This is a genomic window from Kribbella italica (assembly GCF_014205135.1).
GTDB classification, from domain to species: domain Bacteria; phylum Actinomycetota; class Actinomycetes; order Propionibacteriales; family Kribbellaceae; genus Kribbella; species Kribbella italica.
Genome location: NZ_JACHMY010000001.1, coordinates 8,386,900 through 8,497,873, shown reverse-complemented (window position 1 = coordinate 8,497,873; position 110,974 = coordinate 8,386,900). Strand labels below are relative to the sequence as shown.

Annotated in this window: 111 protein-coding genes, 1 other RNA gene and 1 pseudogene (2 of these 113 running past the window's edge); 41 read left to right on the top strand and 72 right to left on the bottom strand. The window is 69.3% G+C overall.

Features of this window, described 5'->3' with window-relative positions:
• Together HDA39_RS39945 and HDA39_RS39940 are read right to left on the bottom strand one after the other, a co-directional pair.
• Window positions 1-253, bottom strand: partial view of a VanZ family protein gene (locus HDA39_RS39945; protein WP_337926095.1) — the 5' portion only. It extends 101 nt beyond the left edge of the window; 253 of the gene's 354 nt are visible here — the first part of the coding sequence; the start codon lies at window positions 251-253; its stop codon lies off the left edge, out of view.
• Complete coding sequence (locus HDA39_RS39940; RefSeq protein WP_184804457.1) at window positions 253-1,689, bottom strand: NAD-dependent malic enzyme; 1,437 nt, start codon at window positions 1,687-1,689, stop codon at window positions 253-255. The genes HDA39_RS39945 and HDA39_RS39940 overlap by 1 nt, the downstream gene beginning before the upstream one ends.
• A gap of 118 nt (window positions 1,690-1,807) precedes the next feature.
• Here HDA39_RS39940 and HDA39_RS39935 point away from each other — a divergent pair, with 118 nt between their 5' ends.
• Window positions 1,808-2,803 (top strand): LacI family DNA-binding transcriptional regulator, encoded by a 996-nt coding sequence (locus HDA39_RS39935; protein ID WP_184804454.1) that lies wholly within the window; start codon window positions 1,808-1,810, stop codon window positions 2,801-2,803.
• A gap of 26 nt (window positions 2,804-2,829) precedes the next feature.
• Here HDA39_RS39935 and HDA39_RS39930 read toward each other — a convergent pair whose 3' ends face one another.
• The 7 genes from HDA39_RS39930 to HDA39_RS39900 form a co-directional block, all read right to left on the bottom strand.
• On the bottom strand, window positions 2,830-3,837 hold the full coding sequence (locus HDA39_RS39930; RefSeq protein WP_184804451.1) for a substrate-binding domain-containing protein: 1,008 nt from the start codon (window positions 3,835-3,837) through the stop codon (window positions 2,830-2,832).
• Window positions 3,838-3,853: 16 nt separating this feature from the next.
• Window positions 3,854-4,879 (bottom strand): ABC transporter permease, encoded by a 1,026-nt coding sequence (locus HDA39_RS39925; RefSeq protein ID WP_337926094.1) that lies wholly within the window; start codon window positions 4,877-4,879, stop codon window positions 3,854-3,856.
• Complete coding sequence (locus tag HDA39_RS39920) at window positions 4,876-6,423, bottom strand: sugar ABC transporter ATP-binding protein (RefSeq protein ID WP_184804448.1); 1,548 nt, start codon at window positions 6,421-6,423, stop codon at window positions 4,876-4,878. The genes HDA39_RS39925 and HDA39_RS39920 overlap by 4 nt, the downstream gene beginning before the upstream one ends.
• A gap of 279 nt (window positions 6,424-6,702) precedes the next feature.
• Window positions 6,703-7,851 carry a CoA transferase gene (locus HDA39_RS39915; RefSeq protein ID WP_184804445.1) on the bottom strand — a complete coding sequence of 383 codons (1,149 nt, stop codon included), beginning with the start codon at window positions 7,849-7,851 and terminating at the stop codon, window positions 6,703-6,705.
• 54 nt (window positions 7,852-7,905) lie between these two features.
• Window positions 7,906-8,850 carry an alpha/beta fold hydrolase gene (locus HDA39_RS39910; RefSeq protein WP_184804443.1) on the bottom strand — a complete coding sequence of 315 codons (945 nt, stop codon included), beginning with the start codon at window positions 8,848-8,850 and terminating at the stop codon, window positions 7,906-7,908.
• 2 nt (window positions 8,851-8,852) lie between these two features.
• A complete protein-coding gene (locus HDA39_RS39905) occupies window positions 8,853-9,656 on the bottom strand; it encodes an SDR family NAD(P)-dependent oxidoreductase (protein WP_184804440.1) in 804 nt (267 codons plus the stop codon).
• Window positions 9,653-11,461 carry a hypothetical protein gene (locus HDA39_RS39900; protein ID WP_184804438.1) on the bottom strand — a complete coding sequence of 603 codons (1,809 nt, stop codon included), beginning with the start codon at window positions 11,459-11,461 and terminating at the stop codon, window positions 9,653-9,655. The genes HDA39_RS39905 and HDA39_RS39900 overlap by 4 nt, the downstream gene beginning before the upstream one ends.
• Before the next feature lie 92 nt (window positions 11,462-11,553).
• Between HDA39_RS39900 and HDA39_RS39895 the strand changes: the two genes are divergently transcribed.
• A complete protein-coding gene (locus tag HDA39_RS39895) occupies window positions 11,554-12,309 on the top strand; it encodes a MerR family transcriptional regulator (RefSeq protein WP_184804435.1) in 756 nt (251 codons plus the stop codon).
• 1 nt (window position 12,310) lies between these two features.
• On the opposite strand, the gene HDA39_RS39890 is transcribed toward HDA39_RS39895, so the two are convergent.
• On the bottom strand, window positions 12,311-13,138 hold the full coding sequence (locus tag HDA39_RS39890) for a helix-turn-helix transcriptional regulator (protein ID WP_184804432.1): 828 nt from the start codon (window positions 13,136-13,138) through the stop codon (window positions 12,311-12,313).
• Window positions 13,139-13,164: 26 nt separating this feature from the next.
• Window positions 13,165-14,157: pseudogene (locus HDA39_RS39885) on the bottom strand (aldo/keto reductase).
• A gap of 124 nt (window positions 14,158-14,281) precedes the next feature.
• Here HDA39_RS39885 and HDA39_RS39880 point away from each other — a divergent pair.
• Both HDA39_RS39880 and HDA39_RS39875 read left to right on the top strand, forming a co-directional pair.
• On the top strand, window positions 14,282-15,793 hold the full coding sequence (locus HDA39_RS39880; protein ID WP_184804429.1) for a WD40 repeat domain-containing protein: 1,512 nt from the start codon (window positions 14,282-14,284) through the stop codon (window positions 15,791-15,793).
• 92 nt (window positions 15,794-15,885) lie between these two features.
• Window positions 15,886-16,947 (top strand): aldo/keto reductase, encoded by a 1,062-nt coding sequence (locus HDA39_RS39875; RefSeq protein WP_337926093.1) that lies wholly within the window; start codon window positions 15,886-15,888, stop codon window positions 16,945-16,947.
• Between the two features lie 50 nt (window positions 16,948-16,997).
• Here the strand turns inward: HDA39_RS39875 and HDA39_RS39870 are convergent, their stop codons facing one another.
• The 3 genes from HDA39_RS39870 to HDA39_RS39860 are packed head-to-tail and all read right to left on the bottom strand — an operon-like array spanning window position 16,998 to window position 19,988.
• Window positions 16,998-17,210, bottom strand: coding sequence for a hypothetical protein (locus HDA39_RS39870; RefSeq protein WP_184804426.1), 213 nt, complete (start codon window positions 17,208-17,210; stop codon window positions 16,998-17,000).
• A complete protein-coding gene (locus HDA39_RS39865) occupies window positions 17,207-18,508 on the bottom strand; it encodes a hypothetical protein (RefSeq protein ID WP_184804423.1) in 1,302 nt (433 codons plus the stop codon). Before HDA39_RS39865 ends, HDA39_RS39870 begins: the two co-directional genes overlap by 4 nt.
• A gap of 25 nt (window positions 18,509-18,533) precedes the next feature.
• Window positions 18,534-19,988, bottom strand: coding sequence for a flavin-containing monooxygenase (locus HDA39_RS39860; RefSeq protein ID WP_184804420.1), 1,455 nt, complete (start codon window positions 19,986-19,988; stop codon window positions 18,534-18,536).
• 66 nt (window positions 19,989-20,054) lie between these two features.
• Between HDA39_RS39860 and HDA39_RS39855 the strand changes: the two genes are divergently transcribed.
• The 5 genes from HDA39_RS39855 to HDA39_RS39835 all read left to right on the top strand — a co-directional run bounded on the left by HDA39_RS39855 (window position 20,055) and on the right by HDA39_RS39835 (window position 24,251).
• A complete protein-coding gene (locus HDA39_RS39855; RefSeq protein WP_337926092.1) occupies window positions 20,055-20,678 on the top strand; it encodes a TetR/AcrR family transcriptional regulator in 624 nt (207 codons plus the stop codon).
• A 179-nt stretch (window positions 20,679-20,857) separates the two neighbouring features.
• Window positions 20,858-21,757 carry an ABC transporter ATP-binding protein gene (locus HDA39_RS39850; protein WP_184804417.1) on the top strand — a complete coding sequence of 300 codons (900 nt, stop codon included), beginning with the start codon at window positions 20,858-20,860 and terminating at the stop codon, window positions 21,755-21,757.
• On the top strand, window positions 21,754-22,488 hold the full coding sequence (locus tag HDA39_RS39845) for an ABC transporter permease (protein WP_184804415.1): 735 nt from the start codon (window positions 21,754-21,756) through the stop codon (window positions 22,486-22,488). The genes HDA39_RS39850 and HDA39_RS39845 overlap by 4 nt, the downstream gene beginning before the upstream one ends.
• A gap of 24 nt (window positions 22,489-22,512) precedes the next feature.
• The gene (locus tag HDA39_RS44005) at window positions 22,513-23,646 is read left to right on the top strand and encodes a histidine kinase (RefSeq protein WP_202893264.1); all 1,134 of its coding nucleotides are present in this window, start codon (window positions 22,513-22,515) and stop codon (window positions 23,644-23,646) included.
• Window positions 23,643-24,251 (top strand): response regulator, encoded by a 609-nt coding sequence (locus HDA39_RS39835; RefSeq protein ID WP_184804413.1) that lies wholly within the window; start codon window positions 23,643-23,645, stop codon window positions 24,249-24,251. Before HDA39_RS44005 ends, HDA39_RS39835 begins: the two co-directional genes overlap by 4 nt.
• Here HDA39_RS39835 and HDA39_RS39830 read toward each other — a convergent pair.
• A complete protein-coding gene (locus HDA39_RS39830; protein WP_184804411.1) occupies window positions 24,248-25,039 on the bottom strand; it encodes an aminoglycoside adenylyltransferase domain-containing protein in 792 nt (263 codons plus the stop codon). The genes HDA39_RS39835 and HDA39_RS39830 overlap by 4 nt on opposite strands.
• 91 nt (window positions 25,040-25,130) lie before the next feature.
• Between HDA39_RS39830 and HDA39_RS39825 the strand changes: the two genes are divergently transcribed.
• Window positions 25,131-26,228 (top strand): sulfite oxidase, encoded by a 1,098-nt coding sequence (locus tag HDA39_RS39825; RefSeq protein ID WP_184804409.1) that lies wholly within the window; start codon window positions 25,131-25,133, stop codon window positions 26,226-26,228.
• A gap of 93 nt (window positions 26,229-26,321) precedes the next feature.
• On the top strand, window positions 26,322-26,546 hold the full coding sequence (locus HDA39_RS39820) for a cyclin family protein (RefSeq protein ID WP_184804406.1): 225 nt from the start codon (window positions 26,322-26,324) through the stop codon (window positions 26,544-26,546).
• 2 nt (window positions 26,547-26,548) lie between these two features.
• Here the strand turns inward: HDA39_RS39820 and HDA39_RS39815 are convergent, their stop codons facing one another.
• From HDA39_RS39815 to HDA39_RS39800, 4 genes are all read right to left on the bottom strand, one after another.
• A complete protein-coding gene (locus HDA39_RS39815) occupies window positions 26,549-26,992 on the bottom strand; it encodes a hypothetical protein (protein ID WP_184804405.1) in 444 nt (147 codons plus the stop codon).
• Window positions 26,993-27,061: 69 nt separating this feature from the next.
• On the bottom strand, window positions 27,062-28,480 hold the full coding sequence (locus HDA39_RS39810) for a multicopper oxidase family protein (protein WP_337926091.1): 1,419 nt from the start codon (window positions 28,478-28,480) through the stop codon (window positions 27,062-27,064).
• The gene (locus HDA39_RS39805) at window positions 28,473-28,880 is read right to left on the bottom strand and encodes a hypothetical protein (RefSeq protein WP_184804402.1); all 408 of its coding nucleotides are present in this window, start codon (window positions 28,878-28,880) and stop codon (window positions 28,473-28,475) included. The genes HDA39_RS39810 and HDA39_RS39805 overlap by 8 nt, the downstream gene beginning before the upstream one ends.
• Window positions 28,877-29,347 (bottom strand): DUF1707 SHOCT-like domain-containing protein, encoded by a 471-nt coding sequence (locus HDA39_RS39800; protein WP_184804399.1) that lies wholly within the window; start codon window positions 29,345-29,347, stop codon window positions 28,877-28,879. Before HDA39_RS39800 ends, HDA39_RS39805 begins: the two co-directional genes overlap by 4 nt.
• Before the next feature lie 301 nt (window positions 29,348-29,648).
• Between HDA39_RS39800 and HDA39_RS39795 the strand changes: the two genes are divergently transcribed.
• The 3 genes from HDA39_RS39795 to HDA39_RS39785 are packed head-to-tail and all read left to right on the top strand — an operon-like array spanning window position 29,649 to window position 32,013.
• Window positions 29,649-30,458 carry an ABC transporter ATP-binding protein gene (locus tag HDA39_RS39795; RefSeq protein WP_184804396.1) on the top strand — a complete coding sequence of 270 codons (810 nt, stop codon included), beginning with the start codon at window positions 29,649-29,651 and terminating at the stop codon, window positions 30,456-30,458.
• Window positions 30,455-31,246: an ABC transporter permease gene (locus HDA39_RS39790; protein WP_337926090.1), complete on the top strand. Its 792-nt coding sequence runs from the start codon at window positions 30,455-30,457 to the stop codon at window positions 31,244-31,246. Before HDA39_RS39795 ends, HDA39_RS39790 begins: the two co-directional genes overlap by 4 nt.
• Window positions 31,243-32,013: an ABC transporter permease gene (locus HDA39_RS39785; RefSeq protein WP_184804393.1), complete on the top strand. Its 771-nt coding sequence runs from the start codon at window positions 31,243-31,245 to the stop codon at window positions 32,011-32,013. Before HDA39_RS39790 ends, HDA39_RS39785 begins: the two co-directional genes overlap by 4 nt.
• A gap of 29 nt (window positions 32,014-32,042) precedes the next feature.
• On the opposite strand, the gene HDA39_RS39780 is transcribed toward HDA39_RS39785, so the two are convergent.
• The 5 genes from HDA39_RS39780 to HDA39_RS39760 all read right to left on the bottom strand — a co-directional run bounded on the left by HDA39_RS39780 (window position 32,043) and on the right by HDA39_RS39760 (window position 38,431).
• A complete protein-coding gene (locus tag HDA39_RS39780; protein WP_184804390.1) occupies window positions 32,043-33,398 on the bottom strand; it encodes a substrate-binding domain-containing protein in 1,356 nt (451 codons plus the stop codon).
• Between the two features lie 7 nt (window positions 33,399-33,405).
• Entirely contained in the window at window positions 33,406-34,287 is an 882-nt protein-coding gene (locus tag HDA39_RS39775) for a carbohydrate ABC transporter permease (RefSeq protein ID WP_184804387.1), read from the bottom strand.
• Window positions 34,284-35,192, bottom strand: a complete 909-nt coding sequence (locus HDA39_RS39770; RefSeq protein ID WP_337926088.1) for a carbohydrate ABC transporter permease — start codon at window positions 35,190-35,192, stop codon at window positions 34,284-34,286. Before HDA39_RS39770 ends, HDA39_RS39775 begins: the two co-directional genes overlap by 4 nt.
• Before the next feature lie 14 nt (window positions 35,193-35,206).
• Window positions 35,207-37,327, bottom strand: a complete 2,121-nt coding sequence (locus HDA39_RS39765) for an alpha-galactosidase (RefSeq protein WP_184804384.1) — start codon at window positions 37,325-37,327, stop codon at window positions 35,207-35,209.
• Window positions 37,328-37,525: 198 nt separating this feature from the next.
• Window positions 37,526-38,431 carry a nucleotidyltransferase domain-containing protein gene (locus HDA39_RS39760; RefSeq protein ID WP_184804381.1) on the bottom strand — a complete coding sequence of 302 codons (906 nt, stop codon included), beginning with the start codon at window positions 38,429-38,431 and terminating at the stop codon, window positions 37,526-37,528.
• 161 nt (window positions 38,432-38,592) lie between these two features.
• Here HDA39_RS39760 and HDA39_RS39755 point away from each other — a divergent pair, with 161 nt between their 5' ends.
• The 4 genes from HDA39_RS39755 (at window position 38,593) to HDA39_RS39740 (ending at window position 41,539) form a co-directional block, all read left to right on the top strand.
• Complete coding sequence (locus HDA39_RS39755; protein ID WP_184804378.1) at window positions 38,593-39,165, top strand: ArsR/SmtB family transcription factor; 573 nt, start codon at window positions 38,593-38,595, stop codon at window positions 39,163-39,165.
• The gene (locus tag HDA39_RS39750) at window positions 39,162-39,869 is read left to right on the top strand and encodes an SRPBCC family protein (RefSeq protein ID WP_184804375.1); all 708 of its coding nucleotides are present in this window, start codon (window positions 39,162-39,164) and stop codon (window positions 39,867-39,869) included. The genes HDA39_RS39755 and HDA39_RS39750 overlap by 4 nt, the downstream gene beginning before the upstream one ends.
• Window positions 39,870-40,010: 141 nt before the next feature.
• The gene (locus HDA39_RS39745; RefSeq protein WP_184804371.1) at window positions 40,011-41,204 is read left to right on the top strand and encodes an SGNH/GDSL hydrolase family protein; all 1,194 of its coding nucleotides are present in this window, start codon (window positions 40,011-40,013) and stop codon (window positions 41,202-41,204) included.
• A gap of 59 nt (window positions 41,205-41,263) precedes the next feature.
• Entirely contained in the window at window positions 41,264-41,539 is a 276-nt protein-coding gene (locus HDA39_RS39740; protein WP_184804368.1) for a hypothetical protein, read from the top strand.
• A gap of 1 nt (window position 41,540) precedes the next feature.
• Here the strand turns inward: HDA39_RS39740 and HDA39_RS39735 are convergent, their stop codons facing one another.
• From HDA39_RS39735 to HDA39_RS39685, 11 genes are all read right to left on the bottom strand, one after another.
• Window positions 41,541-42,350, bottom strand: a complete 810-nt coding sequence (locus HDA39_RS39735) for an LLM class flavin-dependent oxidoreductase (RefSeq protein WP_184804365.1) — start codon at window positions 42,348-42,350, stop codon at window positions 41,541-41,543.
• 49 nt (window positions 42,351-42,399) lie between these two features.
• Window positions 42,400-45,123 (bottom strand): AAA domain-containing protein, encoded by a 2,724-nt coding sequence (locus HDA39_RS39730; protein ID WP_184804362.1) that lies wholly within the window; start codon window positions 45,121-45,123, stop codon window positions 42,400-42,402.
• A gap of 227 nt (window positions 45,124-45,350) precedes the next feature.
• Window positions 45,351-45,727: a transfer-messenger RNA gene (gene ssrA, locus HDA39_RS39725) on the bottom strand.
• An 87-nt stretch (window positions 45,728-45,814) separates the two neighbouring features.
• On the bottom strand, window positions 45,815-47,749 hold the full coding sequence (locus tag HDA39_RS39720) for a hypothetical protein (protein ID WP_184804358.1): 1,935 nt from the start codon (window positions 47,747-47,749) through the stop codon (window positions 45,815-45,817).
• A gap of 80 nt (window positions 47,750-47,829) precedes the next feature.
• Complete coding sequence (locus tag HDA39_RS39715; protein ID WP_238356276.1) at window positions 47,830-48,390, bottom strand: DUF1707 and DUF4870 domain-containing protein; 561 nt, start codon at window positions 48,388-48,390, stop codon at window positions 47,830-47,832.
• Between the two features lie 99 nt (window positions 48,391-48,489).
• The gene (smpB, locus tag HDA39_RS39710) at window positions 48,490-48,960 is read right to left on the bottom strand and encodes an SsrA-binding protein SmpB (protein WP_184804352.1); all 471 of its coding nucleotides are present in this window, start codon (window positions 48,958-48,960) and stop codon (window positions 48,490-48,492) included.
• 21 nt (window positions 48,961-48,981) lie between these two features.
• A complete protein-coding gene (locus tag HDA39_RS39705) occupies window positions 48,982-50,259 on the bottom strand; it encodes a M23 family metallopeptidase (protein WP_238356275.1) in 1,278 nt (425 codons plus the stop codon).
• A 210-nt stretch (window positions 50,260-50,469) separates the two neighbouring features.
• Window positions 50,470-51,381, bottom strand: a complete 912-nt coding sequence (gene ftsX / locus HDA39_RS39700; RefSeq protein ID WP_238356274.1) for a permease-like cell division protein FtsX — start codon at window positions 51,379-51,381, stop codon at window positions 50,470-50,472.
• A gap of 19 nt (window positions 51,382-51,400) precedes the next feature.
• Window positions 51,401-52,090 (bottom strand): cell division ATP-binding protein FtsE, encoded by a 690-nt coding sequence (gene ftsE / locus HDA39_RS39695; RefSeq protein ID WP_077013482.1) that lies wholly within the window; start codon window positions 52,088-52,090, stop codon window positions 51,401-51,403.
• A gap of 141 nt (window positions 52,091-52,231) precedes the next feature.
• On the bottom strand, window positions 52,232-52,396 hold the full coding sequence (locus HDA39_RS39690; protein ID WP_012919388.1) for a hypothetical protein: 165 nt from the start codon (window positions 52,394-52,396) through the stop codon (window positions 52,232-52,234).
• Complete coding sequence (locus tag HDA39_RS39685) at window positions 52,375-52,773, bottom strand: hypothetical protein (RefSeq protein WP_184804346.1); 399 nt, start codon at window positions 52,771-52,773, stop codon at window positions 52,375-52,377. Before HDA39_RS39685 ends, HDA39_RS39690 begins: the two co-directional genes overlap by 22 nt.
• 104 nt (window positions 52,774-52,877) lie before the next feature.
• On the opposite strand from HDA39_RS39685, the gene HDA39_RS39680 reads away from it, so the two are divergent.
• The gene (locus tag HDA39_RS39680; RefSeq protein ID WP_184804343.1) at window positions 52,878-53,924 is read left to right on the top strand and encodes a PfkB family carbohydrate kinase; all 1,047 of its coding nucleotides are present in this window, start codon (window positions 52,878-52,880) and stop codon (window positions 53,922-53,924) included.
• On the opposite strand, the gene HDA39_RS39675 is transcribed toward HDA39_RS39680, so the two are convergent.
• Complete coding sequence (locus HDA39_RS39675) at window positions 53,925-55,091, bottom strand: MFS transporter (RefSeq protein ID WP_184804340.1); 1,167 nt, start codon at window positions 55,089-55,091, stop codon at window positions 53,925-53,927.
• A gap of 239 nt (window positions 55,092-55,330) precedes the next feature.
• Between HDA39_RS39675 and HDA39_RS39670 the strand changes: the two genes are divergently transcribed.
• The 5 genes from HDA39_RS39670 to HDA39_RS39650 are packed head-to-tail and all read left to right on the top strand — an operon-like array spanning window position 55,331 to window position 60,199.
• The gene (locus tag HDA39_RS39670; RefSeq protein ID WP_184804337.1) at window positions 55,331-56,614 is read left to right on the top strand and encodes an ABC transporter substrate-binding protein; all 1,284 of its coding nucleotides are present in this window, start codon (window positions 55,331-55,333) and stop codon (window positions 56,612-56,614) included.
• Window positions 56,614-57,534, top strand: a complete 921-nt coding sequence (locus tag HDA39_RS39665) for a carbohydrate ABC transporter permease (protein WP_184804334.1) — start codon at window positions 56,614-56,616, stop codon at window positions 57,532-57,534. The genes HDA39_RS39670 and HDA39_RS39665 overlap by 1 nt, the downstream gene beginning before the upstream one ends.
• A 1-nt stretch (window position 57,535) precedes the next feature.
• Window positions 57,536-58,384 carry a carbohydrate ABC transporter permease gene (locus HDA39_RS39660; protein ID WP_184804332.1) on the top strand — a complete coding sequence of 283 codons (849 nt, stop codon included), beginning with the start codon at window positions 57,536-57,538 and terminating at the stop codon, window positions 58,382-58,384.
• Between the two features lie 23 nt (window positions 58,385-58,407).
• Complete coding sequence (locus HDA39_RS39655) at window positions 58,408-59,778, top strand: FAD-binding oxidoreductase (protein WP_184804329.1); 1,371 nt, start codon at window positions 58,408-58,410, stop codon at window positions 59,776-59,778.
• A 4-nt stretch (window positions 59,779-59,782) separates the two neighbouring features.
• Window positions 59,783-60,199, top strand: coding sequence for a cytidine deaminase family protein (locus tag HDA39_RS39650; RefSeq protein WP_337926087.1), 417 nt, complete (start codon window positions 59,783-59,785; stop codon window positions 60,197-60,199).
• A 99-nt stretch (window positions 60,200-60,298) separates the two neighbouring features.
• Here the strand turns inward: HDA39_RS39650 and HDA39_RS39645 are convergent, their stop codons facing one another.
• The 7 genes from HDA39_RS39645 to HDA39_RS39615 all read right to left on the bottom strand — a co-directional run bounded on the left by HDA39_RS39645 (window position 60,299) and on the right by HDA39_RS39615 (window position 65,522).
• Window positions 60,299-61,291, bottom strand: coding sequence for a TIGR03842 family LLM class F420-dependent oxidoreductase (locus HDA39_RS39645; RefSeq protein ID WP_184804326.1), 993 nt, complete (start codon window positions 61,289-61,291; stop codon window positions 60,299-60,301).
• 12 nt (window positions 61,292-61,303) lie between these two features.
• Window positions 61,304-62,710 carry a dihydropyrimidinase gene (gene hydA, locus HDA39_RS39640; protein ID WP_184804323.1) on the bottom strand — a complete coding sequence of 469 codons (1,407 nt, stop codon included), beginning with the start codon at window positions 62,708-62,710 and terminating at the stop codon, window positions 61,304-61,306.
• Between the two features lie 16 nt (window positions 62,711-62,726).
• The gene (locus HDA39_RS39635; RefSeq protein WP_184804319.1) at window positions 62,727-63,566 is read right to left on the bottom strand and encodes a nitrilase-related carbon-nitrogen hydrolase; all 840 of its coding nucleotides are present in this window, start codon (window positions 63,564-63,566) and stop codon (window positions 62,727-62,729) included.
• Between the two features lie 220 nt (window positions 63,567-63,786).
• Window positions 63,787-64,110 carry a hypothetical protein gene (locus HDA39_RS39630; protein ID WP_184804316.1) on the bottom strand — a complete coding sequence of 108 codons (324 nt, stop codon included), beginning with the start codon at window positions 64,108-64,110 and terminating at the stop codon, window positions 63,787-63,789.
• 60 nt (window positions 64,111-64,170) lie between these two features.
• Window positions 64,171-64,848 (bottom strand): PhzF family phenazine biosynthesis protein, encoded by a 678-nt coding sequence (locus tag HDA39_RS39625; RefSeq protein WP_184804313.1) that lies wholly within the window; start codon window positions 64,846-64,848, stop codon window positions 64,171-64,173.
• On the bottom strand, window positions 64,845-65,048 hold the full coding sequence (locus HDA39_RS39620) for a hypothetical protein (RefSeq protein ID WP_184804310.1): 204 nt from the start codon (window positions 65,046-65,048) through the stop codon (window positions 64,845-64,847). The genes HDA39_RS39625 and HDA39_RS39620 overlap by 4 nt, the downstream gene beginning before the upstream one ends.
• A gap of 279 nt (window positions 65,049-65,327) precedes the next feature.
• Window positions 65,328-65,522, bottom strand: coding sequence for a hypothetical protein (locus tag HDA39_RS39615; protein WP_184804307.1), 195 nt, complete (start codon window positions 65,520-65,522; stop codon window positions 65,328-65,330).
• A 136-nt stretch (window positions 65,523-65,658) separates the two neighbouring features.
• Here HDA39_RS39615 and HDA39_RS39610 point away from each other — a divergent pair, with 136 nt between their 5' ends.
• The 4 genes from HDA39_RS39610 to HDA39_RS39595 all read left to right on the top strand — a co-directional run bounded on the left by HDA39_RS39610 (window position 65,659) and on the right by HDA39_RS39595 (window position 69,363).
• Window positions 65,659-66,075, top strand: a complete 417-nt coding sequence (locus HDA39_RS39610; RefSeq protein ID WP_184804304.1) for an SRPBCC family protein — start codon at window positions 65,659-65,661, stop codon at window positions 66,073-66,075.
• A gap of 82 nt (window positions 66,076-66,157) precedes the next feature.
• Window positions 66,158-66,715: a TetR family transcriptional regulator gene (locus HDA39_RS39605; RefSeq protein WP_184804300.1), complete on the top strand. Its 558-nt coding sequence runs from the start codon at window positions 66,158-66,160 to the stop codon at window positions 66,713-66,715.
• Window positions 66,716-67,468: 753 nt separating this feature from the next.
• Window positions 67,469-68,593, top strand: a complete 1,125-nt coding sequence (locus HDA39_RS39600) for a serine hydrolase domain-containing protein (protein WP_184804296.1) — start codon at window positions 67,469-67,471, stop codon at window positions 68,591-68,593.
• Window positions 68,594-68,703: 110 nt separating this feature from the next.
• Entirely contained in the window at window positions 68,704-69,363 is a 660-nt protein-coding gene (locus tag HDA39_RS39595) for an alpha/beta hydrolase (RefSeq protein ID WP_184804294.1), read from the top strand.
• Between the two features lie 50 nt (window positions 69,364-69,413).
• Here HDA39_RS39595 and HDA39_RS39590 read toward each other — a convergent pair whose 3' ends face one another.
• Window positions 69,414-70,595: a serpin family protein gene (locus tag HDA39_RS39590; protein ID WP_184804291.1), complete on the bottom strand. Its 1,182-nt coding sequence runs from the start codon at window positions 70,593-70,595 to the stop codon at window positions 69,414-69,416.
• A 175-nt stretch (window positions 70,596-70,770) separates the two neighbouring features.
• On the opposite strand from HDA39_RS39590, the gene HDA39_RS39585 reads away from it, so the two are divergent.
• The 3 genes from HDA39_RS39585 to HDA39_RS39575 are packed head-to-tail and all read left to right on the top strand — an operon-like array spanning window position 70,771 to window position 73,059.
• Entirely contained in the window at window positions 70,771-71,793 is a 1,023-nt protein-coding gene (locus HDA39_RS39585) for a permease (protein ID WP_238356273.1), read from the top strand.
• Window positions 71,778-72,494 carry a TIGR03943 family putative permease subunit gene (locus HDA39_RS39580; RefSeq protein ID WP_184804288.1) on the top strand — a complete coding sequence of 239 codons (717 nt, stop codon included), beginning with the start codon at window positions 71,778-71,780 and terminating at the stop codon, window positions 72,492-72,494. Before HDA39_RS39585 ends, HDA39_RS39580 begins: the two co-directional genes overlap by 16 nt.
• A 1-nt stretch (window position 72,495) precedes the next feature.
• Window positions 72,496-73,059, top strand: a complete 564-nt coding sequence (locus HDA39_RS39575; protein WP_184804284.1) for an NADAR family protein — start codon at window positions 72,496-72,498, stop codon at window positions 73,057-73,059.
• Here HDA39_RS39575 and HDA39_RS39570 read toward each other — a convergent pair.
• Window positions 73,040-73,927, bottom strand: a complete 888-nt coding sequence (locus HDA39_RS39570) for an EamA family transporter (RefSeq protein ID WP_184804281.1) — start codon at window positions 73,925-73,927, stop codon at window positions 73,040-73,042. The two genes, HDA39_RS39575 and HDA39_RS39570, sit on opposite strands and share 20 nt — an antisense overlap.
• 73 nt (window positions 73,928-74,000) lie before the next feature.
• Here HDA39_RS39570 and HDA39_RS39565 point away from each other — a divergent pair, with 73 nt between their 5' ends.
• The 4 genes from HDA39_RS39565 (at window position 74,001) to HDA39_RS39550 (ending at window position 78,181) form a co-directional block, all read left to right on the top strand.
• Window positions 74,001-74,909, top strand: coding sequence for a LysR family transcriptional regulator (locus HDA39_RS39565; protein WP_184804278.1), 909 nt, complete (start codon window positions 74,001-74,003; stop codon window positions 74,907-74,909).
• A gap of 161 nt (window positions 74,910-75,070) precedes the next feature.
• The gene (locus HDA39_RS39560) at window positions 75,071-76,117 is read left to right on the top strand and encodes a glycoside hydrolase family 5 protein (protein WP_184804275.1); all 1,047 of its coding nucleotides are present in this window, start codon (window positions 75,071-75,073) and stop codon (window positions 76,115-76,117) included.
• A gap of 79 nt (window positions 76,118-76,196) precedes the next feature.
• Window positions 76,197-77,240: a PQQ-dependent sugar dehydrogenase gene (locus tag HDA39_RS39555; RefSeq protein ID WP_184804272.1), complete on the top strand. Its 1,044-nt coding sequence runs from the start codon at window positions 76,197-76,199 to the stop codon at window positions 77,238-77,240.
• Complete coding sequence (locus HDA39_RS39550; protein WP_184804269.1) at window positions 77,237-78,181, top strand: right-handed parallel beta-helix repeat-containing protein; 945 nt, start codon at window positions 77,237-77,239, stop codon at window positions 78,179-78,181. The genes HDA39_RS39555 and HDA39_RS39550 overlap by 4 nt, the downstream gene beginning before the upstream one ends.
• A 32-nt stretch (window positions 78,182-78,213) precedes the next feature.
• Here the strand turns inward: HDA39_RS39550 and HDA39_RS39545 are convergent, their stop codons facing one another.
• On the bottom strand, window positions 78,214-79,053 hold the full coding sequence (locus tag HDA39_RS39545; protein ID WP_184806988.1) for a helix-turn-helix transcriptional regulator: 840 nt from the start codon (window positions 79,051-79,053) through the stop codon (window positions 78,214-78,216).
• Window positions 79,054-79,171: 118 nt separating this feature from the next.
• On the opposite strand from HDA39_RS39545, the gene HDA39_RS39540 reads away from it, so the two are divergent.
• On the top strand, window positions 79,172-80,584 hold the full coding sequence (locus HDA39_RS39540) for an MFS transporter (RefSeq protein ID WP_184804266.1): 1,413 nt from the start codon (window positions 79,172-79,174) through the stop codon (window positions 80,582-80,584).
• 10 nt (window positions 80,585-80,594) lie between these two features.
• Here HDA39_RS39540 and HDA39_RS39535 read toward each other — a convergent pair whose 3' ends face one another.
• Window positions 80,595-81,302 carry an SDR family oxidoreductase gene (locus HDA39_RS39535; RefSeq protein WP_238357304.1) on the bottom strand — a complete coding sequence of 236 codons (708 nt, stop codon included), beginning with the start codon at window positions 81,300-81,302 and terminating at the stop codon, window positions 80,595-80,597.
• 100 nt (window positions 81,303-81,402) lie between these two features.
• On the opposite strand from HDA39_RS39535, the gene HDA39_RS39530 reads away from it, so the two are divergent.
• Window positions 81,403-82,263 (top strand): LysR family transcriptional regulator, encoded by an 861-nt coding sequence (locus tag HDA39_RS39530; protein WP_184804260.1) that lies wholly within the window; start codon window positions 81,403-81,405, stop codon window positions 82,261-82,263.
• Here HDA39_RS39530 and HDA39_RS39525 read toward each other — a convergent pair.
• The 3 genes from HDA39_RS39525 to HDA39_RS39515 form a co-directional block, all read right to left on the bottom strand.
• Window positions 82,260-83,039: a pentapeptide repeat-containing protein gene (locus tag HDA39_RS39525; RefSeq protein ID WP_337926086.1), complete on the bottom strand. Its 780-nt coding sequence runs from the start codon at window positions 83,037-83,039 to the stop codon at window positions 82,260-82,262. The two genes, HDA39_RS39530 and HDA39_RS39525, sit on opposite strands and share 4 nt — an antisense overlap.
• A 25-nt stretch (window positions 83,040-83,064) precedes the next feature.
• Window positions 83,065-84,186 carry a peptide chain release factor 2 gene (gene prfB / locus HDA39_RS39520; protein WP_184804254.1) on the bottom strand — a complete coding sequence of 374 codons (1,122 nt, stop codon included), beginning with the start codon at window positions 84,184-84,186 and terminating at the stop codon, window positions 83,065-83,067.
• 85 nt (window positions 84,187-84,271) lie between these two features.
• Window positions 84,272-84,886, bottom strand: a complete 615-nt coding sequence (locus HDA39_RS39515; protein WP_184804251.1) for a TetR/AcrR family transcriptional regulator — start codon at window positions 84,884-84,886, stop codon at window positions 84,272-84,274.
• A gap of 69 nt (window positions 84,887-84,955) precedes the next feature.
• Between HDA39_RS39515 and HDA39_RS39510 the strand changes: the two genes are divergently transcribed.
• Window positions 84,956-85,783 (top strand): SDR family oxidoreductase, encoded by an 828-nt coding sequence (locus HDA39_RS39510; RefSeq protein WP_184804248.1) that lies wholly within the window; start codon window positions 84,956-84,958, stop codon window positions 85,781-85,783.
• A 191-nt stretch (window positions 85,784-85,974) separates the two neighbouring features.
• On the opposite strand, the gene HDA39_RS39505 is transcribed toward HDA39_RS39510, so the two are convergent.
• From HDA39_RS39505 to HDA39_RS39470, 8 genes are all read right to left on the bottom strand, one after another.
• The gene (locus HDA39_RS39505) at window positions 85,975-86,769 is read right to left on the bottom strand and encodes an SDR family NAD(P)-dependent oxidoreductase (protein WP_184804245.1); all 795 of its coding nucleotides are present in this window, start codon (window positions 86,767-86,769) and stop codon (window positions 85,975-85,977) included.
• A 39-nt stretch (window positions 86,770-86,808) separates the two neighbouring features.
• Window positions 86,809-87,207 (bottom strand): pilus assembly protein TadG-related protein, encoded by a 399-nt coding sequence (locus HDA39_RS39500; protein WP_184804242.1) that lies wholly within the window; start codon window positions 87,205-87,207, stop codon window positions 86,809-86,811.
• A gap of 215 nt (window positions 87,208-87,422) precedes the next feature.
• Window positions 87,423-87,839: a hypothetical protein gene (locus HDA39_RS39495; RefSeq protein ID WP_337926085.1), complete on the bottom strand. Its 417-nt coding sequence runs from the start codon at window positions 87,837-87,839 to the stop codon at window positions 87,423-87,425.
• Between the two features lie 266 nt (window positions 87,840-88,105).
• A complete protein-coding gene (locus HDA39_RS39490) occupies window positions 88,106-88,510 on the bottom strand; it encodes a TadE/TadG family type IV pilus assembly protein (RefSeq protein WP_184804239.1) in 405 nt (134 codons plus the stop codon).
• On the bottom strand, window positions 88,507-88,704 hold the full coding sequence (locus HDA39_RS39485) for a hypothetical protein (RefSeq protein ID WP_184804237.1): 198 nt from the start codon (window positions 88,702-88,704) through the stop codon (window positions 88,507-88,509). Before HDA39_RS39485 ends, HDA39_RS39490 begins: the two co-directional genes overlap by 4 nt.
• Window positions 88,705-88,718: 14 nt before the next feature.
• On the bottom strand, window positions 88,719-89,657 hold the full coding sequence (locus HDA39_RS39480) for a type II secretion system F family protein (RefSeq protein WP_184804233.1): 939 nt from the start codon (window positions 89,655-89,657) through the stop codon (window positions 88,719-88,721).
• Between the two features lie 112 nt (window positions 89,658-89,769).
• Entirely contained in the window at window positions 89,770-90,630 is an 861-nt protein-coding gene (locus tag HDA39_RS39475; RefSeq protein WP_184804229.1) for a type II secretion system F family protein, read from the bottom strand.
• On the bottom strand, window positions 90,630-91,913 hold the full coding sequence (locus HDA39_RS39470; protein ID WP_184804227.1) for a TadA family conjugal transfer-associated ATPase: 1,284 nt from the start codon (window positions 91,911-91,913) through the stop codon (window positions 90,630-90,632). Before HDA39_RS39470 ends, HDA39_RS39475 begins: the two co-directional genes overlap by 1 nt.
• Window positions 91,914-92,195: 282 nt before the next feature.
• Here HDA39_RS39470 and HDA39_RS39465 point away from each other — a divergent pair, with 282 nt between their 5' ends.
• Together HDA39_RS39465 and HDA39_RS39460 are read left to right on the top strand one after the other, a co-directional pair.
• Window positions 92,196-92,693 (top strand): SigE family RNA polymerase sigma factor, encoded by a 498-nt coding sequence (locus HDA39_RS39465; RefSeq protein WP_184804225.1) that lies wholly within the window; start codon window positions 92,196-92,198, stop codon window positions 92,691-92,693.
• A 17-nt stretch (window positions 92,694-92,710) separates the two neighbouring features.
• Window positions 92,711-93,964 carry a hypothetical protein gene (locus HDA39_RS39460; RefSeq protein ID WP_184804222.1) on the top strand — a complete coding sequence of 418 codons (1,254 nt, stop codon included), beginning with the start codon at window positions 92,711-92,713 and terminating at the stop codon, window positions 93,962-93,964.
• Window positions 93,965-93,999: 35 nt separating this feature from the next.
• On the opposite strand, the gene HDA39_RS39455 is transcribed toward HDA39_RS39460, so the two are convergent.
• Window positions 94,000-94,743, bottom strand: coding sequence for a GntR family transcriptional regulator (locus HDA39_RS39455; RefSeq protein WP_184804219.1), 744 nt, complete (start codon window positions 94,741-94,743; stop codon window positions 94,000-94,002).
• A gap of 83 nt (window positions 94,744-94,826) precedes the next feature.
• Window positions 94,827-95,810 carry a Gfo/Idh/MocA family oxidoreductase gene (locus HDA39_RS39450; protein WP_337926147.1) on the bottom strand — a complete coding sequence of 328 codons (984 nt, stop codon included), beginning with the start codon at window positions 95,808-95,810 and terminating at the stop codon, window positions 94,827-94,829.
• A gap of 648 nt (window positions 95,811-96,458) precedes the next feature.
• On the opposite strand from HDA39_RS39450, the gene HDA39_RS39445 reads away from it, so the two are divergent.
• Entirely contained in the window at window positions 96,459-97,460 is a 1,002-nt protein-coding gene (locus tag HDA39_RS39445) for a Gfo/Idh/MocA family protein (RefSeq protein WP_184804214.1), read from the top strand.
• 396 nt (window positions 97,461-97,856) lie between these two features.
• Here HDA39_RS39445 and HDA39_RS39440 read toward each other — a convergent pair whose 3' ends face one another.
• From HDA39_RS39440 to HDA39_RS39385, 12 genes are all read right to left on the bottom strand, one after another.
• Window positions 97,857-99,353: a CoA-acylating methylmalonate-semialdehyde dehydrogenase gene (locus HDA39_RS39440; protein WP_184804211.1), complete on the bottom strand. Its 1,497-nt coding sequence runs from the start codon at window positions 99,351-99,353 to the stop codon at window positions 97,857-97,859.
• 166 nt (window positions 99,354-99,519) lie between these two features.
• Window positions 99,520-100,674, bottom strand: a complete 1,155-nt coding sequence (locus HDA39_RS39435) for a Gfo/Idh/MocA family protein (protein ID WP_184804208.1) — start codon at window positions 100,672-100,674, stop codon at window positions 99,520-99,522.
• Between the two features lie 180 nt (window positions 100,675-100,854).
• Window positions 100,855-101,706: an ATP-binding cassette domain-containing protein gene (locus HDA39_RS39430; protein ID WP_184804205.1), complete on the bottom strand. Its 852-nt coding sequence runs from the start codon at window positions 101,704-101,706 to the stop codon at window positions 100,855-100,857.
• Window positions 101,703-102,749 carry an ABC transporter permease gene (locus HDA39_RS39425; protein ID WP_184804202.1) on the bottom strand — a complete coding sequence of 349 codons (1,047 nt, stop codon included), beginning with the start codon at window positions 102,747-102,749 and terminating at the stop codon, window positions 101,703-101,705. The genes HDA39_RS39430 and HDA39_RS39425 overlap by 4 nt, the downstream gene beginning before the upstream one ends.
• Window positions 102,750-102,757: 8 nt before the next feature.
• The gene (locus tag HDA39_RS39420; protein ID WP_184804199.1) at window positions 102,758-103,765 is read right to left on the bottom strand and encodes a substrate-binding domain-containing protein; all 1,008 of its coding nucleotides are present in this window, start codon (window positions 103,763-103,765) and stop codon (window positions 102,758-102,760) included.
• An 81-nt stretch (window positions 103,766-103,846) separates the two neighbouring features.
• Window positions 103,847-104,740: a TIM barrel protein gene (locus HDA39_RS39415; protein WP_184804196.1), complete on the bottom strand. Its 894-nt coding sequence runs from the start codon at window positions 104,738-104,740 to the stop codon at window positions 103,847-103,849.
• On the bottom strand, window positions 104,741-106,651 hold the full coding sequence (iolD, locus tag HDA39_RS39410) for a 3D-(3,5/4)-trihydroxycyclohexane-1,2-dione acylhydrolase (decyclizing) (protein WP_184804193.1): 1,911 nt from the start codon (window positions 106,649-106,651) through the stop codon (window positions 104,741-104,743). It lies immediately after the preceding gene.
• Between the two features lie 72 nt (window positions 106,652-106,723).
• Window positions 106,724-107,611 (bottom strand): 5-deoxy-glucuronate isomerase, encoded by an 888-nt coding sequence (gene iolB, locus HDA39_RS39405; protein ID WP_184804190.1) that lies wholly within the window; start codon window positions 107,609-107,611, stop codon window positions 106,724-106,726.
• 30 nt (window positions 107,612-107,641) lie between these two features.
• Window positions 107,642-108,514 (bottom strand): Cgl0159 family (beta/alpha)8-fold protein, encoded by an 873-nt coding sequence (locus HDA39_RS39400; protein WP_184804187.1) that lies wholly within the window; start codon window positions 108,512-108,514, stop codon window positions 107,642-107,644.
• A gap of 179 nt (window positions 108,515-108,693) precedes the next feature.
• Complete coding sequence (iolC, locus tag HDA39_RS39395; RefSeq protein ID WP_184804185.1) at window positions 108,694-109,635, bottom strand: 5-dehydro-2-deoxygluconokinase; 942 nt, start codon at window positions 109,633-109,635, stop codon at window positions 108,694-108,696.
• A complete protein-coding gene (locus tag HDA39_RS39390) occupies window positions 109,635-110,609 on the bottom strand; it encodes a sugar phosphate isomerase/epimerase family protein (protein ID WP_238356271.1) in 975 nt (324 codons plus the stop codon). Before HDA39_RS39390 ends, iolC begins: the two co-directional genes overlap by 1 nt.
• On the bottom strand, window positions 110,606-110,974 hold the 3' portion of the coding sequence (locus tag HDA39_RS39385) for a Gfo/Idh/MocA family protein (protein WP_184804183.1). It continues 633 nt past the right edge of the window; 369 of the gene's 1,002 nt are visible here — the last part of the coding sequence; its start codon lies off the right edge, out of view — the gene reads right to left on this strand; it ends in the stop codon at window positions 110,606-110,608. Before HDA39_RS39385 ends, HDA39_RS39390 begins: the two co-directional genes overlap by 4 nt.

The following is a 110,974-nucleotide window of genomic DNA, read 5'->3' as shown; positions in this document are numbered from 1 at the left end:
GGTCCGGCAGCAGGTAGTGCTGGACGAACTCGCTGCCGATCGCCTGCAGAACCAGCGCCCCCAGCAACCATCGCGCCGGGACACCCACCCGCCGGCCCAAGTATGCGACCGCCGCGAAGATCAGGAAGTGCGCCACCTTGTCGGCGTACGGGATGCCCGTGTCCGGTCCGGCCTGCTGCGGCGAGTACAGCCCGTACAGCTGGACCAGGCAGGCCAGCACGAAGCCGGCCCGCCAGGCCCATACGGCCCGCACTACAGCGACAGCGACGGCGCGTCGTCCGGGAACACCTCGGCCGCCGGCGCCTTGCCACCGGCCGCGTCCCGTACGGCGTGCGCGACCATCGTGTGCACCTCCGGGTGGAAGACGCTGGGCACGATGTAGCTGGCGTTCAGCTCGTCGTCGGTGACGACACCGGCCAGCGCCTTCGCGGCGGCCAGTTCCATCTCGATCGACACCTTCGACGACTGCGCGTCGAGCAGACCGCGGAAGACGCCGGGGAAGACCAGCACGTTGTTGATCTGGTTCGGGAAGTCGCTGCGTCCGGTGGCGACGACCGCGGCGTGCTCGCCGGCGGCCGCCGGGTCGACCTCGGGGTCGGGGTTGGCCAGCGCGAACACGATCGAGTCGTCGTTCATCGTGGCGATGTCGTCGCCGTTCAGGATGTTCGGTGCGGACACCCCGATGAACACGTCGGCCCCGGCCACCGCGCCCTTCAGGTCACCGCTGTACTTCGCGGCGTTGGTGTTCTCCGCGATCCAGCGCAGCTCCGGCGACAGGCCTTCGCGGTCCAGGTGGATGACGCCGGCGATGTCGGCGACGACCGTGTCCTTCACGCCGGCCTCGATCAGCAGCTTCAGGATCGCCGTACCGGCGGCCCCTGCTCCGGACAGGACGACGCGGACCTCGCTGATGTCCTTGCCGACCACGCGCAGCGCGTTGTAGAGCGCGGCGACCACGACGATCGCCGTCCCGTGCTGGTCGTCGTGGAAGACCGGGATGTCCAGCTCCTCGCGCAGCCGGGCCTCGATCTCGAAGCAGCGCGGCGCGGAGATGTCCTCCAGGTTGATGCCGGCGAAGCCCGGCGCGATCGCCTTGACGATCTTGACGATCTCGTCGGGGTCCTGGGTGTCCAGGCACAGCGGCCAGGCGTCGATCCCGGCGAACCGCTTGAACAGCGCGGCCTTGCCCTCCATCACCGGCAGCGCGGCCTTCGGGCCGATGTTGCCCAGGCCCAGTACGGCGGACCCGTCGGTGACGACGGCGACGCTGTTGCGCTTGATGGTCAGCCGGCGCGCGTCCTCGGGGTTCTCCGCGATCGCCAGGCAGACGCGGGCCACGCCCGGGGTGTAGATCATCGAGAGATCGTCACGGTTGCGGATCGGGTGCTTGGCCTCCATCGAGATCTTGCCCCCGAGGTGCATCAGGAAGGTCCGGTCGGAGACCCGGCCGATCTCGACACCCGGTACCGCGCGCATCGCCTCGACCAGCCGGCCGGCGTGCGCGGTGTCGGCGGCGGCGCAGGTCACGTCGATCCGCAGCCGCTCGTGGCCGGAGGCGGTCACGTCGAGCGCGGTCACCAGGCCGCCGGCCTGCTCGACCGCGGTCGTCAGTTTGCTCACCGTCGAGCCGCCCGAAGGCACCTCGAGCCGGACGGTGATGGAGTAGGAAACGCTCGGCAAGGCAGTCACGCCCGCGATCTTCTCATGGCCGCGGTAACGGCCGGAGGTTCCGTACGTTGCGTCCACGAGGAACGACTGGGTAATCCTTTACTCGGCCGCTAGGCTCTGGCCAGCGGAGGGAGAACCGATGGCCACGATCAGCGATGTCGCGGCGCTCGCGGGCGTTTCGACGGCGACCGTGTCGCGGGCCCTGAACGGCAAGGCGACGGTCGATCCGGACCTGGCCGCCCGGGTGCGCACGGCCGCGGACGAGCTCGGCTACCAGCCCAACGGCCCGGCACGCAACCTGCGCCGGCAGGAGGCCGCGGTGGTCGCGCTGATCATCTCCGACGTGGAGAACCCGTTCTTCACCGCGATCGCCCGCGGAGTCGAGGACGTCGCGCACGAGGTCGGCTACTCCGTTGTCCTGTGCAACTCCGACGAGAGCGCGAGCAAGGAGAACCGTTACATCGACATCGCGATCCAGGAAAGGGTTGCCGGGGTCATCTTGTCCCCCACCGGCACGACGTCCTCGGTGGACAAGCTCGCGGCCCGCGGGACGGCGTTCGTCGCGGTCGACCGGCCGTTGCCGCAGCAGGACAGCGACGTCGTCCTGGTCGACACGCGCCTGGCGGCGCGGCAGGCGACCGAGCACTTGATAGCCCAGGGCTATCAACGCATCGGCTGCATCACCGGCCCATCAGGAGTCCGTACGGCGGACGACCGGCTCGCCGGCTACCGCGACGCGCTCAAGGCCGCCAAGCGCCGCGGCTCCACCAAGCTCGTACGCCGTACCGAGTACAAGGCCGCCGGTGCGCACAAGGCGGCCCGGGACGTGCTCAGCCAGGAGGACCCGCCGGACGCGTTGCTGGTGGCCAACTCCGCGATGGCAGTCGGCGTACTCCAGGCCTTGCAAGAAAAGGGCATTCGGCCCGGCAAGGACGTCGGCATGGTCGCCTTCGACGACGCCCCCTGGGCCGCGCTGGTCGATCCCCCACTGTCGGTCGTCGCGCAACCGGCGTACGAGATCGGCACCGTCGCCGCCCGGTTGCTGCTGGCAAGGATCACCGACGGCACCCGTCCGCCGACCACGACCACGCTCGGCGCCCGCCTGATCGAACGCGGCAGCTCCCACCGCGGCTGAGCAGCCACGGTGGGAGCCAGGACCACTCAGCCGTTCGGGTTCTCCAAGGCGTAGATCTGTGCCGCGTTGGCCTTGTCGATCAGCCGCGTCGGCAGCACCTGCGACTTCTCGACCGTTCCGCAGTCCACCAGGATCTTCTTCGCCGCGGCGATCGCTTCCTTGCCGTTGGTCGGGTAGGTGAAGGTCGCCGTCAGCCGGCCCTGCTCGACGGCCTTGATCCCGCCGGACGGGATCGGCAGCGCGTCGATGCCGATGAACTTCATCTCCTTCTCCCGGCCGACCGCCTTCGCCGCCAGGTACGCGCCCTCGGCCATCGGGTCGTTGTGCGCGTAGACCACGTCGATCTTCGGGTTCGCCTTGAGCAGCGCGTCCATCTGCGCCTGGCCCTTCTCCCGCAGCCAGTCGCCGCTCGCGGTCGCGATGATCTTGATCTTCGGGTTCGCCTTGATCCCGGCCGCGAAGCCCTGGTTGCGCTCGGCCTGCGGCGTCGCGCCGGCCAGGCCCTTGAGCTCGACCACCGACCCGCCGTTCGGCAGCACCTTCTCCGCGACGTACTTGCCGGCCTCGGTACCGATCTGCACGTTGTCGCCGCCGATGAAGCCGGTGTACGCGTCGCCCTCGACCTTGCGGTCCAGCACCAGCACCGGGATGCCCTTGTCGAAGGCCTTCTTCACCACCGCGGTCAGCGGCTTGGCCTCGTTCGGGCTGATGATCAGCAGGTCGATCTGCTGGGTGATGTAGTTGTCGACGTCCGCGACCTGCTTGGCGTTGTCCTGCGCGGCGTCGGCGAACTTCACCTCGAACTGCGGCACCTCGGCGGCGGCCGCCTTGATGTCGTCGTCCATCCGCTGCCGGTACGGCTCGGCGACGTTGGCCTGGCTCATCCCGATCACGTACTTGCCGTCGGCCCCCTTGCACTCCTTGGAGCTCTGCGCCTGCGGCTCGTCGGAGGTCCGCTCGCTGGTCGTACCGCAGCCGGCCAGGACCAGGGCAGTGACGGCCGCGACGGCCAGGGACAACTTGTGGATCTTCATCAGGGGTGGACCTTCCTCACGAGGCGGGCCGGAGCCGTTGCAGCGCGGCCGCCGCAACGATCACCAGGCCCTTGATCAGCAGCTGGATGTTGGAGTCGATGTTGTTCAGGGCAAGGATGTTGTTCAGTACGCCGAGCAGCAGCGCGCCGGCCACCGTCCCGGCCACCGAGCCGCGCCCGCCGGCCAGGCTGGTGCCGCCGATCACCACCGCGGCGATCGCGTCCAGCTCGTAGCCGATCCCGTCGTTCGGGCTGCCCTGGTTGAGCTGGACCGCGTGCACGATCCCGGCCAGCGACGCGAGCAGGCCGCAGATCGCGAAGACCGCGATCTTGACCCGGATCACCGGTACGCCGGACAGTCGCGCGGCCTTCTCGTTGCCGCCGACGGCGTACAGGTGCCGGGAGAACGCGCTGATCCGCAGGAACACCACGGCCGCGATCGCCACCACGGCGAAGATCAGGACCGGGATCGGTACGAGTCCGCCGAAGGTCCGTTCGCCGAGCAGTGCGAACGTCGACGGCGCCTCGTTCGGCCCGTCGCCGTACGCGATCGCGACGCCCTGCCCGTCCGACCAGATCCGGGCCAGACCGCGCGCTATCTGCAACCCGGCCAGCGTCACGATGAACGACTGGATCCCGATCATCGCGGTCGCCATCCCCTGCAGCGCGCCGAAGACCAGGCCGATCGCGAGCACCACCACGATCGAGGGCAGGAAGCCCCAGTCGCTCTCGACCATCAGCACCGCCGAGCCGACCGCGGCCAGCCCGAGCACCGCGCCGACCGACAGGTCGATCCCGCCGATCAGGATCACGAACGTCATGCCGACCGCGATGATGCCGATCTCGGAGACCGCGCGGACCACGTTGGCCAGGTTGTCCGCGCTGAGGAACAGGATCGCGCCGTCGCGCCGGGGCGAGAAGATGATCGCGGCAACGAACACCGCGAGCAGCCCGAACACGCTCTGGAACCGGAACAGCGTCGCGACCACGCTTCCGGACGCCTTCTCCACCGGCATGGCGGGCTTGTCCTGCAGGGCGGTCACCGGGGTCCTCCTTCGAACACAGCGCTCTCTCCCATCGCGGCGGCGAGCAGATCGCTCTCGCCGGAGTCAGATGTCTTGAACGACGCGACGTCGCGTCCGTCCCGCAGTACGACGACGCGGTCGCAGACGCCGATCAGCTCGGGCAGCTCCGACGACGCCAGCAGCACCCCGAGGCCCTGCCCGGCCAGTTCCCCCAGCAGGCGGTAGATCTCCGCCTTCGCCCCGATGTCGACACCGCGGGTCGGCTCGTCGAGCAGCAGCAGCTTCGGCTCGGTCAGCAGCATCTTGCCGAAGACGACCTTCTGCTGGTTGCCACCGGACAGTGTCCCGACGTCGTCCTGCAACCGGCCGAACTTCAGCCGCAGCCGGTCGGCCATCTTCACCGACGCGGCCCGTTCCATCCGGCGCGCGATCACGCCGAGCCGCCCGTACGCCGGCAGGCTCGACACCACCGTGTTCGCCAGGATCGAGTGGAACAGCACCAGCCCGGAGGCCCGCCGGTCCTCGGGGACCAGCCCGATGCCCTGCGCCAGCGCGTGCCGCGGGCCCCGCGGCCGGATCTCCTTGCCCTGCAGGACGATCCGGCCGGTGCGCGTACCGCCCGGCGCCACGCCGTACAGGGTCTCGAGCAGTTCGGTCCGGCCCGCGCCGAGCAGGCCGCACAGGCCGACGATCTCGCCGGAGCGCACGGTCAGCGAGATCCCCTCGGGGTCGCGGCGCCCGGGGCGCGGGCGTCGCGGTTTGAGGACCAGGTCCTCGACGCGCAGCAGCTCGTCGCCGGTCGAGACGTCCGGCGTACTGAACATGGTCTGCACCGGACGGCCGACCATCGCCTCGACCACCTCCGCCGTGGTCAGCTTGCGCGGGTCGAAGCTGGTGACGATCTTCCCGTTGCGCAGCACGGTCGCGCGGTCGGCGACCTGCGCGATCTCCTCCATCCGGTGGCTGATGTAGACGATGCCGACACCCGACCGGCGCAGCTCGCGGATCACCGCGAACAGCCGCTCGACCTCGGACGTCGTCAGCGCCGACGTCGGCTCGTCCATGATCAGCACGCGGGCGTCGAGCGAGATCGCCTTCGCGATCGTGACGAGCTGCTGCTCGCCGACGCGCAGCTCGCCGACCGGGCGGCGCGGGTCGAGGTTCACACCGCTGCGCTCCAGCAGGGCGCGGGCCTCGCGGTCCATCCGGCGGCGGTCGACGGTCCGGTACGGCGTCCGCAGCTCGCGGCCGAGGAAGATGTTGTCGGCGACCGACAGCGCGGGCACCAGGTCGAGTTCCTGGTGGATCATCGCGATCCCGGCGGCCTGCGCGTCGGTCGGTCCACCGAACGACACGGCCGCGCCGGCGATCTCGATCCGCCCGTCGTAGTCGGTGACGTCACCGGACAGGATCTTCATCAGCGTGGACTTGCCGGCGCCGTTCTCACCGAGCAACGCGTGCACCTCGCCGGGGCCCAGGCTGAACTCGACCTCGTGGCACGCCTGCACCCCGCCGTACCGCTTGCCGATCCCCGACATCCGGACCAGGGCGGACTCGGCCATGACACCTCCGCGATCGGCTGAGTAATCGATTTCCCGGACGCTATGCCTGTGCTCGCCAGCCCGTCAACCCCTGGCACCGGTCGTGGCCGGAATCGACACCCGACGGCGTCTTCCGACCCTAGGAGCGGGCGCCGCCGGACGACACCTGTTCGAGGCAGGTCGAAGGGTCGACGTGCACCACCGATCAACCGCGCGAGATCAGCGCGACACGCCGTGACACGCCGCGCGGACGACTGCTGCCGGGTGGTTGATCAGTGGTGGGCGTCGGCTGGAAGAAGTTCAGTCCTCGTCGAGCCAAGCCCGTACGGCATCGTTGTGCTCACCAAGCCGAGGCGGCGGCAGGTTGGTCTCGCGCGCACCGGCGTACGGGTTGTCGTCGAACCGCAGCGGCGGACCAGGCAGCTGGATCATCCCGAGCTCCGGGTGCTCGACGTCGATCAGCAACCCCTGCGACCGCGTCTGGTCCCACTCGTAGACCTGCTGGAAGTCGCGGACCTTGCCGGCGGGGATCCCCGCATCGGCCAGCCGCCGCAGCCAGACATCGGCCGGCTCGGCGGCGAAAGCGGACTCGATCGCCGCGGTCAGCACGTCGCGGTGCGCGACCCGGTCGGGGTTGGCGGCGAAGCGCGGATCGTCCGGGTCGAGCCCGACGATCGGCGCGAACGTGCGCCACTGCCCCTCGCTGCCGACCGCGACCTGGATGCTGTCGTCGCGCGTCCGGTACATCCCGTACGGCGCGATCTGCGCGTGGTGGTTGCCGACGCGCTCCGGCAACTGCCCGGCGACGGTCCACTTCGTCCCGTGGAACGCGTGCACGCCGACGACCGACGCGAGCAGCGACGTCCGCACCACGCGGCCGCGGCCGGTGATCGAGCGCTCGTGCAGCGCCGCGAGCGCGCCGTACGCGCCGTACATGCCGGCCAGCAGATCCGCGATCGGCATCCCGGTCTTGGTCGGCTCGGTCGCGCCGGTGATGCTCATCAGCCCGCCCTCGCCCTGCGCGATCTGGTCGTACCCGGCGCGCCCGCCCTCCGGCCCGTCGTGCCCGAAGCCCGTGATCGAGAGGATCACCAGGCCCGGGTTGAGCTCGTGCAGCCGCTCGACGGAGAACCCGAGCCGGTCGAGCACGCCCGGCCGGAAGTTCTCGATCAGTACGTCGGCCTTGCCGACCAGCCGCGTCAGGAACTCCTTGCCCTCGGCCGACTTCAGGTCGGCCGTCACCGACTCCTTGTTCCGGTTGGCCGACAGGAAGTACGTCGACTGGTCGCCGGCGAACGGCGGCCCCCACCCGCGGCTGTCGTCCCCTCCGGCCGGGGTCTCGACCTTGATCACCCGCGCCCCGAGATCCCCCAGCATCATCGCGGCATGCGGCCCGGCCAGCGCCCGGGTCAGATCCACGACCACGACGTCCGAAAGAAGGTTCTGCACCCAGCCACCCTAGGGTGTGTCTGCCGCGGAGAAAGGTGATCCAGCTCGCACCGCTCAGCTGACGGCCTTGCGGGCCAGCGACGCCAGGCGGTGGGTGACGTCGCGGGGACGTTCCTGCATGAGCATGTGACCGGCGCCTGGGTACATCCACAGGCGGGACGACGGGATCAGCTGGGCCATCCGGTTCGCATGCCGGGGTGGGAGCAGGCGATCGCGGGTGCCGTGCATGACCTCGACCGGGATGTCGTCCAGTACGGCGAGCGCATGGCCGAGCTCGTGCTGCGTGATCGCCTCGAAGAACCCACTGAACGACCGGCCCGGCAGGGCTTCCAGGTCGGCCAGCAGGACGTCGACCTCGGCGGGGTCGACCTTCTTGCCGAACACCAGCTGCTTCAACGCCGGCCGCCGCAGCCGGGTCGAGGCAAGCGCCCGCCACGCCTTCACCTCTGCTTCCACGGCCGCCCTCCGGGCCTCGCGCTTCTCCATCCGCGCGCCCGCCAGGTTCATCGCCCGCGGCGCCACCACCGCGGCGGCGCCGTCCAGCCGGGCCGGCAGCCCGAAGGCCCGCGACGTCATCTGCCCGGATGACGTACTGACCAGCGCCGCGCCCACGATCCGCGACCCGAACAGCTCCGGCCGCCGGTCGGCCAGCGCCATCAACGTCATCCCGCCCATCGAGTGCCCGGCGTACACCACCGGCCCCGACGGCGCGACCTCGTCCAGCACCGTCACCAGATCGTCGGCGAGCTGCTCGATCCGCGTCGTACCGGCCGGTGCCGCGTCCGACCGGCCGTGCCCCCGGTGGTCGTAGGCAACGACCCGGACCCCGTCAGCCCCCAGTACGCCGGGCAGCCCCGTGAACTGGTGGTGCCAGCTCCGCGTCGAACACGTCCACCCGTGCGCGAGCACCACCGTCACCGGCGCGTCAGGCGACCCTGCCGTCTCCACGTGCAGCCGCACGCCGTCCGGCGTGATCACCCCAGCCCGCTCTGCCTGCATGGTCATATCTTCCCCAGTCGATCCGTCAGCTCACCCAGACCACGCCGCCGCCGGTTGGTCCGCACCCGCACGATCCGGTCCGCGACCGACGGCAGGTGCCGCGCCACCGCGACCCCGATGCCGGTCGTCCGCGTCGACGCCCGGTTCCGCGGCGGCCGGCGCGCGGCCGCAACGTCCACGATCGTCCCGACCACCTGCTCGACCGTCTCGGCCGGCAGGAACATCCCGAGATCCACCCCACGCGCCAGCGACGCGTCGTGGATCGGCGTCGGCACGTACCCCGGGTAGATCACGCTGACATCCAGGTGCCGGCCGTTCTCGATCCGCAGCGCGTCGGCGTACGTGTCGATCGCGCGCTTCGAGACCAGGTACGACGCCGCCAGCGGCAGCGTCACGTACGCGAGCCCCGACGACACGAAGATCACGCGTCCCTTCGCCTCGCGCAGCGCGGGCAGGGCGGCCGCCGTCACACCCCAGCCGGCGAAGAGGTTCACCTCGATCACCTTGCGGGCGGTCGCGTCCGGCGCGTCGCCGGCCAGAGCCGGTACGCCGATGCCCGCGTTGTTGATCAGCAGGTCCAGCCCGCCGAGCCGCCCGACCGCCGCCGGGATCAGCTCCGGCTGCGTCAGGTCGCACTCGATCACGTCGTCGCTCTTCTGCAGGTCGAGCCCGACCACTGTCGCGCCGCGCCCTCGCAACGCCTCGACGGTCGCCCTACCGAAAGCACCTGCGGCGCCCGTGACCAGCGCCCGCTTCCCGGCCAGGTCCCAGGACGGTCGCCGGACGAATCCACCACGGCCGGTCATGCGGACTCCTTCTCCCGATCGCCGGAAGCGAGCAGGTGCTCGGCCCGCATCCGCCCACCGCGTGCGCCGCGCCCGACCAGCCAAGCGATCCCCAGGATCTCCAGCAGACCGACCACCGCGAGCAACCCGTAGCCACCGTTCCACATCCACTGCGGTACGTCGGTCCGCTCCTCCCGGCGCAGCACCTCCTGCTCGCCGATGAACTGCACCGTCTGCCCGTCCGACACCTGGATCGCCGGCTTCTGGATCGCCGCGTCCTCGGGCGCGTAGACCCACGCGGCGGTCAGGTCCCGCGAGCCCTGGTGCAGCCGGACCATCGACTTCCACTTGCCGTACATCGGCAGCGGCGCCTCGGAGCGATAGACGCCCTCGGCAACCTTCTGCAGCGGGTGCAGTTCCAGCCCGCCACCCTGCCAGGCCATCGCCTCGAACCAGCGCGCGCCCTCGGCCGCGTCGACGGGGTTCACCTTCACCGTCACGTACGCCGTCGGCTCGGCGCCGGTGGCGACCCGCTCCAGCGAGATCGTTGCCGACACCCCCGGATCGGCCGACCGCGGGACGCAGAAGAACACGACGCCCAGGACGGCGATCAGCCCGACCGCGCCCAGTTGGTGCGTACGCCGTACCGACGGCACGGCGCGGACCTCGCCGGCGACCTCGGCGTACCGGGTCGCCAGCCACGCTCCGACCAGCCCGGCGCCGATCCCCGCGACCAGCCCGAACCCGAGCGCCGACGGAAGCATCGACGCGGGCCAGCGGATCGGCATCCAGACCTGGCTCCAGCCGTACTCGGCCAGCAGCCCGGCCGTGCCGATCAGCGCACCGGCGACCACGCCCAGCCGGAAGCGACTCTTGTTGCCCAGAGCAAGTGCTGTCAGCTCGACCAGCACCGCTTCGACGATCAGCAACGGGAAGTGCCCGAGGATCTCACCGAGCGGCTGGTCGACCGCCCACGCGATCCCGCCGCGAATGATCAAGTACGTCGCCAGCGCGCCGAACGTGCTGAAGCGTCCCCGCCGTGCCCGCAGCACCGTGAACGCCAGCGCCGACCCGAACACGATCAGGATCGGCTGCAGCACCAGCGGGAACTGCGGTACGCCGTAGTTGAACTCGGTGCTGAACAGGTCCCACGCGATCAGCAGGGCGCCGACGGCAACGACCTCCTGGAACCTGCGGCGAAGGTTGCTGCCGACAAGTTGTTCGACCTCGGCCGACGCCAGCAGCCGCGCGAAGATCGACAGCACCACCCCGCCGATCATCAGCAGGTGCGTCGGCCCCCAGAGCGTGACGTCCTCGCCGAACAGCCGGTGCCAGACGTCGTCGAGCGGGAAGCCGACCAGCGCGAAGGTTCCGCACACGGTGACCAGCGCCGCGCTGCACGGGATCCGCCAGCCCGCGCTCAGCTTGATCGTCCGGGCCGGCAGCGGCTTGCGGGCGAGCGCGATCGGCAGCACGCCGGACACGATCACGCCGAGGATGCCGAAGAAGATCGGGTAGTGCGCCGGCGTCCCGAACGGGCCGGTGTCGCGGCCCTTGTCGATGTGCACCGCGATGTCCCACCAGACGCCGAACGCGCAGGACAGCAGCGAGACGGCGTGCAGGTACGGCGTGAGCGCGGCCCATCGGGGGACTCCGTCCAGTCTCCCGATGGTGTCCGCGAGGCGCCCTACCAGCGTGACGTGCCCGGTGCGTTCCCGCCACAGCAGGACGGCGAGTGCGACGTACATCAGGCCGACCAGGCCGGTGACGATCGCGATCTGGTCGAAGCTCGCGGTGCCGGTCGAGGCTGCCAGTGGGACGGTCATCTCGCGCTCCTGGTCTGCTGGGCAACAGCGGGCATGCGCCATGAAGGATGTTACATAGAACATGTAACGTCGAGTCTGGAAGACTGTCAAGGGTGGGAGGACAGCAGGCACCCGAGGAGTACACGGTCGACCAGCTCGCCGCGAAGGTGGGCATGACCGTCCGGAACGTGCGCGCGTACGCCGGACGCGGGCTGATCCCACCGCCCCGGCTGGTCGGCCGGACCGGGTACTACGACGCCGACCACGTGGCGCGGCTCACGCTGGTCCGGGAGTTGCTCGACAAGGGCTACACGCTGGCCGCCGTCGAGCGGATGATGAGCGAGCTGCCGGACGGCGCACTCGCGCTCGGCGTCTTCGAGACCCTGGTCAGCCCGTGGACCCCGGCCGAGCCCGAGGTGATCACCGAGCACCAGCTGGCCGAGCGGGCCGGCATCCCGCACCACCCCGCCACCATCGACAAGCTGATCGAGCTGGGCATCGCCGAGCGCGCCGAGGGCGACCACCTGCGCATCCCGAACCCGGACCTGCTCCGTACCGGCCTCGAGGTGATCAAGCTCGGCGTCCCGCTGGACGCGATCTTCGAGATGCTGCCCAAACTCTTCGAGCAGGCCGACCAGGTCGCCAAGATCTACGTCGAGCTGTTCCGCGGCACGGTCTGGCGCCAGTTCGCCGACGCCGGCCTGCCCGCGGACGGCTGGCCCGAGATCCAGCGCACCCTGGAGAACATCATCCCCCTGGCCGGCCAGGCCCTGGTCGCCGCCTTCCGCGAGTCCATGGCCCGCGAGATCGAGATCGCGGCGTACGAGGAACTGGGCCTCCCGCCGAACGACCTCCCCTCCACCGGCTGAGTCAGATCGCCCGCAACGACTTGGCCGGGCGCAGCCGGTCCAGCGCCGCCTGCGACACCGGATCCGCCGCCCGGTACACGATCAGCCGCTGACTCGAATCCGCCAGCGGCGTCAGCACGTCGTACTCGACCGTCAGCCGCCCGATCTCCGGATGGTTGAGCTTCTTCAGCCCGTTCCCCTTCACCATCACGTCCCGCTTCTCCCACCACCGCGCGAACTCGGAGCTCTCGGCCACCAGCAGCCGGACCAGCTCGGCCAGCTCCGAGTCGTCCTCGTGCGTCGCCCACGCCGCCCGCAGGTCCGCGATCCCTTCCCGTACGACGCGCTCCCGATCGGGGTAGAAGTCCGCGAAGACCGGCTCGATCGTGCACAACCACATCGTGTTCCGCCGCTCCGGCGGAACCCCGGCGAAGTCGAGCATCAGCGCCGCCATCTCCGGGTTCCACGCGCAGATGTCGAACCGGTGGTTGACCAGCATCGCCGGCAGCGGCGACATCGCCTGCACCAGCTGCTCCAGCGAGCCCGACCCCGACTGATGCCGCACCGACGACCACTGCCGGGTCAGGTCGAACACGTACGCGTGCTCGTCCTCACTCAACTGCAGCGCGCGGGCCAACGCCCCGAGTACTTCGGCCGACGGCCGCAGCCCCCGTCCCTGCTCCAGCCGTACGACGTAGTCCACCGACACCCCGGCCAGGTCAGCGACCTCCTCGCGGCGCAGCCCCGGCGTACGGCGGGACCGCCCGCGCTCCGGAAGACCGACGTCCGCGGGCGACAGGCGTTCCCGCCGGGCCCGCAGGAACACAGCCAACTCGTACGCGACGTCCATCCCGCCATCGTACGAAACCGCCCGTGTCACCCCCGCCGGACGAACTGCGGCAGCCGCAGGATGTTGTGCGGGTACGGCAGCGGCTTCTCCCCCGCCTCGGTCAGCCGCCGCAGCTGCTCGTCGTCGAGCGCCCACCCGGTCGCGCCGAGGTTGTCCGCCAGCTGCTCCGGCGTCCGTACGCCGATGATCGGCGCGGTCAAGCCCGGCCGCTGCATCACCCACCGCAGCGCGACCTGCGCCGGCGTCCGGCCGGTCTCCTCCGCGACCGCGAGCAGCGTGTCGATCACCCGCCAGGTTCGGTCGTTGTCGTGCGCCGCCCAGTCCTCGGCGCTCGACCGCGAACCGGCCGGCGGTCCACCGGCCGACTTCGCGTACTTCCCCGACAGCCAGCCACCGGCCAGCGGACTCCACGCGATCACCCCGGCGCCCTCGTTCCGGGCGACCGGGATCAGGTCCAGCTCGGCGTCGCGGTCGAGCAGGTTGTAGAGCGGCTGCAGACTCACGTACGGCTCCAGCCCGCGATGCCGCGCCAGGTCGATCGCCTTCTGGAACTGCCAGCCGGTCAGGTTGCTAGCGCCGACGAACCGGACCTTCCCGCTGCTCACCAGCGCGTCGAGCGTGGTCAGCGTCTCCTCCAGCGGCGTCGCGTCGTCCCACACGTGGATCTGGTAAAGGTCGATGAAGTCCGTGCCGAGCCGCCGCAGGCTCGCTTCCACGCCGGCCATCACGTGCTTGCGCCCGGCGCCGCGCACCGGCAACCCGGGCCCGGCTTCGCCGTACACCTTGGTCGCGATCACCAGCTCGTCGCGGTCCTTCGTCTTCAGTCAGCTCCCGATGATCTCCTCCGACCGTCCGCCGGAGTAGGTGTCGGCGGTGTCGACGAACGTCCCGCCCGCCTCGACGAACGCGTCCAGCATCCGGTGCGCGGTCGGTTCGTCGGTCCCGGGCCCGAACGTCATCGTGCCGAGGCACAGCTCGCTGACCTGCAGGCCGGTCCGGCCGAGAAAGTTCCTGTCCATCCACCCAGCCAACAACCTGGAGCGCGCTCCAGGTCAAGGCGTTGGGCGGCCCCGCCGTACCAGCTTCCTGAACGGACAGTTAGCGTGGCATCGCACACAGTGAACCGCCGGGCTGAGGACGTTCATGAAGAAGCTTGTTCTGGCAACCGTGACGGTTGCCGCTGTCATCGCCGCCGCACTGATCCCGTCCGGGCCGCCGGTCGAGGCCGCGTCGCCGGGCTTCGGCGCGGCGGTGTCGTCCGTCGAGCGGCCGGCGTGGCAGACCGACGACAGCGTCAACGCGCTCGCGACCGCGGGCAACGTCGTGTACGCCGGGGGCCTGTTCACCCGGATCCGCCCGGGCGGCAAGCCGGCCGGCGAGGGTGAGGCGATCCGTCCGTACGTCGCCTCGTTCAACCGGACGACCGGCGCGCCGAGCGGTTGGGCCCCGCGGCTGAACGGCGCGGTCTGGTCGATCGCGACCAGCGCCGACGGCAAGTGGGTGGTGATCGGCGGCGACTTCACCAGCGTGAACGGCGTACCGCGCAACCGCGTCGCGATGTTCAACGCGACCAACAACCAGCTGACCAGCTGGAACCCCTCGGTCAGCTACCGGGTCTCGGCGCTCGCGATCTCCGGCAACACCGTCTACCTGGGCGGCTCCTTCGGCCGCGTCGCCGGTACGACGCGCAACCGGCTCGCCGCGGTCACCCTCAACGGCGCCCTGCTGCCGTGGAACCCCGACGCCGACGACGACGTGCACGCGATCGACCTCACCGACGACGGGAAACGGATCTTCGTCGGCGGCGGCTTCACCAAGGTCGGCGGCGGCGCCCACTACGCGCTCGCGATGCTGAACCTCACCAACGGCCGCGCCTCCGCGATGCCGGCCGCGGCCGCGATCCCGCCGCCGACCGACGACTGCGTCAGCCGGGTCAAGGACATCGACACCCTCGGCAACCGGGTGTACGTCGCGAACGCCGGCAGCGGCATCGGCTGCTACGACGGCGTACTGGCCGCCGACGCCACGACCGGCAAGCTGGTCTGGCAGAGCAAGTGCCTGGGCGCGACCGAGGCGGTCAAGGCGATGGGCGGCTGGGTCTTCAAGGGGTCGCACGCGCACGACTGCAGCCAGGACGGCAGCTTCGGCGACAACGCCGGCATCCGGCACCTGCTGGTCCAGAGCACGACGACCGGCAAGTTCGGGCCCTGGTTCCCCAGCACCGACGTCGGCGGCACGACGGAGGTCGGCCCGCTCGCCTTCACCTCCGGCGGCAACGACCTGTGGGTCGGCGGCGACTTCACCAAGGTGAACGGCAAGCCCCAGCAGGGCCTGACCCGCTTCACCAACTCCGCCGGCGGCGCCCAGCCGACCCGCCCGGCCGCCCCGAAGGTCACCAGCCCGGCCCGCGCCCGGACCACCGTCACCTTCCCAGCGGTCGTCGACTCCGACAACATCACGCTCACGTACACGCTCTACCGAGGCAGCACCAAGCTCGGCACCTGGACCCGCAACTCCTACCCGTGGGTCCGCCCGACCGTCACCACCTTCACCGACACCGGCGTGAAGAGCGGCCAGAACCCGTCGTACCACGTCGAGGTCACCGACGGCCGCAGCCGCACCAAGAGCGCCGCGGCCGTCGTACGGGTGAAGTAAGGGTAGGAAGGGCAGTCCCAGGAAGAAGTCTCCCTTTTGTGGGTCGGGCCGGCGGGTGACGCTGGTTTCGCGAACCACAGAAGGGGAATCTCGTGACACTGGACACTTACCGCCTGCTCGGCCGCTCCGGCCTGCGGGTGTCGCCGCTCTCGCTCGGCACGATGACGTTCGGCTCCGACTGGGGCTGGGGCGCGGACAAGGACGAGGCCGGCCGGATCTTCGATCGGTACGTCGGCCAGGGCGGCAACTTCGTCGACACCGCGAGCCAGTACACCAACGGCACGTCGGAGGAGTTCGTCGGACACTTCGCCCAAGGCCGCCGGGACCGGCTGGTGATCGCCACCAAGTACACGATGACGAGCCGGCCCGACGACCCGAACGCCGGCGGCAACCACCGCAAGTCGATGGTCCGCTCGGTCGAGGACAGCCTGCGCCGGCTGCAGACCGACTACATCGACCTGCTCTACCTGCACTCCTGGGACTTCACGACACCGGTCGAGGAGGTCCTGCGCGCGATGGACGACCTGGTCCGCGCGGGCAAGGTCCTGTACGTCGGGATGTCGGACACGCCGGCCTGGCAGGTCTCCCGGATGCAGGCGATCGCCGACCTGCGCGGCTGGTCACCGCTCGTCGCGCTGCAGATCGAGTACAGCCTCGCCGAGCGCACCGTCGAGCGGGACCTGATCCCGATGGCGTCCGAGCTGGGGCTCGGCGTGCTGCCGTGGTCGCCGCTGGCGTCCGGCGTACTGGCGGGCAAGTACACCGCCGCCGACCTGGATCACGACGGCGGCGTCGGCTCGGCGGCCGGCACCCGCAAGAACGTCGCGGCGGCCAACAACTCGCTCACCGAGCGCACGCTGGCGATCGCCGAGGTCGTCAAGAAGGTTGCCGCTCGCAACAACCGGACGGCGTCCCAGGTCGCGATCGCGTGGACGCTGCGCAATCCCGCGGTCGCGTCGCCGATCCTCGGCGTACGGACCCTGGCGCAGCTGGACGACAACCTGGGCGCGCTCGAGGTCGAGTTCACCGACCAGGACGTGCGGGAGCTGGAGGAGGTCAGCGCGATCGAGCTCGGTTTCCCGCACGACTTCCTGCAGCGCCCGATGACCCAGTCGGTGACGCGGGGAACCGCCAAGGTCGAACCCCGCCGCTGACCCCAGCCGCTTGCGTCCGAAGAACCCGCATGCGTCCGAGGAACCGAGCCCTATAGCGCTCGGTTCTTCGGACGCTCGGCGGTTCTTCGGACGCTCGGGGGGCGGTCCGGATCGACCGGGAGGTCGCCGAGGTCGGCGTCCCAGTCGTCGTCCTCGACGCCCGCCTCCTTGCGGCGGGCGATCCGGACGAAGGCAGCGATCAGCAGGATCGGCCCGAGGAACATCGCCAGCTCCGGGATCCCGCCCATGTGCAGCGCGATCATGAGGCCGTCACCAGGGCGATCCCGCCGGCGGTGAACGCGACCATCGCCGCCAGCATCGGGTACTGCGCCCGCCGCAACTGCCGGCGTCGGAACAGGCCGGTCGCGCGATCGTGCGCGGACACGACCCCGAGTACGTGTCCGAGCACGATCGCGCCGATCTGGACCCCGGCGATCAGCCCGGTCCCCAGCAGGCCGTAGTCGATCCCGGCCTGCCCGGTCCCGAGCAGGTCCCAGCCGCGCCCGAACGGATCGGTCGCGAGCAGGACACCATCCTGCCCCTGGAACACCGTGAACGAGAAGTAGTGCGCGACGGCGTACCCGATCGCGATCGGCACCAGCGAGTGCGCGAACGCCCCGGGCAGCCCGGCGTTGCCCAGGGCACCGGGCCGAACCCGCGCGGAACCGGTCGCCCGCGCCGCGCCGACGAACAACGCCGTCACGATCGCGACAGCCACCAGCAACCCGAGCGTGTGCACGGCGACATGCTCGGCCAGCCCAAGCCCGCCGGTCGCCGAGGTCCAGACCGACCACCGCGAGATCCCGTCGAAGGCCGTTGACCCGAGCAACAAGCACAGCAACCCGACCAGCCCACGCTCCTGCGGCATCGTCGCCAGCCCGGCCAGCGGATTCCGGAGCACCAGCCCGCCGTCCCGGCGCCCGAGCGGGCTCAGCCGCGCCAGCACTTCGGCGTACACCTCGAAGCTGTCGCCGACAGCGAACCAGCGCGGTCCGTAGACGATGCCCGCGGCAACATTCACCACCGCGTACGCCGTGACGAACACCGCGACCACCAGTGGATCGGACCCCTCCGGGTACGCGAGCTCCAGCCAGAGGAACCCGAAGAGCCCGCCGACCGCCGGCCAGTACGCGATCCCCTCGGGCAACCGTCGCCGGGAACGACGCGGGACCAGCGCCGCCAGCGTGCGCAGCGGATTGGCCGGCCGCCAGACCGGCCCGAAGAGCAGTGAAACCGGGATGATCCCGACCCAGATCCACACGTAGAGCCAGGTCGGTGCCGGGTTCAGCGCGGGCGACGTACTGCCGAACCACACGGCGCCGAGCAGCAGTCCCAGCGCGACCAGACCGACGCCCTTGAGCACCCACCGGAAAGCCCGGGCGTCGACCACCCGCGTCAGCACCGCGAGCGACGGACCAGCGGCAACCTCGAACCGCGGCCGGGACCAGAACGCCGCCAGCGCGAAGAACGAGACCGCGACCGCGGCGGCCGCGGAGTAGATCGCCAGCCAGAGCGGGACCGGCAGGTCCCCACGCCCACCGATTCCGTGCAACGGGATCATGGATCCGAATGTAACACGAGCTATGTCACATAGCTACTGTTTCATACTCCGCCCGATCGAACCGCCGGGTCAGCTGCCGGAAGCGGAAGGTGAACGACGGCCAGAGGGTCGTGTTCCGCCCCTGCGCATCCAGGTACCAACTCGTACAGCCACCCCGCGTCCACACCGTGTTCCGCATCGACGAGCGCACGCCGTCCACGAACGCACGCTGCACCTCCGGCCGCACCTCGACCTGCCGCAGCCCCTCGGCGTCCATCGTCTTCAGCGCGTCCAGGATGTACGCGATCTGCGACTCGATCATGAACACCATCGAGCTGTGCCCGAGCCCGGTGTTCGGCCCGATCAGCAGGAAGAAGTTCGGGAAGCCGGCCACCGCCGTCCCGAGGTGCGCTTCCATCCCCTCGGCCCACGCGTCACGCAACGACAGCCCGTCCCGGCCGTACAGCATGTCCATCACCGGGAGGTCGGTGACGCGGAAGCCGGTGCCGTAGATGATCGTGTCGACCTCGTGCTTCACGCCGTCGTCGGTGACGATCCCGGTCGGCGTCACCTCGGTGATGCCGTCGGTGACCACCTCGACGTTCGGCCGCGCGACCGCCGGGTAGTAGTCGTCGGAGATCAGCACCCGCTTGCACCCGAGCGTGAAATCGGGCGTCAGCCGGGCCCGCAACTCCGGATCGCGGACCTGCTTCTCGAGGTGCTTCTCGGCCACCTTCTGGGCCTGCTTCATGATCCCGGGCAGCTTGGCGAACCCGAGCACCATCGACTCGCGCCCCCAGTAGATCCCGGCGCGAACCGCCTTCTGCACCAGGGGAAACGCACGGAAGACCGCCTTCTCCAGCCGGCTGATCCTGCGATCCGGCCGCGGCATCACCCACGGCGGCGTGCGCTGGAACAGGTGCAGTTCCTCGACCTCCGGCTGGATCGCCGGCACGAACTGGATGGCCGACGCGCCGGTCCCGATCACCGCGACCTTGCGACCGCTCAGGTCGAGATCGTGGTTCCACTGGGCCGAGTGGAACACCTCGCCCTCGAACGACTCGATGCCATTCAGCTTCGGGTACGACGGCTCGGCCAGCGGACCCATGCCCGACAGCAGGATCTCGGCGGTGAAGTCGCCCTGGTTGGTGTGGATCAGCCAGCGGTCGTCGACCCAGTGCGCGGACTGTACGGCGTGCCCGAAGCGGATGTGCGGGCGGACACGGAACCCGTCGGTGACCTGTCGCAGGTACGCCTCGATCTCGGGCTGCGGGGAGAACGTGCTCGACCAGTCCGGATTGGGCGCGAACGAGAACGAGTACAGGTGCGAGGGGACGTCGCAGCGGCAGCCCGGGTAGGTGTTGTCCCGCCAGGTGCCGCCGACGTCCTCGGCGCGCTCGAGCACCACGAAGTCGTCGTACCCGGCCTGCTTGAGCCGGACCGCCATCCCGATTCCCGCGAAGCCGGTGCCGATCACGACGATCCGGTGGTTCTGCAGCATGGTCTCGCCCTTCGTCCGAAGAACTTACTCCCAGTAAGTTACTCCAGGTCAGTTAGACTCGGCAAGGTGACGACGACCACGGACGGCGTACCGGTGAAGCGGAAGCGCGACCGGGCCGCGCGGGAGCGCGAGATCCTCGACGCCGCCGAGCGGATCTTCGGCGACCGCGGCTATCAGGGCACCTCGATGGACGAGATCGCCGCCGAGGTCGGGGTCTCCAAACCGCTGATCTACCAGTACTACGGCTCGAAGGACGGCCTGTTCCTCGCCTGCCTGTCCCGCCTGCGCGCCCAGCTCCTGGATGCCGTCTCCGAGGCCGTGCTCGCCGCGGCCGACGCCGAGCAGGCCATGTACGCCGGTTTCGTCGCCTGGTTCCAGTTCCTCGACGACCACCCGCGCGCCTGGTCGGTGATCGTCGACGAGGGCATGCTCGCGGCCGGCCCCGCCGCCCAGGCCGCCGACGAGGTCCGCGCCGACTTCGTCGAGCTGATCGCGACCATGGTCCGCCTCAACGCGCCCGCGACGATCGACGAGGAAGAGATCCAGATCGTCGCCCAGACCATCTCCGGCGCCACCGAACGCCTCGCCATCTGGCGCACCCGCACCGACACCCCGCCCTCGGCCGAGAAGACCGCCCGCACCCTGCAAGACCTCCTCTGGCAGGGGCTCCACACGTTGCGCGAGAGCTGACCCGGATCTGCACCACTCACCAACTCCCCGCACCTCCAGCGCGTCCCGCCTGACCTTCGCTGGAACCGGGGTGCGGGCGGGAGTTGATGAGTGGTGGACGTCCGGGCTGACAGATGTCATGGCCACGTCGTGACGGCCGATCCAGGATCCGCCGCCCGCCCGGCAGCACGCTTCTGGGTATGACGACAACGACTGCGGTCACCCTCAGCGGAGTGACCAGGAGGTACGGCGAAGTGCAGGCCGTGGCCGGGGTGGACCTCACGATCCGGTCGGGCGAAGTCGTGGCACTGCTCGGCCCGAACGGCGCCGGGAAGTCCACCACGCTGGAGATCCTGCTCGGTCTGGTCCGGCCCGACCAGGGCAGCGTCCAGCTCTACGGGCAGTCCCCCGCGGACGCGATCGCGGTCGGCCAGGTCGGCGTGATGCTGCAGAGCGGCGGGATCATCGAGGACGCGAAGGTCGGCGAGCTGCTCGACCTGGTCGCCGGGCTGCACAAGAACCCGCTGCCCGTCACCGACGCCTTGCAGCGGGCCGGCATCGCCGATCTCGGCAACCGCAAGCTGAAGGCGCTGTCCGGCGGGCAGAAGCAGCGGGTCCGGTTCGCGATGGCGATCGTCGCGCAGCCCGACCTGATCGTGCTCGACGAACCGACCACCGGGATGGACGTCGAGTCCCGGCGCGACTTCTGGGCCGCGATGCACGCCGAGACCGCGCGCGGCCGGACCGTGCTGTTCGCGACCCACTACCTGGAAGAGGCCGACGCGTACGCCGACCGCGTGGTGCTGATGCGGGCCGGCAAGATCGTTGCCGACGGCACCGCCGCGCAGATCAAGGCGAGCGTCTCCGGCCGGACCATCCGGGCGACCGTGCCCGGTGCCGACCTGGCCACGCTGGCGACGCTGCCCGGCGTACGGAACGTCGAGACGCGTGGCGACGTGGTGCTGCTGCAGTGCGCGGACTCCGACGACACGCTGCGGTACCTGCTGGCCAACACGCCGGCCCACGACATCGAGATCACCTCGGCCGACCTCGAGGACGCGGTCCTCGCGATCGGCGCCCAGCAGGAGAGTGCGGCATGAACCTCGACTACCTGAAGTTCGACATCAAACGGACCCTGCGCAACCGGCGGGTGCTGATCTTCGCCGTGCTGATGCCGCTGGTGCTGTTCCTGATCTTCGGCGCCACGCTGCACACGAGCGACTCCGAGGGTGGCATCTCCGCGATCGCCTACGTGATGGTGTCGATGGCGATGTTCGGCTCGATGAACGCGGCGATGAGCAGCGGCGGCGTGATCGCGATGGAACGCGACGGCGGCTGGAACCGGACCCTGCGGCTGACCCCGCTCAAGCCCCAGGCGTACGTCGCCTCGAAGGTCATCCTGTCGCTGCTGCTCGCGGTGCCGCCGCTGGTCGTGGTGTTCGTGGCCGGGATGATCATCGGCCACGTCGACCTGAGCGCCGGCCAGTGGCTCTCCGTCGCGCTCGTGTCCTGGCTCGGCGCGCTGCCGTTCGCCGGTCTCGGGCTGGTGATCGGGTACGTCGCCAAGCCGGACAGCGTGCAGCCGATCACCGGTCTGACCACGATGCTGATCGCGGCCTTTGGCGGGCTCTGGCTGCCGATCGAGCAGATGCCGCACGTGATGAAGACGATCGCGCAGCTCACCCCGGCGTACTGGACCGGGCTCAGCTCGCGCAGCGCGCTGTCGGAGGGCGGCCTGGACATGCACGCCGTCCTGATCGTGCTGGTGTGGACGGTGGTACTCGGGGCGATCGGCCTGCGCCGCTTCCGCGCGGACACCGCCCGCGCCTGATCCCGGCGAGTTACCGTGACGACTGTGAGCAGCAAGCAGCCCCCGCCGCATTCGCCGGCCGCCCGCGACCTCACCCAGACGGGACGCAGGTCGTGGCGCTGGCTGGCCGGCGGGGTCTGGCTGTTCTACCTGGGCAGCCCGCTGCAGGAGATCGTCCGGCACAGCGACGGCGTCACCCGAGTGGTCGGGGTGCTCGCGCTGTTTGCCTTCGCCACGGCTTACATGTCCTTCTTCATCTGGATGCGGCAGGTCTCCTGGCGCGAGGGCGGGCTTCCGCTCTGGAAGCGGTACGGCTACCTGGTCGGCCTGCTCGCTCTGGCCGCGCTGACGCTGCCGGCCGCCGGGCAGACCGCACTGACCACGCTGGTCTACGTCACCGCGATCTCGGTGGTGATGCTGGAGCTTCGGCAGGCGATCGCCGTCACCCTCCTGACGCTGGGTGGAGCGGAGCTGTCGATGCGGCTGGTTCCCGGCTGGCACGACGACAGCAGTTACGGGCTGGCGATCTTCCTGGCCGCATTGGCGGTGTTCGGGATGCGGCGCGCGATCCAGCGCGGGATGGAACTGTCGGTCGCCCGTCAGGACTTCGCCGAGCTGGCGGTCCAGGAGGAGCGCAACCGGTTCGCCCGGGACCTGCACGACATCCTCGGACACTCGCTGACCGTGATCACGGTCAAGGCCGAGCTCGCCGGGCGCCTGATCGAGGCCAACCCTTCGCGGGCGGCGGTCGAGGTGACCGACATCGAGCAGCTCGCCCGGGCGGCGCTGGCCGACGTACGGGCTGCTGTCGCGGGCTACCGCGAGCTGAGCCTCGCCGGTGAACTGGTCTCCGCCCGAGCCGCCCTGGAGGCGGCTGAGATCCGCGCTGATCTGCCGACGACGGTCGACGATGTGCCCGAATCTCATCGAGAGCTGTTCGCCTGGGTGGTCCGTGAGGGCGTTACGAACGTCGTACGGCACTCGGGAGCCCGCAAGTGCACTGTTCGGATCAGTGCCCAGCAGATCGAGGTCCTGGACGACGGTCGGGGACCCTCGACTTCACCAGGTGGTCATGGGTTGATCGGGCTGCGTGAGCGCGCCGACCAGGTCGGCGCCACGCTGTCCGTCGGCCAGGCGCCGAGTGGTGGGTTCCGGCTGGCTGTCAGAGTGGGCCCGTGAGCATCCGACTGCTGATCGCGGACGACCAGGCGCTCGTCCGCGGCGCCCTCGCGGCGCTGCTCGATCTCGAACCCGACCTCGAGGTCGTCGCCGAGGTCGGCCGCGGCGACGAGGTCCTGGAGGCAGCCCGTACGTCGAAGCCCGACGTCGCCCTGCTCGACGTCGAGATGCCCGGCCTCGACGGCATCGAAGCGGCCGCCGCGCTGCGGTCCGCCGTACCGGCGGTGCGGATCCTGATGGTCACCACGTTCGGCCGCCCCGGCTATCTGCGCCGCGCGATGGAGGCCGGCGCCGCGGGCTTCGTCGTCAAGGACACCCCCGCCGCGCAGCTCGCCGACGCCGTACGCCGAGTCCACCAGGGCCTCCGCGTCGTCGACCCGTCGCTGGCCGCGGAGACCCTCGTCGCAGGCACGAGCCCGCTCACCGCCCGCGAGTCCGACGTCCTCCGCGCCGCCCGCACCGGCGGCACGGTCGCCGACATCGCCCGCGAGCTTCACCTCTCGGAGGGCACGGTCCGGAACCACCTGTCGTCGGCCATCGGCAAGACGGGCGCCCGGACTCGCGCGGAAGCCGCCCGCATCGCCGTCGACAACGGCTGGCTCTAATCGACGTACTTCCTGAAGCTCTCCAGAGCCTTCACGTCCCACCCATGCCCGTCGGTCCCTCGCTCGTTGGCTTGGACCGGTCGCGCACTCCGGTAACACCTCAGCGCCTGTTCAACCACAGGCCTGTGTTCGTCCGGCAGGCTCCTGATCCCCCACTCTCCGCCCTCTTCCTTGCTCACCACCTGCGATGACTCCCGCACCATCAACACCCGGCACGCGTTGAGCACTCCGTAGTACGGCTCGGCCACCAGATCCACGTCCCGCAGATCCGCCTCGATGGCCCCCAAGTAGTCCTCGTCCGACACCTCTCCGAACACGTCCACCGCCGGCCGCCCACTCACCACCACGCCGCGCTGTCGTACGACACTCACGTGCGCCGCGAGGTCCGGATCCCTGCCCGGCCCGGCGTACTCGCCCGCGAGGATCTTCTCCGTCCAGTACGCCGAGTAGTGCACCTCGAACTCGCGCTTCCCCTCGGCGGCCTGTCGCTCGGTCAGCACGGACAGCTCCAGATCCCCGAGTATCGGCCTCTTGACCGCCCGCTCCGCGAGCGCTCGCGCCGCCCGCTCCCGCTGTCCCGGCGTCAGCGCCTCGCGGACCACGACCAGCAGATCCACATCACTCTTCGCCCGGTAGAAGCACCCCATCGCCAGCGAACCGTGCACGTACACCCCCGACGGCTCCAGCCCGGTCGCCGCGAGCGCCTGCTCGACGTACCGCCTGAGGTCGGCGTCGCAGTCGGCCCACGACTGCGCACGGTCACGAGGATGCGGTACGCCGGACGTCATCCACCGACCGTAGCCAGGCCGGCGAGTTCGCGCTCTTGCTTTTCCCACCGCCGCGCGGCTTAGGCTGACCCCCAGGGGAAGGGAATCCGCCATGACGATCGAACAGTTCAGCACCAAGGGTCGCCTGGCCGACGTCGGCGAGGGCATCACCGGCGACGAGCTCCAGCTGGCCGCGCGCAACCACGGTATCCCGCTGGAAGCGCTGCGCTACGACCTCACGCCGCCTGGGCTGCACTACGTGCTCGTGCACTACGACATCCCGCTGACGAACGCCTTCGACTGGCGCCTCACCGTCAACGGTTGTGTAGAGCAACCGATCGACTTCGGCCTGACCGAGCTCCGCGCGATGGGCCGGCAGACGGTACGCGTCACGCTGGAGTGCGCCGGCAACGGTCGCGCGAACCTTCATCCCCGCCCGATCAGCCAGCCCTGGCTGATGGAGGCGGTCGGCACCGCCGAGTGGACCGGCGTACCGCTGGCCGCTCTGCTGGAGGCGGCCGGCGTCCTGCCGGAGGCCGTGGACGTGGTCTTCACCGGCGCCGACCACGGCGTCGAACGCGGCATCGAGCAGGACTACCAGCGCGGCCTCTCGGTCGCCGAGGCCCTGGAGTCCAACGCCCTCGTCGCCTGGGAGATGAACGGCCTGCCGCTCCCACCCCAGCACGGGTACCCGCTGCGTCTCATCGTCCCCGGCTGGTACGGCATGGCCTCGGTGAAGTGGCTCCGCTCGATCGAGCTCATCGACAAGCCCTTCACCGGCTACCAGAACGCCGAGGCCTACCGCATCCGCACCGAAGCGGGCGAGCCCGGCGTAGCCGTCACCCGCATCGAACCCCGGGCCCTCCTCATCCCGCCCGGCCACCCCGACTTCATGACCCGCCACCGCTTCGTCCCCGCCGGCGAAGTCACGCTGCAGGGCCGCGCCTGGTCCGGCTGGGCCCCCGTCGACCGCGTAGAACTCAGTACCAACGCCGGCGCCACCTGGCAGGACGCCGAACTGGATGCCTCAAGCAACGAAGACCTTGCCTGGCGCCCCTTCTCCTTCACCTGGCAAGCCACCCCCGGCGAACACGTCCTCACCGTCCGGGCCCACGACAAATCCGGCCGGGTCCAGCCCATCGAGGCCCCCTGGAACCGCGGCGGCTTCGCCAACAACACCGCCCAGCGCCTCACTGTTCTGGTTCAGTAAACCCGCGTGTCGCTCCTGCCGTTGCCCACCCGCCGTCACATCATCGAAACAGGGCAACGCACCGATTCCTTCTCCCCAGGAGCGATCCGCGCGATGAACGACACAGATCTTCATCTCCACGCCAGAATCTTCCGCACCGGCACCACCTGGTACGCCGACATCGACGACGCCGGCGACCCACTCCCGGAAGACCCGTACTGGTACGGCCTCTACGAATCCCAACGAGCCGCCATCGACGCCGCCTGCCTCCGCATAGCCGCCCTCCACCGAACCCAGTGCAACCGCCTCAGCCTGACGCCCATCAGCAACTCCGCCTGAAGCTACTCGACCCGACGTCGGCGGCGGGTGAAAGTGCCGGAGAGCAAGGCGGCCAGGGTCAACGCAGGTAAGGCTGTCGCCGCGACCGTGGTGGTGTAGTCGAGCCACGTCGGCGCCCAGTTGGCCGTGGTGATGAGGACCTTGGTGCGGTCCTCCGGGTCGACCACCACAGGGACGTACGTGTTCGCAGCCGGGAGGGTGACGAGTTTGTCGGCGCCTTCGAGGTTGGTGGGGGCGCCCGTGTCGGGGTGGCGGACCAACACGGTGGTGAGTTGAGTGTGGAGGGTCGGGGAATAGACGGCGACGACCTCCACCTCGCGGACGGGCTGGGTCTCGACCACCCGCAGGTTGTCGTCGAGGTGGGACAGTGCGATGGGGGTGATGACCAGACCGGCCAGGAGGACCGCGAGGGTGGCGGCGGTGCGGAGGGCGGTGGGGCAGGTCATCTTTCAGGGATACCGCAGGATGCGCGGGTTCGCCTGTCGGCGTGGTGGTTCGACACACAATCGATGCGGTTACTCGGGCTGGTTGACCGAGGAGATCTTGTACGGCGTACTGACGCCCTCGTACATGAGATGCGTCATCAACCCCTGCGACGCGTGCGGCAGGTTGTGGCAGTGGTCCATCCAGACGCCGGGGTTGTCGGCCAGGAAGGCGATCTCGTAGGTTTCGCCGTCGTCGACCTCCAGCGTGTCGACCCACCACGGAGTGCCGGACGCCGCGACGCCGTTGCGGGACAAGACGATCGCGTGGTGCCCGTGCAGGTGCATCGGGTGCGACTGCCCGCTGGTGTTGGAGATCGTCATCTTCACCACATCCCCGGAAGCGACCATGAACATCGGGACGTCGGGGAACTTGTGCCCGTTGATCGTCCACCACAGACCAGGTACGCCGTCCAGGAAGCCGGGACGCCGGCCGATGCGGTACTCGAACACGCGGTCGGGATGCGCGACATCGAGGCCCAAGGGAGCAGGCGTTCCGTAGGTGAGGAGATCGATGGTTGCTGAAGACAAAGATCCGTCCGGCCCGTCGCCACCGATCCGCAGACTCACGCCGCCCGCGTCCAGCCGTACGCCGCCCGCGGGAACCACCACCTCGAAGTCCACCCGGGCACCGGCCGCCAGCGGGAACGTGTCGGTCGTGGGCGTCGGGCCGTGGAGCTCCCGACCGTCGACGGCGACGACCTTGGCAGGTGCACCGACCAGCCCCGTGCGGATCAAGGCGTTGTCGGTGTTGACCACGCGCACGCGCAACGTCGTACCAGCAGGAACCTCGACGCGTGAAGAGCCGGTCGAGCCGTTGATCGTGCGCCGGTCGTCGTACGTGTGAATCGCGGCAACGACATCGCGCCCGGGCGACCCGATCACGATCGTGCCGAAGAGTCCGCTGCGGACCTGCTCGCTGGACACCTGGTGCGAGTGGTACCAGTACGTCCCCGCCACCGAGGCCCGGAAGCGGTAGACGTGACGACCACCCACCGGTACGGCGTCCTGCGTGACCCCGGCGACGCCGTCCTCCGCGTTCGGGACGTCGATCCCGTGCCAGTGCAGCGTCGCGCCGTCGGGGACCGACTCGTTGACCAGCGTCACCTCGACCAACTCACCGACCCCCGCGCGGATCAAAGGCCCCGGCGACGAGCCGTTGAGCGTGTAGCCGTCGACCGACTCACCGGAGGCCAACGTGAACGAGGACTTCCGCGCGGTCAGCGTCACCGCGACGTCGGCGGCACCGGTGCGCGGCCCGGTGAGGTCGGCGACGCTGGTGCCGCCGTGGTGCTGATGCCCCGACGCCGCGCCGCCGCCGTAGTCGGCGTACCCCATCTCCGAGGCCGAGTACGTCGACGGCACGAGACTGGTCGCCCAGAGGTACGCCAGCGGCACGAGCACCGCCAGTGTCACCCCCAGCGCGATCAACCGGCCACGCCACTTACGCACTGGCGACCACCGGTGCCGACGCCCGTCGCGACGCGGCGCCCGCCACGCCCGCGATCGCGAGCCCGTTGATCCCGTGCAGGAGGCCCAGCGCCGGGATGCCGAACGACACCACCGCCAGCACGAACTGCAGCACGACCAGTCCTGCCACCGCACCCGCCAGAAGACGGCCCTTCGGTACGTCGGTCAGGAACGAGACGATCAGGAAGATCAGCGCGATCAGCCCGATCGCCGTCCCCGCGATGCTGTGGTAACTCTGCCCGAAGTTGGTGTAGTCCGCGCCGATCGTGACGCCGTCCTCCGCGTCGGCCGCGGTGGTGAACCCAGCCAGCGCGATCGCCGCGATCTGGAGCACCACGGCGAGCGCGATCAGCGAAGCGAGCGCCCGGTACGCCGTCCTCATGCGTGCCGCCGCTTCTTCACGAAGACCACAGCCGCCACGATCAGCAGCAGCGGCAGCACCGGCGGATGCCCACCGCCGACCACACACCCGACCGACAACAGCACCGCGAGTCCGGCCAGAGCGATCAGCAGAGGCAAGGGAATCCGCGCAAGCGGTCCACGAGCCGCCCACCCTGGTCGACGGGCACCCGGGCGAGGTGCCGCCGGCTCTCCGGCCTCAGCCGAGGTCCATGGCGGACGCGTCCACCCGAACGGCCCCGCCCACGCCTCGCTCTGCTCGTCGGCGCGCTTCTCCCCCGGCAGATCAGCGAACAGCGCGGTCAGATCGGCCGCGGTCTTCGCCTGCAACGCCTGACTGATGCGTTCGCTGTGCTCCTCGGCAGTCAGCCGCCCGGCCTCGTAGTGCTCGCCCAGCCGCTTGACCGCCGCCTCGCGTTCCTGGTCCCCGACCCGCACGTTCTCGTTCATGACACTCCTCGGTCGTCGCAGTTCTGATGCCACCGATCGTGTCCTCCGAGCACCCCTCACCGCGTCGCCTCGGCGGCGACACCTCGCCTACCTCCGGCGGAGCACGGCAGCCACCAGACGTAGTACGGCGTACTCCCCCGGGCGTACGCCGTCCCAGGGAAAACCCCAGGCGCCACCCCCGCCCCGCGACTAGACTCGTCGGCGGCCACCCTCCGTCATGTGGGTCCGGCTGCCGGCAGACTCCGGCTCGCTCCATCGACCCGGCTCCCCAGTCTGCGTGGGCCGGCCCTGGAGGCGCGGCATGCACGCGATCAGCACGACCCGACTCACCAAGGTCTACCGGTACTCCGAGCAGGAGCCCGGGATGAAGGGCGCCTTCAAAGGCCTCTTCAAGCCCGTACGCCGTGAGCGCACGGCGGTCGACGCACTCACCCTGACCGTGCCGAAGGGCCAGGTGATCGGCCTGCTCGGCCCGAACGGCGCCGGCAAGACCACCACGATCAAGATGCTCTGCGGCCTGCTCCGCCCGACCGGCGGCGAGCTCGAGGTCCTCGGCCACCAGCCGCACCAGCGTTCCTTCGACTTCCTCAGCCGGATCTCGGTCGTGTTCGGCCAGAAGTCGATGCTCTGGTGGGACGTCTCGACGTACGACTCGCTGCTGATCCACCGCGAGATGTACGCGATCCCGAAACCGGTCTTCGACGCGTCCGTCGCCGAGCTGACCGAGCGCCTCGACGTCGCCGGGCTGATCAACATCCCGGTCCGCAAGCTCTCCCTCGGCCAGCGGATGCGCTGCGAGCTGGTGCTCGCCCTGCTGCACGGCCCGGACCTCCTGTTCGCCGACGAACCGACCGTCGGTCTGGACGTCGTCGCGAAGCTTGCCCTGCGCAACTTCCTCGCCGAGCTGAACCGCGACCACGGGACCACGATCGTCCTGACCAGCCACGACATGAGCGACGTCGCCGCGCTGTGCCGGCGGATCGCGCTGATCGACCACGGCGTGATCGGCTTCGACGGGGATCTGCGGGAGCTGCGGCAGCGCAGCGGCCAGCACGCCGACGCGGATCTCGACCAGGTCCTGGCCGCCATGTTCCAGGGCCGCCGCTCGTGACCCGGCAGCTCCGGCTGCTCCGCATCCTGACCGTGCAAGAGGTCCGGATGATGATGAACCACCGCTGGTGGCTCTTCCTGCTCCAGATCGCCAACGTGCTGCCGCCGGCCATCGCGCTCCTGGTCTGGCACGGCGCCATCGACCAGGGCGCCAACCCGCCCGTCTCCACGACGTACCTGACGAGCTACCTGGTCCTCGTCAGCGTCGTCTCGATGGTCACGTCGAGCTGGACGTCGGGCTTCCTGGCCGCGTCCATCCGCCTCGGCGGTCTCAACTCCTGGCTCGTCCGCCCCTGCTCGACCCACCTGTCGCACCTGGCCAACAACTCGGCCGAGAAGTTCCTCAAGCTCGGCCTGCTCGTGCCCCCGGTCGTCGTCCTCGGCCTGATCTTCCGCGACGACCTCCGTCTGCCCGGCGAGCCGGGCCGTTGGCTGCTCTTCCTCCCGGCCCTGATCATGGCCGCGGCGATGACGTTCGCCTTCGACATCCTGATCGGCTCCCTCGCCTTCTGGATGGAGGACATCGCGGCGGTCGACCGCCTGCGCTACCTGCTCGCGCGACTTCTCTCGGGAGGCCTCGTACCACTCGCGCTCTTCCCGGCGGTCTTCCAGCCGTTTCTCGACGCACAGCCGTTCCGCTTCCTGATCTCGTTCCCGCTCGAGGTCCTGCTCGGTACGACGCGCGCGATCGACTACGCCTACCAGGCGGGCTGGTTCGTCGTCGTGGTCGGTGGCGCGGTCCTGGTCTGGCGACGCGGTCTGCGCGACTACCAGGGAGCGGGCGCATGACGCCCCGGCTGTTCTGGGCGTGCCTGCAGCAGGCGATCCGCCGGGACCTGCAGTTCCGCAGCCAGACCGCGATCAACGCGTTCTCGTCGATCGGCGACCTCGTGCTCGGCGTCGTACCGGTCCTGATCATCACCGGCTCCGGCGGCACGGCCTGGACCGGGCCGCTGGCCGTCGTCGTGGTCGGCATCTTCGGCATCTCGACCGGCCTGATGGACTGCTTCGTCAAACCGAACCTGGCCAAGATGCACGGCTACGTCCGCCAGGGCGACCTCGACCTGATCCTGATCCGCCCGGTCAACGCCCAGCTGTTCGCGACCCTGCGCTGGATGGAGCCGGCCGAGCTCGGCCGTGTCCTGTCCGGCGCCGCGATGGTCGCGGTCGGCCTGCACCTGGCGGACGTCCGGCCCGATGCCGGTCTGGTCCTGCAAGCGGTCGCCTGGGCCGCGATCGGGTTCGCCGGGTTCAGCCTGCTCTGGGCCAACCTCGCCTACTCGGCGTTCTGGTTCGAGAGCGCCGACCCGGTCAACGAGATCGCGGCGCAGCTCCGCGAGGCGGGCAAGTACCCGATCACCTACTTCACCGGCGCGGCCCGGCTCGTCCTGATGACGCTCGTCCCGGCCGGGCTGGTGGCCGCGGTGCCGGTCGAGACCTTGACCGGCACCGCGTCACCACTGCTGCTCGCCCTCCCGGCACTCGCCGCCGGGCTGGTGCTCACCAAACTCCACTGGCACCTCGCCAGCCGCCGCTACAGCTCAGCCAGCAGCTGAGACAACGTTTCAGAAACTGGTACGCCGTTTCAGCTGGCCGCCGAGAGGATCTGGTTCACGTCGTCGTTGGCCTCGGCCAGCGACGCCGGTTCCTTCTCGAACGCCATCACCGCGTCCATCGCCGGCACCATCACCGCGCTGACGTCGGCCGCGTTCGGGTTCGCCGGGTACGCGAACACGTCGCCCGCCGACACCGGCTCCAGGAACGGCGTCACGTCCCAGCCGTCGGCCTCGAACGCCGCCTTGGCCAGCGGCAGCGAGGCAGTCACCGCCGGGAACACGACCCCGGCCTTGGCGACGATGTCCTGCGCCGTCTGCGACCCGAGGAACTTGACCCACGCCCAGGACGCGTCCTTGCGGGTGGAGTCACCCCAGATCGTGTCCGCCAGCCCGTTCATCATCGACATCCGCTTGCCGTTCGGCCCCTCCGGGAGCCGCGCCAGCTTGGTCTTCACCTGCTTCAGACCGGCGTACGTCTCGAGCATCCAGGACCCGTTCGGCGTGATGCCGTACTTGCCGGCCCCGAACGACGTGGTCACGTCGACCCCGGACTTGGCCTGCGCGTACGTCGGCATGAAGCCCTTGCTGATCAGCCCGCGCCACCAGCCGATCGTCTCGGTGAACTTCGGGTCGCCGTAGAAGAACTTGGTGCCCCACGGCTCGCCCTCGGAGTACGTCCAGTCGTTCGTCGCGGCGTACCAGCTCCAGCTGGTCTGGCCGTCGGCGCCACCGGCGTCGCCGTACCCGAGTCCGAAGACCTTGATGTTGTCCTTGTCGAACCCCGGCTGGTCACCGCGCCGGCCCTTGGCGTCGACGGTCAGCCGGGCGACGATCTGCTCGAACGTGCCGCCGTCCTTGGGGTTCCAGGTCATCGCGTTCAGCTGGTCGGTGCTGATCCCGGCCGCCTCGGTGAGCCCGGAGTTGTAGAAGTACACCTCGGTGTCGAAGTCCTTCGGCAGCCCGTACCGGTGGCCGTCGGCGCCGATCCAGCGCTCGGCCAGACCCTTCTGGTAGATCGACAGGTCGACCCCGTCGCGCTCGACGTAGTCGTCCAGCGCGAGCACCTGGCCCTTGTCGGCGAACAGCGGGTACTTCGCCGAGTGCGAGGTGAACACGTCCGGCGCCGTACCGGAGATGAAGCCGGTGACGAGCTTGTTCCAGTAGTCGTTCCAGCCGTACTGCTCGATCTTCACGCTGTACTGCGGGTTCTGCTGCCGGAACACCTTCGCGCACTCGGTGTACATCGGCAGCTGGGCCGAGTCCCACAGCCAGTAGATGACCTCGCCGGACCCGCGCGAGGCGGCTCCGTTGTTGCAGCCGGCGACCGCCGAGGCGGCCAGTCCGGCCAGCGTCCCCTTGAGCAACGTGCGTCGTGAAATGTTCATCCGACCCTCACTTGATCCCGGAGAAACCGATGGAGTTGGTGATCCGCTTGGCGAAGGCCAGGAACAAGACGATCATCGGCAGCGCCGCGATCAGCGTCGCCGCCATCAGCCCGGCCCAGTCCGGCCCACCCTGTGGAGTCTGCGACCGGAACACCCCGAGAGCAACGGTCAGCACCCGGACGTTCTCCTGCTGGCCGACCAGCAGCGGCCAGAAGTAGTCGTTCCAGGAGTTGATGTAGGTCAGGATCGCCAGCGTCGCGATCGGTGCCGCACTGATCGGGATGATGATGCCGAAGAAGATCTTGCGGTGCCCGGCGCCGTCGATCATCGCCGCCTCCTCCAGCTCCCGGTTGATGCCGAGGAAGAACTGGCGCAGGAAGAAGATCGCGAACGGCGTCATGAACGCGCCGGGCAGGATGATGCCGGCGAAGCTGTTCAGTAGCCCGAGGTTCTTGATCAGCACGAAGTTCGGCAGCGTGGTGAAGATCGGCGGCACCATCAACGCGGCCAGGAACAGCGCGAACACCTTGTCCCGGCCGGGCCAGCGCAGCCGGGCGAACGCGTACGCCGCCATCGCGCTGAAGAACACCTGGCTGACCGTCGTCACGGTGGACACGATCAGCGAGTTGCGCAGGTACAGCCAGAAGTTGACCGCGGCGCCGGACCCGCCCTGGGCCTGCGCCTCCTCGACCGTCGACAGCCCGAGCACCCGCTTGAAGGCGCCGAGCGTGGTCTCCACCGGGAGCAGCGAGCTCGGGTGGCCGGCCAGCTGGGTGTTGTCCGACAGCGCCGTACGAAGCATCCAGTAGAACGGGAACAGCGTGAGCAGCATCAGCACGATCAGGACGACCCACGCGACGGTCCGGCCCGGAGTGAGCGACTTCCTCATGCCAGATCACTCTCCTTGGCCCGCAGCAGCCGCAGCTGCAGCAGCGAGACGACCGCGAGGATCGCGAACAGCACCAGGGCCATCGCGGAGGCGTACCCGAAGTCGAACCGGGTGAAGGCCCGCTCGTAGATGTAGTAGTAGATGACCCGGGTGGCGTTGATCGGCCCGCCCTGCGTGGTCACCGCGATCGTGTCGAAGATCTGGAACGAACCGATCATGGTGACCACCAGGACCATCACCAGGACCGGCCGCAGCAGCGGCAGCGTGATCCGCCAGAACGTCTGCATCTCGCTCGAGCCGTCCACCTCGGCGGCCTCGTACACGTACGACGGAATGGTCTGCAGACCGGCGAACACCAGCAGCGCCGTGTAGCCCATGTGCCGCCAGATGTTGATCCCGGCAACGGTCGGGATGGCCCAGTGCGAGTCGCCGAAGAAGGCCACCGGATCGATCCCGATCAGCGTCAGGCCCTGGTTCACGATGCCGACCTGGAAGTCGAGCATCCAGTACCAGACCAGCGCGACCACCACGTTCGCGATCAGGTACGGCAGCAGGATCACCGCGCGGACCGTGATCGACTTGGTCAGCCGGTACATCAGCATCGCGATCAGCACCGCCAGCACGGTCTGCAGGCCGATGTTGATCACGACGTACTCGACCGTGACGACGAGCGCGTTCCAGAAGAAGCTGTCGTGGATCATCCGCTCGTAGTTCTGCAGCCCGTTGAACTCCGGCGCCTGCAGCAGGCTGTACTCGGTGAAGCTCAGGTAGGCGCCGCGCAGGGTCGGCCAGATGTAGAACACCACGAACCCGACGGTGGCCGGGGCCAGGAAGATCATCGCGACCTTCAGGTCCCCGAGACTTCGTCGTCGTCGCTTCGGTGGGGCACTCGTCGTCACGGCCACAGCCGATCTCCTCCTCAGTCGATGGCTTGCACGTCCAGCAGGATCGCGTTCTCGGGCCACTGCGCCGGGACCTGGACCCCGACGTTGGCGAGTGCGGCGCCGTTCAGCTCCACGCCGTCGGCCCACCAAGGAGCGGCGTTGCGCGGCTGAGCACCGGGAGTCTGCACCTTGGTGACCCGGTAGGTACGGGTCGTGTCGAGCCCGGGCAGCCGGACCCGGCCCAGGTCGGAGGTGATCGACTGGGTCAGCTGTACGGCGCTGAAGACCGCGCGGGACGCATCCTGTGCGACGACGCCGTGCAGCAGGAAGTCCTCCGAGCCACGGTCGGCCCGGACCACCCGGCCGGTGTGCAGCAGCGGCCGGAGCTCCTTGTGCAGTGCGACCCAGCCTGCCAGCTCCTCGCGCTCCTCGGCCGATGCCGCGCTGATGTCCCACTCGATCCCGAAGTGGCCGAACAGCGCGGTGGTCGCCCGGAACGCCAGCGTCTGGGTCCGGCCGGTGGTGTGCGCCTTCGGCGGGCCGACGTGGCAGCCGATCAGCTCCGGCGGGAGCAGCAGCTGGGTGTAGCGCTGGATCTTCTGGCGCTCCAGCGCGTCGTTGCTGTCACTGCCCCAGACGCGGTCGGTCCGCTCCAGTACGCCGAGGTCGACGCGCGCGCCACCGGACGAGCAGGACTCGATCTCCAGGCCGGGGTGCCGGCGCTTCAGCTCGTCCAGCAGCCGGTAGAGCGCCAGCGTCTGCGCGTGGATGCCCGCGGTCCCGGTCTGCTGGTTGCCGCCGTCAACGAAGTCGCGGTTGTGGTCCCACTTGAGGTACGAGATGTCGTACTCGTTCAGGATCGCGTCGAGCCGCTCGAGCAGGTAGTCGTACGCCGCCGGGATGCCCAGGTTGAGCCCCTGCTGGTGCCGCGCGGTCGGCGGCATCCGGTTGCCGGCGGCAAGGATCCAGTCCGGGTGCTCGCGGGCCAGGTCGGAGTCGGGGTTGACCATCTCCGGCTCGACCCACAGGCCGAACTGCAGCCCGAGACCGGTGACGTGGTCGACCAGCGGGTGCAGGCCCTTCGGCCAGATGCCCTCGTCGACGTACCAGTCGCCGAGCCCGGCGTGGTCGTCGCGGCGGCCGCGGAACCAGCCGTCGTCGAGGACGAACCGCTCCGCGCCGACCTCGGCGGCCGCGTCCGCGAGCGCCTTCAGCTTGTCCAGGTCGAGGTCGAAGTAGACCGCTTCCCAGGTGTTCAGCACGACCGGGCGGTCGGTGGTGGGATGGTTCGGCCGGGCCCGCAGGTACTCGTGGAAGCGGGTCGACAGCTGGTCCAGGCCCACGCCGTACGAGCCGTAGATCCAGGGGGTGCTGTAGCTGCCCTGCGGCTCGAGGCGACCCTCGCCCGGCAGGAGGAGCTCGCCGCCGCCGATCACGGCGAACCCGCTCATCCCGCGCTCGGCGTACGAGCGGTGGTTGCCGCTCCAGGCCGTGTGCACACCCCAAACCTCGCCGGTGCCGAAGGTGAAGTTCTGCGTGCCGGCGATCAGCAGCAGGGTCGCGTCGGCGCCGGTGCGGCCGCGGCGGTTGTCGCGGACGTGCGCGCCCTGGGTGAACGCGTGCAGCTGCGGGTGCCGCTCGCCGATGTGCCGGCCGGTCATGTCGAACAGCTCGGTCGCCTCGGTCGGCACCGGCAGAGCGAGCACCAGACCGTCAACTGTGTACGGCGTACCGCCCGTGTTGGTCAGGTCCGCCTTGGCCTTCACCAGGCCGGAGTCGGTCAGCTCGATCGTCAGCGCGAGCTTCAACTGTGCACCGGCGTCGGCGGCCTGGATGGTCACGGTGTTGCCGACCTGCTCGACGCTCTGCAGCCGGAACGACGCGGAGAAGTCCTGGCCGTCGCGGTGCCCGTTGAGCCCCGGCAGCCCGAACCAGCCGGCGGAGTACTCCGGGACGATCGCGACCGGCAGGTTGTCGTCGAGACCGTTGCCGGTCTGCACGGCCCCGGCCCCACGCCTGAGATCAATCAGGGCGGTCTCGCTCAGCTCACCGAGATCCGCACCCCAGTGCAGGATCGACGGAAGGGCCGGACCGGAGCAGTCCAGCACCAGGCTGACACCCGCCGAGCGGAGCTGCAGCACCTTGATGTTCGACACTGTTGATTCACTCTGCTTTCTGATTGATTTCAGGACGGAACTATTTACCCTGACACGCCGAATGTCAATGCTTCACGAGGTTAAGTAAGTACCCTAAGCCCCCACACCCGGCTCTACAACGTGGGAACGCCCGATCACCTGGTGATCGGGCGTTCTTTCGCGTGGTGTCAGCTCCGCCGGACGCGCACCAGCAGGTCGTCAGGCGACGCTTATCCTGCGGACCGACCTCAGCCACGCGTCGACCTTGGCGACATCGGGCGTCGCGGGGAGAACGGTCTTCTGCAGGGCGCGGTCGAGGTCCTCGTGCAGGCCGAGGCGCCAGCGTTCGACCTCGTCCCACGGGAGGGCGCCGGCCTTCACCGCGAGCAGGCGCTCCCGGTCGTCGCCGACATCGACGACGAGTTTGCCCTCGGCCAGCAGAGTGCGCGCCGACAGCAGCAGGCGGATCAGGTGCATGACGTGCTTCCACTTGGGCGCGCCGTCGCGCCGGAAGTCGGCCTCGAGCTTCTTGAACTGGCTCAGCACGTAGCCCGAGTAGGTCTGGTAGGCGAGCTGGGACAGGAAAGCTTCCCGCAGGTCGACCAGCTCCTGCCCCAGCGGTTTGCAGGTCACCACCAACGGCGAATGCAGCACCTCGAGCAGGTTCGGGTTGGCCTTGAGGGCCAGCTCGCAGAAGCGTTCCACCTCCCACGAGAACCACTCCGGCTCCGGCCCGTCCACGTGCGTCGGCGGCTTCGCCAGAGACCAGAACGCTTCGGTCGGCGCGACGTACACCCCGCGGGTATCGGTGTCCGACGCGTCCGTGTCCAGCCCGAACGCCCGCGACCCGACCACCGCCGCGTAGATCGTCCGCTCCCGCACCAGCACGTCCGGCGCTGCCACCTCGATCGCTTCGTCCTGGTACGCCGTACGCAAACTCAGCTGATCCCGCCGGGCCGTCGTCGACCGCCCATCCACCAGCCGCACGTCGTACCGGCCGTTGGCGGTCACCCCGCTGATCCGCCCGGTCGCCCCACGCTGCGCGGTCCCACCGACGTCATCCGACCCGGCCACCCGCAACACCACCTGGGTCCCCACCGGCAACTGCGGCCCCTCGATCGCCATGCCCCCATCCTCCCCCGGCACCGGCCGACCACCCACCACCTTCCAACCTCGCCGACACGCCGCGACACGCCGTCGGCCACGGCGTGTCGCTGAGGTTGGAAGGTGGTGCACGTCCACGACCCTCTATTGACAAATTAACCTGACAATACGATGGTTGCCGCATGCTGGGATACGTCGACGAGCCAGAGGCGGTCCGGATCGCGCTGTCGCCGATCCGGCGGCAGTTGCTGGAGCTGCTGCGGGAGCCGTCCTCGGCGACCCAGCTCGCGGCCGCGCTCGAGCTGCCACGGCAGCGGGTCAGCTACCACCTCAAGGAACTGGAGAAGGCCGGCCTCGTCGAGCTCGTCGAGGAGCGGCAGCGCCGCGGTTTCGTCGAGCGCATCCTCCAAGCGTCGGCGACGATCGTCGTCGACCCCGGCGTGATGGGCCACGCCTTCACCACCATCCACGACCAGTACGCCGCCGAGCACCTGGTGGAAGTTGCCGCCGGCACCGTTCGCGACGTCGCCGGGATGCAGCGCAAGGCCGGCGCCGCGGGCAAGCGCCTGCTCACGTTCACGCTGGAGACCGAGGTCCGGTTCGCCGAGCCGGGCGACGTCCACCGGTTCACCGACGCCTTGACCGAGGCGGTACGGCGGGTGGTCGAGGAGTTCGACACCGCCGACGGCCGCCCGTACCGCTTGATCGCCGGCGGGCACCCCGCCGTCCGCCGTACCGAAGGAGAAGACGCATGACCGAGCAGACCCCGCAGATCGTGGTCACCATCGCCGCACCGGTCGAGGCGGTGTGGGAGGCGCTGCGCGACAAGGAGAAGATCCGGCACTGGCACGGCTGGGAGTACGAGGGCGGAGTCGACGGCAGCCTCGACCAGGAGATCGACCTGATCTTCTTCGACCACGTCGCGGTCGACGACGCCGAGGCGCACGTGCTGGACATCCAGGGCGGCGACAAGTTCGAGGTCGAGCCGCACGAGGGCGGCGCCAAGATCACGCTGACCCGCGCGGCGCGCGGCGACAATCCCGACTGGGAGGCGTACTACGACGACATCACCGAGGGCTGGACGACGTTCCTCCACCAGCTCCGCTTCCTCCTCGAGCGTCACCCGAGCGACCCGCGCCGCACGCTCTTCTACTCCGGCACGGGCAGCGACTCCTTCGACCTCCCCGACCTGCCCGCTGGTACGCCGTACGAGCTGGACCTGATCGGCGAACGCATCACCGGCACGGTCTGGTTCGTCTCCGAGCACCAGCGCGGCCTGACCGTCGACGGCTGGGGCGACGGCCTGCTCGTCCTGAGCCACCTCGGCCCGAACGAGCAGAAGCCCGAGGGCGCCGCGATGGCCGTCCTCAGCCTGTACGGCGACACCGACCGCGACGAGATCGACAAGCGCTGGAACGACTGGTGGACGGCTCACTACCCGAACCCGACCGCGGGCTGACTTCTGACGCAACGGTGACACCGCGCAAAGGTGTCAGCACTCTCGGTCTGTTCTGACGGGTTACCGGGAAGTACATTCTCGCTGCAACGGCGACCGCGACGAGCGGTCGCCGCTCCTCCGGCGAGAAAGGCCACCGCCCCCATGAGCCTTCGTCTGTCCATCGCTCTGACCACCGCCCTGCTGACCACCGCGACCATGATCACCGCCGCTCCCGCCTACGCCGACGGGCCGGGCAGCGGTACGCCGTACGTCGTGACCGTCGGCGACTCCTACATCTCGGGCGAGGCCGGCCGCTGGGCCGGCAGCTCGAACAACTCCGAAGCGCCCGCCGACGCGCTCGGCGCGCACGCCTACCACGACAACGCGGCCGGGACCGGCGAGCAGATCGCCAAGTGCCACCGCAGCAAGTCCGCCGAGGCGTACATCGGCGGTGGGGTCGGCGGGCTGAACCTGGCCTGCTCCGGCGCCCGGACCGCGACCTCGAACGGCGACGACTTCAAGCCCGGCCTGGACTTCTTCGACAACGGCGCCGGCCGGCTCGGTCAGGCCAAGCTGCTGCAGCAGTTCGCGACGACGCACAACGTCAAGCAGGTGGTCGTGTCGATCGGCGGCAACGACTTCAACTTCGCCTCGATCGTGCAGTCCTGCGTGACCGACTTCCTGCTGTCGCCGTCCTGGTTCCCCGACTACTGCAAGGACGACTCGTCGGTGGTCGCGAACTTCACCGCCGCCAACGTCACCGCCGTCCGGGGCCGGATCGCGACGGCGTTCCAGAACGTCGCGACGGCGATGCGCAACGCCGGGTACGCCGACAACGCGTGGACCCTGCTGGTCCAGACCTACCCGTCCCCGATCCCGGCCGGCAGCGGCTTCCGCTACGGCCAGACCGGCTACACCCGCCAGAGCGTCGGCGGCTGCGGCTTCTGGAACACCGACGCCGACTGGGCCAACGCCACCGCGCTGACCACGATCAACAACACCGTCCGCGCGGCGATCGGCCAGTCCGGCCTGACCAACACCCGTCTGCTCGAGCTCCAGTCCACCTTCAACGGCCGCCGCCTGTGCGAGAAGACCGTCGGCCTGTACGAGGAAGTCGGCCTCACCTCCTGGACCCAGCCCACCGCCGTCGACCGCACCGAGTGGGTCAACCAGATCCGCACCGTCACCACGATCGGCTCGAACTACTTCATCCAGGAGTCCATCCACCCCAACTACTGGGGTCAACTGGCCCTCCGCTCCTGCATCCGCCAGACCTACGTCCAGAACCGAGGCGGCACCTGCGCCATCGCCGGCACCGGCCTGGCCAACGGCGAACCCCGGATGACGCTGAACTGAGAACCACCGCCGGTCCGCCGGGTCAGGAACCTGGCCTGGCGGATCGGTAGGGTCCACGCATGGCGTACCACGGCGGCCCGAACCCGGCGTATCAGGCCCACGACGACAAGTCCTCACGAAGGAAGCGGCTCAGCATGACCGGCCTCATCCTCGGCGGCGTCCTGCTGGCCCTGGCCGTCGTCATCCTGCTCCTGCTCGCCGGGCTCTTCGTCCTCGGCGGCGGAGGCGACAGCGAGCGGTTTGCCCCGGTCGTTCGCGGCTTCGTCACCACGAGCATCACGGTCGGCGCACTCGGACTCGTCAGCCTGGTGTTCGGGATCATCACCAGGAAGTAGCTCAGCCCCGAGCGCCCTGCAGCTCGGCGGCCCAGGCGTAGTCGCCCTCCCAGCCGTTCCCGGTCGGCGCCAGGATCAGGCGCTCGACACCTGCTTCCTCGTACGCCGACACCTGCGCAACCGCCTTCGCCAGCTCGGCATCCAGCTGCGGCGCAACGATGCTGACCGTCGGCCGCGGCCGCTCGTACTGCTCCGCCAGCTCCCCCAGCACCTGCAACCGCGCCGCGACGTCCTCCACCGCGAGCCCGATCGAAACCCACCCGTCCCCGAACCGAGCAGCCCGCGCAACAGCCTTCGCGCCATCCCCCGCCACCAGAATCGGCGGCACAGTAGCCCCCGGCGCAATCGCCGCCTCGAAATCCTCCGCCACCCGCGCCGGACGCCCGGCGATCAGATCCCGCAGCACCGCGAGCCCTTCGTCGGTCCGCCGCCCCCGATCCCCGTACGACGTACCAGCAGCTCGCCACCCCACATCCCCATGCGCCGGATTCCCCGTCCCCACACCCAGCAGCACCCGATCCCCCGACACGTACTGCATCGAACTCACCTGCTTCGCCGCCCACGCCACCGGCCGCAACGCCAGCAGCAGTACGCCGTACCCGATGCGCACCCGCGAAGTCACCGCAGCCGCCGTCGCCAGCACCACCGTGCTGTCCACGATCGGCGCACTCGCGATCAGGTGATCGGTCGACCACACCGACTCCACCCCCGCCGCCTCACCCACCCGAGCCGCCGCCCCCACATCCCCCAGCACCGGCCGCGAAGGATCCGGCGTGGACGTCGGCAACATCAACCCCAGCTTGATCGTCATACCTCCCCACAACCGGCCGCGCCGCCGAGGTCTTCCCCATCGATCGAGTTCACCGAGCGTTCGCGGCGTCCAGTGCCGCCCGGATCCTCGCTTCCTCGTCGCTGCCCGTGGTCGGTAACCGGAGCAGCGGGAGGTCGTACACCTCGAAGATCTGGTTCTTCAGCGCATCGCGGGCGAGCTGCACCGGGTTGTCCTCGTGGTACTTGAAGCCGTCCACCTCGATCGCGAGCAGCGGGCGGTTGCTCACTCGGTTGTAGACGACGAAGTCGACCGATGCCCTGTTGCCGACGTACCGGGCCTGGTCCTCGGTGAGCCCGCTCCGGTCCGGGAACAGGTTCGAGACCAGGACCTGCGGAGCGATGGTGAGGTGCTCGTACGGCGGCTCCTTCAGCAGCTCGACGAGGACGGTCCAGATGATGTTCTCCGAGCGGTACTTCGAACCGCTCTGAAGCCGGCCCGCCAACGACCTCAGCCGGCGGGAGTACTCGCGGTAGAGCAGGTCGAAGACCGACACCACCGCGCTGTCGACCACTCCCTGGTCCAGGCGCTGGTAGCCGATGTAGTCGATCAGGTCCCGGACGTGCCGGCTCTTGGACAGCAGGTCGTGGTTGGTCACCAGGACGAACTTCTTCGCGGCGCGCGAGACCGCCACGTTGATCAGCTGTGGATCGTCGACGAACTTCAGGCCGGTCTGACCGCGCCACGTCTCGTCCAGCACCGTCGTCATGATCACGACGTCCTTCTGCCGTCCCTGGAACCTGTGGACGGTGTCCGCCTCGATCTGCTCGATCAGCGTCTGGGTGACCTTGTTCGCCTGACGCCGGTACGGCGTCGTGATGCCGATGTCCTCGGGCCGGACGTTCGCGCACTCCCGTGGGATCACTTCCCGGTTGATGACGTCGATCTCGCGCTGGTTCGTCCGCCCGCCGCCGGTGTGCTGCCGCATGTGGTTGCCTTCGACGGTACGCCGTACGACCATCGCGTGACCACTGCCGCTCTGCGTGAACGGGACGAGATCCCCACCGTAGAAGGACTTGTTGCAGAAGCCGATGATCGCCGGGTCGCAGCGGTAGTGCTCGCGGAGCAGCGTCTTGGGGAGCGCCTGCCCGTAGAGCACGCTCAGCGAGGCGAGCAGACTGTGCGACTCGTAGTCGTACGCCGGTTGCGGCGCGACCGTACCCTTCGCGGCGTCGTCGGCGATGTGCGGAAGCTGCTTGAGATCGCCGACCACGACAAGGTTGCGGCAGCTGGCGAGCGCGGCCCCGGCGGCCAGAAGACTGACCTGGGACGCCTCGTCGACGATGAGGTAGTCGAGCAGCTGCCCGGAGGGAAGGTTGGCCCGCAGCGAATGGCACGTGCTCAACAGCACCGGGTGCTGTGCTGCGAACTCCGTGAACCTCGAGCGGTAGTTCGCCTGGGTGAACACCGTCGTCCCGGACCGCCGGTACCGATCACCCAGTACGGCGTGCAGCGCCTGCCTGGACAGCAGCCGGTGCTCTTCGGCGAGCGCGGTGAAGTTGCCTCTGCTCAGCTCGCCGTCGACCTCCGCGAGCTGGGTCGTCAGTTCGTCGATCCGCCGGTCGTAGAACGCCCGCTGCAGTCGCAGGACGACGGCGGTGTCGCTGGGATCGAGCCCTCGCAGGGATCCGAACTTGAGGTACTGCCGGATCCGCCTGACCAGTCCGCCGGATCGGTTCTCCTCGCGGTCGGTCTCCACGAGGTAGTCGAGAATCCGGTCCGCCGAGCGCCGGAGCAGTGGAAGCCGGTCCAGCTGTGACAGGTCCCCTGGCTGAACGTGCTTCTCGAAGTGCCGGAGCTCCAGCCCGTAGGCGTCGAGGTCGTGCCGGAGCTGCGCGCGGCGGCGTTCGGCCTCCTGCAACCGGCGCAGCCGGCCGTCCAGCTCGGTCAGTCTCCGCGCGTCGGGGGCGGCCGGCGTACCGGCGACGAACTCCTGGACTCGACGCGTCCGGCTTTGCTGCCCGTCGAAGAACGCGGTCGCCATGTCCTTGTTGCCGAGCCGGGCGATCACGGGCCCGAAGCCGAGCTCGTCGAGCTTGTCCCGGACGTTGTCGACCGCCGAGTTGCCGAACGACACGACGCCGACGGTCTGCGTGCCGGAAGCGATGATGTTGGCGACGAGATTCAGGATCGTCTCGGTCTTGCCGGTTCCTGGCGGTCCCTCGATCACCGAGACGGCGTTGGTCAGCGCGTTCTCCACCGCCTGTCGCTGACTGAGGTTGCAGCGGAACGGGTAGATCGGGGCCGCGGCGAGTGGCGTCGACTCGATCGGCGCGCCCACGAGGTAGCGCGCAAGCGCGCTCTCGGGGTGAACGAAACCGAGGGAGTCGTAGACAGGCCGGAGCGGATCGTCATCCGGCAGACGCGACACGATGCCCCGCCAGTAGGCGAGGACGTCGGCGACCTCGGGGCGGCCGGCAGCATTCGGGACGACGCGGACCTTCGAGGCGGCCTGAAGGGACTGCGACTCACCGTTGCGCGTCTTGTAGAAGATTCGCGCCCAAGCCTCGCCGTACCCCGTGAACGTGCAGACCTCGGTCGCGTTCGTCCAGATCACGCCGTCAACCTCGATCAGCTGATGCGAGTCGGCGACCATGCGGTCCGAACGACCGAGAACCCGCACCCGCTCCGGACCGTAGGGATACGCTTTGGCGTTCGACGTGTAGACGATCTCGACTCGACCGTCGGGTAGCACCCGCCAACGGGCGACTTTCTCGGACTTGTCCTTCCAGCGCCCCGACCGGTCATCGTCCACAAGAACGAGTTCACGGCGAAGATCGACCACAACGGCCCCCTGACCCGTGGCTGAGTGGCCGGCAGGCATACCGGCACAGACTGTCACCCTAGGACACTCAGAGTCGCGGCGCAGCGGCTCGCCGGAGGCACGGGTCCCCTCAGTACGCGGACCATCTCTGCGTCTTCACCCCGGAACGCAAGAAAGGCCGGTCCCGAGGGACCGGCCTTCTTCAACTGCTCAAGGGGTGGTGGAGGTGGCGGGAATCGAACCCGCGTCCTTCGGCGCCGACCCAAGACTTCTCCGGGCGCAGTCTGAAGTGGTGTTTTCTCAGTCCCAGCGCTCGTACAGACACGTCGCTGACAGACTCAGTCGCTGTAAATGTCCCGCGCCAACCCCGCGACCGGGTTGACGAAGCAAGCTTCCTAGCTGAGGCCAGGAACCGGGTCGGAAGCACTCCCGGGCTGACCGCTTCTTAAGTGCTCAGGCTGTCAGGCAGCGAGAGCGAAGCTCTGACGCGTATTAGCGGCAGTTATTGTTTTCCAGAGATCGTTAACGAGATAACCCTGGATCCTCGGCCCGCTTCTCTTGGAACGTACGTCCAAAGTCGAAACCGTTCACCCCCTGTTGAGTTGTCAAACTCCTACGGCCCCGGAGGGCCGCAGAAGTCCAACACTACCAAGTCCAACAGGTGAACCGCACCTGACATTCCTCAGCGCGGCAGCGGAGCGAGCCGGACCAGTTCGTCGGGGCCGACCCAGGCGACCTGGCCGTCCGCGGCGTCGAACCCACCGGCCAGCGCGCCGATCGTGCTGTGCCCACCCGGCGAGCCGGGCCGCCAGACGTGCAGCTCGGATTCGGATCCGGACTCGGTCGAGGTGCTGTAGACCAGTCGCCCGGCGGACAACTGGACCGCGACGACGCCGGCGGCCGCGCGCTCGACCGGAGCGGAGGTTGTCGCCAGATCCCGTACGACGAGCGTCGTGTCGGCGCACCCACCCGACTGGTTCGTCGTACAGGTCGCGTAGCCCAGGACCGAGCCTTCGAGATCCAGGTCTGCGACCTTCGGCCCCGGGCCCCGGAGCTCGCTGACCGTCCCGGTGCGCAGATCGCGCTGCAGGATCCGCCACGCGCTGTCGGTGTAGACGAGCCGGTCGCCCGCCAGCGCCACGCTCCGGTAGAGGTCGAGCGGACCGATCTCCGTGTTCGTCCCGGTCCGTACGTCGTACACCATCATCCGGTGGTCGTCGTAGATCGGCTCACAGCCCCACGGCCCACACATCTGGTCGGTCAGCAGCGCCTTGATCCACAGCAGCCGATTCCCGCTGAACTGCAGCGGCCCGATGACCTTCTCCGACCCGGACGCAAGCTCGTACACCCGCGTCCGCGTCCCGTCGGACCGCCACAGCCACAAGTCGCCGCCCGGCACAGGTTCCACGTACGCCGTACCGGCAGTCCCCTGCCCGGCGCCGACCGGAGCAACCTCCCCCGCCGACCGCTGCGGCCCGAGCACGAGCCGGCCCGACGTCTCGACCACTCGGCGGCGATGCAGAGCCTGGTCCCGCGTCCCCTGGTTGTCCTGGTACGCGACGAACCCACCCCCGAGGCTGACGCCGAAACTCTTCGGCGGGAGCAGCCCGATCGTCACCAGCCGAGTCCGCGGCAGACCGTCGCCCACCACGGCCATCGCGTCCAGTCCCGGCGACCGCCCGTACACGTCGACCACGTACCGCTGGCCATGGACACCGATCGTCTCGCTGCCCTTGACTTCGGTCACAGCACCGGAAGCACTGATCGAGCCCGCCGCGCACCGATCCTCGGCGATGCTCTCGTCGCAGCCCGCCCAACCGGTCCCCACGCCGTTGATCGCCGTCTGCCGGACCACCCGCTCGACCCGGGTGACGCGCGCCGGCCCGCCAGTCGTCGACGACCGTACGACGTACGACGCGTGCGGCACCGGGTCGCTCTCGTCGTAGCTGGCCCAGCTGACCTGATCCCCCTTGAGGTCGATCGCTCTAGGGGAGCGGTTGCGGCCCCCGTCCTGGATCCGCACCGCGGTCCCCGGATCAGCGTACGAGTGGTACTCGAGCTCGACCAGCTCGTCGTCGGTCCCGCCGCGCAGCACGTAGCCCTGGTCGTCGGCCGCCATCAGCTTGTAGTCCAGGATCTCCGGCCCGGTCCCACCGACCTCGCAGCCGGCGGCGGACACGTGGATCCGGCGCCCGCCGGTGCCGATCCAGCCGAAGGACGTGTACGCCGCGTCGGCCCAGGACCAGACCGGCAACGGCGCCAGATCCGGGTCGCAGGTCTGCACCTGCGTCCGCCCGATCACGAGGTAGCGACCGCCCTCGGCGTAGACCTTGTCCCCGCGCAGCACCCGGAAGTCGTTCGAGATCTCGTACGCCGGTCGCCCGGCCGGCTTCAGCCAGGTGACCTTCCGGCCGCTGAAGATATCCCGCGGACCCGCTGTGTACAGCACCCCGTACGACGAAGCGCCCACCACCTCGATGCCCGGATCCTGCGTCGGCACCCGGTTCACCTCGACCGTCCCCGGTGGATCGGCCGCCCCGGCCGCCCCGCTCGACAGCGCGAGCACGGACACCGCCGCGATCGCCACCCCGACAGCTCTTCGTCCCCAGAACCCCATCAGCCGTCCACTCCTCGTTCGGTCACCAGTTGGCATCGACGCACAACTTGATGCGAACGGAACGGAGAAGGTTGCGGCGACTACTTGAGCAGTCGCAGCGTGAACGGGTACTTGAAGTCGGAGCCGAGCATCGCGGCCAGGCCGCCGATACCGGTCAGCACGAACCAGACCAGGCCGACGAGCGGGAACAGGAAGCCGGTGAACCCGTCGGTGATCCCGGTGACGATGCCGAGCAGCGTGAACACGGCCAGCGCGCTGATCTGGAAGTTCGTCGCCTCGACCGCGTGCTTGCGGATCACCGGGTTGTCCTTGCCGGCCGTCGCGACGATCAGCGCCGGGCCGACGAAGAACGTCGGGTAGCCGAGCCAGTGCGAGATCGTGCCCATCCCGCGGCCCTTGCCCTCGTAGCGTTGCAGCGGCGCCGGACGCGTGAACGCGGCCGGTGCGTAGGTGGGGACCGGGCGGGCCAGCAACCCGTCGAACGAGCCGTTCAGCTCGGCGCGGGTGCGGGCCTTCAGCGCCAGCTCGAGCCGGGAGTCGAACTCGAGGTGGGTCAGCCGGCCGTCGGCGTACATCTCTTGCAGGATCTCGACCGCACGGTCCCGTTGGGCCGGCGTCACCAGCAGCTCTGAAGTGGACATGCCTCTACTGTGCTGCCGAAAACCCGTCCGCCCCATCGGGTGCCGCCCGGAGCCACCCCTGAGCCGACCCCAGGCACCGCCGTACGACGAACGAAGGGGTCAGTGCCGGCTGCGGTCCGACAGCGCCCGCTGCGCCTCGCGGTTGGCCTGGCGCTCGGCCAGCGCGTGCCGCTTGTCGTAGTCCTTCTTGCCGCGCGCGGTGGCCAGCTCGACCTTCGCGTACCCGTCCTTGAAGTACAGCGACAGCGGCACCAGCGTGACGCCCTGCTGCTCGACCGCGCGGATCAGCTTCTCCATCTCGTCGCGGTGCAGCAGCAGCTTGCGGGTCCGCCGCGGCTCGTGGTTGGTCCACGTGCCGTGCGTGTACTCCGGGATGTGCAGGTTCTGCAGCCAGAGTTCACGACCGCGCACGGAGCCGAACGCGTCGACGAGGGAGGCCCGGCCCAGCCGCAGGGACTTCACCTCGGTCCCCGTCAGCACAAGGCCGGCCTCCACCACGTCGTCGATGTGGTAGTCGTGTCGCGCCTTACGGTTCTGCGCGATCGGCTTCTGGCCGGTCTGTTTCACCATCCGGCCAGTATCCCAGACGACTCACAGGTACTTCATCGGGTTTGTCACGCGGCCGTCGCGGTAGACCATGAAGTGCAGGTGACAGCCGGTCGAGTAGCCGGTGGTGCCGACGTACCCGATGACCTGGCCCTTCTTCACCCGCTGGCCGACGCGCGCCTTGTAACGGGACAGGTGGTTGTAGACGGTGGTGATCGAGTCGCCGCCGATCACGCCGTGGTTGACGAAGATCCGGTTCCCGTAGCCGCCGTTGTAGTAACGGTCCGTGACCGTCCCGCTCGCGGCGGCGTGGATCGGCGTACCGCAGCCGGCCCCGAAGTCGGTCCCGTCGTGCAGCTTCCAGTAGTGCAGGATCGGGTGGAAGCGCATCCCGTACGGCGAGGTGATGTAGGTGTTGATCGGGAAGCTCAGCCCACCGTCGTTGTCCGGCGGGTCCGGGATCCGCTTCGGCGGCCGCTTCTCCTTCTTCGCCTTCGCCCGCTCGGCGGCCTCGGCCGCCGCCTTACGCCGGGCAGCGGCGGCCTTCTCGGCCCGCGCCCGCGCGATCAGGACCTGCTCGACCCGGGACCGCTCGGCGACCAGGGACTGGTAGTTCGCCAGCTCCGAGTTCTTGTCCTTCTCGGCGGCCTGCTGCGCCACCAGCCGGGTCGCGGTGACGGCAGCCGCCGCGGCCTTCTCGGTCGCGACCTGCTGGGTCAGCGTGGTGACCTCCTGAACGGTGCGCGCCGCCTCGGCCTTCTGCTCCGCGACGATCCGCTCGGCCTCGGCCAGCTTGGCCTGCTTGTTCGCCAGCTGCGCCTGCGCGTTGTTCAGGTTGGTGATCGCGTTCCCGGTGATCCCGAAGACGTTGCGCTGCACCTGCATGCCGCTGGCCAGATCGGCCGGCGACGCGCCGCGCAGCACGATCGACAGACCGACCAGCGGATTCTGCTGCTGGTACGCCGAGCGCACCGCGCGGCCGGCCAGCGCCTGCTTGGCGAGAATCTCTTTCTGGCCGTCGGCAACGTTCGTCCGCGCCGTCGTCAGCGCCTGCTCGGCGGCCTTGAGCTTGCTCGCGGCCACCACGTCGGCGGCCTTCGCGGCCGCCAGCTTGCCCTGGACGGCGGCGTACCGGGACTGGACGGCCTGGTACTGCGTCTCCGCCTGGTTGTAGGCGGCAACAGATTTCGACAGCTGGTCGTACGACTCGTGCAGATCGGCCTTGGACTGGTTGATCTGGCTGTCGAGCTGTTTCTTCTGGGCGTTCGGATCGGGTGGGTCCGCCTGCGCAGACGGAACCACCGCCAGTGCTCCGGCGGTCATGGACAGGACAACGCAGCAAGCGGCGACAATCGTCTGCCGGGCGGGCGGTCGCGGGCGCGACCGATCGCTCGGTGTGGCGGTGGCGCCGATGCTGTCGTCTCGCTTGATGCGTCCCCGCTCACGCGGGTTCGCACCGGGGAAGTGCGGGACCACAGTCGACCCCTTGCTCTGGGTTGAGTTGTCGTGCTACTGCACGATAAGTCACCGAGCTCAGACTTTGAGGTATTTCCGCGTCGTCAGGAATGTCGGAACCACCGCGAGCACCAGTCCGACGACCACCATGATCAGCGTCGCCTGGAAGGTTTCGGCCGCGCCGACCCACTGCCAGACCCGGAACGTCTCGGCCGCCCGCTGCATGACGACGAAGTACACGCCGACCCAGAGGGTGCCGCAGGCAAGGACCGCGCCGATCAGGGCCGCCAGCACCGCTTCCAGCAGGAACGGTAGCTGGATGTAGAAGTTCGAGGCGCCCACCAGGCGCATGATGCCTATCTCTCGCCGTCGGGCGTACGCCGCCAGGCGGATCGTGTTCGAGATCTGCATCAGCGCGGCGACCAGCAGCAGCGCCGCGGCGACCAGGGCGCCGACTTGCAAACCGTTCAGCGCCTTGAAGAGTGGATCGAGATACTGTCTCAGGTCCTGCACGGTGTCGACGCCGGGCAGGCCGGCCACCGCGCTGACCAGGTTCTGGTAGCGCTGTGGATCCTTCAGCTTGACCCGGTACGACTCCTGCATCTGGTCCTCGGTGACCGTGGAGACGATCGGCGAGTCCTTGTACAGCTTCTTGAACTGCTCGAACGCTTCCTTCTTCGACTCACCGAAGACGCCCTCGGGCGCGGTGTCCGGGCTGGACTCGATCACCTGCTTGATCCGGTTCTTCTGCTCCGTGGTCACCTCGGCGCCCGAGCAGCCGCGGCCGCCGGAGTCCTTGGTGCACATGAAGATCGAGATCTGGATCTTGTCGTACCAGTTGCCCTTCATCAGGTCGACCTGCTCGCGGGCGAGCAGCGCGCTGCCGAACAGCGACAGCGAGACCCAGATGGTGACGACGACGGCGATCGTCATCGACAGGTTCCGCTTCAGACCGATGCCCAGGTCCGAAAGGATGTAGTTCAAGCGCATACGAAGTCAGTCCCTGCTCTCAGTGCTGGTAGCCGTAGACGCCGCGCGACTCGTCGCGGACGACATGGCCGTTCTCCAGCTCGATCACGCGCTTGCGCATCTGGTCGACGATCGAGACGTCGTGGGTGGCCATCACCACGGTCGTCCCGGTCCGGTTGATCCGGTCCAGCAGCTTCATGATGCCGACCGACGTACCGGGGTCGAGGTTTCCGGTCGGCTCGTCGGCGATCAGGATCATCGGCCGGTTCACGAACGCGCGCGCGATCGCGACCCGCTGCTGCTCACCACCGGACAGCTCGTCCGGCAGCCGGTCCTCCTTGCCGTCCAGACCGACCAGCTCGAGCACCTCGGGCACCGTCTTGCGGATGTGCGAGCGCGGCTTGCCGATCACCTGCAGGGCGAACGCGACGTTCTCCGCGACGGTCTTGTTCGGCAGCAGCCGGAAGTCCTGGAAGACCGTGCCGATCTGCCGGCGCATCTGCGGGATCCGCCAGCTGGCCAGCCGGTTCAGGTCCTTGCCGGCGACCATGATGTGGCCCTTGGAGGTCCGGTGCTCACGCAGCACGAGACGAAGGAACGTCGACTTGCCGGACCCGGAGGTGCCGACCAGGAAGACGAACTCGCCCTTCTCGATCTCGACGTTCACGTTCAGCAGGGCAGCCTTGGACTGACCCTCGTACGTCTTGGAAACATTCTCGAAGCGGATCACGGGACATTCCGGCCGTGGTCGGGAACAGGGAGTGACGCGTCGGTAACCACCACAGCACCGTACGCCACCGGGAGCGGCCGACGATCAGTCTAGGGGCATCGAGGCGGTGATCCGGTCAGGCGTGCCGCCTAACGACGGGCCTCAGGCGGGAGCGGGCGCCGTACCGTTGCCGTTCTCCGGACGGGCGTCCGCAATCCGGGCGACCGCGGGCTCCGGTTTGCGTCCGGCGCGGCGGGCCGCCTCGACGTGCAACCGGGCCAGCTCCACGGCCTGGCGGGAGACCTTCACGGTCTTCTTCTCAGCCATCGGCGGGCTCCTTCTTCTTCGACCACCTCGATGTCGGCGTCGGCAAGTTCAGCGTACGTCGTCTCGCCGACCCGGTCGATCGCGACGGCGGCGGTCAGCGCGGCGACCAGCTCGTAGTCCTCGGGCTGCAACAGTTCCGAGCGCATCAGCGAACGCAGCGTGACCACACCGGCGTCCGTGCCGGTGTCGTCGTCGTTCAGGATCTGCTCGACCGCCCAGCGGACCATCCGCATCGTCTCCTCGCGGTGCCGCCACGTGTCCAGCTCGCGATCGGACTTCCGGGTCAGGTACGCGCCCAGGGCGACGCCGCCGAGCGCCAGCAACGGGCTCAGCACGGTCATCGCGACACCGACCACCGAGATCCAGGTCGGGATCACGAACACACCCTCACAACCATCGACGTCCTCCCAAATCCCTGGTGATGACCGGCTGATGATGTTACGAAGGACAGCAAACCACTCACCACCGACAAGGACGTCACGTGGAAGATCCGGACTGTTACGACGTGTTCGTGCAGGGCACCGTGTTTCTCGACATCGTGCTCACCGGACTGGAGTCCGCGCCGACCACGGGGACCGAGATCTTCGCCGAGGGGATGGGTTCGTGCCCCGGCGGTGTCGCGAACTTCGCGATCGCCGCGAGCCGGCTCGGGCTGCGCAGCGGCCTGGCCGCGGTCTTCGGCGACGACGTGTACGCCGACTTCTGCTGGCGGACGCTGGCCGACCAGGAGAAGGTCGACCTGTCGCACTCCCGCCGGATCGGCCACTGGCACTCCCCCGTCACGGTCTCGATGTCGATCGACCGGGACCGGGCGATGGTCACCCACGCGCACGAGGCGCCCGGCGACCCGAGCAAGCTGGTCGGCCCGGGCCTCAACACCCGGTCGGCGATCGTGCCGGTCGCGGAGGAGCTGCCGAGCTGGACGGCCGAGGCCCGCGAGTCCGGCGCGCTGCTGTTCGGCGACGTCGGCTGGGACCCGACCGACACCTGGTCACCGGCCGTGCTCGACGTGCTGGAGGGCTTCCACGCCTTCACCCCGAACGCCGGTGAGGCGATGGCCTACACGCGGACCGACACCCCCAAGGCCGCGCTGCACAAGCTGGCCGAGCGGGTCCCGCTGGCCGTCGTGACGAACGGTTCGGACGGCGTACTGGCGATCGACTCCGCCACCGGGGAGGAGGAGCACATCCCCGCGCTGCCGGTCCGGTCGTACGACCCGACCGGTGCCGGTGACGTGTTCCTGGCCTCCCTGGTGCTCGGCACGCTGCGTGGCTGGCCGCTGGCGCACAGGCTCGCGTTCGGCAACCTGTGCGCCGGGCTGTCGGTCCAGCACTTCGGCGGCTCGCTCGCGGCGCCCGGGTGGGGCGACATCATCGACTGGGTCCGCGACCACAGCCGCACCCGCCCGGGCGGCGTCGATCCCGACATCCTGCGGCACTACACGTTCATCGGCGACGTCCTTCCCGAAGGCCCGGTCCCGATCGTCCGCCGGGCCGGCGCGACCATCGCCCGGCTCTCGGACGCCTGATCACTTCGTCCGCCTGAGCAGCACCGCCGACACCAGCACCAGCAGCACGCCCCCGGCCAGGAACCCGTACGCCGGTCCGCTCCGGTCGATCAGCACTCCGACCAACGACGCACCGGCTGCGCTCCCCAGGTTGTTGGCGGTGTTGATCCAGGTACTCGCCTCGGTCCGCTGGTCCGGAGGTGTGACCTCGTCGGCGGCCAGGTACGACACCACGAACAAGGGCGCGACGGCGAGCCCGGCGACTGCCATCACCCCGCCCAGCACGACCAGGTGGCTCGCCAGCGACGCCGCGAGCAGTCCCGCCGCCAGCAGGCCGATCAGCCCGGCGAGGTGCTTCTCATGCGTCCGGGTGTGCTTCCGGCGTCCCCACAGCAAGCCGCCGACGACACTGCCGAGTCCGATCCCCGCCTCGACGAACCCGGCCGCTCCCGGCTTCCCCTGCGCCTGCGCCACTCCCGCGACACACAGGTACGCCGTACTGACTCCGGCCGCCGTGACCAGGATGACGATCAGGATCCTGCGCAGCCCGGCGTTGGTCAGCGGGCCGAGTAGGTGCCGGGCCGGACCCGGTGGAGTCGTCCGGCAGGCCAGCGGCGAGGTGACCATCAGACAGGTGCCACCGGCAAGCAGCACCGCCGTACAGATGAGTGCTGCGGATGCTGACCAGAGGCTGATCAGCAGGCCGGCCAGCAACGGCCCGGCCAGGTAGAGGGACTCCTCACAGATCGCGTCCAGGGCGTAGGCGCGTTCCTTGAGATCGGTGTCCTCGGTGATGAGCCGCCAGTTGGCGCGCATCGACGGGCCGAGTGGTGGGGCGAAGAGCCCGGTCACGGTGACCAGTACGACCAGTAGGGCCGGCGTACTCAGGAAGGTGGTTGCGACGAGTCCCAGCGCACAGGTGAGCGCCAGAGGTGGCAGGACCCGGCGCTGGCTGTAGCGGTCGACCAGGCGGGCCTTGTACGGCATCGACAAGGACGCCAGGCCGAAGCCGGCTCCAGCAGCTCCGGCGACGGCGAACGAGCCTGTCGCGGCGTGGACGGTGAACAGGGTGGACAGCGGGAGCAGACCGTAGGCCAGCCGGCCTGCCAGCGCGGGCACGAAAGTGCGCAGCGCGGACGGCAGGAGGAGGACAGCACGGTAGCTCCCAGCACGCAGGGTGCTGGACATGAGAAGGCGCTCCTAGAGAGCCCCGGCCTCGACGAGGCGGGGAACGAGAATTGGGCTCGGCGACTCGAGCCCTCTCTAGTGCGGCATGCGGGACATGGCCGACACCCTACAACGCAAAGACCAGTGCGCCACTCGATTGATCAACAGTCGAAAAGGGGCCCTCAGGGACCCGGTCGGTCGTAGGGTCGGACCAGGGTGCGCGGGTCCTGGGACCGCGCCTGAGCTGGAGGTACGTCGCGATGTCGGGTGCAGACGGGTTCAACCGCAGGAGCTTCCTCGCGCTCGGAGGTGGGATCGCGGCGATGGCGGTGGCCGGCTGCGGGTCGAACACCGGCCGCTCGGACTCGGGCGGCGGTGCCTCGGGTGACAAGCCGGCGCTGGCGCAGTGGTACCACCAGTACGGCGAGGCGGGCACCCAGCAGGCCGTGGAGAAGTACGCCAAGGAGTACCCGGACGCGACCGTGACGGTCCAGTGGTCCCCCGGCGACTACGACAAGAAGACCGCGGCCGCGCTGCTCACCGACGGCGGGCCGGACGTGTTCGAGTACGGCAACGGACCGTCGATCGACATGATCAAGGGCGGCCAGGTCGCCGACCTGACCGACCTGCTCGGCGACGCGAAGAGCGACTTCACCCCGTCGCTGCTGTCCCGGGTGACCTACCAGGACAAGCTCTACGCGATCCCGCAGGCAACCGACATGCAACTGCTGGTCTACCGCAAGAGCCTGCTCCAGCAGGCCGGGGTCCAGCCGCCGACGACCGTCGACGAGCTGATCGCGGCCGCGAAGAAGCTGACCACCGACAAGGTGAAGGGCCTGTTCGTCGGCAACGACGGCGGCGTCGGCATTCTCGGCGGCCCGGCCCTGTGGGCCGCGGGCGTCGACTACCTGACCGAGGACGGCCAGTTCGGCTTCGACAGCCCGGCCGCGGCCGAGTCGCTGCGCAAGCTGCGCGAGTTGTTCACCTCGAAGGCGTTGTTGCTCGGGGCACCGACCGACTGGTCCGACCCGTCGGCGTTCACCCAGGGCCTGACCGCGATGCAGTTCACCGGCCTCTGGACGTTCCCGCAGCTGCAGAAGTCGCTGCCGGACGACTTCGGCGTCCTGCCCTGGCCGAAGCTGGACGCGTCCACCGGCGCCCCGAGCGTCCCGGTCGGCGCGTACGGCGCCTCGGTCAGCACGAAGTCGAAGAACGTCGACGCGGCGAAGAAGTTCGTCAAGTGGCTGTGGGTCGACCAGACCGACAAGCAGCTCGACTGGGCGCAGAGCTACGGCTTCCACGTCCCGGCCCGCAAGAGCCTGGCGGAGAAGGCCGACAAGCTGAAGTCCGGCCCGGCCGCCGACGCGGTGAAGTTCGTCAACGAGAACGGGCACGCCCAGACGCCGTTGCTGTGGACCCCGAAGTCCGGGACGGCGTACTCCGACGCGGTCAGCCGGATCATCAAGAACGGCAGCGATCCGGCGACCGAGATCAAGGCGGTCAAGGCCGTCGTGGAGGCTGAGCTCAAGCGCATCGCCGGCTGATGCCCGCCCTCGCCACGCGGCTGCGGGGCCGCTACGACCGCAACCTGTGGTTCGTGATCTTCGTCGGGCCGTTCGTGCTCGGGCTGCTCGTGTTCGTCTACGTGCCGATCGTCTGGTCGGTGGTACTGAGCTTCTTCGACGCGCGCAACACCGTCACGCCGACGGACTTCGTGGGCCTGGGCAACTACCTGGACATGCTCCGGGACTCCGCGTTCCGGTCCAGCCTGGCCACCTTCGTGCTGTTCGCGCTGTTCATCGTGCCGACCACGTTCGTCGCGTCGCTCGGCCTGGCCCTGCTGGTCAACCGGACCCGCTTCGCCCGGACCTTCTTCCGGTCGGTGTTCTTCCTGCCGACCGCCTGCTCGTACGTCGTGGCGTCGCTGATCTGGAAGCTGTCGATCTTCAACGGCGTCCGGTTCGGCCTGGCCAACACCGTGCTCGGCTGGTTCGGGGCCGAGCCGGTCGCCTGGCTCTCGGTCACCCAACCGCCGTGGTACTGGCTGGTGATCGTGTCCGCGCGGATGTGGCTGCAGGCCGGGTTCTACATGATCCTGTTCCTGGCCGGGCTGCAGCGGATCGCGCCATCGCTGTACGAGGCGGCCGCGATCGACGGCGCAACCGGCTGGAAGGTGCTGCGGTACATCACGCTGCCGCAGTTGCGGGCGACGTCGACCGCCGTCCTGTTGTTGCTCCTGATCAACGCGTTCCAGGCGTTCGACGAGTTCTACAACCTGCTCTCGAGCGCCGGCGGCTATCCGCCGTACGCGCGTCCGCCGTTGGTCTACCTGTACTACGCCGCGCTCGGGCAAGGTCAGGACTTCGGCCACGGCAGTGCGGGCGCCGTACTGCTCACTCTGTTGATCGCCTTGGTGGCGCTCGTTCAGGGCCGGTTCCTCGGACTGGGCAAGAGGGAGGACTGAGATGGCGACCATTCAGCGCTCCCGCGCGGACCAGGCCGGCTCGGTCGTCCGGTACGTCGTCCTGGTGGTCGGCGCGATCCTGTTCCTGCTGCCGTTCTACCTGCTCGTTCGCAACGGCCTGTCGACCGAGCAGGACATCACGTCACCGGACTGGAAGCTCTTCCCGTCGTCGCTGCAGTGGCACAACGTTGTCGACCTCTTCACCGATCCGCTGCTGCCGTTCGGGCGGGCACTGCTCAACTCGCTGGTGATCTCGGTCGTGCAGACCATCGGGGTCCTGGTGATCTCGGGCCTGGCCGGGTACGGGCTGGCGCGGATCCCGTTCCGGTACGCGAACGCGGTGTTCTACTTCATCGTCGCGACGCTGCTGATCCCGGCCGCGGTGACCTTCGTGCCGAGCTTCGTGCTGGTCTCCACGCTCGGCTGGGTGAGCACGCTGCGTGGGCTGATCGTGCCGGGGCTGTTCCAGGCGTTCGCGACGTTCCTGTTCCGGCAGTACTTCCTGAACTTCCCGCGCGAGCTGGAGGAGGCCGCGCAGCTCGACGGTACGGCGTACTGGGGCACGTTCTGGCGGATCGTGGTGCCGAACTCGACCGGCTTCATCGCCGCGATCGGGACGATCACGTTCATCGGGTCGTGGAACGCGTTCCTGTGGCCGCTGGTGATCGCGCCGGACCAGAGCGCCTGGACGGTGCAGATCGCGCTGTCCACGTTCCTGACCGCGCAGACCATCAACCTGCCACAGCTCTTTGTCGCCGCCGGCATCGCGATCCTGCCGCTGGTGGTGATGTTCGTCTTCCTGCAGCGCTGGATCGTCGAGGGAGTCGAACGCTCGGGGATCAGTGAATGAATCCAGTTGAGGGGGTACACAGCATGACGTCAGACCTGATCGGCGCACTTCGCGCCGAGCTCACCACCGGCCCGGTCCTCGGGCCGACCGACGACGGCTTCGCCGAGGAGGTCGCCGCGCAGAACACGGCGACCGTGCACACACCGGACGTTGCCGTCGGCATCACGTCGGAGGAGGACGCGGCGGCCGTCGTACGGATCGCAGCTGCGGCCGGCGTACCGGTCCGGGTGCTTGCCACCGGCCACGGTTCGGCCGTGGCGGTGACCGACGGCATCCTCGTCACGACCCGGCGGCTCGGCGGGGTCGTGGTCGATCCTGAGCGCCGGATCGCGACGATCGGCGCCGGGGTGCGCTGGGCCGAGGTGATCGCGGCCGCGGCCGGGCACGGTCTCGCGCCGGTCGCGGGCGCCTCCGACAACGTGGGCTGCATCGGCTACATCACCGGCGGCGGCCTCGGCCCACTCGCGCGCACCTTCGGCTTCTCGTCGGACTGGGCCCGCGGCTTCCGCCTCGTCACCGCCGACGGCACGATCCGCACCGCCTCGGCGCAGAACGATCCGGACCTCTTCTGGGCGCTGCGCGGCGGCAAGGCCGGCTTCGGCATCGTCACCTCGATGGACTTCGAGCTCGTCGAGCTCAGCACCCTGTACGGCGGCTCGGTGTTCTTCGACGCCGACCAGATCGCTCCGGCGTTCACCACGTGGCTGGACTGGACCAAGACGCTGCCCAACGCGGCCACCTCGTCAGCCGTCATCCTTCGCCTCCCGCCGCTCGAGTTCATCCCCGAGCCGCTGCGCGGGAAGACCGTGCTGAGCATCCGCTTCGCGTACGTCGGTTCGGCGGCCGAAGGCGAAAGGCTCTTCCAACCCATCCGCGACGCGGCCCCCGTCCTCATCGATCTCCTCCAGGAGATCCCCGCCTCACGGATTGCCGACATCCACAACGACCCGCGCGACCCCGGCCCCGGCTGGGACCGCGGCCAGCTGCTGACCGACCTCGACGCGGACTTCGCCGAAGCCTTCCTCGGCGCCGCCGGACCTGCCCAGCAGATCCCCTTCGTCGCGGTCGAGATCCGCCACCTCGGCGGCGCCGTCGCCCGCGACGTCCCCGAAGGCAGCGCCGTCGGCGGCCGCGGCGCGTCGTACACGCTGATCCTGATCGGCGCCCCCGATCCCAGTCTGTTCGCCACCGTGCTGCCTGGAGCCGCCGAGGGCGTGCTGGCCCCGCTGGAGCCGTGGAAGTCCCCGGAGCACAACGTCAACTACGCCGGCGGCCTGACCGTCCCCGGCTCCTACGAAGCCTGCTGGCCCGCCGAGACGTTCGCCCGCCTCGCGGAGATCCGCACGGCGTACGACCCGACCGGCATCTTCCCGTACGGCCCACCCGAGAGGTGACCACGTGCTCGACCTGCACCCCCTGACCGCCGCCGACGAGGAGCTGATCGAGCTGGCCCGCCGGACCGTCGACGCCAACACCGACGGTCCGGACGGGATCTACACGATGGGCGCCGCGGTCCGCGGGGTCGACGGCCGGATGTACGCCGGGATCAACCTGTACCACTTCCTCGGCGGACCGTGCGCGGAACTGGTCGCCCTCGGCCGGGCCCGCGCCGAGGGCGCCCGGGAGCTGACCACAATCGTCGCCGTCGGCAACGAAGGCCGCGGCGTCTGCGGGCCGTGCGGCCGCGACCGCCAGATCCTGGTCGACTACCACCCGGGCATCCGCGTCATCCTGCCCTCCGAGGACGGCCCGGGCACGGTGCTCGCCACCGATCTCCTGCCGGGCGCCTACCGCTGGACTCCCACCCCCGACTGACGGACGCCCACCACTGTCCAACCCCGGTTTCCGGCGGCGGTCCCGCCACCTCCAGGCGGGAACGGTCGCCGTCGCCGGTGGTTGGTGAGTGGTGGGCGTTCACAACGCCGGGATGATGTCCCGCCCGTACGCCTCGAGGGTCTCCTGCTTGGCGTCGTGCTGGAGATAGACGGCGAACTGGTCGACGCCCAGCGCCTGCAGCTCGCGCAGTCTGGCCAGGTGGTTCTCGACCGGGCCGAGGAGGCAGAACCGGTCGACCACCTCGTCGGGGACGAAGCTGGTGTGGGTGTTGCCGGCCCGGCCGTGCTCGGCGTAGTCGTAGCCTTCGCGGCCCTTGATGTAGTCGGTCAGCGCGGGCGGGACGGTCCCGCTCGCGCCGTACCGGGCGACGATGTCGGCGACGTGGTTCCCGACCATCCCGCCGAACCACCGGGTCTGGTCGCGCTGGTGCGCGAGATCGTCCCCGACGTACGCCGGTGCCGCGACGCAGAACTTGATCGCCGCGGGATCCCGCCCGGCCTCCTCGGCCGCGCTGCGCACCGCGGAGATCATCCACGCCGCGATGTCCGGATCGGCCAACTGCAGGATGTACCCGTCGCCGACCTGCCCGGTCGCGGCCAGCGCCTTCGGCCCGTACGCCGCGACCCAGACCTCGAGCGCGCCGTTCTCGACCCAGGCGAACTTCAGCTGCTGCCCGCGGTACTCCACCGTGCGCCCGCAGGCCAGCTCACGGACGACCTCGACGCACTGCTTCAGCTCCGCGATCGTGCCCGGCTTCGCGCCGAGCGTCCGCAGCGCCGAGTCACCGCGCCCGATCCCGCAGATCGTGCGGTTGCCGAACAGCTCGTTCAGCGTCGCGAACTGCGACGCGATCACGGTCCAGTCCCGCGTCCCCGGATTCGTCACCATCGGCCCGACGATCACGTTCCGCGTGGCGGCGAGGATCTGTGGGTAGATCACGAACGGCTCCTGCCAGAGCAGGTGCGAGTCGAACGTCCACACGTGGCTGAACCCGGCCCGCTCGGCCTGTTGGGCGAGCTCGACCACCGCTGACGCAGGCGGGTCGCACTGGAACACCACTCCGAAGTCCACCGGATTCCCCCTTCAGACCAGGTACGACGACAAGCCGCGCCGCAGGTACCGCCCGTGTCCCTTCCGCCCATGGTAGTTGCCGTCGGCCACGATCACCGCGCCGCGCGAGATCACCGTGTCGACATGTCCCCTCACCTCGAACCCCTCGTACGCCGAGTGGTCCATGTTCATGTGGTGCGTCTCGGCGCTGATCCGGGTCGTCCCGTTCGGGTCGTAGACCACCACGTCGCCGTCCGCGCCGGGCTGGATGACGCCCTTGCGCGGGTACAGGCCGAACATCCGGGCCGGCGTGGTTGCGATCGTCTCCACCCAGCGCTCCAGCGACAGCTGCCCGTCGACGACGCCCTGGTAGACCAGGTCGACCCGGTGCTCGACGCCGCCGATCCCGTTCGGGATCTTGGAGAAGTCGCCGCGGCCGAGCTCCTTCTGGTCCTTCATGCAGAACGGGCAGTGGTCGGTCGACACGATCGCGAGATCGTTGCTCCGCAACCCTTTCCACAGGTCCCTGGCGTGCGACTCGTGCTTGCTGCGCAGCGGCGTCGAGCAGACCCACTTCGCACCCTCGAACCCGGGCGCGCCGAGCTGGTCCTCCAGCGTCAGGTACAGATACTGCGGACAGGTCTCGGCGAACACGTTCCGGCCCTTGTCCCGCGCGGCCGCGACGGCTTCGAGCGCGCCGCTGGCCGACAGGTGGACGATGTAGAGCGGGCAGTCCTCCGCGACTTCGGCGAGCGCGATCGCCCGACTCGTCGCCTCGGTCTCCAACGCGGGCGGCCGGGTGAGGCCGTGGTTGATCGGGTCGGTCTCACCGCGGGCCAGCGCCTGCTGGACCAGGACGTCGATCGCGATCCCGTTCTCGGCGTGCATCATCACCATCGCGCCGTTCGCGCGGGCGGTCTGCATCGCACGCAGGATCTGGCCGTCGTCGGAGTAGAACACCCCGGGGTACGCCATGAACAACTTGAAGCTGGTGATGCCCTCGTCGGCGACCAGTTGGTCCATCGCCTTCAGCGCGTCGTTGTCGACCCCGCCGAGGATCATGTGGAACGCGTAGTCGATGTGACAGTTGCCCTCGGCCTTGGTGTGCCAGGCCGCGAGCCCGTCCTGGACCACTTCGCCCGTGCGCTGTACGGCGAAGTCGATGATCGTCGTCGTCCCGCCCCAGGCGGCCGCCCGGGTCCCGGTGTCGAAGGTGTCGCTGGCCGCCGTACCGCCGAACGGCAGCTCCATGTGCGTGTGCGCGTCGATCCCGCCCGGGATCACGTACTTGCCCGCGGCATCGATCACCTCGTCGGCGGTGACGCTCCCGCTGTGCTCGGGGTCGAAGAGCGCGACGATCTTCTCCCCCTCGATCAGGACGTCCGCCGGGTGCGCCCCGGTCGGCCCGACGACGGTCCCACCCTTGACCAGCAACGACATCTGTGGCGCTCCTTCGTTACGGCTTGGTCAGGTCCCCGTACGCGTCCGGCCGGCGATCGCGGTAGAACTGCCACCGGTCCCTGACCGTGTCGAGCAGCCCGAGATCCAGGTCCCGGACGATCAGCTCCGGGTTGTGGTCGTCCCCGACCTCGCCGACGAACTTGCCCTCGGGGTCGACGAAGTACGACGTCCCGTAGAAGTCGTTGTCGCCGTACTCCTCGACGCCGACCCGGTTGATCGCCCCGATGAAGTACTCGTTGGCCACTGCCGAGGCGGGTTGCTCCAGCTTCCACAAGTACGACGACAGCCCGCGGGAGGTCGCCGACGGGTTGAACACGATCTTCGCCCCCGCCAATCCCAACGCCCGCCACCCTTCCGGGAAGTGCCGGTCGTAACAGATGTAGACCCCGATCCGCCCCACCGCGGTGTCGAACACCGGATACCCCAGGTTCCCGGGCCGGAAGTAGAACTTCTCCCAGAACCCCTTCACCTGCGGAATATGAGTCTTCCGGTACTTCCCCAGATACTTGCCATCAGCATCGATCACCGCGGCCGTGTTGTACAGCACCCCCGCCTGCTCCTGCTCGTACACCGGCAGCACCATCACCATGCCCAGCTCTTCGGCCAGCGCCTGGAACCGCTCGGTGGTCGGCCCCGGCACGGTCTCGGCGTACTCGTAGAACTCAGGATCCTGAACCTGACAGAAGTAAGGCCCGTAGAACAGTTCCTGAAAACAAATCACCTTCGCCCCAAGGGCGGCGGCCTCCCGCGCATACCCCTCATGCGCCTTGACCATCGACTCCTGGTCCCCGGTCCAGTTGGCCTGCACCAACGCCGCCCGCACAACCTCCGCCATCGCGAACCTCCCGCTAGCCGAGCACCCATGCTCCGCCCGCCAACCACCCCGAGTCAACGACTACGCCAGACTCACACCGTCCCCAGCGTGTCCCTGCCACTCGCCCCGGCGGGCGCCGTACGCGGAGACCAGCGCAGCCGGCACCTCCCCAGATCTACCGCCGCTTGCGCACGCCTGTCACCGGCGATGCCGACCAGCGGCGCAGGCGTCGTCGCGTAGGTCAGAGCAAGATACGCCAGGGATCGATCGCGCGGGCATCCCAAGCGACGTCGTTGCTGTCGAGCGCCCAGAGTTGGCCTGGGACGTGGTCGGCGAGGTGGGCGACGGTGGTGGCGAAGAGATCTTCCCAGCGGCATTCGACGTACGCCGTGCTGACGGGGAGGGCGAGGTTGGGCGCCTCGAGGCCGGGAGTGGCGGGGACGAGGGTTACGTCGCGGTAGTCGGCTAGGTCGTCGGGGGTGCCGGCGTACAGGGTGAAGAGGTGGCCGTCGGGGGCAGTCAGCTGGGCGACGCCGGGGGCGAGGTCGGCGCCCAGGAGTGCCATGGCTTGGAGGCAGGTGGCGCTGAGGTTGGGGCGTACGTGACCAGTACGGCGCTCTTCACGTCAGGTGGTGATCGTGCGGCTCGGGGCCGGGAGGACTCGGCCGCCTACCGTGGTCCAGCCGCCGGAGAGGTTGGTGGTGAGGAGTTGGGAGCCGGCGCCTTGGGTGATGTGGAGGGAGCGGCCCAGGCGGGCGGTGAGTTGGGTGGCGGCTGAGCCGGTGGCCTCGTCTTCGGGGACACCCATGGCGGGCGCGAAGACGCGGGCGCGGATGCGGCCTTGGGGTTCGTCTTCCCAGGCCCAGAGGTAGGTGTGGCCTGCTGAGTACGACGCGGGGCTTGCGGCGAGGACCTCGCCGGGGGTGTCGAGCTGGCGCCAGTCGAAGGTGCTGCCCCAGGAAGCGTTGGCGCGTACGGCGGTGATGCCGTTGCTGCGGATGACGGGCACCTCACCGGCGGGCACCCGCAGTACGTCGACGTGCTGCCCTTGCGCGTGCAACCACCAGGCGACGCCGACAGTCGGGTGCCCAGCGAACGGCATCTCCCCAGTGGGGCTGAAGATCTGGATCAGGCCGGTCGCGGGATCGTCGACGAAGACGGTCTCGCTGTAGCCGAGCCGGGCAGCCGTCCGCTGCCGCTCCTCGACGGGAACCAGCGCGCCGTCAACAATCCCCAACGGGTTCCCGAAGGCACCGGAGGGATCGACGAACACCCGTACGACGTGCACGTCCACGGTGGTCATCTGTTCAGCTCACGATCTCGCACCTGCGTGTGCGGCAGCAGCAGCGACCCCAGCCCGCGCAGCAGGGCCGGAGTGTCGGGGTCGGCAACGGCGAAGCGGCTCATCAGGCAGCCGAAGTCGCCAGGCTTCTTCACCGGCGGCGAGCAGAACCCCGACGCCGGCAAACCACCGAAGACCACCAGCAAATCCCCGTGCGTCACCGCGGGTCGACGCCGGATTCCTCGTCCTGGTCCCAGACCAGCGGTCGTCCAGGGCGACTTCGGAGAGCCCGAGTCCTGGGCCGCGGCGCTCGCGCGGTGGCGCTCGGTCTCCACGGAGCGGCCACGCCCATCGGGCGGTCGTCGCGCTTGTGCAGGCCCATCGAGACGCTGAGCGTACGGACGTACCGGCGAGCGTGACGTCGACCTTGACCGTGCCGGCCGTGCCGCGCAGGGGAAGCCCAGTCGGCGCCGTGGTCGTGTCGTGCAGGAGAGGGTCGGTCAGAGGACGAGGATCGCGGCGACGACGGCGATCAGGACCACGACGGCGCCGACGACGGCCAGCATGCGGCCGTTCATCTTCGGCTCTTCGGCGGGCTGGACCTCGCCCTCGCTGACGAAGGCGCGGAACATCTGGGTGCTCGCGCCCGGGTCCTGCTCGTTCTCGGTGGCGTGGTTCGTGTTCTGGTCGGCCATGGCGACGACCCTACCGGCGGCACCGGATCGTCGGCACACCGCAATCGCCGATCTGACCCGACTCTTACCGTCCGTACACGCAGCGTCGACGCTCGGCCGATCGACGGCCACGGACCGCGCATGTACCATTTGGTACATGCGCTTCGATCACTCCACCACCGTCAACGCCCCCGCCGAACGCGTCTGGGCGGTCTTCAGCGACGTCGCCCACTGGCCCGACTGGACTCCGACCATGGACTCGGTCGAGCGGCTCGACGAGGGCGCGCTGCGAGTCGGCGCCCGGACCCGGATCCGCCAGCCCAAGCTCCCGGTCGCCGTCTGGGAGGTGACGGAACTGAAGGACGGCGAGTACTTCGAATGGGTCTCCCGCGCGCCGGGCATCAAGACGACCGCCGGCCACCGCGTGGTCAGTACGCCGGAGGGCACGGTCGTGACCGCGACGGTCATCCAGGAAGGTCCGCTGGGCTGGCTCTTCGGCAAGCTGTACGCGAAGCTGACCAGGGAGTACATCGCCACCGAGATCACCAGCCTGAAGAAGGTCACCGAGGCGTGAGCGCCGCGGAACACCGCGATCCGGGTGCCGTCGGGCGCGCACGACGGCTTCACCGTGCACGACTGCCCGGAGTTCTGCCCCGGTGAGCCGCGAGTCCCTGCTCACCGAGGCCGTCGAGCACTTCGCTAGGAACGGCATCGGGGACGCGAGTCTGCGCACGATCGCGGCATCGATCGGCACGAGTCACCGGATGCTGATCTACCACTTCGGTTCGCGCGAGGGCCTGCTGGCCGAGGTGGTCCGTACGGTCGAGCAGCAGCAACGGGATCTGCTGGCCGAGCTCGAGGATCTTCCGCTGGTGCAGCAGGCCGAGCAGTTCTGGCGCCGGGTGACCGAGGCGGCGCTGATCTATGGGCCGCTGTTCTTCGAGCTGTCCGCGCACGCGATGCAGGATCTCCCCCACACCGAGGCGTTGAAGGCCGACCTGATCAACGTCTGGCTCCCACCGCTGATCCGGCTCTTTGTGAAAGCCGGAATTCCCGAGGACCAAGCGCCGGCGTACGCACGTCTCGGCCTGGCCGCCTCCCGCGGCCTGCTCTTCGACCTCCTGCTCACCGGCGACCGCCCCGCCGTCGACGAGGCCTCCGCACTCCTCAATCGCCTCCTCACCTCGGAGCATCTCCGGAAACCACCTTCCTGACCACCGCACCCCGCCGCGCGACGCGACACCGCGACCGCCGTCGACCGCGAGTCGGCCGACGGGCTGCACGAGATCCAGGCCCGAGTCCGCACCATGCGTACGCCGGCCAACCGCCGTCCCTGGGTGATCACCGCCGGTCCCGAGGACCTGATCCGGGCGACAGCGGGTCCCGGCTCAGGCAGTAGTCGCCCCCGAGTCCGAGGACCTGATCCGGGCGACAGCGGGCCCCGTCTCAGGCAATAGTCGCCCCCGAGTCCAAGGAGCTGACCCGGGCGACAGCAGACTCTGGCTCAAGCAGTAGCCGACCCCAAGCGCGAGCCCCATCACGCCTCCGCGCAGGCACGGTGTGGCTCAACACTGGCACGCCGATGACGTCACCAGCGCGAGGTGTGCGACGAGCAGTTGGACGCCGAGGTCGCGGCTCGTCGACCGCCCGGACCGTGCACGCCGACATCTCTCGCCTGCTCCAGGTGCGCCCGGACGACTCGCTCCCCGGCGAGGGGGCCGACGACATCGACGGGACCAGCGGCGCGCGCTGGGTGGTCGACCGATCGACGGGACCAGCGGCGTGCGCTGGGTCGTCGGCCCGAGCGGTACGCCGATCACCTGCGATCCAGGTCTCGGACCGTACGTCGCTCGACCGGGCCCTGATCGGTCCGGGCTTCGGCGACGACCCGGACCGGCGGCCAGCGTTCGCCGAGGTCGAGCAGTCACCGCGCAGGATCTGGAGTGGCTCGGCGCTAGTGTGCTGCGATGACGGTCTTCAGGTCGGTCGTGGATTCGGTTGAGAAGCTGGTGCTGGCTGGGGAGGTCCCCGGGGCGGTGGTTGGGGTCGCCGATGGGGAGCGGCAGTGGATTCATGCTGCTGGTCTGGATCGTCCCGGTGGTGATGCGCTGCGGCCCGACGCCGTGTTCCGGATCAGCTCGATGACGAAACCGTTGACTGCCGCGCTGACGCTCCGACTGGTCGACGACGGCGTGCTCGCGCTCGACGATTCCATCCATCGGTGGCTCCCTGAACTGAGTGGGCAGCGAGTCCTTCGCCAACTCGACGGCCCGCTCGACGACACCGTCCCGGCCGACAAGGCGCCGACTGTCGAAGACCTGTTGCTGATGCGACTCGGGTTCGGCTTTGCCTTCGAGGTCGACAGTCCCCCGATTGCGGAGAAGGCGTTCGCGGCAGGGCTCGGGATGGGGCCGCCGACCCCGTCCTCGATCCCGCACGCGCCGGACGAGTGGGTCCGCCGGTTTGCCGAACTGCCGTTGATGGAACAACCCGGACGGCACTGGCGCTACGAGTTCTCGTACGCCGTGCTCGGGGTCCTCCTCGCCCGCGCGGCCGGCGCCGCGCTGCCGACGCTGTTCGACGAGCGGATCTTCACTCCACTCGGCATGAACGACACCGGGTTCGCCGTACCAGCGCACGCCCGTGACCGGCTGATCCCGTGCTTCACCGACGGAACAGCCGTGTTCGACGACGTACCCGACAGCGACTGGCTCGCGGCTCCGGCCTTTCCCCACGCAGGCGGCGGCCTGGTCTCCACCGCCGCCGACTACCTGACCTTCGCCACCAGCCTGTCCACAGGTCACCAAAGCCTGGGAGACACGCAGGCGGTCGACCGCCTGACGGCAGAGCAGCGGTCCGGACCGTCCGCGCAGATCTTCCTCGACGGTGAAGGCTGGGGCTACGGCGTGCAGGTCCGCTCGGCTGGACCAGGCATCCCCGCGCGCTACGGCTGGGGCGGAGGACTCGGAACGCTCTGGTACGCCTATCCCGACCACGGCATCTCCGCAGTCCTCATGACCCAGCACCTGCCACCCTCCCCAGCCACAGTCGCCGCACTGGCCGACCCGCTCGACGCTGCTCTCTCCACCTGACGCGATTGGTCCAAGGGAGAGGCCGTGACCGGCTGCAGCGTTAGGCTGCGGGTCTCGCGAGGACCTGCGAGGGTCCTCGACCATCGCGACCGCAGACTGAGGTGCGAGCCATGGACGACCTGGCCGGAGAACTCGTCACCGAGAGCTTCGAGTACGACGGCGGGCGGCAGGTGACGGTCTACGTGCCGGCGGATCCGCCGGAGGCCGTGGTGTTCGCCGGCGACGGACAGCTGATCTCCCAATGGGGTGGGCGCCTCGAGGCCGCCGAGGTACCGCCGACGATGATCGTCGGCGCACACCGGACGGACGCCAAGGACGAGATGGCGCGGATCAAGGAGTACTCGCCGTCGTTCGACGAGGAGTTGTTCGCGGCGCACGAGAAGTTCTTCGTCGAGGACGTCCGCCGGTGGGTGACGAGGCGGTTCGGTGTCGCGCTGCCCGCCGAGCGCACCGCGGTGTGCGGAGTGTCGGCGAGTGGAGAACTCTCGCTGGCGATGGGGATTCGGCATCCGGACATCTACGGCGCGGTCTTCTGCGCCTCGCCAGGAGGGGGCTATCAGCCGCCGACTGAGCTGCCGAGTCCGTTGCCGCGGACCTATCTGGTCGCCGGGACCTTGGAGCCCTGGTTCCAGGAGAACGCGGCCCGGTGGGCCGACGCCCTGCGCGACGCCGGCGCGGACGTGGTGATGACGGAACGAGTCGGCGACCACGGCGATCCTTTCTGGGCAGAGGAGTTCCCGCTGATGGTTCGATGGGCGTTCGGAGGCTGAGCAGCACGGCCCGGCGCGCTGCTCGTGAGGGTGGGTGCTGAGGCCGAGGGCTACTCGGGCTCGGTCGGGGTCTGGATCCACCCGGTGACCACCGGAAGACCGGTCGGACGATGAACCGCGGTGAACGCGAAGGGCTGGGTCAACGCGACCGCCAGGCGGGGCGAGCTCGGCCTCAGCGCGGCGGCTCGAGTCATCCCGATGGCGGTGATCGCGGCGGCTTCGAAGCCGGTGGCGTGGAAGCGAGCGAGGACGGACTGGTTGGCTTGGCCGACGGCCAAGGGGTCAGGGCTGATCGCGGAGAAGTGGCCTTGGTCGCCGGGATCCGTGGTGACGGCGGTCAGGCCGAAGAGGGACCGAAGGGCCAGCAGGTCGTGGTCAGCTGAGACGGAGAAGGACGGCAGGGCCAGCGTCAGGTCGGGCGCCGGCGCGGTCGTTTGGGCGAGCGTCACCGCAGGAGCCACCTGCTGCCCCTGCTCAGCCTGTCTGAGCAGAGCGCTTCCGGGCCGGCCGCCCTCAGGGTCGGCAATGGCAGCCAGGAGAGCAGACAGTACGTCGGCCTGAGGGGCCTCCGGCGAAGCAACGGCCAGGACCACATCGACATCGGCGTCACCCGCCACGGTGACGACCGTCAGCGCACCGGCGACCGGATCGTCGTGGACCCGCAAGGCGTCGAGGTCGGAATCGGTGCGGTCCAGCCAGTGCCACGAGCCAGCCCAATCGCCTTCGTGGACGTGTTTGATCTGCTCGCGGAACGGGCGGGCCCAGGTGGTCTGCAACGACAGCGCCGAGGCCAGCACGAGCACCAGGTCGGGCGTGAGCTCCAGCGGCATTTCGCGGATCAGCCCATTGGTGTGGTCGGCGACCCAGGCGTCGAGGTTGGCCTTGTCGACCGAGGGATCGCCGACGAGTGTGCCGGTCAGCTCGGTGGGGAGAACCTCGCCGAAGGACTCGCTCAGCTTGAGCTGCTGGTGCACCCACAGCCCGAGCGCGGCGTGCAGGTCCGCCGTCTCGTCGAGGGCGCCGATCAGCTCCACGGCCTGCGAAGCGGCAGTGGACGGATCGACGCCGACCGCTTCGCCCAGCTCCGTCCGGCCTGGTTCGTCGGCGGCGGTGGCGAGCAGGGCGAGCAAGGGCCACAGGCCCAGCCCGGAGATCACGGTGTTGCCGGGCGCGAGCGTGTGCGCCCAGCGTGAGGTGAGGCTGTTGACCGCGGTCACGACGTTGGCATCCATGCGTTCCACCCTGCCATGGCGAAGAAGGCCTCAACAGGAACCGAGCACGCACTCTCCAGGCACTTTCCCCGCACCCCGGCGCACCGGCCAGTTTCCGCCGGAACGACGGTGATTTTCATTTGCGAGCACGGACCGTAGTCGATCCACCGCACACCGCTGTGGTTTGATGCCGCCCATGAGCACGCCGGAAGTGACGGAAAATCCCGTTCTGACGCCCTCCGAAGAGCCGCCCAAGGAGCCCGCCGGCTCCTCGATCGCCTTCACGATCACCCTCGTCGTGCTGGTCGGCCTCGCCCTGTTCGGCCGCAAGCTCTTCGCGGGCCTGTTCACCGACGACGGCGTCCGCACCTGGGCGACGATGTTCGTCGGCGTGACCGTCCAGGCACTGCCGTTCCTCGTCCTCGGCGTCCTCCTCTCGGCGGCACTGACGGCGTTCGTCCCCGCCTCGTTCTTCGCCAAGGCCCTCCCGAAGCACCCGGCCCTCGCGGTCCCGGTCGCCAGCGCGTCCGGCGTGATCCTGCCCGGCTGCGAGTGCGCGTCGGTCCCGGTCTCGGCCGCGCTGATGGCCCGCGGCGTCACCCCGGCGGCCGCGATTGCGTTCCTCCTCTCGGCCCCCGCGATCAACCCCGTCGTACTGGCCTCGACCGCGGTGGCCTTCCCAGGCCAGCCGAAGGTCGTCGTCGCCCGCGCGCTCACCTCCCTCGGTGTCTCCATGGCCCTCGGCTGGCTCTGGCTGGCCACCGGCAAGGGCGGTTCCTGGCTCCGGATGCCCAAGAGCCGGCACGCCGAAGGCACCGCCAAGCTCGAGGTCTTCCGCTCGTCGATGCTGCACGACTTCCTGCACGCCGGCGGGTTCCTGGTGATCGGCGCCGCCGCGGCGGCCACGCTCAACGTCGTGGTCCCGCGCGAGTGGCTCGACCACGTCGCCAGCAACCTGCTGCTCTCGGTCGTCGTCCTGGGTCTGCTGGCCGTCCTGCTGGCGATCTGCTCGGAGGCGGACGCGTTCGTCGCGGCCAGCCTGACGCAGTTCTCGCTGACCGCGCGGCTCGCGTTCATGGTGGTCGGGCCGATCGTGGACGTGAAGCTGATCGCCTTGCAGGCCGGTACGTTCGGCCCGAAGTTCGCCGTACGGTTCGCGCCGGCCACGTTCGTGGTCGCGATCGTCGCCAGTCTCCTCGTCGGATGGTGGTTGCTGTGAAGCGCAACGTCGCAGGTCTCGTCGTCGTCTTCGTCGGTGCGGCGATCGTGCAGCTGGCGATCTCCAACACCTATCTGCGGTACGTGAAACCCGGGATGCGCTGGATGCTGCTCGCGGCCGGGATCATCCTCATCCTGCTCGCGGTCGTCGACGTCCTGGCCGACACCAAGAGCAAGGAACACGCCGACGACGGCCACAACCACCACGGCCTCCCCCGCGCCGCCTGGCTGATGCTGATCCCGGTCTTCGCGCTGCTCGTCGTCGACCCGCCCGCACTCGGCGCCGACGCCGCCCAGCGACAGTCCCCGGTCGCGGCCAAACCGGTCGCCCCGAAGGGCAACTCCTGGCTCGCCGACAGCGCGCGGAACACCGGACCGGTACCGTTGGCAGTCAGGGACTACGCCGTCTGGGCCGTGTGGGAGAAGGAGAGCATGAAGGGTCGCGACTTCCAGCTCACCGGCTTCGTCACGCCCGGCAAGAACGGCAGCTGGTACGTGTCCCGGATCGGCCTGACCTGCTGCGTGGCCGACGGTACGGCGTTCATGGTCGAGGCCCGCGGCCAAGCGGCCCCGCCGAAGAACCAGTGGGTCACCGTGACCGGCGAGTGGGCCGAGCCGAGCAAGCGTTCCGACGGCGACGTCGCCGCGCTGACCGTCTCCGAGGTGAAGACCGTGACCGCACCGGCCAACCCGTACGAGTGAGATGACCACACCACAGTCCACCGCTGACCTGCTCGACGGCCTGTCCCGCAAGAAGCGCTACAGGTACGTCTTCTTCTGGGGCGACACTCCGCGCCGCGACGGGCAGGTCGACGCGAGCTGCTTGAGCCAGTGGTTCCACGCGCCGTTCACCGTGGACGGCGTGCGCTACCCGACCGCCGAGCACTGGATGATGGCCGGCAAGGCCCGGTTGTTCGGCGACCGCGACGCCGAGCAAGAAGTGATCGCCGCGGGCCATCCGCAGCAGGCGAAGGCGATCGGCCGCACGGTCAGCGGCTTCGACACCGAGATCTGGCAGCGGCACCGCCTCGAGCTGGTTGTCGAGGGCAACCTCCACAAGTTCGCCCAGAACGACGCCCTGCGCGACTACCTGCTCGGAACGAAGGACCGCATCCTGGTCGAGGCCAGCCCGGTCGACCGCATCTGGGGCATCGGCCTGGCCGCCGACGACGACCGCGCCGAGCACCCGGCGCAGTGGCGCGGCCTCAACCTGCTCGGCTTCGCCCTGATGCGCGCCCGCGACCAGCTCACCCAACCGGAGCAGTGACCACCGGTCGAGAGACGCGCGGCCGGATCACCGTGCAGGCCATCCCACCCATGATCAGTACGGCGGCGACCGCCTGCTGCGCACCGACCGCCTCGCCGCGGAGCAGCCAGGCCGCGCCCATCCCGACCACAGGCACCAGCAGCGAGAACGGCGCGACCGTGCTGGCGTCGTACCGGCCGAGCAGGAAGCCCCAGGCCCCGAATCCGAAGAGCGTCGCAACCCCCGCCAGGTAGAGCAGCGCGGCCGCGCCGCCCAGATCGATGCTGCGCAAGGCGTCCATATCAGCGCGCGGACCCTCCACCAGCAGGGACAGCACGGTCAACGGCAGTACGGCGACCGCACTCACCCACACCATGAAGCGCAGCATGTCCTGCGGCTTCGCGTGCCGGGTCACCGTGTTCGACACACCCCAGCAGGCTCCGGCCGCGATGACGAGCAGCAGGGCACCGACCGGTGTCGCAAGCCCGCTGTCCACCACGATCAGCAGCAGTCCCAAGCAGGCAACGCCGATGCCGATCAGCTGCGTACGCCGCGGCCGCTCCCGCAGCACCAGTACGGCGAACAGCACCGTGAAGATCACCTGCGACTGCAGCACGAGCGACGCCAGTCCGGCCGGTACGCCGTGGTCCATCGCCACGAACAGCAGTCCGAACTTCGCCACCCCCAGCGCGAGCCCGACCCCGATCACGTACCGCCACGCCACCCGCGGCCGCCCCAGGACGAAAATCGCCGGCACCGCCGCCAGCAGGAACCGCAGCGCCGAGAACAGCAACGGCGGAAACTCCTCGAGCCCGACCTCGATGACGACGAAGTTGATCCCCCAGACGAGGACGACGGCGAGTGCGAGCAGCACGTGACGAGGGTTCATACGACCAAGGATGAGCCGCGCTACAGTTAAGGACCAGCACAGATTGCTACCGCGCACAATGTAGGAGTGCTACATGATCGACCTCGGCCGCCTGCGCGCCCTGCACGCCGTCGCCCTTTACGGATCGGTCGGCAGCGCCGCCGACGCGCTCGGCTACACGCCGTCCGCGGTCTCCCAGCAGCTCGCCAAGCTCGAGCGCGAGACCCGTACGACGCTGCTCGAGAAGCGCGGCCGTGGCATCGCCCTCACCGACGCCGCCCAGGAGCTCGCCGCCACCGCGTCGAAGGTGCTCGAGCTCGTCGAGGACGCCGAGCTCCGCCTCGAGGAGCAACGCGGCCAGGCCATCGGCGAGCTCGTGATCGCCGCGTTCCCCACCGCCACCCGCGGTCTGCTCCCGGCCGCCCTGCCGGGGCTGATCGACAGCAACCCCGCGCTCGACGTACGGGTCGTCGAGCTGGATCCGTTCGACGGCGTCACGGCGGTCCAGCGCGGCGAAGTCCACATCGCCGTCGTGCACGACTGGCACAACACCCCGCTCACGCTGACCGAGGACCTGTCCCGGACCAAGCTCGGCACGGACCCGGCCGACGTCCTCGTCCCGGTCACGCATCGCCTGGCCGGCAAGGAGTCCGTCCGCGCCAGCGACCTGGTCGGCGAGCGCTGGATCTGCCAGCCGCCCGGCACGATCTGCCACGACTGGCTGATCCGGACGATGCGCAAGGCCGGCGTCGAGCCCGACGTCGCCTACTCCATCGCGGAGTACCAGACCCAGATCGCGATGCTCGACCGGGGAATCGGGATCGGCATGATTCCGCGCCTCGGCCGCGGCCCCCTGCCGCCGGGCGTGACGGCGATCCCGCTGCAGCCCGCGCCGAGCCGCCGCCTGTACGCCGTCTGGCGGACGGCGACCGCCCGCCGGCCCGCCGTCGCGGTCACGCTCAGCGCCCTGAAGACCGCCTGGCGGGACCGCAGTACCGCCTGAACACCCCCAGCGGAACTCTTCGCCGTAACCATCAGCGACCGATTGACAGCGCTCGGCATCCTCGCTAAGTTCCCCGGAACCGTTAAGAAACCTTCCTATTAGGTTCCGATGCAAGTCCCCACTCCGTCCACCGCCCCCGGCGAAGTAGGAGGCAATTCGCGATGACGCGTACCCGATGGACCGCCCTGGCCGGCAGCGTGCTGCTGGCCGCCACCACCCTGATCTCCACGACCACGAGCTCGGCGGCTCCCCAGCCCGAGCCCCAGGCCGCGACCCCGGTCGCGATCAACGGCCAGCTCCGCGTTTGCGGCGTGAAACTGTGCAACCAGTACGGCAAGCCGATCCAGCTGCGCGGGATGAGCACGCACGGCATCCAGTGGTACAGCCAGTGCGTCAAGACCGCCTCGCTGGACGCCCTCGCCAACGACTGGAACGCCGACGTCCTGCGGATCTCGATGTACATCCAGGAGGGCGGCTACGAGACCGACCCGCGCCGCTTCACCGACATGGTGCACGGCTACATCGAGGAAGCCACCCGGCGCGGGATGTACGCGCTGGTCGACTGGCACCAGCTGACGCCGGGCGACCCGAACGCCAACCTGGCCCGGGCGAAGACGTTCTTCACCGAGATCGCCGACCGGCACAAGAACAAGACCAACATCATCTACGACATCGCCAACGAGCCGAACAACGTCTCCTGGGCCGGCATCAAGTCGTACGCCGAGCAGATGATCCCCGTGATCCGGGCCAAGGACTCCGACGGCGTCGTGTTCGTCGGCACCCACGGCTGGGCCTCGCTCGGGATCTCCGACGGCCGCACCGAGGCCGATATCGTCAACAACCCGATCAACGCGACGAACTTCATGTACACGTTCCACTTCTACGCCGCGTCCCACAAGACCGAGTACTTCAACGCGCTGTCCCGGGCCGCGGACAAGATCCCGCTGTTCGTCACCGAGTTCGGCACCCAGACCGCGAGCGGTGACGGTGGCAACGACTTCACCAACTCCCAGAAGTACCTGGACTTCCTGGCCAGCAAGAAGATCGGCTGGACGAACTGGAACTTCTCCGACGACTTCCGATCCGGTGCCGTCTTCAAGGAAGGCACCTGCTCCGGGAACAACTTCACCGGTCCGTCGGTCCTGAAGCCGGCCGGAGTCTGGATCCGCGACCGGATCCGCACGCCTGACGACTTCCCGACCAGCTGATCCACGCCCGGGCCGGTCCTCACGCCCCCAAGGACCGGCCCGGGTCTCCCCTGCGCCCCTTTCAGAAAGGACGCAACTCATGGGACGAAAGCTCCTGTCGCTTCTGCTCTTCGCGAGCCTGGCCACCGCAACACCGGCGGCCGCTGCTCCTACCGCCGCACCGCAACCACCGACCGAGCTCGTCACCGGGCTGTCGTTGCCCTGGGCCACCTCGTTCCTGCCCGACGGTCAATCCGCCCTGATGACCGAGCGGAACAGTTTCCGGGTCTCCCGCGTCACCCTCGACGGCACCCGTACGACGGTCGGCACCGTCCCCAACTCCGTCACCACCAACGGTGAGGGCGGCCTGATGGGGATCGCGGTCTCACCGACCTGGAACGGCACCAGTGACCAGGCCGTGTACCTGTTCCACACCTCCACCGACGGCGGTCAGACGCAGAACCGCGTCGTCCGGATGGACTTCGACGGCACCACCCTGTCCAACCGGACAGTGATCGTGTCGGGGATCCGCAGCAACACCTTCCACAACGGCGGCCAGCTGAAGTTCGGCCCCGACGGTTTCCTGTACGCCGGAACCGGCGACGCGCAGGACACCTCGACCTCGCAGAACGACAGCTCGCTCAACGGCAAGATCCTGCGCTTCACCACCAGCGGCCAGCCCGCACCGGGCAACCCGTTCGGCACCCTGGTCTACAGCAAGGGCCACCGCAACCCGCAGGGCCTGGCCTGGGACTCCGCCGGGAGGATGTGGTCGGCCGAGCTCGGCGACACCCAGTTCGACGAGCTGAACCTGATCGTCAGCGGCCACAACTACGGCTGGCCGATCTGCCAGGGCAGCTGCAGCACGCCCGGCATGGACAACCCCAAGCGCACCTGGACCACGGCCGAGGCGTCACCGAGCAGCCTCGCGATCGTCGACGACACGGCGTACGTCGCCGCGCTGCGCGGTCAGCGGCTGTGGCGGGTCGAGCTGAACGGCGAGAACGCCGGCGCGACCCAGGCGTACTTCACCAACACCTTCGGCCGGCTCCGGTCGATCGTGCAGGTCCCGGGCGCGAGCGCGATCTGGATCAGCACCTCCAACACCAATGGCGACAAGCTCCTCAGGTCGGTGATCCAGTGAAGACCGCACTGTTCCTCTCCTTCGGCGTCGTCGCGGCCGGGCTCGTGGCCGGTCCGGCGCACGCCGCGACCATCGACGTCAGCACCGCCGCCCAGCTGAAGTCGGCGCTCACCAGCGCCAAGGCCGGTGACACGATCAAGCTTGCCGACGGCACCTACACCGGCAACTTCAAGACGACGGTCTCCGGCAGCTCGTCGTCCCCGATCACGCTCACCGGCAGCGCCAAGGCGATCCTGACCGCGGGTGGCGGCTACGGCCTGCACCTGAACGGCGCGTCGTACTGGCAGGTCAAGGGCATCACCGTGACCGGCGGCCAGAAGGGCATCATGATCGACTCCGCCACCCGGGTCGTGATCGACGGCGTCACCGTGCACGGGCTCGACATGGAAGGCGTGCATTTCCGCAAGTCGAGCACGTACGGCACCATCCGCAACTCGAAGATCTACGACACCGGCAACGACGGCCGGGGCATGGGCGAGGGCGTGTACGTCGGCAGCGCCGGTGGCACGTCGGACAAGTCCGACAACGTCCAGATCCTCGACAACACGATCGGCCCGGACGTCGGCGGCGAGGCGATCGACCTCAAGGAGGGCACCACCGGCGGGCGCGTCGCGGGCAACTCCTTCGACGGCCGCGGGCTGACCGGCGCGAACTACGACGACAGCTGGATCGATGTCAAGGGCAACAACTACGTGATCGAGAACAACACCGGCAAGAACACCACCAACAACGGGTTCGAGACCCACACCCAGCAGTCCGGGTGGGGGTGCGGCACGGTGTTCCGCAACAACAGGTCCGACCTGACCGGGGCCACCGGCAGCGGCCGGTACGCGTTCAACATCACCAATTACAACGCGTCCAGCTGCAAGGTCACGATCGACCGCAGCAACACCGTCACCGGCGGGAACGGCCTGGCCAACCCGGGCATCCCGATCGGCTGATGTGCCCGGCGGCGCCTTGGACGCCGCCGGCGTCACGCGCCGTCGACGAGGATCCGTAGCTTGGTCTCGGTCTCCTCGTCGGCGGCGGTGTAGATCGTCGCCCGGGTCCGGCCGAGCCGGTTCAGCCACAGGTTGACCGGTTCGACCTCGAGCCGCCCGACCCGCGGGTTGTCGACCACCTTGACCTTGTTGCTCGGCGCGGCGACGTCGTACCGGTTCCACAGGTCGGCGAACTCGGCCGACTCGGTCAGCAGGCGCTGCGTCATCTCCTGCCAGCTCGGCTCGCCGAGGTGGTCGGCGGAGGCGGCCCGGTAGCCCGCGACCATGTGCAGCTTCATCGTCTCGGCGTCCGCGAAGGAGCACTGCCACTCCTTCGACACGAAACTGAGCCAGAGGATGTTGCGCTGGTCCTCCGGGACCTGGGTGAAGTCGAGCATCACCTTGCAGTAGGCGTCGTTGAACGCGAGCACGTCGTACCGGGCGTTCAGGACGAGCGCCGGGTACGGCGACGCGCGGTCGATCATCTTCTGCACCGACGGCGGCAGGCCGACGCAGTCGCCGGTCACCGGCCCGATCGCCAGCCCTGCCAGCGTGTAGAGATGGTTGCGCTCCAGCCGGTCCAGGCGCAGCGTCCGGGAGATCGCCTCGACCACCTGGGTGGACACGTTGATGTCCCGGCCCTGCTCGAGCCAGGTGTACCAGGTCACGCCGACGCCGGCGAGCTGCGCGACCTCCTCGCGGCGCAGGCCCGGCGTACGGCGACGGCCGCCCGGTGCGAAGCCGACCTCCTCGGGCTGGATCCGCTCCCGGCGGCTGCGCAGGAACTCCGCCAGCGCGCGGCGCCGCTCGTCCGGCCGGGTTGCCTGCAGCATGCTCACCTCTCCATGGTGGTCCAGCGCGTGGGTGGACGAAAGACTGGTGCCAGGTGCTGTCAGTAATAGGATAAGCAGGCTCTCACTACCCGGATCAGACGCGGCGCAAGCTGGTCCCATGACACAGACCTCCGCTCCGCCGATCGGCGTACCCGCCAAGTCGCCGCTCGGGCCGGTGGCGCTCACCACTCTGCTCTTCGGCGCCTTCTTGCCGATGCTCTCCTTCTTCATCATCAACGTCGCGCTCCCGGCGATCGGGACCGACCTGCAGGCGACACCCGGCGAGCTCCAGCTCGTGGTCGGCAGCTACGGCATCGCCAACGCGACCCTGCTCGTCGTCGGCGGCCGTCTCGGCGACGGCTTCGGCCGGAAGCGGCTGTTCATGGTCGGCCTGATCGGGTTCACCGTGACGTCGCTGCTCTGCGCGATCGCTCCGACGATCGGTGTCCTGCTGGCCGCCCGGGTGCTTCAGGGCGCGACCGCGGCCGCCATGACTCCGCAGGTGCTCGCGTCGATCAGCAGCCTGCTGACCGGTGAGCACCGGGCGCGGGCACTGGCCATGTTCGGGGTCGTCGGCGGGGCTGCCGCGGCGCTCGGACAGATCCTGGGCGGCGTACTGGTCGAGGCCGACGTGTTCGGGCTCGGCTGGCGCGCTGTCTTCCTGGTGAACGTGCCGGTAGGCCTCTTCGCGGTGGTCGCCGCAGTGAAGCTCCTGCCCGAGACACGGGCCGACAAGGCTCAGCGGGTCGACGTGGTGGGCGCCGCGCTGCTCGCGCTGACACTGGTCCTGCTGCTGCTACCGCTGACCGAGGGACGCCCGCTCGGCTGGCCGCTGTGGACGTGGCTGTCGCTGGCGGCCGTCGTACCGGCTCTTGCTCTGCTCGGACTGCACCAGCACCGGGCGGAGAAGGCTCAGCGGGCGCCGCTGATCCCACCGACCGTACTGCGCCTGAAGGCGATGCGGATCGGGCTGCTGCTGGCGATGGCGTTCTTCACCACGTTCGGTGGGTTCATGTTCGTCTTCGCACTCGCCACCCAGGGCGAGGCCGGGATGTCCCCGCTGGAAGGCGGTCTGAGCCTGCTGCCGATGGCCGTCGGCTTCCTGATCACCTCGGTCTACGGACCGCGGCTGCAGGCCCGGTACGGCGCCGGCCTGATCGTCCGCGACTGGCTGATCCAGGCCATCGGGTACGCCGTACTGGCGGTGGTCGCCCTGGCCCTCTGGCCGGACGTCACGCCCTGGACCCTGGCAGTGCCGATGCTGATCGCCGGCTTCGGCAGCGGACTGGTCATGGTGCCGCTCATGGGAGTCGTAATCGGCCAGGTGCCGCCCGCCCAGGCCGGACTCGGCAGCGGCATCCTCCTGACGAGCCAGCAGACCTGTCTGGCGCTGGGCGCAGCCACAGTCGGTACGGCGTACCTGTCGCTGTCCGGTACGTCCTGGGGCCAGGGCGGAGCGCTGGCCGCCGTAGCCCTGGCCATCACCGCGATCTCGCTGCTGATGACTCCGGTGACCCGTCAGCTCCAGTGAGCCTGAGCCCTCACCAGGGGACTGTGCCGTCGTCGTCGAAGAAGCCTCCGCGCGGCCCGTCGTCCGGCAAGGTGGCGAGCCGGATCGCGATCGCGGCGCCTTGCTCGGCGGTCCGGGGAGCGTTGAAGCTGGTGAAGTCGGTCGCAACGTACCCCGGGCAGCCTGCGTTCACGATGACCTTGGTGCCGGCCAGCTGCCGGGCGTACTGAGCGGTGATGCTGTTGAGCATCGTCTTCGACGGTGCGTAGGCGGCCAGGACCGGTCCCGTCTGCAACGTCAGCGAACCCATGTTGCTCGACAGGTTGACGATGCGCGGCGAGTCCGCACGGCGCAGCAGCGGGAGCATCGCGTTGGTCACCCGAACGACTCCGAAGACGTTGGTGTCGAGCACGGTGCGGACGACGTCGAGGTCGAGGGTCGTCGGGTCCTGGGCGCCGCCATCGGTCCGGCCGGAGATCCCGGCGTTGTTGACCAGCACGTCGAGACGTCCCGCGGTCTGCTCGACGGTCACCGCGGCTGCGGCGACACTCTCGTCGGATGTGACGTCGAGCGCGACACCGAACGCCTCGACGCCCGCCGCCCGCAGTTGCTCGACGGCCTGGTCCCGCCTGCCGTCGTCGCGAGCCCCGACCCCGACCCTGAAGCCGATCGTTCCGAGGCCCCGTGCGACGGCGAAACCGATTCCCTTGTTGGCGCCGGTAACCAGCGCGGTCTTCATGGTGTTCACCCGACCCATGCTGGGTGCACCGAGTGTCCGTCGTCCAAGACCGATGGGGTACGCCGTGATACCCCTCAGGTATCAGCCGTAGGCTTTCGGCGTGGACGATCTCGAGACCCGCGAGCTGCGGTACTTCGTCGCCGTCGCCGAGGAGTTGCACTTCGGTCGCGCGGCCGAACGGCTCGGTATCGCCCAACCACCGCTCTCCCGGGCGATCAGCCGGCTCGAGCGGCGGATCGGTGTTCAGCTCCTCGCCCGCGACCGCCGTGGCGTCGCGCTCACCGGCGCCGGCCGAGTGCTGCTCGTCGAAGCCGGAACGGCCCTCGGCGCGATCGCGACCGCCGTACGCCGGACACAGCGCGCCGGGAGCCCGCAGCTACCGCTGGTACTGGTCACGAAAGCCGGGGCATCCCACGAACTGCTGCAACGGCTCCTGGACGCGCTGGCGAGCGAGCCGGGTAGTCCGCCGGTCGAGGTCCTCCTGTGCGAGGTCGGCGAACAGGCCGGTCTGCTGCGCCGCGGACGTGCCGATCTGGCCCTCATGCACAGCCCGTACGACGATCTCGCCGGATTCGACACCGAGGAACTCGTGGTCGAAGGCCAGGTCGCGATCCTGCCGGCAGGGCATCCGCTAGCGTCCCGGGATCAGCTCACACTGGCCGACGTCAGCGACGTACCGGACCTGCCGATCGCGCGATGGCCGCGGCTCGACGGGTCGTACCCCGAGGGGCCTGGACCAGAGGTGCACACGCAGTCGAAGCTCGCCCAACTCGTTGCCCTCGGTAAAACGCTGCTCGTCATCCCGGCCTCCAGCCGTGCCTGGCAATGGCCCGAACACGTCGCGGTGCCGGTGGTCGACGCGCCGGACGTCACCACGGTGATCGCCTGGCAGCCGGACAGCACCTCCCAGGAAGTCGCGTCGATCGTGCGGTCCTCGGTCAGGCTTCTCGATCGTGCTTAGCGCCAGTGGTCGGGGCGTAGCAGGCTGCTGGGGATCCTGGTGGTGCTGTCGCCCTGGGCCGCGTTTACCTGGGACTGCGTGACGAACAGCGCGTCGGTGAGGTCAGCGCCCTTGAGGTTGCTGTCGCGCAGGTCGGCGCCGATCAGATCCGCCTTGCGGAGATCGGCGCCGGCCAGGTCGGCCGCGATCAGGTAGGCGCCGCGCAGGTTGGCCCGGCTCAGGTCGGCCTTGCGGAGCTTGGCTCCGACGAGGTCGGCGCCGCGGCGTTCCTTCTTCTTGGGCTGCTTGCCGCGGACCAGTTGGCTGGTGGTGATCAGCAGCTCGTTGACCTGCGCGCGTTCGTTGCCCAGGTCAACATCCAGGACGGGCTGCTGCGTCAGGGCCTCGACGTGCTTGGCGCTTCGCTGCAGCTCGGCACGGATCGGCGCTGTCTCCGGGCGCTGCTGCGCGTCGTCCAGGTACCAGAGCAGTTCGTGCAGCTGCCGCATGATCGGCAGCGCGGCGAACATCTCCTGCCCCGGCTGCTCGCGCCAGCTCGTCCCGGCCTGCCGCGAGATCTTCTGCCCGGCGCCGAAGCAGTCGTAGACCGTGCAGCCGTTGAAGCCCTTGGTCCGCAGCTTCTGGTGGATGCCGCAGCGGAAGTCGTCCGCCAGGTTCGGGCACGGCTCGCCGGACGCCTTGTCGATCGCGAAGTCGGCGGACCGGGCGAACGTCAGCGCGACGCAGCACAGGCCGAAGCAACTACCGCAGTCCGCGCGGAGCTCGGCCTTCACCACAGCTCTGGTCCGTCGTTGCGGTCCGTCAGTTCTGCTCGGAGACCGTCTGGCCGGTCCGGCGCCAGCGGATGCCGGCCTCGACGAACTCGTCGATCTCCCCGTCGAACACACCCGAGGTGTTGCCGGACTCGTACTGCGTCCGCAGGTCCTTCACCATCTGGTACGGGTGCAGGACGTAGGACCGCATCTGGTCGCCCCACGAGCCCTGGACGTCACCGCGCAGCGAGTCGATCTCGGCCCGCTCCTCGGCCTTCTTCAGCGCGAGCAGCTTGGCCTTCAGGATCACCATCGCGCTGGCCTTGTTCTGCAGCTGCGACTTCTCGTTCTGGCAGGAGACCACCGTGCCGGTCGGGATGTGGGTGATCCGGACCGCGGAGTCGGTGGTGTTGACGCTCTGACCACCCGGACCGGACGAGCGGTACACGTCGATCCGCAGCTCTTCGTCGGGGACGTCGATCTCGTCGGTCTGCTCCAGCACCGGGACCACCTCGACCGCGGCGAACGAGGTCTGCCGGCGGCCCTGGTTGTCGAACGGGGAGATCCGGACCAGCCGGTGGGTGCCCGTCTCGACGCTCAGCGTGCCGTACGCGTACGGCGCCTTGACGCCGAACGTGGTCGACTTGAGCCCGGCCTCTTCGGCGTACGACGTGTCGTAGACCTCGGTCGAGTACCCGTGGCGCTCGGCCCAGCGCAGGTACATCCGCTGCAGCATCTCGGCGAAGTCGGCGGCGTCGACGCCACCCGCGCCGGAGCGGATCGTGACCAGCGCCTCGCGCTCGTCGTACTCGCCGGACAGCAGGGTGCGGACCTCGAGGGACTGGATCGACTTGGCCAGCGAGGAGATCTCCTTCTCCGACTCGGCCAGGCCGTCGGCGTCGTTCTCCTCGCGGGACAGCTCGATCAGCACGCCGAGATCGTCGATCCGCCCGCGCAGCTTGGTCACCCGCTCGAGGTCGGCCTGCAGGCTGGACAGCCGCGACGTCACCTTCTGCGCGTTCGCCTGGTCGTCCCACAGGTCGGGCGCGGCCACCGCCTCTCCGAGGTCGGCGATCTCCCGGCGCAGTGTGTCCAGATCGAGCACCTTCTCGATCGAGGTCAGGGTCGCGTCGAGTTGCTTGAGCTCCGCGTCAAAATCCAGTCCAGCCACAACCAAGCAGCGTACCCGGTCACTGTGCTTCGCCGGGAATCCATTGTCTGGTCACCAACAATCCCCGCGGCGTCTCCTGCCCTGCTCACCCTGCGCGGCGCAGGGCGTCGAACACCTCCACGGTCGCCTGTTCGAGCTGCGCGTTCGACGCTTTCAGCTGCTCGGGGGTCGCGTCCGGCGGCATGATCAACGCCAGCTCCGCCTCGAGCACCTTCTGCGCGGCCGCGAACTGGGCAGCGACGAACCTCGCGGTGAGCGGCGCGAGCTCCGGATCGCGTTCCTGCAGCGCGGCGGCGAGGGTGCGTTCCATCTCCTCCGCGATCTGCCGACGGCGCGCGAGCAACGCCTGACTCTCCGCCATCGTCCGGCTGAACTCCCGCCAGGTCTCCAAGTGACCTGACTCGAGCCGCCCACGAACCACGGTCAGGTACTGCTGCTCCAGGGTGTCGATCGGGTTCTGGCCGGGCGGCGCGTTCCTGATCGCCTCGGCCGGGCCGGCCCACCAACCGGTCTCGTCGAAGAACAGGTCTTCCTTGGTCGGGAAGTGGTTGAACACGGTCTGTACGGCGACGTCGGCCGCCTTCGCCACCTCGGCCACGGTCACCGCGTCGAACCCGCGCTCCAGGAACAGCCGCGTCGCGACGTCGGAGATCACCTGACGGGTCTGCTGCTTCTTCCGCTCCCGGCGGCCGATCTCCATGGACACATCCTAGGGCGTCATGCTTTACTTCTTCCAATCTTGTAGTCACTACATATTTGGAGTTCATCCATGACCATCTTGATCACCGGCGGACGCGGCAAGATCGCTCGCGCCGTCGCCGCCGGTCTGGTGTCCGCGGGCCGCGACGTCCGGATCGCCAGCCGTTCGCCGGAGGACCTTCCCGGCGCGGTCGGCTGGGACTTCGGGGATCCCTCGTCCCTCGCCGCCGCCATCGACGGCATCACCCAGGTCTTCCTGTACGCCGAACCGTCGACCGCCGGTGTGTTTGCCACGGCGGCCGATGCCGCCGGCGTACGGCAGGTCGTGCTGCTGTCGTCGATGTCGTCCCAGGCCGACAACGAGGACGCCGCGGGCGATCCGCACGCGGAGACCGAAGCTCTGGTCGGTCGCGGCTCGTACGCGACGACGTACCTGCAGCCCGGTGCGTTCATGAGCAACGCGATCTTCTGGTCGCACTCGATCCGGGCTGTCGGCCAGGTGCGGCTGCCTTATCTGGAGGCGGAGGAGGCGCCGATCCACGAGCAGGACATCGCTGATGTGGCCGTGCGGGTGTTGCTGGACGGCCCCGGCGGAGAGCACGACGGACGGGGCTATCCGCTCACGGGCCCGGAGTCGATGACCCGGCGGTCGCAGCTGGCTCAGGTTGCCGAGATCACCGGGGCTTCCTTCGAGGCCGTCGACCTCAGCGCCGACGAGGCACGCGTGGAGATGGGCGCGGCGATGCGTCGCCCGGCCCAGCTCGAAGCGCTGCTGTCGTACTGGTCCTCACGGGTCGGCAGCCCGCACCCGATCGAGCCGGCCGTCGAGAAACTCACCGGCCACTCGGGCCGGACCTTCCGTACGTGGTTGGCGGACCACCCGGGCGTGTTTGCCTGACCCGCACTCGCCCGCGGCCTTCGCCCAACCCGGGCTCCGGGCTCCGGGCTCCGGGCTCCGGGCTCCAGGCGCCGGGCTCCCGCTCCGGGCACCGGGCACCGGGCTCCGGCACCGGGCTTCGGCTTCGGCTTCGGCTTCGGCTTCGGCTTCGGCTTCGGCTTCGCGAGCTTGCTCGCGGTCGCGGCGGCAGCCTAGGGCAGGATCGAGTCGATGTAGCCGCCGTCCACGCGGACGGCGCCGCCGGTGGTGGCGGAGGCCTGCTCCGAACTCAGGTAGACCACCAGGTTGCCGATCTCGTGCGGTTCGATCAGGCGCTCGATCAGCGAGTACGGCCGGTGCTCCTTCATGAACCGGCGCTGCGCCTCGTCCCACGGCAGGTCGTCGCCGACCAGTTCCCCGACGAACTCCTCCACGCCCGGCGTGTGCGTCGGCCCGGCCATCACCGAGTTGACCGTCACGCCGGTCCCGGCCGCCGCCTTCGCGTACCCGCGCGTCACCGCCAGCAACGCGGTCTTGGTCACGCCGTAGTGCACCATCTCCAACGGCGTCACCACGGCCGAGTCGCTGGCGATGTTCATCACCCGCCCGAACCCGCGTTCCATCATGCCCGGCAGATACATCCGGATCAGCCGGACCGCCGACAGCACGTTGACCTCGAAGTACCGCCGCCACTCGTCGTCGTCGATCTCCAGCACCGGCTTCGCCCCGAAGATCCCGAGGTTGTTCACCAGGATGTCGAGCTCACCCGCGCGCTCCTTGAGCGCCTCGGCCCCTTCGGCCGACGCGAGATCGGCCCCGACCGGGATCAACTCCGCCGACGGCACCTCCTTCGCGATCGCCGCGGCCGCCTGCTCGGTCTTCTTCTGGTCCCGCCCGTTCACCACCACACTCGCGCCGGCCCTGGCCAGCTCGGTGGCGATCGCCTGCCCGATCCCCTGGCTCGATCCCGAAACCAACGCCCGCCGCCCTGCCAGATCGATCCGCATGCCCCCATGGTGCCCACTTCACGTTGCCCCAGACAACAGTCAGCGAACCGGGACAACAGCTGACGCACTGGACGCGATGTCGGCGCTCTCCTGCCACCCCGGTGGAGTGAACGGGAGCTCCACGCTCGACGTCAGCTCCACCGTCACCGTCGTCCCTGTCACCTCCGCCGACCAGTCCAGCCCGTCGAAGCGTTCACTCGCCGAGACGGTGTCCAGATAGTCCGCCGCCAGCCGCCGCGCCTCGTCGGGATCGAGCTGCGCGTTCCCGCCGTCCCCGGTCTGCGCGTAGACCGCCGCGAGCCCGTTGGCCGCGGCCAGCACGGCACCATCCGCCGTCGAGTCCAGATCCCGGCGAACGAGGAACACCTTCGAGATATCGGTGACCACGACAACCATCAGCAGCACGACCGCAGCGAACCCAACGATCAGCACAGTCATCTGCCCCCGCTCGTCCCGCCCGCGCCGGCTGCTGCCCCCTTCCACCCGCTCGGGCAGGCCGCCCCTCTCAGCCCGCTCGGGCGTGCCGCTCCTTTCAGCCCCCTTGGGTCGGCTGCCCCCTCCGGCCTTGCGCCGACCGCCGCTTTCAGGCCGCTCGCGCCGCCTGCCCCTTACGGCCTGCTTGCACCAACCGCCCGCACCAGCGCGGAACCTCCTCACGGCGATCCCTTCGCTTCCCGGTAGTCGCCGTACGGCTCGGTGTGCGACGCCGACACGTGCACCGCCGGCCGCTCCCCACCCAGCGCCTCCGGAATGAACGGCAGCGGCACCGCATAGTCCAGCTGAACCGTCACCGTCGACCCCGGCTGCAAACACTCCGGATCGCAGGAGATCGTCAGATCACCGGACTCCAGCTCGATCCCCTGGTCCTTCATCGCCAACCGCGCCGCCTCGAACGCCCGCGCCCGCGCATCGTCCTCGGTCAGCCCCGCCGGCACGATGATGAACGCCCGCCCGGCAGCCCGCGTCGCCGCCGTCGCCCCGTACGACGCCCGCTGCACGTCGAAGACCCCAAGCATCACGTAGACCAACGGCACCAGCAGCAACAACGCCAACCAAGAGAACTCGACCACCGCACTCCCCTCCTCCCCCCGCCGAGCCCTCCCCACAGCAAGCCCACGCCGCCCTGCCCTCCCCGCAACCAGCCGGTGCCGCCGCGCCCTCCCGATAGCGAGGTCGCCCCGCCGCGCCTTCTCCACGGCAGGCCAGTGCCGCCGCGCCACCCCGAGAGCAGGCCCGCCACTCCGCGCCGTCTCCGCAGCAGGCCCGTGCCGCAGCGCCCTCCCCACAGCAAGCCCGCGCCGCCGCGCGCTCGTCGCCCGGCCCTCCGGTCGCCGCCTCACTCGCCGGTCTCCTTGACCGCATGACCCTCGACGCTGAAGTCGATCCCGGGTCCCCACAACCCGAGCGCCGGCATGTGCGCGTCGATGGCGACCCGAACCACCGGCTGCCCGTCGATCTCCGTCTGCTCGGCGATCACCGACTCGATCAGCTCGGTGCGAACGACACCGTCCACCAACTCCCGCGTCCGCGCCTCCCCGTCGGCCGTATCCCGGTTGAGCACCGCCGCGTAGTGCGCCCCCTCGGAAGCCGCCGCCGTCATCGTGTTGCGGATGTAGAGGAACAGACCGACCTGCAAAGTCCCCAGGAACAACGGCACGACGATCACCGACACCAGCACGAAGTCGACCACAGCCGCCCCACGCTCGTCCCGCCGCCGTTGGTTGCCCTGGGCTCTGATCATTTGCCGGTGACGGAGTCCAGGGCGCGTTCCAGCATGTCTGCGAGTTTGGGGCCGGCCACGGCCCAGATGGCGACGACCAGGCCGGCCGTCATGACCGTGATCAGCACCCAGCCGGGCACGTCGCCGCGTTCCTTCGCGGCCGGCCTCGGCTTGAGGACCAGGCTCAGGAAGAGTCGGGTGAGCAACAGGGACATGGTTTCTCCTCGTTCTATCCGGCGATCAGCTGGATCCCGACGGCGCCGGGGTAGAAGGCGAACATGATGGTGACGGGCAGCACCAGGAACACGACGGGCACCATCATCGCGACCTCGCGACGTGCCCCGGACTCGATCAGTTCACGCCGGCTCGCCTCGCGGATGTCGCCGGCCTGCGCCCGCAGTACGTCGGCCAGCGGCGTACCGCGTTCGAGCGCGACCGCCAGCCCGTCCGCGAAACGGGACAGCGCTACCAGCCCGGTCCGATCCGCGAGGCTGTCCAGCGCACGCACCAGCGACGATCCGGCCCGCGTCTCCGCGAGCACCCGCTGCAGCTCGTCGGCCAACTCGCCCTTGCACGACCGCGCCACCCGATCGAGAGCCGCCGCCGGCCCCTCACCGGCAGCAACCGACAGCGCCAGCAACTCGGCCACGGTTGGCAGCTCGGCCAACAGCCGCCGCTCCCGATTACGCACCTGCGTGCTCAAGTAGGTGTCCCGCGACAGCACCCCCAGTACGGCGAGCAGCGCAGCCAGGACCAGCAGCCCGACCGGATTGCCGTAGCCCAGCGATAGCGTCACGAGCGCGACCACCAACCCAGCACCGAACCCGGCTGTCCCCCACAGCACCTGCTCGATCCGGAACTCCTCGACGCTCCGGTCGATCCCCGCCCGCGCCAGCCGTCGCCGGATCGACACCGCACCGCCGAGGATCCGCTCCAGCCGAGCCGCCCCGGCGCGCAACGACGGCCCGAACATCCGCAGCATCGCGTGGAACGGCGACCCCGAGTCGACCACGCCGGAGAACACGTCGGCCCCGGCGAGATCGCGCAGGTACGGCCCGATCCGGTCGTCGACCGTCGGCTTCCGCAGGAACGGCAGCCGCCGAACGATCAGCAACAGGCTCGCGCCGAACACCCCACCCAGCAGTGCCCCCAGCACCAGAGGGTTCATGGTCTCCTCCACCCCGATCCGCCAGGCGCCGAACCGGTCGCAGGTCGACCACCTCTGCGACGCAACGCGCGTCCGCCCGGCGTCGTACCGGATCTTGGCTCCACACCCCTCCTCATCGCAGCACCCGCTCCGGCTCCGGCAGGCGACCGATCCGCAGCATCACCCGGTACGCGACAACACAGACGACTGCCCCGATGCCGATAACCAACGCCCCGGTCGGCGAGTTGTACCGCTGGATCACGTCCCCCTGGAACGACAGCAACCCCAGCACCAGCCACGGCGCCGCCACCGCGACGCGAGCCCCGTTCACCGACCAGGACTGGCGTGCCTCCAGCTCCGACCTCGTGCGCGCGTCATCACGCAAGAAGCTCGACAACGACCGCAGCAACCGCCCGAGGTCACCGCCACCGACCTCCCGCGCGATCCGCAACGCCTCCACCACCCGGTCACCGACCGGATCCGCCAACCGCGCCTTCAACCTGTCGAGCGAGTCCGCGAACCGCCCGGTCGACGCGTAGTCCGCGCCGAACCGCCGGAACGGCTCGCGCAACGGCAACGGCCCCCGCTCGCCGACCTGCGCCAACGCCTCCGACAACGACAGCCCAGCCCGTACGGCGGAAGCGATGTTGTCGACCACGTCCGGCCACAGCTCCCGGAACTCCCCCAACCGCTTGCGCGCGCGACTCTTCAGCAGCGCGACCGGCACCCCACCGGCCATCAGCCCGAACACCACACCCACCGGCAACGCCGCCGACACCACGAACATCAGCACGAACGCGACGAACCCCGTCACGACGCAGGCACCGATGAACGCCCCCGGCGTCACACCCTCCACCCCGGCCCGCGCCAGCAGGTCACGGCTGCGCGCCGTCAGCCGCCCGTCGGTCTTCGGCTTGTCCTCGGACGGCGCGATGAACGACCAGACGACCAGCAGCACACCGATCCCGAAGAACAGCCCGAGCAGCAGTCCCATCAGTTCACCCCGCGCGGCAGCTCGGTCAGCAGCCCGGCCGGCGAGTACCCCGCCTGCTGGAACCGCTCCGGATGCGGCAGTTGGCCCTCGGCCCGGCGCAGCATCCCGTCGTACAGGCCGAACAGGGTCTCGGTCTCGATCGTCTGGTCCTCGATCCGGCCGCTGACCGCGACGATCTCGCGCACCCGGCGCTGCCCGTCGCTGCCGATCCCGAGGTGCACGACCAGGTCGACGCAGCCCGCCACCGTCGGCAGCACGAACCTCGATCCGATGTTCTCTCCCGCGAGCAGCGGCAGCGTGCACATCTTGGTCAGCGCCTCGCGCGCCGAGTTCGCGTGGATGGTGCACATGCCGGGGAGGCCGCTGTTCAGCGCGAGCAGCAGATCGAGGCACTCCTCACCCCGGACCTCGCCGACGATCAGCCGGGACGGCCGCATCCGCAGCGACTCCTTGACCAGGTCCCGCAGCCGCACCTCGCCGGTGCCCTCCAGCCCGGCCTGCCGGGTCTGCATCGACACCCAGTCGGGAATCGGCAGCTTGATCTCGAAGACCTCCTCGCAGCTGATCACCCGCTCCCGGCCCGGGATCGACCCGGCCAGCGCGTTCAGCATCGTGGTCTTGCCCGCCTGGGTGCCTCCGGCAACCAAGATGTTGAGGCCAACGGCAACCGACGCGTCGAGCACCGCGGCCGCGTGCGGCGTCATCGAGCCGAGGGCGACCAGGTCGGTCAGCTTGCTGGCCCGGACGGTGAACTTGCGGATGTTGATCGCGGCGTACCGCTGGGTGATGCCGCCGAGCACGATGTGCACCCGGCTGCCGTCGGGCAGGCGGGCGTCGGTGAACGGCTGCGAGACGTCGATCCGTCGTCCGGTCGTCTTCAGCATCCGCTCGACCAGGTCGGAGACCTCCTCCTCCGTCAGCACCGTCGTGGTCAGCTCGTGGCGGCCCTCGCGGGCGATGAACACCCGGGACGGCTCGTTGATCCAGATCTCCTCGACCTTCGGGTCGTCCAGGTACCGCTGGAGCGGGCCGAACCCCGCCACCCGGTCGTGCACCTCACGGCTGACCGCCTCGACGTCGCCGATCGGCGGCACGATCCCGGTCAGGCTGCGCTCGTCGTACTCGCGGACGACCGTCGCGACGATCGTGCTGACCGCGCCGGGGTCGCGCAGCGGATCGATGCCCTCGCGCCGGACGACGTCGCGGACCTGCGCGTCGATCAGCTCGACCGCCTCGCCGCGGTCGAACCCGTTGCGGCGCGCGGCGACCCTGTCCGCTGTCATCGTCTCCCCGTGTCCGTCGCTGTTCCGGTGGCGACCGTCTCGTCACCCTGCGCGATCATTGTCCCAACCCGGAGGGCACCCGCGCCAACCCGATCCGCCCGACCTGTGGATAACCATCGGCGGGCAGAGGCCGCCCGACCGTAACCACGCGCTCACGCTCGGGTCCACCCCGTTGCAGCTTGTTGCAGAAATCCGCCGTACGCCGGACCGCCGGAAACGGCGCTGTAACCAAATCGGCGCGTCGTGGCGTCGTACCCAGTGAGACCACGACGAAGGGCAGTGATGGGATCGACGACGGACGATTTCGAGGAGTTCGCCAGAGCGCGGACCCCGCAGCTGTACCGGACGGCCTGGCTGCTCGCCGGTGACCGGCACCACGCCGAGGACCTGGTCCAGGAGACGCTGGCCAAGATGTACCGGTCCTGGTGGCGGATGCAGCGGATCGAGAACCCCGCGGCGTACGCCCAGACCGTCCTGGCCCGGACGTTCGTCTCGCAGCGGCGCAAACGCAGCTGGAACGAGCAGCCGACGGCCGCGATGCCGGACGGCGTCCACCAGTCCGGCGACCTCGAACTACGCCTCGCCCTGCGCGACGCCCTGGCCGAACTGGCTCCTCTCGATCGTGCGGTGCTGGTGCTGCGGTTCTTCGAAGATCGCAGCGTCGAACAGGTCGCGCTCGATCTCGGCAAGAACGCCGGTGCGATCAGAACCCGGACCTCTCGTGCCCTGGACCGCCTGCGCGCGGTGCTCGGCGACGACGTCCACCTGATCGCTCTCTGACTCGCAGGAGAAACCCGATGAACAACCTGAACGACAGCTTGCCCGACCTGATGCGCCGGGCGACCGACGACCTCGAGCCGGAGTCGAACGACCTCGTGGAACGCGGCATCCAGCGCGGCGTGACGCTGCGACGTCGCCGTACGGCGATGCTGAGCCTCAGCGGCGCCGGTGCGGTGCTGGCCACCGCCGGCATCATCGTCGGCGGCACCCAACTGTTCGCCGGCAACGCAGCGCCTCCTGTGGCCGCGCCGCCGTCCACGACCCCGAGCGTCAAGGCCGAAGGACCGGTCGCCGTGCCGGGCTCGCCGGCCGCGACCCTGCAGACGCTGCAGGGACTCCTGCCGCAGAACCTGAAGCAGTCGTCGGCGAAGGCAAGCTACGTGGACAACAGGCATCACACGGAGGTCGTGGTCGACGACGGCAAGGGCGCCTCGCTGCTCACCGTCGAGGTCGTCACCACCAAGCCGAACCTGGGCTGCGAAGGTCTGCACGGTTCCTGCACCGTGCGCCCGGACGGAGCGGTGGTCGCCTCCTACGCCAACGAGTCGATCTTCCCGTACGACGCGTCGAAGAACCCGTGGGGCATCAAGAACACGGTCGTGGAGATCTTCTACCCCGACGGCCGGCTGATCAGCGTCTACAACTACAACGCGCCGCGGCAGATCGGTGTCGCGCACACCCGCGCGAACCCGCTGTTCTCGGTCCAGCAGCTCACCGCCTTGGCCACCAGCGACAAGTGGGTCTTCCCGAAGGAGCAGGACGGACCGATCAAGCGCCCGGGCAACGGCAAGCCGACCGTACCGCTCGAGCAGACCCAGCAGATGCTGAAGAGCGTGCTGCCGAGCGGACTGCAGTTCACCAGGCCCGAGACCTGGGGCGGTGGCAGCAACGGGCACAACGGCGCGTCGTACGTGGTCAACGACGGCAAGGGGGCCGCGCAGGTCGACGTGCTGGTCCAGTACGAGGCCCCGGTGACCAAGTGCACCGGCGAAGGACCGCAGCACTGCAAGGTCAGGCCGGACGGCTCCGTGACCGGTTGGTCGAAGAACGAGCCGACGTACGGCGACGAGCGGCAGGCGATCAACGGCGTGCTCGCCAACCGCGTCGAGATCCACTACCCGGACGGCCGGATGATCACGATGACCAGCTACAACGGGCCGGCCGAGAAGGACGAGCAGCACACCCGCGCGAAGCCGACGTTCAGCACCGACCAGTTGTTCGCGATGGCCGGCACCCCTGGGTGGAAGTTCCCGGGAACTGGTAAAAAGTAGGGCTCTCGTCCGCCGCTGACTCTCTGAGGGGTGGGTCAGCGGTGGACGAGGGTGTGCTCGAACGCGTAGCGCGACGCGCGGAACAGGTGGGACCCGTACTCGACGGCACGGCCGTGATCGTCGTACGTGATCCGCGTGGTCGCCAGCAGCGGATGGCCCGCTTCCTCACCGAGGAGGCGGGCCTGTTCCGGTGTGGCGGGCTGGGCCGAGATGGTCTGGTGCGCGACCTTGAGGCGGACACCCTCGGCCCGGAGCAGCTCGTACAGGCCGCGCTCGGCCAGGGTGCTCGGATCCGTGTCCAGCATCTCTGGCGGCAGCCAGTTGCGCATCAGGGCCAGCGGCTCGCCGTCCGCGCGGCGGAGGCGCTCCAGCCGCAGAACGCGGTCTCCAGCCTCGCACTGCAGGGCCGCGGCGACGTCAGTGCTCGCAGGTGCGATGCCGAAGCGCAGTACCTCGGTCTCCGGCTTGCGATGCGCCGCAGCCAGGTCGTCGTACAGGCTGGTGAGTTCCAGCGAGCGCCGGACCTGGCCGGAGTTGCCGACGACCTGTGTGCCGACGCCGCGTTTGCGGACCAGCAGGCCCTGGTCGACCAGCCTGGCGATGGCCTGCCGCACCGTTGGACGGCTCAGTCCGTACGCCTCGGCCAGGTCCACCTCGTTGCTGAGCCGGGAACCGACCGGGAGGTCACCGCCCTGGATCGCCGCCTCCAACTGCTGAGCCAGCTGGACGTGGAGCGGGGTACGGCTGCTGCGATCGACGCTGACCTGGACGGTGCTCATGGGCACATCTTGGGCTGTCAGGGGCCCACCGTCGAGTCGGTGTGCAGATTTGATCAGATCTCTTCCTTTGTGAGGCGGTCGTTTCACTCGATCCGGATCGGCTGGTGTTCCTCGTACGAGCGCATCGCGGCCAGGGCGATCGTCAACGCGCGACGGGCATCCTCGCCGGTGACCGGCGGCGCGATGGTGCCGCGCACGACCTCGGTGAAGTCGATCAGCTCCTGCACGTACGCGTCGCCGAACATCTGCTCGTCGCTGCGCATCGTCTGCTGGTGCAGGCCGCTCGCGTCGTACCGCACCGCCGTCGTACTCGGCAGGCGGCCCGCGACGACCATGCCCTTGCTGCCGAACACCTCACCGCGTACGTCGTACCCGTAGAGCGCGGAGAAGTTCGCCTCCGCGGTGGCGATCGCACCGTTGTCGAAGGTCAGTACGACGACCGCCGTGTCGAGCAGCCCGTCGGCCTTGCACTGCGGCGCGACCAGCGCGTCGGCGCGCGTGTAGACCTCGACCACCTCGGCGCCCGGGTTGAGCCACAGCAACGTGTCGAAGTCGTGGATCAAGGTCTCCCGGAAGATCGTCCACGGTGGGACGCCGCCGGGGTTCACCATCCCGGCCGGTCGGCCCGGGTCGCGCGTGACCGACCGCATCAACTGCGGCGTACCGATCTCGCCCGCGTCGACGATCGCCCGCGCCTGCTGGAAGTCCGCCGCGAACCGCCGGTTGAACCCCACCTGGAGAGGAACTGCGGCAGCTCTCGTCGCCGCGATCGCCCGGTCGAGCTCCTCAACCGTCAGCGACGCCGGCTTCTCGCACCACACCGCCTTGCCCGCTTGGGCCGCCCGCACGATCAGCTCCGACTGCACCGCAGCGATCGAGGTGATCAGGACGCCGTCGATCTCAGGATCTCTGAGCAGATCGTCCACGCCACAAGCCTTCGCGCCGTACTTCTCCGCCAGGCTGGTCGCTGCCTCCTCGCGAGGATCCGCCACCGCCACCAACTCAGCCCCCGGCACCCGCCGCGCCACGTTCCCCGCATGCATGGTCCCGATCCGGCCGGCCCCCACCAAGCCCAACCGAACAATCTGTAGCCCGTGATCGGTCCGCATGTCCCCGCCCCCTTGGTCGTCGTTCAGGTCCGAGGTGATCTCATCACGCGAAAGGGAGGTGCGGAAGGGTGCCTTCGGCAAGGGTTCGGAGGTGAACGGGGTGGATCCGGGAGGTGAAGGTCCGGCGGTGGGTGGCCATCGCGGGGCCGATGCCGGACGGTGCGTTCTACGCTGCGAACGTGCACACGTTGTCAGCGGTTCGGAGGGTGGTAGCGCTGGGTGAGCGCTGCTCGTCGCCGTCGGTCCGCGGCGGTGCCGAGCACGCCTCACGGAGCGTCGCCGGCCGCGCTGAGCACACGGCGGGGACAGCTCGTGACCGGGTCCGGATGGCGGTCACGGTCTACCGGGTGCTGCCTGAACTCGGGCAGGATGTCGCCTTCGATCCCGACAACGTCGTCGCCGCCCGGCGAGGACTACGCTTTCCCGGTTCGGGCTTGTCCGGCCGGCCCCTGGAGCAGGACCGGCCGTTCCGTGCTCCCGGCGGAACATGCCGCCGCGGAACACGCCGCCGCGGGACCCGACGGAACCAGGCCGGCCGACATCTCCGGCAAGCCCTCGACCAGCCGCCGTACCCCCGCCGTACGGACGAACTCTGAAGGAGTAGGCATGGAACCGCTGCGCATCGGCATCCTCGGCGCCGCCCGGATCGCCGGCCGGGCGATCGCCGAACCGGCCCGGCTGACCGGCGCCCGGCTGGTCGCGGTCGCGGCCCGGGACGCCGAACGGGCCGAGGCCTTCGCCGCCGAGCACGGCGTCGAGCGGGTGCACGCGTCGTACGAGGACGTCATCGACGACCTCGAGATCGAGGCGATCTACAACCCGCTCGCCAACGGTCTGCACGGTCCGTGGAACCTGCGAGCGATTGCCGCGGGCAAGCATGTGCTGACCGAGAAGCCGTCGGCCAGCAACGCGCCCGAAGCCGCCGCGGTCCGTGATGCCGCTCGCGAGGCCGGTGTCGTCGTGATGGAGGGCTTCCACTACGTCTTCCACCCGGTCACCAAGCGCATCCAGGAACTGCTCGCCAAGGGTGAGCTCGGCGAGCTGCAGCACGTCGAGGCGACGATGGTGATGGGCCCGCCGGCCGACGAGGATCCGCGCTGGTCGCTGGCGCTCGCCGGTGGGGCCGTGATGGACGTCGGCTGCTACGCGCTGCACGCCCAGCGGATGCTCGCGCCGTGGGGCGGCGGTCAGCCCAAGCTGGTCAGCGCCCGGGCCGGCGAACGGAAGCGGCTGCCCGGTGTCGACGAGTGGCTCAACGCGGACCTGGAGTTCCCGAACGGCGCGACCGGCGCGGTCCGCACGAGCATGGCCGCTGAGGAGCTCGACTTCAGCCTCAAGGTCGTCGGCACCCGCGGTGAGGCGTTCGCGCCGAGCTTCGTGCTGCCCCACCAGGACGACCGGGTGATCGTCACCACCAAGGAAGACCACTGGGTCGAGCACCTCGGCCGCAAGTCGTCGTACACCTATCAGCTCGAGGCCTTCGCCGCCCATCTGCGCGACGGCGCTCCGCTTCCCATCGACGCCGACGACGCGGTCGCCACGATGGAACTCATCGACGCCTGCTACTCCGACGCCGGCCTCCAGCCCCGCCCGGTCTCGCGGATCTGACCGGTCTTGCTGATCTGACCGACTCGTACCGCGAAAACGTCCGTCCTGGCCCCGGCGGCCGGTGTCGCCACCCGCTACTCCCAGCCGTCCGGCGCCGAGCAACGCCGGCCGCCACGCTCCTCGAGGATGCGTGGCGGCCGGCGTTCTCACGTGGTCACTGCTCGGCGACTACTTCCGCCCCTGCTTGGTCGGCGGCACGATCACACTGTCGGCCGGATTGACCTTCGGCTGTTTGGGTTGCTTGGGCTTGCGGACTTCGCGTCCGCCTTTGTTCTTGGCCATGACGCACTCCCAGGACTGGATGTCTCCGTACTACGGACGACTCGGCTGAGCCTGGTTCGCCGCGGTACTCCTGTGCCCCGGGGGTTCCTCTTGACGCTACACCTCAGCTGGTGATCAGTCGTGGGTCGGGAAGCCCAGGTTCAGCCCACCGTGGCTCGGGTCGAGCCAGCGCGAGGTGATGACCTTCCCGCGGGTGAAGAAGTGCACGCCCTCGGTCCCGTGCGCGTGGGTGTCCCCGAACAGCGAGTTCTTCCACCCGCCGAACGAGTAGTACGCCATCGGCACCGGGATCGGCACGTTCACGCCGACCATCCCGACCTCGACCTCGACCTGGTACCGCCGCGCCGCGCCGCCGTCGTTGGTGAAGATCGCTGTGCCGTTGCCGTACGGGTTGGAGTTCACCAGGTCCAGCGCCGCGTCGTACGACGGAACGCGGACCACCGACAGCACCGGCCCGAAGATCTCGTCGGTGTAGATCGACATCTGCGGCGTCACCTTGTCGAACAGCGTCGGGGCCAGCCAGAACCCGTCCTCGCCACCGTCGAACGGCCCCTCCCGCCCGTCGACCGCGAGCTCGGCACCGGCCTCGACGCCCGCCTCGACGTACCCGACGACCTTGTCGCGGTGCGCGCCGGTCACCAGCGGACCCATGTCGCAGCCGCGCGTCCCGTCGCCGGTCTTCAGCGTCGCCATCCGCTCCTTGATCTTCGCGATCAGGTCGTCCGCGACCGGCTCGACCGCGATCAGCGCGGAGATCGCCATGCAGCGCTCACCGGCCGACCCGAAGCCCGCGTTGACCGCGGCGTCGGCGGCCAGGTCGAGATCGGCGTCGGGCAGCACGACCATGTGGTTCTTCGCGCCGCCGAGCGCCTGCACGCGCTTGCCGTTCGCCGTACCGGTCTCGTACACGTACCGCGCGATCGGCGTCGACCCGACGAACGAGACCGCCTTGATGTCCGGGTGCTCGAGCAGCCGATCGACGGCCTCCTTGTCCCCGTGCACGACGTTCATCACGCCGTCCGGCAGACCGGCCTCCTTCCACAGCGCGGCGACCGCGTTCACCGCCGACGGGTCCTTCTCCGACGGCTTGATCACCACGCTGTTGCCGCAGGCCACCGCGATCGGGACGAACCACAGCGGCACCATCGCCGGGAAGTTGAACGGCGAGATCACCGCGACCGCACCGAGCGACTGGCGGATCGAGTACACGTCGACGTTGGTCGACACGTTCTCGCTGAACCCACCCTTGAGCAGGTGCGGGATACCGCAGGCGAACTCGACCACCTCGAGCCCGCGGGTCACCTCACCGAGCGCGTCGGACAGCACCTTGCCATGCTCGGCGGTGATCAGCGCGGCGATGTCGCCCTTGCGCTCGTTCAGCAGCTCGCGAAACGCGAACAGCACCTGCGCGCGCTTGGTCAGCGACGTCCTACCCCACGTCTTCGACGCCTCGTGGGCGACCTTGACCGCCTCGTCGACAGTCGCCGCCGAGGCCAGATCCAGCTCGCCGGTCACCTCGCCGGTGGCCGGGTTGTAGACCTTGCTGGTGCGCTCCGAGACACCCGTCCAGGGCGTCCCGCCGATCAGGTGGGTGATGCGTCCAGTGCTCACAACTGTGTCCCTCGCGTCGGTCCTGCGGTGATCTCGTAGTGGTGTGTAAATGCGGTACGCCGGGCGCAGACCCCGCCGTCGCCCCGGGCTCGGGAACCGGCTCGGGCTTGGGCGCCAGCTCCCGCTCGGGCTCCGGCTCTCGTTTGGGCTCGGACTCGGGCTCGGGTCATCCCAGCACCTCGCTCTTGCGGGCCATCTCGACCTCGACCGGCCGGCCCTCTTGCAACGACTGGATCCCGGCCGTGCAGACGGCCGCCGCGGCGTACCCGTCCCAGGCCGTCGGCCCGTCGATCTCGCCCCGATGGGTCGCGTCCACCCAGCGCTGGACCTCAACGTCGTACGCCGTACCGAACCTGGCCCGGTAGTCCTCCGGCACCGCACCGCCCCACTGCCCAGCGCGCTTGGTCAGCACGTCGACGCCGAGGCCGATGGTCGCGCTGCCCTTCTCGGCGACGGCCTCGCAACGGACCTCATATCCGACCTGAAAGTTCACGAACACCTCGACGTCGGCGATGGCACCGTTCGCCATCTCGAGGATCGCCAGCTGCGGGTCGAGCGCACCGTTCGCCACCAAACCGGTCGGCTTCGGCGCATGCACAGTGATCCGGACGATCTCGTCATCGAACAGCCAGCGCGCGACGTCGACCTCGTGCACGAGCGAGTCGCGCACAATCATCTCGCTACGAAAGGTCTCCGGCACGGACTTGTTCCGGTGCACGTTGTGGAGCAGGAGCGTCCGGCCGAGCTCACCGGAGTCGAGCAGCTGCTTGAGCGCGGCGTACTCCGGGTCGAACCGGCGCATGAACCCGACCTGGATCAGCTGCCGACCCAGCTTGTGCTCGGCCTCGACGACGCGCAGCGAGGACTCCGTGTCCATCGTCAGCGGCTTCTCACAAAGCACCGGCTTCGCGTACTCCAGACAGGCCATCAACTGCTCGGCATGCGCAAACCCCGGCGACGCAATGATGACGGCGTCCACCCCCGAGTCCCCGATCAACGCCAACGGATCCTCGATCACCCGAACCCCACCGGCCACCGAGAAGCTCGCCTGCCCACCCACAGCCCCCGCCGCAGATCCTGTCGCAGCCGCACGTCCGGTCGCAGGTCCGGTCTCGGATCCAGCCACAGCCCCGGTCGCAGCGGCAGCTCCGGCCGCGGCCCCGGCTGGACGCGACAGCAACTCGGCCAGGGCGGTCGCCCGCGGCAGGTCCGGGTCGGAGACCGCGACCAGACGCGCACCAGAGATCCGCCGCACCACCCGCTCGGCATGATCGGCACCCATCTGCCCGACCCCGATGATCCCGATCCTCAGGTCCTGCATCTCCACCTACTCTCTGACGACGTTGTACGACGACTGCCCGTCACCGCACTCCCAGCAACCACCGGTCCCGGTAACCACCGTCCTGCTCCGGCGCCGGCTGCGCCAGCTCCCGGCGCCCACTTCCTCCAACGGGCGCCAGCCGGCCAGTTCCACCAGGCCGACCGGCTCCCGCCGTACCAGCTAGTCCTTCTTGTCCTGCGGCGTCACCACCAACTCCGGATCGAACCCACGCAACTCATGGCTGAGCGCCTCCAGCTCGGAACCACCCGCCATCTCCGTCGTCAGCTGCTCAAGCGTGATGTCCGACCGGTGGGTGTCGAGCGCGACCCGGCCGAGCTTGAGGATGACGAAGTGGTTGCCGACCAGGTACGCGTGATGCGGGTTGTGGGTGATGAAAACGACCCCGATCCCCGCGTCCCGCGCCTTGACGACGTACTTCAGCACCACGCCCGACTGGTTCACGCCGAGCGCCGCGGTCGGCTCGTCCAGGATCAGCACCTTCGCGCCGAAGTGGATCGCCCGCGCGATCGCGACGCACTGCCGCTGACCACCGGACAGCTTGCCGACCGGCTGCTCCAGGTTGGGGATCGAGATCCCCATCTTGGTCAGCTCCTCCTGCGCGATCCGCTTCATCTTCGCGGCGTCGAGCACGCCGAACGGTCCCTTGGTGAGCTCGTTGCCGAGGAAGAAGTTCCGCCAGACCGACATCAGCGGCGCCAGCGCCAGATCCTGGTAGACGGTCGCGATCCCGCTGTCGAGCGACTCCCGCGGCGACGAGAAGTGCCGCTCCTCGCCGTTCACCGACATCGCCCCGGACGTGTAGTCGTGCAGGCCGGCGATGATCTTGATCAGCGTCGACTTGCCGGCCCCGTTGTCGCCCAGCACGCAGGTGATCTCCCCCTGCCGGACGGCCAGCGACACCCCACGCAACGCCTGGATGTTGCCGTAACTCTTGCCGACGTCCTCCAGCAGAACGATCGGCGTGGTCGGGCTCGCGCTCGCCTCGCCGGCGAAGCTCTCCGTCGTACTCATCGGGCATCCGCCTTGTTCTTGACGACCAGGTTCACGATCGTGGCCAGCAGCAGCATCGCGCCGAGGAACGCCTTGAACCAGTCCGGGTTCCAGCCGGCGTACACGACGCCGAGCTGCACCATGCCAAAGATCAGCGCGCCGACCGCGCCACCGACCACGGAGCCGTAGCCCCCGGTCAGCAGGCAGCCGCCGACCACCGCGGCGATGATGTAGAGGAACTCCTTGCCGACGCCCTCGCCGGACTGCACGACGCCGTTCTGCACGAACAGCAGCTGCATCCCGGTGAACCAGGCGAAGAACCCGACGGTCATGAACAGCCCGATCTTCACCTTCTTCACCGGTACGCCGACCGCCCGTGCCGACGCCGCGTCGCCACCGACCGCGAAGATCCAGTTGCCGATCTTGGTCCGCATCAGCACCCAGGCGGCGACCGCGACGAAGACGATCCACCAGACGATGATGATCTTGATCGTCACCCCGCCGAGCTTGAACTCCGAGGCGAACACCGCCTTGGCCGAGCCGAACCCGTCCATGTCGCTGATCGAGTTCGACGCGACGGCGCCGGAGGTCAGCCGGGTCACCGCGACGTTCAGGCCCTGCAGGATGAAGAACGTGCCGAGCGTGACCAGGAAGCTCGGCAACCCGGTCCGCATCAGCAGCCAGCCGTTGAACAGGCCGACCGCGAGGGCGAAGACGAGCGCGACCGCCATCCCCACCCAGACGTTGACGCTGAACTGGTAGGCGAAGATGCCCGCGGTCAGACCGCCGGTCGTCACCGCCACACCGGCCGACAGGTCGAATTCGCCGCCGATCATCAGCAGCGAGACCGGAACGGCCATCACCCCGATCAGCGAGGCCTGGTAGAGGATCGTCCCGGTGTTGTTGATGTCCCGGAACGGCTCCGCGGTGACCAGGAAGAACACCAGGATCACCGCGGCGCCCACCAGCGACCCGATCTCCGGGCGGCTGAGCAGCCGGGCGCCGACCGAGCGCGCCGAGACGCGGTCGTCGGCGTCCGCGGGGGTCGCGATCGTCGATGCCATCGCGAGCCTCAGCGGGTCCCGGCCGTGGCGAACTTCTCGACGGCCTCGATGTTGGACTTCTCGACGAACGACGGCCCGGTCAGCGTGGCCTCGCCACCACCGATCGAGTTGCCGTTGGTCTTCGACAGCCAGATCGCGTCGACGGCCAGGTAGCCCTGCAGGTACGGCTGCTGGTCGACGGCGAACTGCACCGTGCCGTCCTTGACCGCCTTGGCCATCTCCTTGCTCATGTCGAAGCTGCCGACCTTCGCCGCGGACCCGGCGTCCTTGGCGGCCTGGACCGCGGTCAGCGTGACGCCGGCGTTCAGACCCACCAGGTAGTCGACCGACTTGTCCTGCTGCAGCTTCGAGGTGATCGTCGCCTGCGTACCGGGCTGGTCGGCGCCGTCGACGTTCAGGTTCTCGACGTTGCCGAACTTGTTCTTGATGCCCTGGCAGCGGGCCTCGAGGCTGACGTTGCCCTGCTCGTGCACGACGCAGAGCACCTTCTTGGCGCCGAGCTGCTTGAGCTTGTCACCGGTCGCCTCGCCGGCGATCCGCTCGTCCTGGCCGAAGTACCCGACCGCGCCGGTCTGCTTCCAGGTCTCCAGGCCACCGTTCAGCACGGTGACCGGGATACCGGCCGCGACGGCCTTCTTCACGTTCGGGATCACCGCGTCGGGCTTGTTCAGCGTCACCGCGATGCCGTCGACCTTGGAGTCGATCGCGGTCTGCACCAGGTTGGCCTGGGCGGCACCGTCGGGGTCGGAGGAGTACTGCAGCTCGATGTTGTCCTTCTGCGCGGCCGCTTCGGCCCCCCGCCGGACGATGTCCCAGAACGTGTCACCCGCTTTGGAGTGGGTGATCAGGGCAACCTTCATCCGCGGCGTGGTCGCCACGTTGCCCGACCCGCCGTCGGCCTTCTGCTCCTCCTGCTTGCCGCCGGACGAGCTGCAGGCCCCCACCGCGAGCACCAGCGCGAGAGCCGCGCTGGTGACGACGGCCCTGCGCTGGGCCTTCCTTTGCCACCGAACCATGACCACAACCAGCCTTTCCGAAGTTCCCGCGGTGACGCCGCGGCGTTGCTAGTGACCAGAGAGTGCATACTCTCCTGGCCGTCAGGCGGATGCACCACCCCCGTGGCTGTTCAGGTACGCCAGGGTGCGTCGCGCGATCGGCAACGGCACGTCCGGGGCCACCGGGTACAGGTCCTGCTCGACGATCGCGAAGAGGTCGACGTCCAGGCCGGCCAGCGCCTCCAGCACCGGCGGCATCTCCGGTACGCCGCCTGGCGGCTCGGTCATGACTCCGCGCTGAACCGCCGCGTCGAAGCTGATCCCTTCGGCCTGGGCCTGCGCGAGCACCACCGGGTCGACCTGCTTGAGATGGACGTACCCGATGCGCTCCGGGTACTTGCGGATCAGCTCCAGGTTGTCGCCGCCGCAGTAGCTGATGTGCCCGGTGTCGAGGCACAGGTTCACGTGCGCGCTGTCGGTCTCGGCCAGGAACCGTTCGACGGTGTCCTGGGTGTCGACATGTCCGTCCGCGTGCGGGTGGAACTGGGTCCGCAACCCGAACTCCTCGAAGACCCGGCGACCGAGCTCGGTCACCTGCCGGCCGTGCCCCGCCTGCCCTGCGTGGTCCAGCCGCGGTTCGACGATCTCACCGTCGTCTCCGCGCCACATCGACGGCATCACGACCAGATGCTTCGCGCCCATCGCGGCCGCCAGCTCGGCGGTCTTCGCCACTTCGCGCCAGGTCGAGTCGAACGAGTCGTCGCGGTGCAGGTGCTCGAACGTCGTACCGGCGGTGACCTCGAGGCCCCGCCGGTCCAGCTGGTCCTTGAGCTCGGCCGGATCGGTCGGGAGATAGCCGTACGGTCCCAGCTCGATCTTCGTGTACCCGGCCTCGGCGACCTCGTCGAGGAACCTGGTCCACGGCGTCTGCTGCGGATCGTCGGCGAACCACACGCCCCACGAGTCGGGGGCGCTGCCGATCGTCACCTTGCCCATCTATCGACCTTCCACCGGGGAGTAGTAGGGACGCTGCGCCTTCTTCGACTGCTCGTACGACGTCGCGGCCGCGCGGGTCGAGTCGAGATCGGAGACCTGGCTGACCGGCACATCCCACCAGGCGTCGCTGTCCGGCGAACCGATCAGCGGGTCGGTAGTGACGTGGATCGCGATCGGCCCGTTGGCGGCCTTCGCCGTGTGGATCGCCTTCTCCAGCTCGTCGCGGCTCGCCACGTCGATCACCTCGACACCGAAGCTGCGGACGTTCGCCGCGAGATCCACCGGCAGGTAGTCGCCGTCGAGCCTTCCGTCCGCACCACGCTTGCGGTACGCCGTACCGAATCGCTGTGAGCCCAGGGATTCGGACAGCGCGCCGATCGACGCGAAGCCGTGGTTCTGCACCAGGACGACGATGATCTTGACGTTCTCCTGGACGGCGGTGACCAGCTCGCTGGACATCATCAGGTACGACCCGTCGCCGACCAGGACGAAGACGTCACGGTCCGGGGCAGCCAGGCGGACGCCGAGACCGCCGGCGATCTCGTATCCCATGCAGGAGTAGCCGTACTCAACGTGGTAGCCCTTCGGGTCGCGGGTCCGCCAGAGTTTGTGCAGGTCGCCCGGCATCGAACCGGCCGCACAGACAACGACATCAGACGCCGCCGACAATTCGTTGACGGCACCGAGGACCTGGCCCTGGGTGAGCAGTCCTTCCGCGAGCTGTCCGGTGATCTCGGCGGGCGGGTTGTAGTGGTTGTCCACAACCTCGTCCCACTGCTTTGCCAGCTCGGTGGCCGAATCCGTGTACTTTCTCTGCACGGACCACTCGCCGAGCGCGGAGCCCAACGAAACAAGGGCTTCCCGCGCATCCGCCACGACAGGGAGACCAGCATGCTTGCCACCGTCGAACCGCGCCACATTGATGTTGACGAACTTCACGCCCGGGTTCAGGAACGCCGTCCGCGACGCCGTCGTGAAGTCGCCGTAGCGGGTCCCGATACCGATCACCAGGTCGGCGTCGCGGGCCAGCGCGTTCGCTGCCGTGGTTCCGGTCGAGCCGACCGCGCCGACCGACTGCGGGTGGTCGTAGCGCAGCGATCCCTTGCCTGCCTGGCTTTCCGCGACCGGGATACCGGTCGCTTCCGCGAAAGCGCGCAGGGCGTCCTGCGCCTGCGAGTAGGCGACACCGCCACCGGCCACGATCAGCGGGCGTTCGGCGGAGCGGATCAGCTCGGCCGCCTTCTCGACGATCGATGCTTCAGGCAACGGCCTGGCGACGTACCAGGTCCGCTCGGCGAACAGCTCCTCCGGCCAGTCGTAGGCCTCGGCCTGGACGTCCTGCGGCAGCGCAATCGTGACGGCACCGGTCTCGACCGGATCGGTCAGCACGCGCATCGCGTTGAGCAGAGCGGACGGGAGTTGCTCGGGACGCCAGACCCGGTCGAAGTACCTCGAGACCGGACGGAAGGCGTCGTTCACCGAGACGTCGCCGGCCGAGAAGCTCTCGAGTTCCTGCAGGACCGGAGACGCCACCCGGGTGGCGAAGACGTCCGACGGGAGGATCAGGACCGGCAGCCGGTTCACGGTTGCCAGCGCCGCGCCGGTGACCATGTTGGTCGAGCCGGGCCCGATGCTGGCTGTGCAGGCGTAGATCTGCAGGCGATCCTTGGCCCGCGCGAAGGCCGACGCGCTGTGCACCATGGCCTGCTCGTTGCGTGCCAGGATGTAGGGCAGAGCCGTCGGGTCCTCGAGCTCGGCCTGCAGCAGCGCCTGGCCCAGACCGGCCACGTTGCCGTGCCCGAAGATGCCGAAGCAACCGGCGAAGAGCTTCTGCCGTTCGCCGTCGCGCTCCGAGTACTGGACGCTCAGGAATCGCACCAGCGCCTGGGCGACCGTGAGACGTACCGTCATCGCTGTCCTCCGAAAGGTAGCCGCGGATCGATCGTGACTGTGGTGTTCATGGCCGGGGTCATGACTTGCCGGTCACTTCTGGCCGAACGGAAGGCGTGGGTCGATCTGCTGGCTGTCCCACAGCTGCCGGACCCAGCCGTGCTGCGGGTCGTCGCTGATCAGCCAGGCGCGTTCGGTGCCCGGACCGGCCATCACGTTGAGGTAGTACATGTCGTAGCCGGGCGGCGCCATCGCCGGGCCGTGCCACCCGTGCGGCACCAGCACAAGGTCACCGTCGCGGACCTCGGCCAGGACGTCGATCGGCCGCTCGTCGGTCCCGTAGACCCGCTGGTAGCCGATCGGGTCGTTGCCCTTGACATCTTCCGGCGCGTCGTCGGAGAGCTGCAGCTCGAAGTAGTAGATCTCCTCGAGCACACTCTCCTCGCCCGGCTTGTGCTCGTCGTGCTTGTGCGGCGGGTACGACGACCAGTTGCCGGCCGGAGTGAGCACCTCGCAGGCGATGATCGAGTCGGCCTCCAGTACGGCGGGCGTCCCGAAGTTGCGGACCTGCCGGGACGAGACGCCGGCGCCCCGCAGCTCGGTCTCCACCTGCTCGGTCCCGATCCGGCGGAACGGATAATCGCTCGCGGCCTTGGCGTGCGGGAACGCGATCCGGGCCCCACCAGCGCTGACGACCGCCACCGTGGTGCCACGCGGGACGTAGGCGAGATCCGTCGGGCCAGCGAAGACGTCTGCCCGGCCACCGAGCGGCACGGTGTCGCCGTCGACGATCACCTCGGCGGATCCACTCAGCGGCAGCACCAGGTACTCGCAGTCCCCGGTGTCGAACTCGACCGACTGGCCCGGCTGCAGCGTCCGCACGGTCAGGCCCGTGTGGTGCCAATCCTGCTCGCCCGGGCGGACGACCAGGTCGTAGCCGTCCCGCGCAGTGGTCCCGGCCGGCCTGAACCACTCAGTCATGCGCGCCTCCGTGGATCTGCCTGGTGTTCGTCATGCGGCACCTCCGTGCACCAGCGTGGCGGCTTGGTCGACCGCGGCGGCCACGTCGCCGTCCGGCGGGAAGAGCAGCGCCCGCCCGACGACCAGTCCGCGGACCGACGGCAGGCTCAGCGCCTTGCCCCAGGATGCATAGGTTTCCTCGGGCGCGACAGTCGGATCGCCGCCGAGCAGCAAGGTCGGCAGGGTCGTTGCCTCCATCACCCGTTCCAGCTCGTCGACCACCGGCAGCTTGAGCCAGGTGTACGCACTGGTCGCACCGAGGCCCGCAGCGATGTGCACCGACCGGATCACCGAGTCCGGGTCCAGCAGGTTGCTCACCCGCCCGTCGGTCCGCGTCGACCAGAACGGCTCGACCATCGCCATCAGCTTGCGCTCGGCGAGCTCGGTAACGGCCTGCGCACTGCTCTCCAGCGTCGCCACTGTGCCCGGGTCGTCCAGGCAGATCCGGGTCAGCATCTTGCCGCCGTCCAGCCGGCGCGAAGCGATGTCGTCCGCCGACCGGTACGCCGTGAACCGGTCGTCCAACTCGAAGGAGGAGCCTTGCAACCCACCCCGGTTCATCGACCCGACGACGACCTTGCCTTCCAACGCTCCGAGCAGCAGCAGGTCCTCCAGCACATCCGGAGTAGCGAGCACGCCGTCGACTCCCGGCCGCTGGAGCGCCGTGCACAGCCGCTCGATCAGCCCGGGCCGACTGGCCATCGCCATCCGGTCATCGCGTACTCCCAGCGCACCACGCGCCGGGTGATCCGCGGCGACGATCAGCAGCCGTCCGTCCTCCCCGACCAGTTCGCGCTGCCGCCGCTGCTGCCAAGCCTCAGCGACCCGCTCCGGATGCCGGACCCGCAACTCGGTCAGGTCCACGCTCGGCCCCGCTCCCCAATCGACTCCGCGCCCCCGAGAGCCCGGCCCGCTCAACTGCCCAGCGGCACTCGCTCCGCTGGTGGCAGCAGGCCTTGCGGCCTCGGGTCTGCTTCCGGCGGCTGCACTCGACTTTCCTGTATCGCCCGGCACGACTCCACCGGTCCCGAGCTGTTCGGTGCTCATGCGTTCTCACCCATCAGGGCGAGGACCTCGGCCTCGGTCGGCATGGCCGTCGAGCACTCCAACCGCGACGCCACCACAGCCCCCGCGATGTTCGCGAACCGAATGATCCGTTCCAGCGGCCACCCCGCGAGGAGACCATGACAAAGCGCTCCCCCGAAGCCATCGCCGGCGCCCAGCCCGTTGACCACCTCGACCGGGAACGGTGGCACCTCCACCCGTTCGTCCCGGGTCCGTGCCAGCGTGCCCTTCGGCCCCTGCTTCACGACGGCCAGTTCCAATCCTCGGTCGAGCAGCGCCTGCGCTGCCTTGTCCGGGTCGGTCTCCCCGACCGCGACCTCGCACTCCTCCCGGTTGCCGACGGCAACCGTGCAGTGGTCGAGCGCCTTGCTGACCTGCGCGTGCGCCTCACTCGGATCCGCCCAGAACATCGGCCGGTAGTCCAGGTCGAGCACGGTGATCGGCCGGCGTTCGCGCGCCTCCCAGGCTGCGAAGTGGGCCGAGCGGCTGGGTTCGGCGGACAGGCCGGTGACGGTCGACCAGTAGATCTTCGCGTCTTTGATCGCCTGCAGGTCCAGCTCGTCGGGGTTGATCACCAGGTCCGGCGCCTTCGGGAACCGGTAGAAGTACAGCGGGAAGTTGTCCGGCGGGAAGATCTCGCAGAACGTGATCGGCGTCGGCAAGCCCTCGACCGGAGTCACGAACCGGTCGTCGACGTTCAGTTCGCCGAGCGCCCGGTGGATGAACGTGCCGAACGGGTCGTTCCCGGTCCGGCTGATCACCGCCGCCTTGCGGCCGTGCTTCGCCGCCGCGACGGCGACGTTGGTCGCGCTCCCGCCGAGGAACTTCCCGAAGCTCTCGACGTCCTCCAGATGCGTCCCCGTCTGCAGCGGGTACAGGTCGACGCCGATCCGCCCGATCGTCAGTACGTCGTCCGCCATCAGACCACCCCACCCTCGACCGCTCCCGCCGCACCGGCCGGCACCCCGTCAACCGCTTCGCCCCGCGCTGCTGCTCCGCTTGCCGCGGCTGCGTCGGCTGCTTCTGCGAGGTGGCGCAGATGAGCGATGCTCGCACGGACATCTACGACCGGACCTTCATCCGTCGGGCGGGCCTGAAGCATGGTGTCCTGCTCGAGGACGTACCAGCCTTGGTAGCCGGCCGACTCCAGCGCACCGACGATGGCGGCCAGGTCGACATCACCCGCGCCGAGCGGGCGGTACATGCCTTCACGGACGGCGTCGGCGTAGCCGACCTCACCGGACTGGACCTTCGCGGCCCACGCCGCGTCGACGTCCTTCAGGTGGGTGTGTTTGATCCGGCGGGTGTGCTCCAGCGTGAGCGCGACCGGGTCGACACCGCCGATCATCAGGTGACCGGTGTCGAGGGCCAGGCCGATAGTCGAGCCGTCGAGCACCCGGCGGACGTCGTCCGCGTTCTCCACCATCGTTCCGACGTGTGGGTGAATCGTGGCCAGCACGCCTTGGGCAGCGGCCAACTCCGTCAGTCGGTCGAGGTTCGCGAGCAAGGTCGACCAGCCGGCGTCGTCGAGCACCGGCCGGTCGTCGTACCCGTCCTGTCCGGTCGCAGCAGCGATCACGAGCGTCGTGGCACCCGCGGCGACGAAACCTTCGAGTGCCCGCGCGACCTCGGGGGCCGGGTCGTGCGACGGGTCGTGCAGGACCACCGGCACGAATCCGCCGACCGCCCGCAGCCCGACGTCGGCGAGCGTCTTCGCCTTCTCCGCCGGGTCCTCGGGCAGGAAGCCGTCCGGCCCGAACTCGGTCGCCGCGATCCCGACCTCGCGCATCTCGGCCAGCACCGTCTCCGGGTCGTACTGCCAGCCCCAGCCGGGCACCTCGCAGACGCCCCACGAAATCGGGGCACCGGCGATCCGGGCAGCTACGTCACTCATCGGCCGATCTCCTCCAGACGGACAAAGCGGTTCTCGGAACGGGACAGTTCGCAGGCATCCGCGATCCGGAAGGCCTGCAGGGCATCGCGGACAGTGCAGGGGACGTCGCGGGTGCCGGCGACGACCTCGGTGAACGCGGTCAACTCGGCGACGTACGCCGAGCGGAAGCGGTCCATGAAGGTGGTGTGCGGATCTCCGCCAGGGAAGGTCACACCGGCTTCGACCGAGCGCAGCGCGGTGTGCTCGTCCAGGCCGACCGCGATCGAGCCGAGACTGCCGAGTACCTCCATGCGAACGTCATGACCGGCCGCGTTGTAGCGGGTTCCGCTGACCGCGACGAAGGTGCCGTCGTCCAGCGTGAGCAG

What these genes read in the sequence shown, in the direction of transcription:
- HDA39_RS39935 (WP_184804454.1), top strand. Translation starts at nt 1,808, where the DNA reads ATGGCCACGATCAGCGATGTCGCGGCGCTCGCGGGCGTTTCGACGGCG.
- HDA39_RS39930 (WP_184804451.1), bottom strand. Translation starts at nt 3,837, where the DNA reads ATGAAGATCCACAAGTTGTCCCTGGCCGTCGCGGCCGTCACTGCCCTG.
- HDA39_RS39920 (WP_184804448.1), bottom strand. Translation starts at nt 6,423, where the DNA reads ATGGCCGAGTCCGCCCTGGTCCGGATGTCGGGGATCGGCAAGCGGTAC.
- HDA39_RS39910 (WP_184804443.1), bottom strand. Translation starts at nt 8,850, where the DNA reads ATGCAGGCAGAGCGGGCTGGGGTGATCACGCCGGACGGCGTGCGGCTG.
- HDA39_RS39905 (WP_184804440.1), bottom strand. Translation starts at nt 9,656, where the DNA reads ATGACCGGCCGTGGTGGATTCGTCCGGCGACCGTCCTGGGACCTGGCC.
- HDA39_RS39900 (WP_184804438.1), bottom strand. Translation starts at nt 11,461, where the DNA reads ATGACCGTCCCACTGGCAGCCTCGACCGGCACCGCGAGCTTCGACCAG.
- HDA39_RS39890 (WP_184804432.1), bottom strand. Translation starts at nt 13,138, where the DNA reads ATGGACGTCGCGTACGAGTTGGCTGTGTTCCTGCGGGCCCGGCGGGAA.
- HDA39_RS39880 (WP_184804429.1), top strand. Translation starts at nt 14,282, where the DNA reads ATGAAGAAGCTTGTTCTGGCAACCGTGACGGTTGCCGCTGTCATCGCC.
- HDA39_RS39870 (WP_184804426.1), bottom strand. Translation starts at nt 17,210, where the DNA reads ATGATCGCGCTGCACATGGGCGGGATCCCGGAGCTGGCGATGTTCCTC.
- HDA39_RS39865 (WP_184804423.1), bottom strand. Translation starts at nt 18,508, where the DNA reads ATGATCCCGTTGCACGGAATCGGTGGGCGTGGGGACCTGCCGGTCCCG.
- HDA39_RS39860 (WP_184804420.1), bottom strand. Translation starts at nt 19,988, where the DNA reads ATGCTGCAGAACCACCGGATCGTCGTGATCGGCACCGGCTTCGCGGGA.
- HDA39_RS39850 (WP_184804417.1), top strand. Translation starts at nt 20,858, where the DNA reads ATGACGACAACGACTGCGGTCACCCTCAGCGGAGTGACCAGGAGGTAC.
- HDA39_RS39845 (WP_184804415.1), top strand. Translation starts at nt 21,754, where the DNA reads ATGAACCTCGACTACCTGAAGTTCGACATCAAACGGACCCTGCGCAAC.
- HDA39_RS39830 (WP_184804411.1), bottom strand. Translation starts at nt 25,039, where the DNA reads ATGACGTCCGGCGTACCGCATCCTCGTGACCGTGCGCAGTCGTGGGCC.
- HDA39_RS39825 (WP_184804409.1), top strand. Translation starts at nt 25,131, where the DNA reads ATGACGATCGAACAGTTCAGCACCAAGGGTCGCCTGGCCGACGTCGGC.
- HDA39_RS39820 (WP_184804406.1), top strand. Translation starts at nt 26,322, where the DNA reads ATGAACGACACAGATCTTCATCTCCACGCCAGAATCTTCCGCACCGGC.
- HDA39_RS39815 (WP_184804405.1), bottom strand. Translation starts at nt 26,992, where the DNA reads ATGACCTGCCCCACCGCCCTCCGCACCGCCGCCACCCTCGCGGTCCTC.
- HDA39_RS39805 (WP_184804402.1), bottom strand. Translation starts at nt 28,880, where the DNA reads ATGAGGACGGCGTACCGGGCGCTCGCTTCGCTGATCGCGCTCGCCGTG.
- HDA39_RS39800 (WP_184804399.1), bottom strand. Translation starts at nt 29,347, where the DNA reads ATGAACGAGAACGTGCGGGTCGGGGACCAGGAACGCGAGGCGGCGGTC.
- HDA39_RS39795 (WP_184804396.1), top strand. Translation starts at nt 29,649, where the DNA reads ATGCACGCGATCAGCACGACCCGACTCACCAAGGTCTACCGGTACTCC.
- HDA39_RS39785 (WP_184804393.1), top strand. Translation starts at nt 31,243, where the DNA reads ATGACGCCCCGGCTGTTCTGGGCGTGCCTGCAGCAGGCGATCCGCCGG.
- HDA39_RS39780 (WP_184804390.1), bottom strand. Translation starts at nt 33,398, where the DNA reads ATGAACATTTCACGACGCACGTTGCTCAAGGGGACGCTGGCCGGACTG.
- HDA39_RS39775 (WP_184804387.1), bottom strand. Translation starts at nt 34,287, where the DNA reads ATGAGGAAGTCGCTCACTCCGGGCCGGACCGTCGCGTGGGTCGTCCTG.
- HDA39_RS39760 (WP_184804381.1), bottom strand. Translation starts at nt 38,431, where the DNA reads ATGGCGATCGAGGGGCCGCAGTTGCCGGTGGGGACCCAGGTGGTGTTG.
- HDA39_RS39755 (WP_184804378.1), top strand. Translation starts at nt 38,593, where the DNA reads ATGCTGGGATACGTCGACGAGCCAGAGGCGGTCCGGATCGCGCTGTCG.
- HDA39_RS39750 (WP_184804375.1), top strand. Translation starts at nt 39,162, where the DNA reads ATGACCGAGCAGACCCCGCAGATCGTGGTCACCATCGCCGCACCGGTC.
- HDA39_RS39745 (WP_184804371.1), top strand. Translation starts at nt 40,011, where the DNA reads ATGAGCCTTCGTCTGTCCATCGCTCTGACCACCGCCCTGCTGACCACC.
- HDA39_RS39740 (WP_184804368.1), top strand. Translation starts at nt 41,264, where the DNA reads ATGGCGTACCACGGCGGCCCGAACCCGGCGTATCAGGCCCACGACGAC.
- HDA39_RS39735 (WP_184804365.1), bottom strand. Translation starts at nt 42,350, where the DNA reads ATGACGATCAAGCTGGGGTTGATGTTGCCGACGTCCACGCCGGATCCT.
- HDA39_RS39720 (WP_184804358.1), bottom strand. Translation starts at nt 47,749, where the DNA reads ATGGGGTTCTGGGGACGAAGAGCTGTCGGGGTGGCGATCGCGGCGGTG.
- HDA39_RS39715 (WP_238356276.1), bottom strand. Translation starts at nt 48,390, where the DNA reads ATGTCCACTTCAGAGCTGCTGGTGACGCCGGCCCAACGGGACCGTGCG.
- smpB (WP_184804352.1), bottom strand. Translation starts at nt 48,960, where the DNA reads ATGGTGAAACAGACCGGCCAGAAGCCGATCGCGCAGAACCGTAAGGCG.
- HDA39_RS39705 (WP_238356275.1), bottom strand. Translation starts at nt 50,259, where the DNA reads ATGACCGCCGGAGCACTGGCGGTGGTTCCGTCTGCGCAGGCGGACCCA.
- ftsX (WP_238356274.1), bottom strand. Translation starts at nt 51,381, where the DNA reads ATGCGCTTGAACTACATCCTTTCGGACCTGGGCATCGGTCTGAAGCGG.
- HDA39_RS39690 (WP_012919388.1), bottom strand. Translation starts at nt 52,396, where the DNA reads ATGGCTGAGAAGAAGACCGTGAAGGTCTCCCGCCAGGCCGTGGAGCTG.
- HDA39_RS39675 (WP_184804340.1), bottom strand. Translation starts at nt 55,091, where the DNA reads ATGTCCAGCACCCTGCGTGCTGGGAGCTACCGTGCTGTCCTCCTCCTG.
- HDA39_RS39670 (WP_184804337.1), top strand. Translation starts at nt 55,331, where the DNA reads ATGTCGGGTGCAGACGGGTTCAACCGCAGGAGCTTCCTCGCGCTCGGA.
- HDA39_RS39665 (WP_184804334.1), top strand. Translation starts at nt 56,614, where the DNA reads ATGCCCGCCCTCGCCACGCGGCTGCGGGGCCGCTACGACCGCAACCTG.
- HDA39_RS39660 (WP_184804332.1), top strand. Translation starts at nt 57,536, where the DNA reads ATGGCGACCATTCAGCGCTCCCGCGCGGACCAGGCCGGCTCGGTCGTC.
- HDA39_RS39655 (WP_184804329.1), top strand. Translation starts at nt 58,408, where the DNA reads ATGACGTCAGACCTGATCGGCGCACTTCGCGCCGAGCTCACCACCGGC.
- hydA (WP_184804323.1), bottom strand. Translation starts at nt 62,710, where the DNA reads ATGTCGTTGCTGGTCAAGGGTGGGACCGTCGTCGGGCCGACCGGGGCG.
- HDA39_RS39635 (WP_184804319.1), bottom strand. Translation starts at nt 63,566, where the DNA reads ATGGCGGAGGTTGTGCGGGCGGCGTTGGTGCAGGCCAACTGGACCGGG.
- HDA39_RS39630 (WP_184804316.1), bottom strand. Translation starts at nt 64,110, where the DNA reads ATGGCACTCCTGGGCGCCGACCTCGCCCCCGGCGTCGCCCAGCTGACT.
- HDA39_RS39625 (WP_184804313.1), bottom strand. Translation starts at nt 64,848, where the DNA reads ATGACCACCGTGGACGTGCACGTCGTACGGGTGTTCGTCGATCCCTCC.
- HDA39_RS39615 (WP_184804307.1), bottom strand. Translation starts at nt 65,522, where the DNA reads ATGGCCGACCAGAACACGAACCACGCCACCGAGAACGAGCAGGACCCG.
- HDA39_RS39610 (WP_184804304.1), top strand. Translation starts at nt 65,659, where the DNA reads ATGCGCTTCGATCACTCCACCACCGTCAACGCCCCCGCCGAACGCGTC.
- HDA39_RS39600 (WP_184804296.1), top strand. Translation starts at nt 67,469, where the DNA reads ATGACGGTCTTCAGGTCGGTCGTGGATTCGGTTGAGAAGCTGGTGCTG.
- HDA39_RS39595 (WP_184804294.1), top strand. Translation starts at nt 68,704, where the DNA reads ATGGACGACCTGGCCGGAGAACTCGTCACCGAGAGCTTCGAGTACGAC.
- HDA39_RS39590 (WP_184804291.1), bottom strand. Translation starts at nt 70,595, where the DNA reads ATGGATGCCAACGTCGTGACCGCGGTCAACAGCCTCACCTCACGCTGG.
- HDA39_RS39585 (WP_238356273.1), top strand. Translation starts at nt 70,771, where the DNA reads ATGAGCACGCCGGAAGTGACGGAAAATCCCGTTCTGACGCCCTCCGAA.
- HDA39_RS39580 (WP_184804288.1), top strand. Translation starts at nt 71,778, where the DNA reads ATGGTGGTTGCTGTGAAGCGCAACGTCGCAGGTCTCGTCGTCGTCTTC.
- HDA39_RS39575 (WP_184804284.1), top strand. Translation starts at nt 72,496, where the DNA reads ATGACCACACCACAGTCCACCGCTGACCTGCTCGACGGCCTGTCCCGC.
- HDA39_RS39570 (WP_184804281.1), bottom strand. Translation starts at nt 73,927, where the DNA reads ATGAACCCTCGTCACGTGCTGCTCGCACTCGCCGTCGTCCTCGTCTGG.
- HDA39_RS39565 (WP_184804278.1), top strand. Translation starts at nt 74,001, where the DNA reads ATGATCGACCTCGGCCGCCTGCGCGCCCTGCACGCCGTCGCCCTTTAC.
- HDA39_RS39560 (WP_184804275.1), top strand. Translation starts at nt 75,071, where the DNA reads ATGACGCGTACCCGATGGACCGCCCTGGCCGGCAGCGTGCTGCTGGCC.
- HDA39_RS39555 (WP_184804272.1), top strand. Translation starts at nt 76,197, where the DNA reads ATGGGACGAAAGCTCCTGTCGCTTCTGCTCTTCGCGAGCCTGGCCACC.
- HDA39_RS39545 (WP_184806988.1), bottom strand. Translation starts at nt 79,053, where the DNA reads ATGCTGCAGGCAACCCGGCCGGACGAGCGGCGCCGCGCGCTGGCGGAG.
- HDA39_RS39540 (WP_184804266.1), top strand. Translation starts at nt 79,172, where the DNA reads ATGACACAGACCTCCGCTCCGCCGATCGGCGTACCCGCCAAGTCGCCG.
- HDA39_RS39535 (WP_238357304.1), bottom strand. Translation starts at nt 81,302, where the DNA reads ATGAAGACCGCGCTGGTTACCGGCGCCAACAAGGGAATCGGTTTCGCC.
- HDA39_RS39515 (WP_184804251.1), bottom strand. Translation starts at nt 84,886, where the DNA reads ATGGAGATCGGCCGCCGGGAGCGGAAGAAGCAGCAGACCCGTCAGGTG.
- HDA39_RS39510 (WP_184804248.1), top strand. Translation starts at nt 84,956, where the DNA reads ATGACCATCTTGATCACCGGCGGACGCGGCAAGATCGCTCGCGCCGTC.
- HDA39_RS39505 (WP_184804245.1), bottom strand. Translation starts at nt 86,769, where the DNA reads ATGCGGATCGATCTGGCAGGGCGGCGGGCGTTGGTTTCGGGATCGAGC.
- HDA39_RS39500 (WP_184804242.1), bottom strand. Translation starts at nt 87,207, where the DNA reads ATGACTGTGCTGATCGTTGGGTTCGCTGCGGTCGTGCTGCTGATGGTT.
- HDA39_RS39490 (WP_184804239.1), bottom strand. Translation starts at nt 88,510, where the DNA reads ATGATCAGAGCCCAGGGCAACCAACGGCGGCGGGACGAGCGTGGGGCG.
- HDA39_RS39485 (WP_184804237.1), bottom strand. Translation starts at nt 88,704, where the DNA reads ATGTCCCTGTTGCTCACCCGACTCTTCCTGAGCCTGGTCCTCAAGCCG.
- HDA39_RS39480 (WP_184804233.1), bottom strand. Translation starts at nt 89,657, where the DNA reads ATGAACCCTCTGGTGCTGGGGGCACTGCTGGGTGGGGTGTTCGGCGCG.
- HDA39_RS39475 (WP_184804229.1), bottom strand. Translation starts at nt 90,630, where the DNA reads ATGGGACTGCTGCTCGGGCTGTTCTTCGGGATCGGTGTGCTGCTGGTC.
- HDA39_RS39470 (WP_184804227.1), bottom strand. Translation starts at nt 91,913, where the DNA reads ATGACAGCGGACAGGGTCGCCGCGCGCCGCAACGGGTTCGACCGCGGC.
- HDA39_RS39465 (WP_184804225.1), top strand. Translation starts at nt 92,196, where the DNA reads ATGGGATCGACGACGGACGATTTCGAGGAGTTCGCCAGAGCGCGGACC.
- HDA39_RS39460 (WP_184804222.1), top strand. Translation starts at nt 92,711, where the DNA reads ATGAACAACCTGAACGACAGCTTGCCCGACCTGATGCGCCGGGCGACC.
- HDA39_RS39455 (WP_184804219.1), bottom strand. Translation starts at nt 94,743, where the DNA reads ATGAGCACCGTCCAGGTCAGCGTCGATCGCAGCAGCCGTACCCCGCTC.
- HDA39_RS39445 (WP_184804214.1), top strand. Translation starts at nt 96,459, where the DNA reads ATGGAACCGCTGCGCATCGGCATCCTCGGCGCCGCCCGGATCGCCGGC.
- HDA39_RS39435 (WP_184804208.1), bottom strand. Translation starts at nt 100,674, where the DNA reads ATGCAGGACCTGAGGATCGGGATCATCGGGGTCGGGCAGATGGGTGCC.
- HDA39_RS39430 (WP_184804205.1), bottom strand. Translation starts at nt 101,706, where the DNA reads ATGAGTACGACGGAGAGCTTCGCCGGCGAGGCGAGCGCGAGCCCGACC.
- HDA39_RS39425 (WP_184804202.1), bottom strand. Translation starts at nt 102,749, where the DNA reads ATGGCATCGACGATCGCGACCCCCGCGGACGCCGACGACCGCGTCTCG.
- HDA39_RS39420 (WP_184804199.1), bottom strand. Translation starts at nt 103,765, where the DNA reads ATGGTTCGGTGGCAAAGGAAGGCCCAGCGCAGGGCCGTCGTCACCAGC.
- HDA39_RS39415 (WP_184804196.1), bottom strand. Translation starts at nt 104,740, where the DNA reads ATGGGCAAGGTGACGATCGGCAGCGCCCCCGACTCGTGGGGCGTGTGG.
- iolD (WP_184804193.1), bottom strand. Translation starts at nt 106,651, where the DNA reads ATGACGGTACGTCTCACGGTCGCCCAGGCGCTGGTGCGATTCCTGAGC.
- iolB (WP_184804190.1), bottom strand. Translation starts at nt 107,611, where the DNA reads ATGACTGAGTGGTTCAGGCCGGCCGGGACCACTGCGCGGGACGGCTAC.
- iolC (WP_184804185.1), bottom strand. Translation starts at nt 109,635, where the DNA reads ATGGCGGACGACGTACTGACGATCGGGCGGATCGGCGTCGACCTGTAC.
- HDA39_RS39390 (WP_238356271.1), bottom strand. Translation starts at nt 110,609, where the DNA reads ATGAGTGACGTAGCTGCCCGGATCGCCGGTGCCCCGATTTCGTGGGGC.